Source organism: Gordonia jacobaea, from assembly GCF_965344965.1.
GTDB lineage: Bacteria > Actinomycetota > Actinomycetes > Mycobacteriales > Mycobacteriaceae > Gordonia > Gordonia jacobaea.
In genome coordinates this window covers 574744-688676 of the sequence record NZ_CBDRLS010000003.1, presented here as the reverse complement: position 1 = coordinate 688676, position 113933 = coordinate 574744, and the positions used below count along the sequence as shown (strand labels likewise).

The window sequence follows — 113933 nt, the reverse complement described above, 5'->3', positions numbered from 1 at the left end:
TTGGCGCGGATGATGCAGCCCCCGCGCCAAATCGTGGCGAGCGCGCCGGGGTTGACGTTCCAGTCGTACTCCTGGCTGCCCGCGCTGATCTCGTCGAACCCCTGCGCGTAGGCGACCATCTTGGATGCGTAGAGCGCGCGGCGGATGTCCTCGATGAACTGCTCTTTGTCCTTGGGCGGTTCTGCCAGTGTTCCCGACGCCAGCGACGTTGCCGCAGAGCGCTGGTCGGAGGCGCTCGACAGCGCTCGGGCGAACACCGCCTCGGCGATTCCTGTCACCGGGATGCCGAGATCGAGTGCGGCCTTCACCGTCCATCGGCCCGTGCCCTTCTGGCCTGCCTGGTCGACGACGACGTCGACCAGTGGTTTCCCGGTCTCCGCGTCGACCTGGGCCAGCACCTGCGCGGTGATCTCGACCAGGTAGCTCTCGAGCTCACCCTTGTTCCACTCAGCGAAGACGTCGGCGATCTCGGCGGGCTCCATGCCGAGGCCTCGGCGCATCAGGTCGTACGCCTCGCCGATTAGCTGCATGTCGGCGTACTCGATGCCGTTGTGGACCATCTTCACGAAGTGGCCGCTGCCGTCGGGGCCGATGTGGGTGCAACAGGGCTCGCCGTCGACGTGCGCGGAGATCTTCTCGAGCATCGGGCCGACCGATTCGTAGGACACCGCGGGGCCGCCGGGCATGATCGACGGACCGTTGAGTGCACCTTCCTCGCCGCCGGAGATGCCCGCGCCGATGAAGTTCAGGCCGCGTTCGGCCATCGCCGCTTCGCGACGGATTGTGTCGGTGTAGAGGGAGTTGCCGCCATCGATGATGATGTCGCCCTTCTCCATCACGTCGGCCAGCTCACCGATGACCGCATCGGTGGGGTCGCCGGCCTTGACCATGATCAGCACGCGACGTGGCTTCTCCAACGCGTCGACGAACTCCTGCATCGTCTCGGTACGGATGAAGTTGCCCTCGCTGCCGTGCTCGTCGAGGAGAGCATCGGTCTTGGCGATCGAGCGATTGTGGAGTGCCACCGTGTATCCGTGGTGGGCGAAATTGCGGGCGATGTTGGAGCCCATGACTGCCAGCCCGGTGACTCCGATCTGGGCCTTCGATGACGCGGACGATGTGGCGGAGTTGGTCATGCCAATAGCCTATTGCCTCGAAGGCGTCCTGTGTTCTGTGGCGTCCGAAGTGTCGCAACCGCAGAGGTCGACTGTGTCCCACGTCGGCGCGGCCGACGAGAGCATCAGTGAGCCGAGACGAGCCTGCTCAGTTCGGTCAGCCACGGGATCGCGACGGCGAGCGTCGGTACCACCAGGATCGCGATCGCCCCAGAATATGCCACTGTGACCAACCAGATCGGCGCGCGATCGTGGCGGAGTCGATGAACGCGGGTCAGGGTTGTCGGGCCGCCGACGGCCATCGCGCCGCGTGGAGCGACGGCGTCGGCGCAGGCCACCAGCGCACGCCCGAGTGTCGTCGGCGCGGTCGCCCGAACGGCCTGGTCGTCGGCGAGGGCCTCGACGAGAAGCTCGACGGACCCGAGCGCCGAGGAACTGCGCACGAAGCGAGGGAACGCTTCATGAAGCGCAATGAACGCCTCGAGGACGAGGTCGTGGCGCGCTCGGAGGTGCGCACGTTCGTGCGCGATGACGGCGATGAGTTCGTCCCGGGAAAGTCGCGCCACGACGCCCTCGCTCAGCACGACGCGCTGGCGAATACCAGGCAGGCAGTACGCGAGCGGCTGCTCTACATCGATCATGCGGATATCGCGACCGAACAGCGGATGCGACTGATCGGAACGGTCGCAGCGGTCGAGGATGTCGATGAGTTGGCGATGTGTCGCCCGTCGCGCACGGGTACGTACGCCGACGCGAACAATGGTGAAGATCAAACGGGCGCCGATGAGCAGTGTCAGCGCGAAGACTCCGACATACGCAATCCACAGCGGAAGTCCGACCCGTTCGATCTCTCGCAGCGGGTGCGTCGTCGGCGTGCCGTCGGGGCCGGGGGAGAGCAGATTGGCCGCGATTGCCAGACCGCAACTGAACGCCGACAGCACGGCAGCGAGCGCGATCGCTTGCCAGAGCGTCATAGCTGCTCGGGGTGCACGGATCGGCCACTGGGCTCGCGACAACGCCTCAGGGGCAGGGCCGACGAAAACCAGCGTCATGATGCCGAAGAGCAGTGCGGTCATCGAGTGCTGTCCTAGCGGTGGGCTGTGGTGCTGGGTCGATCAGTAGCAGGGTGAATCAGTCGTGCAGGTAAATACATAGAACGAAAGCGAGTAAATCAACGGTACTGAAGCGAATCTAGCTGGTCTCTTGAGTTCCGCGGGCTGCTTCGAGTTCATCGAGCGCACGACGAAGCGCTGCGGCTTCGTCGGCGCCTACTCGACCGACGAAGCTCACGAGGGCCGCGTGCCGAGAGCCGGGGGCGTGCGCTTCGCTGAGCGCATCGACCATCAGCGACGCCACGAGGTCTTCGCGTGGATGGGTGGGGACGTACTTGTGGGCTCGGTCCTCGCGGATCTGCGTGACCAGGTTCTTCTTCGCCAGGCGCTGCAGCACGGTCATCACCGTGGTGTAGGCAAGGGAGCGATCCCGGGACAGGTCCGCGTGGACCTGGCGAACCGTCTGGGGTGTCGGACTCTCCCAGAGGGAGTCCATCACCGCACGCTCCAAGTCGCCCAATCCGTTCATCTTTCGCATTTTACTGCCGTTTCCTCTTCATGCTCGACGCCGGGGCCAACTCGTCCCGCGCGGTGCCTTGACAATGTTGGTAAGGCTAGCCTACGTTAATCACAACGTCGGACCGCGCGAGAGTCCTGAGGGCTGCAGAGACCCCCGGTCCACGTCGCGGTAAGCCCCACATCCCCAACGGGATGTGGGGCTTACTGGTTCCCGGGGAGCGGCACAGGGCCAGCGATGCTCGGCCGCGTGAGTCGTGACACTCTTGTTCGCATGACTGTTGACGACACGGACGATTTCACGAAGTTCGCGGGTAAGGGTCTCGACGCCCTGCTCGGCCTGCAGATCACCGACATCGACGACGACGGCGCGGTCACCGCGACTTTGGAGATCGATTCGCGACATCACCAGCCGTTCGGCATCGTGCACGGCGGCATCTACTGCGCAGTCGCCGAAAGCGTTGCCAGCACCAGTGGCTTCGTGTGGCTGTCCAAGCAGGGGCCGGGTCAGACCGCGGTCGGCGTCAACAACAACACCGACTTCCTCCGTTCCGTCAGCAGTGGCGTCGTCACCGCCACGTCGTCGCCGATTCATCGTGGACGCCGGCAGCAGCTATGGCGTGTCGAGATGTCCGACGACGCAGGTCGCCTCCTGGCCACGTCGCAGGTACGTCTGCAGAACATCGACCTGCCCGCGGGCGCGTGACGTCGCGGCATACGTTGGGCGCAGACGTCCGGCGCTCGGTCGAAGAGCTCCTCGCGCCCGTCGACGACGACCTCGCGGCCCAATACCCCGGCGACCGGGCCGAGCCGCAGCCGGTGCACACGGTGTACGTGAGCGCTGCGGATGTAGACGAACAGACGCCGCGGTCGTGGGGCGACGAGGCGCTTCGGATCGCCGACGCCTCGTCGGGTGTCCTAGGTGAACTCGCCGACGACGACGTGGTCGCGATCGTGCTCGAGCGGTTACGCACCAACCCGATCGAGGACCTCAGGATCGACCTTGAAGACGGTTACGGGTGGCGTCCGGACGCCACCGAAGATGCCGACGCGCGTCGGGCCGGTGAGGTGCTCGCCGCCTGGACTCACCAACGCCCCCACGCACCTCGGTCCGCGGGTGTGCGGGCCAAGGGGCTCGGGGTCGTCGAGCGCAACCGCGGTCTGCGCACGCTCGAACTGGTCCTCGACGCCGCGGGTGGGATCCCCGACGGTTTCGTGTTCACCGTGCCGAAGCTGCGCGACGTGCGGCAGGTCGATGCCGTGAACCTGCTGTGTGCCGAGTTCGAGCGCGTCCACGGCGTTCCGGTCGGGTCGTTGCGGTACGAACTGCAAATCGAGATTCCGCAGGCGATCCTCGGCCAGGACGGTCGTGCAACGGTTGCCGAGGCGGTGCATCGAGGCGCCCCGCGGCTGAGCGCGCTGCACTACGGCACCTACGACTACAGCGCAGCATGCGGAGTCGTCTCGGCTCAGCAATCCCTCGCGCACCCGGTCGCAGATCACGCCAAGAACGTCATGCAGGCCGCGGCCGCGCAGACCGGCGTCTGGCTCAGTGACGGCTCGACGCAGGTCATGCCGACCGGCGACGACGCCCAGGTCGCGGCGGCGTTGCGGCGCCACCATTCGCTGGTGCTGCGTTCACTCGAACGTGGCTACTACCAGGGATGGGATATGCATCCGGGGCATCTGATCACTCGCTGGGCCGCGGTGACCGGGTTCTACCGGTCGGCGATGCCGACCGCGGTGACTCGACTGCAGAGCTATTTCGAGCGACGTGGCGGCGACGTCGTCGACGAGCCGGCCACCGCGATGTCGTTGGCGCTGGTCGTCGGCCGGGGGTTGGCGGCAGGCGCGTTCACCGAGGACGAGGTCACGGCGATCGCTCCGCAGTGCACCGTGACCCGCCTCGCGCAGTTGCGCGCCACCGGCGGTGCACTCGTCGACGAGTGACGGCGCTTCGACGCGCCGCCGCGCAGCGCGCGTGGCAGTATGACCACACCAGCAGTGGGGTGTGTCGACCCCGGATCGTCGTGAAGAGGGGTTCAGGTGCGGCTGTCGCCACATGAACAAGAACGGTTGCTCATCTCCTACGCCGCGGAACTGGCCCGGCGCAGGCAGGGCAGGGGCCTGAAGCTGAATCACCCCGAGGCCGTCGCGTTGATCACCGATCACGTGCTCGAGGGTGCGCGGGACGGACGCAGCGTCGCCGAACTCATGGCATCCGGTCGTGAAGTCCTTGCTCGCGACGACGTGATGGACGGTGTGCCCGAGATGCTGCACGACGTTCAGGTGGAGGCGACTTTCCCGGACGGGACGAAGCTCGTCACCGTGCATCATCCGATCGGGTGATCCTGATGAACCACCGCGCGCCCGCGACGCTGACGAGCACGACGATGCGACAGCGCAGAGCATCGATGGCCCAGCGCAGAGCGCCGCAGAAGCGCACGGTTACAACGTTTTCCGAGTTCGTGATGCCGTGTCTCGGCGTGTCGGCGACACCCGCACGGCTGCCAGAACGAGAGGTGCCATGTCCGACAACAATCCCGCGGTGATCCCCGGCGAGGTGATCGCCGCACCGGGAACCATCGAGCTCAACGCAGGAGCCGACCCCGTGACGTTGACCGTCGTGAACTCGGGTGATCGACCCGTCCAGGTCGGGAGTCATGTGCACTTCCCCCAAGCCAATTCGGCGCTCGATTTCGACAGAGCCGCCGCGCGGGGCCGTCGACTCGACATCGCCGCCGGCACCGCGGTGCGATTCGAACCCGGCATCGAGATGACCGTGACGCTCGTACCGCTCGGCGGAACCCGTGAGGTGTACGGGATTTCGCTGGACGCGCCTGGAAAGGTTGACTGACATGGCAATTCTGGGACGCGACCGTTACGCACAGCTGTTCGGTCCGACGACCGGCGATCGAATTCGCCTCGCCGACACCGACTTGCTCATCGAGGTGACCGAAGATCGTTCCGGCGGACCGGGTCTCGCGGGCGACGAAGCGGTATTCGGCGGTGGCAAGGTGATTCGTGAGTCGATGGGACAGAGTCGCGCCACGCGCGCCGACGGCGCCCCCGACACCGTCATCACCGGTGTGGTCGTCCTCGATCACTGGGGAATCATCAAGGCGGACGTCGGTATTCGCGATGGCCGGATCGTCGCGCTGGGCAAGGCGGGTAACCCCGACACCATGGACGGTGTCGATCCCGATCTGGTGATCGGCGCCTCCACCGAGATCATCGCGGGCAACGGCAAGATCCTCACCGCGGGCGCCATCGACTGCCACGTCCACTTCATCTGCCCGCAGATCATGGACGAGGCGCTCGGCAACGGCATCACCACGCTGATCGGCGGCGGCACGGGTCCGGCGGAGGGGAGTAAGGCGACCACGGTGTCGCCCGGTTCGTGGCACCTCGCGTCGATGCTCGCCGCCACCGACGGCTGGCCGATGAACATCGCGCTGCTCGGCAAGGGCAACACCGTGAGTGCCGAGGCGATGCACGAACAGATCCGGGCGGGTGCGTCGGGATTCAAACTGCACGAGGACTGGGGGAGTACGCCCGCCGCGATCGACGCGTGTCTGCGCGTCGCCGACGAGACCGGGGTGCAGGTCGCCCTGCACTCGGACACCCTCAACGAGGCGGGCTTCGTCGAGTCGACGCTCGGTGCGATCGCCGGACGCAGCATTCACGCGTATCACACCGAAGGCGCCGGAGGCGGGCACGCACCCGACATCATCACTGTCGCATCGGTTCCGAATGTGCTTCCGAGTTCGACGAATCCGACGCGCCCGCACACCGTCAACACACTCGACGAGCACCTCGACATGTTGATGGTCTGCCACCACCTCAATCCGACGGTGCCCGAGGATCTCGCGTTCGCCGAGAGTCGTATCCGACCGTCGACGATCGCCGCGGAGGACCTGCTCCACGACCTCGGGGCGATCTCGATGATCGGTTCGGATTCGCAGGCGATGGGTCGCATCGGTGAGGTGGTGTTGCGTACCTGGCAGACCGCGCATGTGATGAAACGCAAACGCGGATCACTGCCGGGCGACGGCGCAGCCGACAACAATCGCGCGCAGCGCTACATCGCCAAGTACACGATCTGCCCGGCCGTCGCGCACGGGTTCGACTCCGAGATCGGGTCGGTGGAGACGGGTAAGCTCGCCGACCTCGTGCTCTGGGATCCCGCATTCTTCGGTGTCCGACCGGATCTCGTCATCAAGGGTGGCGCGATCGCGTGGGCACAGATGGGCGACGCGAACGCGTCCATCCCCACGCCGCAGCCGGTACTACCGCGTCCGATGTTCGGGGCGAGCGCACCGTTGGCTGCCGCGACGTCGATCAGTTTCGTCGCACCGGGCTGCGATCCCGACCTCGCCGAGCGAATCGGTGTGCGCCGCAAACTCGTTCCGGTCACCGACACGCGCGGAATCGGAAAAGCCGACATGACCAACAACGACGCGCGGCCGGAGATCACCGTCGATCCGGACACATTCACCGTCACTGTCGACGGCGAGGTGTGGGATGCGCCGCCCGTCACCGAACTGCCCATGGCACAACGCTATTTCCTGTTCTGAGTTGTTCATGCTCCCGCTCCGATCTCGAGAACCACACCCATGACCTCACCTGACCAACCATCGCGCTACGCGGGCGCGCCGCTGGCAATGATGTTGTCGCTGGCCGATTCTCGGCTGCCCGTCGGCGGGCACGTGCACTCGGGCGGCGTCGAACAGGCCATCGCCGACGGTTTCATCCGTGGTGTCAGCGATCTTGCGTCCTTCCTCCATCGCCGTGTCACCACGAGCGGTCTGGTTGCTGCGTCCATCGCTGCGGCGGTCGCCGACGGCGGCCTCGACGTCGAGCGTGCGCTGCAGGAAACGGACGCCCGCACGCCGTCGGCGGCCGCTCGCAAGGCGTCGATTGCTCAGGGCAGAGGAATGCTCCGATTGGCCAAACGCATGTGGCCGGAACGGGATTGGTCCTCGCACACGCCGACGACGCATCTGCCGGTCATCAGTGGCGCGGTGGGTGCGGCAAGCGCCTTGTCGGGATTTCACACCGCCCTCGTGCTCGTGTACACAACGATGAGCGGTTCGGCGACGGCGGGCCAGCGACTCCTCGCACTCGACCCCGCCGACGTGGCGCTCATGATCGCCGACCTCGGTCCCGAGTGCGAACGTGTCGCGGCGTCGGCGGCGGTGGGTCTCGCCGACCTGTCTGATCCGGTTCTCGACGTCTTCGCCGAACGCCATGAGCGACAACCGATGCCACTCTTCATGTCCTGACGTTAGCTTTCAATTCTTTCAACTCACGTAGTCCAACCCGCACTGTCCACAGTCACCGAAAGGATCACCATGCCACCGCATCTCATCGACGGAGAGCCGCACAGCCACGATCACGATCGTCCGCGACGTCACCGCGAGCCGGGCGAGGCGTTGCGGATCGGCGTCGGCGGGCCGGTCGGCTCGGGCAAGACGGCCCTGGTTGCCGCGTTGTGCCGCCAGCTTCGTGAGGAACTCTCCGTCGCGGTCCTGACCAACGACATCTACACCACCGAGGACGCAGACTTCTTGCGGCGCAACGCCGTTCTGCCCGACGAGCGCATCACCGCTGTGCAGACGGGTGGTTGTCCACACACCGCGATCCGCGACGACATCACGGCGAATCTCGACGCGATCGACGACCTGGTCGCAGCGAATCCACCGCTCGATCTGATTCTGGTCGAATCCGGTGGCGACAACCTCACCGCAACCTTCTCGACCGGCTTGATCGACGTGCAGATCTTCGTGATCGACGTCGCCGGTGGCGACAAGGTCCCCCGCAAGGGCGGACCGGGCGTCACTTTCTCGGATCTGTTGGTGATCAATAAGACCGACCTCGCCGAGCGGGTCAATGCCGATCTCGACGTCATGCGTCGCGACGCCGCCAAGGTTCGCGACGACCGACCGACCGCGATGATCTCGTTGACCGACGACCCGGCGGCCACCGATGTGTTGGCGTGGGTTCGCACGCAACTCGCGGCCCCCGTGGCGACGGGGTAATGCGCACCAGAGTCGAGATCGTCGTCGAGCACGGTCGGCGTTTCCGACACCGGGCATCCGGTGGACTGGCCGTGCGCCAAACGGGTTCGCAGGCAGCGCATCTCATCGGAACGGCGGCAACTCCGCTCGGCGGTGACGACATCGAGGTGCGCGTCATCGTCGAAGCGGGCGCCCACCTCGACCTCAGCAGTGTTGCCGCGACCATCGCGCTGCCGTCGACGCGGCGTGTCGATTCGACGATGTCGTGGCACATCGAACTCGGGCCAGGCGCCCGGTTGCACCTGCATCCAGAGCCGACCGTCGTCGCGGCCGGTGCTGATCATCGGTCGGAGATCGTGGTCGGAATGGCCGATGACGCGATCCTCACCCTCGCCGAGGATGTGCAGATCGGGCGTTCCGCGGAATTCGGCGACAAGGACGCCGCCGGGCGCTGGGAGGGCGGACTGCACGTCGATGTCGGTGACGCCCCCGCGCTGCGACACCGGGTCGCGCTAGGTGTCGGCTCCACCGCCCATCGGACCGGCCTTCGCGCGGCCAGCAGCGTCTTCCGTTACCCGGATACGCGCGATGATCAGGTCGACGGAGAGGCTTTCGCCGCCCGCCTGAGCTTGGCGTCGGGCGGATCGCTCGCTACCGCACTCGGAGAGAACGTCGCACAGACACGGCGCCTCGTCGACGAGATGGAACTCGCGACGATGGCGCCGTGACCTGAACTTAGAAGTCGAGCAGGCGGTCAGCTCGCCTTGGTATCGGTTTTCTTCGCGACCTCGGCGTCGGCCTCCGGTTTCGTCGCGTCGGCCCCGACCGATTCGCCCTCGACCTCGTAGATGGGCTTGTTCTCGAGTTCGGAGAGATGCCCGATGGCGGTGCGGGCGTAGACCTGCTGCTCGGTCACCGCGAGTTGGGTGCGACCGCGGGTGCTGAACGCGAAGAACCAGTTGATCAGCGTGTTGAGGCGGTTACGGAAGCCGACCAGGTAGACCAGGTGCAGCGCCAACCAGCCGACCCATGCGAAGTAGCCTTCGGTCTCGAACCGCTTGTCGGTACCCGGAATCGGAACCGACATCACCGCGGAGAAGCGCGAGACCGTCGCCATCGAACCCTTGTCGTGGTACGAGAACGGCTTGCGCTGTTGCGGAGTCTGACCCTTGAGCTCGTTCTTGATGCAATCGGCCGCGTACCGACCACCCTGGATCGCGCCCTGCGCCATGCCCGGCACACCCTCGACGGACATCATGTCGCCGACGACGAAGACGTCGGGGTAGCCGGGGATCGACAGGTCGGCGAGCACCTTGACGCGGCCCGCGCGATCGAGTTCGACGCCCGACTGCTCTGCGAGTTGCTTGCCGAGCGGGCTGGCCTGAACACCGGCCGACCACACCTTGCACTGCGACTCGATTCGACGGGTCGTGCCGTCCTTTTCCTTCACCACGAGACCGTCGTAGTCGACGTCGACGACCATTGCGTTGAGCTGGATCTCGACGCCGAGCTTCTCGAGGCGCTTGGCGGCCTTGGATCCGAGCTTCGGACCCATCGGCGGAAGGACGGCGGGCGCGGCGTCGAGCAGGATCACCCTCGCCTGGGTGGGATCGATGTTGCGGAATGCGCCCTTGAGGGTCTTGTCGCTCATCTCGGCGATCTGCCCTGCGAGTTCGACACCCGTCGGTCCGGCTCCCACGACGACGAATGTGAGCAGCTTGTCGCGCTCGGCCGGATCGTCGGACAATTCTGCCTGCTCGAATGCACCGAGAATCCGACCTCGCAGTTCGAGCGCGTCGTCGATCGTCTTCATGCCGGGGGCGAACTCGGCGAACTGGTCGTTGCCGAAGTACGACTGATCGGCGCCTGCCGCGATGATCAGTTTGTCGAAGGGCGTCTCGGTCACTCGCTCGAGCAGACGCGACTTGACGACCTTGTTCTTCAGATCGATCTCGAAGACGTCACCCATGATGACGGCGGTGTTGTTCTGCTTCCGCAGTACCACGCGGGTTGCCGGAGCGATTTCACCCTCGGCGACGATTCCGGTCGCAACCTGATAGAGCATGGGCTGGAACAGATGGTGCGTGGTCTTGGCAACCAACGTGACGTCGACGTCGGCCTTGCGGAGTCGCTGCGCGGCGAACAATCCGCCGAATCCCGAGCCGATGATGACGACACGGGGACGAGCGGGGGCTGTCGGAGCGGGGCTGCTCATGATCGAGAACATCTCCTTCGCGCATTGCAGGAACGACGCGCAGGGCGCGCGTACATCTCAACGGTAGTCAATGATCAGTCGTAGGTCGCGGTGAGCCTTGGGTTGACGCCGAACTGCTCGCGCGGCCGTGTTGCGGACGGCGTCACGTATGTCTGATGTGGCACGTCACCCCGACGTCACGCTGGAAGGTTCATCACCTGGTGTCGACGTGCGTCGGCGCCCATGACCAGCGCTTCCCAATGGTGTCTGAGCAGCTCGTACTCGAGTTCTCCGAGGTTGTCGCGATTCCCGTGAGCATGCTCGTACCGCCTGCCGAGGTGGTCGCCGCCCGCGCGAACGCCCGACACCCGCATACCGAGCTTTTCCATCACACGTCGCGACGAGGAATTGCGCAGAGTGGTGCTCGCGAAGACACGCTCGGTATGCAACTCGTCGAATGCGAGTCCGACGACGGCGCGGGCAGCCTCGGTGGCGAGGCCACGGCCCCACGTGTCGCGGCGCAGCCGATAGCTCAGCTCCATCTCCGAGCGCTGACTGTGGCGCGGCGCCCGCAGGAGCACCCAGCCGAGAAATGCCTGATAGCGCTGGTCGATGGCGATCCACATCCCACCCCGACCGGTGCTCAGTTCCGCTCGGGCGCGGGGAATGACCCAGTCGGAGATCTCGGCACGCGGCGTCGGGCGCCCGTCCGAGACAAATCGCATGACCTCGGGATCGGAGTCGAGAAACACGAGCGCATCGACGTCGGTCGAGTCGACCGGTCGCAGCCGTAGACGGCGAGTCTCAACGTTCACACATCCCCCAAGAAAACCGAGCGTGCCGGGCGGTTCGTGGCCCCCTGCAAGTCTCTCCCCGGTCAGGGAGTCTACGTAGTCTCAGCCCGAGCCGGGTCAGATCATCGCGGTGTGTCGTGCGCGTCTCCGACGCGGTGTGCCAAGTGCGTCTCCGACGCGGTGTGTCGTGCGCGTCTCCGACGCGGCGCCTGTCGAAGACTCCCCGCCGCCGATGTCGGTTCCGCCGGATAGGCTGCGGAGCGTGTCAGATACCACTATTCCCATCGTCGGTAGCGGGCCCGGTAGCGAACCAGCCGCCGACGCCAGCCCCGGCACGGTGTCGCCGTCGGGTGCAACCACGGTCTCCCTACAGTTGCGCTGGGGCGATATGGATGTCAACAAACATGTCAACAACGTGCAGTTCGCTCGGCTTCTCGAAGAAAGCCGTGTGCGCACGTTCGCGGAGTGGTTCGAGGGGGTATCGGTAGTGCTACCGATACTGGTCGCGCGTCAGATCATCGAGTTCCGCGCAGTGCTCGAGTACTCGTTCGACCCGGTCACCATCACCACCGGCGTCTCGCGAATCGGGCGGACGTCGTACACGATGTCAGCCGTCCTGACCGATCCGTCCGGTCTCGTGTGCGCCGTTGCCGAGACCACGCTCGTCGCCATCGACCCGAGTACTTCTCGCCCGCGACCCCTCTCCGAGGATGCCCGCGCCATTCTCGAATCGCATCGCATCGAGCCGCAGCCGATGCACACGAACTAACCGCGGTTGGAATCACCCGTGTTGACCCTTCACCGCGCAGAGCGCAGCGATACCCTCGCCGACGCACTCGCCGACGTACTGCGGGTTCCGCTTGCAGATCCGATGGCAACCGAGGTCATCTCAGTGCCTGCGCGCGGCGTCGAACGATGGCTGACCCAACACCTCGCGACCACATTGGGCGCAGGCGCCGGCGGAACCGATGGGATCGCCGCGAACATCGACTTCTCGTCACCCGCGGCACTGAGCGAGGCCGTGGTGGATGCCGTGCGCACAACACCGCGTTCGCATGCGGGACCGTACGGCCGTCACGATCCCTGGGAGCCAGGGCGAATGGTGTGGCAGGTCCTCGCCGTTCTCGACGAGAACATCAACGATCCGGCACTCGACATCATTGCGCGACATATCGGTTCGGGCCGCGCCGGGACGGGCCGTTCGGGTCGCGCCGCGACGGGCGGCGACAACGACCTGCGGGTCGGCCGACGCTTCGCCACCGCCCGTCATCTCGCCGACCTCTTTGATCGATACGGACGCCAGCGTCCCGCGATGCTGGTCGAATGGGCCACCGGCCACGACACCGACGGAACCGGTACCGAACTCGCATCGGACATGGTGTGGCAGGCACGTTTCTGGCGGGCGGTGCACGCGCGGATCGGCGTCGACCATCCCGCGCTTCTCCTCGACGACGTGTGCGCACGCGTGCGCACCGATCCGGATTCGGTCGATCTTCCCGAACGCCTGAGTGTCTTCGGCACGACTCGCGTCACCGAATCATTCCGACAAATACTGTCGGCGCTCGCGACGCACCGCGATGTGCACCTCTTCCTCCCGCACCCCTCGCCTGCACTCTGGTCATCGGTGGCGCGCGCCACTACACAGACGGGCGCAGTGGCATCGGAGACCGTCGATCAGGTGCCGCGCCGCGCCGACCGGCCGATCCCCGCGATCGATCATCCGCTGCTCGCCGGGCTGTCGCGCGACGTCCAGGAACTCCAGCAACGCATAGCTCCGATCGTCGACAGGGATATCCATCACGAGCCGCACGTCGAGGCGGGCGACCGTCTGGCACGTCTGCTGCCGCGCCTTCAGGCCGACCTACGCGACGACACCGTGCGCCCGGCTACAGCGTCGGCCGACTCGTCGCTGGAGATACACGCGTGCCACGGTCCCGAACGACAGGTCGAGGTCATGCGTGACAGGCTGCTGCACTTGTTCGTCGACGATCCGACTCTCGAACCGCGCGATGTCCTCATCATGTGTCCCGACGTCGAGTCGTTCGCACCACTGATCCGTGGTGCATTCGGTCAATCCGGACTCGACCACCCGGCATTCGAACTCAGGGTGCGCCTTGCCGACCGCGGTCCGCGCCAGATGAACCCCGTCCTCGACGTCGTCGCGTCGATCGTCGAACTCGCCGCGACCCGAGCAGCGGCAGGCGACGTCGTCGACCTGTTGAGTCGTTCGCCGGTTCGTTCGCGATTCGCGATCGACGACGACGATCTCGACATGATTCGGGAGTGGTTGGCGCACAGCAACATTCGCTGGGGTCTCGGAGAGAACGAACGCGCCCGATTCGGGCTGTCCGGGTTTCGACAGGGCACTTTTGCCAGCGGTGTTGATCGCATCGCACTCGGAGCGGTCGCCGAGGAGGCCGACGGCGAGTGGTTGGGAACAGCGCTCCCGCTGGCAGGTGTGGAAAGCACCGAGATCGACCTGGTGGGCACGTTCACCGAGTTCGTCGACCGGCTGTCAGACCTCTTCGACCGCATGGGCGGGCGCTCCTCCCGTGCCACGTGGCTGCAGACGCTGATCGACGTCGTCGACCAGCTCACCTTGTCCGCTCCCGGCGAAGAATGGCAACGGGCACAGGCGGTTCGGGTGATCACAGATGCGCTCGACGCCGATGACTCCGATTCACAGGAATTGCTGTTGGCCGACGTCCGTGACCTCATGGCCGGGGTGGTAGCGGGGAGGCCGACGCGCGCCAACTTTCGGACCGGCGAACTGACCGTCTGCACCATGGTGCCGATGCGTTCGGTCCCACACCGGGCGATCGTGCTCCTCGGGGTCGATGCCGACACCTTCCCACGTGCCCAGCGCACCGACGGCGACGATGTCCTCGGCCGTGATCCGCTTGTTGGAGAACGAAATCCGCGCGACGAGGATCGTCAGCTATTCCTCGACGCGATCGGTGCCGCACGTGATTCGCTCCTCGTGTTCTACAACGGGGCCGACCCGGTGAGCGGAAGCCGCATCCCGCCGGCGGTGGTCGTCAGCGAACTCGCCGAGAGTGTCGCCACCCTGCGAGGACTCGATGATCCGTCCGACGTTGTCATCAGCCACACTCTGCACGGATTCGATCGGCTCAACTTCACGCCCGGCGCACTGGGTTCGATACCCGCGCCGTTCAGCTTCGACGCCGAATTGCTGGCGGGCGCACGGGCTCTCGACGCAGATACGGTGCCGTCTACGCGACTGTCCGACGTCGAAGTCGGCGCAGCGGAATCCGCCGACATCGAATTGCGCGACCTCGTCGCGTTCCTCACGAACCCGATCGAGGGCTTCGTGCGCCAGCGACTCGGCGCACGTATGCCAGACGACGATCGAGCACACTCCGACGAACTCGACGTGGAACTCGACGCCCTCGACAGGTGGGGCGTCGGCGACCGATTCCTTCGACACATGCTCGCCGGCGACGACCTCGTCACCTGTCAGGCCGCCGAATTGCGGCGTGGCAATCTGCCCCCGTACGAATTCGGGCGCCGCGAATTGGCCGAGATCACCGAGACCGTCTCGCGTGTGTACGACGCTGCCGCTTCGGTACGCACGCAGCCACCGGTCACCCGCGACGTCGTCGTCGCGTTGCCCGACGGTCGTCGTGTCCACGGCAGCATCGCCGACATCGTCGAGAACTCGCCGTTCGGTACGACGATCGTCACCGCGACGTACTCGCGTGTGCGGGCCAAGCAACGCATGACCGCGTGGTTGGGGTTGCTGCTTCTCGCGGCGTCGGCCACCGACGCGCCACCACCGTCGGCGCTAGTCGTCGGTCGCGGTGGCGCGGGGGCGGTTGCACAGTCCATGCTGACTGCCCCCGACGACGCACGCGGCGTGCTCAACGATCTCGTGCGTCTGCGCGATCTCGGGTTACGCTCGCCGCTTCCGCTACCACTCGAACCTGCTGAGGAGTACGCAACCAAGGTGCGTGCGGGTGTGCGGTCCGACGCGGCGGTGGCGATCGCACGACGCAACTTCGACGGGATGTTCGGCGCGGGCACCGACACCTACCTGCGATTCGTGTTCGGGGCCGACGTCACGTCGTCGGTCGCATTCGACGAGATCCTGCGGATGTCGACCTCCGACGACTTCCGATGGGCGGACGTCGACGTGCCGGGAGAGCCCGACGCGCCTCTGTTCACCAGGCTTGCCCGCGCGCTCTGGAATCCGCTCCTCGACCACGAGACGATGTCATGACCGGCGCGCACACGGCCCCCGACACGGAAAGCCCGCGGCCGGCAAACGCCGCTGCGCAGCAGCGATTGGATGCCGCTGCGCCGCAGCCATTCGACGTAGTGGCACCACTGCCAGGGGGCACGACCGTCCTCGAGGCGAGCGCGGGTACGGGCAAGACGTACGCGATCGTCGGCGTCGCGGCCCGACAGATCGCCGACGGTCTCCCGATCGACAAACTGCTGCTGGTCACGTTCAGTCGATCGGCGACCGCCGAGCTGCGCGAGCGTATGCGTGCTCGCCTCGCCGAACTCGTCGTCGCGCTCGACCCGTCCCGCGTGCACTCCGATCGTGACGGCGACGACGACCCTGTTCTGCGTGCCGTGCTGACCGGAAGCCCCGGCGAGATCGCAACGCGCCGTGGGCGACTTATGCAGGCGCTCTCCGATTTCGACGCGTCGACGATCGCGACGACACACACGTTCTGTAACCGGATGCTCGAAGCGCTCGGCTTCCTCGGCGAACGCGAACTGATCTACGACGTCGTCGAAGACACCGACGACATCGTCGAACAGACAGCGCTCGATCTGTACCTGTCGTCGTACGCGGGTGATTCCGACCGCCCGCCCTTCTCCGTCGGTGAGGCGATGGCGATCGCCCGTGAAGCCGTCCGCAGCGCAGGGGTTCCGCTGGCTCCGCAACCCGACGACGCAGCAGACGCCCGACCGTCGGCCGCAACCCAGCGGGTGCGTTTCTGCGAGCGCGTCCGAAACCGTGTCGAGCGTCGAAAGCGTCTCGCGCGCCTGCGAACCTACGACGACCTCCAGATGATCCTCTACCGGGTCGTCACCGATCCGGAGTTCGGGGAGGCGGCGTGCAAGCGCATCAGGGAGTCGTTCACGCTGATTCTCGTCGACGAGTTCCAGGACACCGACCCGTTCCAGTGGGAGATCCTCCGGCGCTGCTTCCATGGCCATCGACAATTGGTCCTCGTCGGTGATCCGAAACAGTCGATCTATGCGTTCCGCGGGGCGGAGGTCCGCAGCTACCTGACGGCTGTCGACGTCGCCGATTCGCTCCGTGCGCTCGACACGAACCACCGTTCCGACGCCGATCTCGTGACCGCGCTGGATCGGATCTACGGCGGCGCCAGCCTCGGCGATCGATCGATCACGGTGCATCCCGTTCGGGCCGCGCGGTCGGGGAGTCGGCTCTCGGGTGCACCGGCGCTGCGGGTACGTGCGCTGTCGCGAAGTGATTTCACCGTCCGTGGAAAGAGCGGGTACCCGTCGGTCGCCGATGTCCGGGCCGCGATCACTGCCGACGTCGCGAACGACATCGCGCGGTTACTCGCCTCCGACACACTGCTCGACACCGGCGACGGACCACGCGCTGTCACACCGGGCGACATCGCGATTCTGGTTCGCACCAACGGCACGATCGAGCCGCTGCAGCGAGCGCTTGCAGAGCTCGGCGTCGCATCGGTCGTGGGCACCGGGACAAGTGTCTTCCGTACGATCGGCGCGCTGCACTGGCTGTGGGTGATCCGAGCGATAGAGCAACCCGCGCGTGCCGACCGGGTCCGACTGGCCGCCCTGACGCCCCTGATCGGTTGGGAAGCAAGCGAACTCGCGGCAGCGTCGGACACTCGGGTGGCAGAGCTATCGTCGACGTTCGCCGAACTCGGTCGAGTCTTCGCCGACGGCGGATTCGCTGCGCTGTCCCAACGTCTCCTCGCTGCCGAGAACGTCGCCGCGCGCGTGCTCGGCATCGACGACGGCGAACGCGCACTGACCGACCTGCTGCAGGTGGCGTCACTGGTGAACAAGCACGTCGTCGAGACGGAGTGCGGTTTGGCAGGCGTCGTGGAGTGGCTCGCCGATCGGATCGCCGATGAGTCACAGTGGCGGCGCCATGAAGATCAGACCCGACGTCTCGACCGCGACACGCACGTCGTGCAGATCATGACCGTGCACGCGAGCAAGGGACTGCAGTTCCCGATCGTGTACGTACCGTTCGGGTGGGACGCCGCGCGAGTCTCGAAGCCGAAAACCTTTCGCTACCACGACGATGCCGGTCGTCGTCATCTCGACGTAGGTGGCGAGGGCACCCGCGGCTGGGGTGAGCGGATCGCCCGTCGTAACGACGAAGAAGCGGGGGAGGACCTGCGCCTGCTCTATGTTGCATTGACGCGCGCCGCATCTCAGGTGGTCGTGCACTGGGCGCCGTCCTTCAATACGTCGAAGGGCCCGCTGCACCGATTGTTGTTCGGACGGCACCAGGCGGGAGGTGGCGCCGACGACGGGACGGTGCCGACCTCGGTGAACGTGCCGGACGACCACGCGTGTGTGTCGACGCTGCGTGCGCTTGCGGCCGATCCGCCGGTCTCGATCAGTGTCGAGCACGCCGATGGCTCGCAGGCACCGGTGTGGACACCTCCGGACCACGCGGATCGCCATGACGAACTCGACGTCGCGCGGTTCACCCGCACGATCGACCAGCAGTGGCGTCGCACCTCGTACTCAGCCCTGATCGCCGGTGCCGCGCACCGGCATCCGACCCTGACGACCGGTAGCGAACCCGACGTCGGCTCCGCTGCCGACGGTGAGTTGATCACCGACGAGCCCGCCGATCCCGTCGACCCCGACGATCCTTACGCGGCAACGGATCCGGCAGCCGGACAGGTTTCGGAGCTCCCCGACGGGACGCCGTCGCTGATGAATGGAATGCCGTTCGGAGCGGCCTTCGGAACCCTCGTCCACGAGGTGCTCGAGTACGTCGACACCGCGGCGCCCGACATCGACGACCACGTTCGCGAACTGTGCATGACGTCGGCGGCCAGGCATGCGCTCGACGTCGACGTCGCCGACCTAGCCGCCGCGCTGCGTGCCGTGCTGACGACTCCGCTGGGGTCGCTCGAGGCCACCCTGTGGTCGATCAAGCCGCGAGATCGACTGGCCGAATTGGACTTCGAATTCCCACTCGGCAACGCGGTGTCGACCCCGGCCGCCGCGGCAGTCCTGTCCGACGTCGCGGCTTTGATGAATCACCATCTGCCCGAAGACGATCTGCTACGCGACTACGCCGAGTCGCTCGCCGAGATGCCGCCGCGCGCGCTGCGCGGCTATCTCACCGGAAGTATCGACTCGGTGCTACGTACATCCGACGGCCGGTACGTCGTCGTCGACTACAAGACCAATCGGTTGCGTCCGGGCGAGCTGAACGCGGACGACTTCACCGCCGAGGCGATGGCCGCGGAGATGATCGGCGCACACTATCCGCTGCAGGCTCTGCTCTATTCCGTTGCGCTGCACCGGTATCTACGTTGGCGACTACCCGGTTACACACCCGGCGAGCACCTCGGTCCAGTGCAGTATCACTTCGTGCGGGGGATGGTTGGCGCCGATACCCCGCCGGGTTGTGGGGTCTACGAGTGGGACATCCCCACCGGGTTGGTCACCGCGTTGTCAGACCTGCTCGCAGGAATCGAAGGGGGCGACGACCGATGACCACCGAGACCCCTCAGTTACTGGCGGTGAACGATGCGCGGCGAGTCCGCGACGCCAACGGCATCCTTGCCGAAGCGAACGCCGCGGGCCTTTTCGTGGCATCGGATCTGCACATCACCTCGCGCGTGGTCCGCATGTGCGGCGAGCCGGTGTCGGTCGCGGCTCAGGTTGCCACCGCGCTCGCCGTGCGCTCGGTGCGTCTCGGGTCGACGTGTTTCGCGCTTGCCTCCGTCGACGATCTCCCGGGCGTGGGATCGCTCGCGCTTCCGAGTGCCGCCGAGATGCTCGCCGAACTGCGGGATTCTCCGCTTATCGTCGGCGCTCGCGGGTCCACACTGCAGCCCGTCGTGCTGATGGATTCAGACGACGGTCCGTTGATCTATCTCCAGAAGTACTTCCGCCAGGAGCAGTCGATCCGTGAGACGCTCGCCAACCGAGCGACCAGTGCGCCCGATGTCGATGCGGCAGCGGTGCGGGCGCAGGTCGAGGAGGTGTTCGCCGACAGCACCGCAGAGCCTCGGCAGCGCCTCGCGGCTGAGGTTGCCGCCTCGCACTGGACGTCGATTCTCGCCGGTGGGCCGGGAACGGGAAAGACGTACACGGTCGCGCGGATTCTTGCCGTTCTGGACAACCTCGCTGTTCTCGACAACGTCGCCGGAGGTGGCCTGCGCATCGGCATGTGCGCGCCGACCGGTCGAGCGGCGGCCCAGTTGCAGGCGTCGGTCGACCTTGACGGGACGTTGCCCACCTCGGTGCGGGCGGTGACAGTGCACAGCCTCCTCGGCTGGCGTCCGGGCTCGACGCCCCGCTACGGACGGGCCAACAAGCTGCCGCACGACGTGATCGTCGTCGACGAGACGTCGATGCTGTCGATGACCGCGATGAGCAGACTGCTCGACGCCGTCCGCTCAGACGCTCGGCTGATTCTCGTGGGCGATCCCCACCAGCTGGCCTCGGTGGAAGCGGGTGCAGTCCTTGCCGACCTCGTCGAGCGTGCGCCCGGCCCGCCACCCCCGTCGGCGTACCCGACGATGCCGCTCGACCCGTCGATCGAGTTGGATGCCGACGAATCGGCGCGTCTGAGTGACGGAGTTGTCACGCTGCGTCGCGGGTTTCGATTCGGCGGTGAAATCTCCCGCGTGGCCGATGCGGTCAATCGTGGCGACGCGGATGCCGTCGTCGACCTGGTCACCTCGCCTGAGATCGCCGACGTACAGCTCGTCGCCCCTGACAATCTCGACTACGTACGCGACGACATCGTCGCCTGGGGCAGGGCGCTGCACCGCGCGGCGCACACCGGAGACGTCGATGCCGCGTTGGCCGCGCTCGATTCGCACCGGGTTCTGTGCGCGCATCGTGAGGGGCTATGGGGCGTTCGCGGCTGGCAACGACGCGTTGCCGACTGGCTGTCGGAGTCGCCGGGCCTTCCGCGGATCGAGCTCGACACGATGGTGTGGTCAGTGGGTGAGCCGCTGCTCGTGACGTCGAACGACCGGCAGACCGGGACGTTCAACGGCGACTGCGGAGTGGTTGTCCGTACCGGTGACGAGACCGATCCCGACCGGGTGCAGGTCGCGTTCCGCCGCGGCGCGCAGGAGCGCCTGATCGCCCCGGTGCAACTGCCAGATGTCGCACCCGCGTACGCGATGACGATTCACCGCAGCCAGGGAAGCCAGTTCGGAGGTGTCACCATCGTGCTGCCGCCCGCGGGCTCAGAGCTGCTGACCCGTGAACTCCTCTACACCGCGATCACGAGGGCACGTACTCGCGTGCGGATCGTCGGAACGCGAGAAGTATTGGCCGAGGCCGTTACTCGCCGTGTTCATCGGGCAAGTGGGTTGCGGTCGTCGGTCCGGGACTTGGCCTGATTCAGATGTCCTCGGCCTGGTTCAGATGTCGCAGCCGTCTGCGGTGAGGTCGCGCCGCAGGAAGCACTCGGTGCCAAGGGCAAGATCACGTTGCGCGCGCGGCAGACTCATCAGCGCAGAGACGGTGGATCGTCGTGCCAGTTCTGTCTTGTGGGACTCGATCGCGCGAACCTTGTGTTCGATCCACTCGGATACATCGAGTTGAAGACCGAGAGTATGTGTGGGCGCGCCGGGAAAGTCGCCGGGCTGCAGTAGCGGAAAGAGCGTGTCCGCCAGTTCGGCGACCATCCAGTCGGCGATGGTCGAGAAGTACAGCGAACGCACTTGCCAGGCCGGTAAGCCATCGCGGTACAGGGTTGGGGTGGCGGCAGCATCGGCGGCAGCACAGGTGATTCTGTGTGCCCTGATGTGGTCGGGGTGTCCGTAGATCCCATACGCGTCGTAGGTGACGAGAACGTCGGGTCGTTGACGGCGGATGTGGGCGGCCAACTCGGCGACCTCGCTGTCGAACGACGCATCGGTCAACCGTTGATGCCCGGGTGCGGATTCCGGCACCTTCAGGTCGGCGTAGTCGAGCAGTATCGGTTCGTCGTGAACGCCTAGTTCGCCGAGTGCGTCGAGCAGCTCGCGATGCCGTGGAGTGCCCGACATCCACGTGCACATCACCACGGAGACCTCGCCACCTGCGGCGATCGCGCGGGCGATCAGGCCGCCGGTCCACAGCGACTCGTCGTCGGGGTGTGCGTGAACGAGCATGATGCGCGGCGTCGACATCCTTCGCTTTCCAAGGCTCGGTGGTGCTGCGGTCGTTGGTGCTGGGGTCGATTGTGTCCGAACGCGGTGAGGTTCGCCGTGCTCCGACCCTCCTCAGGGTACTGCGCGCGGCGTCGGTAAAATTCTTACGTCGCGCACGTCGCACCCCGTGAGGTCGCGATGGCATCGAATCGGCAGACAACGCGCCCAGTCGTACTGATCCGGAGGCACATGATGAGCACCCAGTCGGAAACCCGCGAATTCCAGGCAGAGACCCGTCAGCTACTGGACCTGATGGTGCACTCCGTGTACTCCGACAAGGACAGCTTTCTTCGGGAGCTGATTTCGAATGCATCCGACGCGCTCGACAAGCTCAGACTCGAATCGCTCGTCGACAAGGACCTCGACGTCGACACCTCCGATCTGCACATCACGCTCGAGCCGAGCTCGAACGACAGCGCCGAGCGAACCCTCACCATTCGCGACAACGGCATCGGAATGTCACGCGACGAGGTCGTCGAACTCATCGGCACCCTCGCGCGCTCGGGCACCGCTGAACTGCGTGCCAAGCTCGCGCAGGCGTCGGATTCCGCGGCGACCGAAGAGCTGATCGGACAGTTCGGCATCGGCTTCTATTCGACGTTCATGGTCGCCGACAAGGTCACCCTCGTCACCCGCAAGGCAGGCGAGCAGACCGGAACCCGTTGGGAGTCAACGGGTGACGGCACCTACACCATCACAGATGTCGATGACGCGCCGCAGGGAACGTCGGTGACACTGACGCTCAAGCCCGCCGACGCCGAGAACCACCTCTACGACTACACCGACCAGACGAAGCTTCGCGCACTCGTCAAGCGTTACTCCGACTTCATCGCGTGGCCGATCCGGATGGACGTCGAGAAGACGACCACCACTCCCGCGGAGAACGACGGCGACGAACCGGTCACCACGACCACCACGGAAACCGAAACCATCAATTCGATGAAGGCGCTGTGGTCGCGTTCGCGCGACGAGGTGTCCGACGAGGAGTACAAGGAGTTCTACCGCCACGTCGCGCACGCCTGGGACGATCCGCTCGAGATCATCACCCTCAAGGCCGAGGGAACGTTCGAATATCAAGCGCTGCTGTTCATCCCGTCGCAGGCGCCGTTCGATCTGTTCATGCGTGAACGCACCGGCGGAGTGCAGTTGTACGTCAAACGAGTGTTCATCATGGACGACTGCGACGAGCTGATGCCCGAGTATCTCCGCTTCGTCAAGGGCGTTGTCGACGCTGCGGATCTCTCGCTCAACGTGTCCCGCGAGATCCTCCAGCAGGATCGACAGATCAGAGCAATCCGTCGTCGACTCACCAAGAAGGTGATCTCGACCGTCGACGAGATGCGCGCCGCCCGTCCCGACGACTACCGGACGTTCTGGGACAACTTCGGCCGCGTCTTCAAAGAAGGTCTGGTCAACGACGCCGACAATCGTGATGCGCTTCTCAAGGCATCGGCATTCGAAACCAGCCATGCCGCAGACGAATTGACATCGCTGGCCGATTACGTCGGTCGGATGTCCGACGCGCAGAAGTCGATCTACTATCTCACCGGCGAATCCCGTCAGCAGATCGAGAACTCGCCGCATATGGAGGCGTTCCGGGCCAAGGGCATCGAGGTGCTCTTCCTGCACGACCCCGTCGACGAGATGTGGGTTTCGAGTGGTGTCGAATTCGACGGAAAGCCGTTCCGGTCGATCGCGAAGGGCGAAGTCGATCTCGACGAACTCGACGGTGACGCAAGCACTTCCGACGAGTCGACCGATGCGCGCAATGCCGAGTTCGAGGAACTGCTCACCTGGCTCGGTGAGGCGCTTGACGCCGACATCAGTGAAGCCCGACTCTCGCACCGTCTCACCGAGTCGGCCGCGTGTCTCGTCGGAGACACCTACTCGATGTCGCCGCAACTCGAACGCCTCTATCGTGCGTCGGGTCAGGAACTGCCCAAGACCAAGCGTGCCCTCGAACTCAATGCCGATCATCCGCTGGTCGTCGGTCTCAACGCGGCATTCAAGGCCGACACCGACCATTCTCGGCTGACCCCTACCGCCAAGCTCATCTACGGGATGGCGTTGATCGCCGAGGGCGGGGAGCTCGACGACCCTGCCGATTTCGCACGTCTGCTGACGGGAACGCTCACCGCCTCCGTAGCCCCTGCAGGTGGTAGCGACTGACGATCATTCACCTGTCTGACCCGACTGCCATAGGTCGTTCACGTTCGTTTAAGGTTGGTCCGATTCCGACGAGTCCGACAGCGAGTGCAACGAGCCACAGAGGCTGGCCGCGTCGGCGACGACAGGGGGAGATGCCGCCGTGAGTTATCCGCACGATCCGTTTCAGCCGGGCGATTCGACGCCCCAGGGTGCGACGCCCCAGAAAGCGACGCCCCAGAGTGCTCCCGGGGCGAGTGATGCGACCTCGAGTGACGGCAAGTCGGCGGGCGGGTACGCGCCATACGGGCAGCAGAGTCCCGCGCAACCGGTGTACGGACAGTCGACGTATGGCGAGTCGCACTATGGGCAGTCGACGTATGGCCAGGCCGACGCCGCCCAGCCGGCGTATGGCAAGGGCGGGTACGAGCAGTGGCAGTCGGCACCGGCCGGCACCGCCCAACCGGCGGCGAATGTCGGTCAGCCGCACCAGGGTTACGACGCGAACCCGGGCCAGCAGCCTCAATACGGTCAGCCCCAGTACGGTCAGGCCGGCCAACCTCAGGGATATGGTCAGCAACCCGGTGCGGGGTGGGGTGCGCAGCCGGCGATGGGCGGCGGGGGAGTGCCGCCGCAACGTCCGAAGCAGAAGAACAAGCGGCTCTATCTGCTTCTGGGCATCGGCGGCGGCGCCCTGGTCCTGATCGTCGCCCTCGTGGTGACGCTGATCGTCGTGTTCACCGGCGACTCGGGTCCCGGTGGTTCGCCGAAGGCCGCGGTTCAGACCTATCTCGAAGGTCTCTCCAGCGGCGACGCCAAGAAGGCGCTGAGCGTCGTCAGAACACCGCCGTCGGAAAAACTGCTCACCGACGAGGTGCTGAAGAAGCAACAGGCAACCGCCAAGATCTCGGACATCAACGTGCGCGAACCGTCGACGTCGTTGTCGTCGATGGCCACGGTGAAAGCCACGTACAAATTCGGAGATCGCAACGCCGACATCGATTTCAGGCTCAAGAAGTCCGACGGCAAGTGGACCGTCGACAATGGGACCATCCCGATCGACGTCGACGACACCCGCGTGCCGCAACTGACCGCGTTCGGTGTCGACGTCAGCAAGGACAGCAAGGTCTACGTGTTCCCGGGGCCGGTCGAGTGGGGTTCGGCCAACCCGAACTTCTCGGTCAAGGCCGATAACTCCGGCGACTTCCCGCTGGGGCCGACATACGCGTCGTACAACTCCCTCAAAGTCGAGTTGAGCGATCAGGGCACCAAGGCCGTGGCGACGGCCCTCGACACGTACTTCACGAACTGCGCGGGTTCCACACAGGCCGACGCGTCGAAGGACAAGCCGGGATGTTCGCAGTCGCTGTACCAGTCGGTCGTCCCGGGCAGTGTCCGCTGGACCAAGCCGACCGACATCAATGAACTGAGGCTCAGCCCGGATTACGAGACTCCCACCAGCGTGAAGGTATACGGCAGTGTGGAGTGGCCCGCTACGTACATGTCGACCTCGTCCGGCCCGGGAAGCTACACCGACAGCGACTACCTCAGTGGCTCTGTCGACCTCGCGGCTGCCCAGCCCACCTTCACCGCGTCTCGCTGACGAGGTGCAGGCGACCACCTGATGGCTGGGCGCGACGGGGACGTCGCGCCCAGCCATCAGCCTGCTCGGTAGATCTCGATGTCGAGTGGGTGCCCCGGCGGCGTATCGGCGACTTTTTCGACGCCGTCGAGCGACGTGCCCAGCGGCGCCTGGACGACGGCTCCCTGTGCGCGCGTGCTGATCTCGTCGCGCAGATGCTCTCGCAGCATGTCGTTGCGAGAGAGGACCGCCCCCATCCAGCTCACGCGAGATGCATCGCCTTCGTGCCACCCGGTGCGGCGTAGCGCCGCGATCACCGACGTGGCCAGCTCTGTGGCTGCGTCGCGAAGAATGCCCGCGGCGATTTCGTCGCCGCTGTCGGCTTCCCGCCCGACGATCCGGCCAAATCCCGCGATCGACGCGACATGGTCCGGCGCGCCCTGCAGTCGCATGTACAGCTCAGGTAGCTCACCGAACTCGTCGACCGCCGCGCGTTTTAGCGAGGTGGCGCCGCTGCGTCCGTCGAACGAACGCAGCGCCGCGTCGAGTCCGGCGCGGCCGATCCAGTAGGCGCTGCCCGCGTCCCCGAGAAGGTGACCCCACCCGTCGATCCGCGCCGTACCGAGGTCTCCGACGCCCAACGTCACCACCCCGGTCCCGACCGCGGTGACGACTCCATGGTCGAATCCGTTGGCGCCGAGATACGCAGACACCGAATCATGAACCAGGAACACCGAATCGACGCCGAGATCGGCGGTCAGCGCCAGCAGTCGCTCGGGACGTGACTGATCGGGCGTCAGGCCGGACACTCCCGCGGTGAGGGTCGTCGCTCGAACCGGCGCGTCGGCGAGCGCTCGCCGTGCGATCTCCGCGACTTGCTCGACAACCGGTCGCGACGTGAAGATCGGCCGGTCGTCGCGGTCCGTTTTCGTGCCGTCGATGGCGACGCGGACGCGTGAGCCGCTCTGCCCTCCGTCGATGCTGACTCGACGTGTGTCCCGTCCGGTTGTCATGGCACCTCCCGGTCCGAAACTACCCGCTCATGCCGCGCGTTCGACGGGGATCGGGATGGTCAGGAGTGCAACGTCGTTGGCTCGGTGGATCGGAAGAATGGGCACGCCGAAGCGTTGCGCGGCACTCACGAGGAGACGGCACCATCCGAGATCGCGCGCGGTGATCCCGTCCCTGCCAGGTCGTGTGAGCAGGAACGCCAGCGACAGATGCCCGTCATCGGTCACCGTGCGGAGCTGGGTGACCAGGGTGTCGATCAGATGCGCGTCGGGCACGGTCGGCAATGTCATGCGCGGCAGAGCCCCGGGGGCCAGGCGAGCATCGTCGATGAAGGCGATCCAGAGACAGGGTTCGCTGAAGCCGAGCGGTCCCATGAGGGCACGCCACCGCTGGCGCAGCGCCTCGGTGCTGTCGAACGGCAGCTTCGCGGTCTTGATGTCGGGAATGGGCTCGCTGTCGGGTGCGTCGGAGATGCGGTCAGAAGCGTTGTCGTGGTTCATGCGTGTCATCGTCGTCCCGATCGGACGAGACGATCAGAGGCGCTTCCACAGCTGTGCACATCCGCCTTGACACAGCGCGTCGTGGCATTCGGTGTGGCGGAATCGGGCCGCGAAATGGTCGCATGGAACACTGACCACATGGGCCTGTTGACTCCGCTGGCGATCAAGGTCGGTTCCATCCCATGGATGCCGAAGTATCTGCCGCAGATCGTGAAGTGCGACAAGGCGATTGCGGTGCTCACGCGTCAGCGCTACGGCTTACTCGATATCGCGGGCCTTCCGCACATCACGGTGATCGTGCGCGGACGTCGTAGCGGTGTCGAGCGCGCCACCGCGCTGCTCGCAGCCCCCACCGATGCGGGCTGGTTGATCGCGGGTTCGTATTTCGGCGGGCCGGATATGCCGCAGTGGGTCTTCAACCTGCGCGCCACGGACACGGTCAAGGTGCGTCACGCGGGGCTGACATCGGAGGCGACGGTGCGCGAACTCGACGGCGACGAGCGCGCACAGGCCTGGCAGGTACTGCGTGCGACTTGGCCGAACTTCGATCTGTACGAAAAGCGCACGGACAGAAAGATTCCGGTCTTCTCGCTCGTCACCGACGAACGAGAAGACCGGACCACGGGTCAGTGACCGGCGAGGTCGACGTCAGGAGCCGGTGAAGTTCGGGTCGCGCTTCTCGAAGATCGACGCGACCGCCTCGGTGAGGTCGTTACTGGGCAGGAACGCCGCATTCCACACAGCCACATAGCGGAGGTTGTCGGCAACCGCCGCTGAACGGGTGTGATCGAGAACGGCTTTGACGCCCTTGACCACGAGCGGAGGATTGGCGGCGATCTGCGCGGCCGTCGTGCGCGCGAGTGCGAGGGACTCTTCGGGGGTTTCTGTGACCTCGTTGATCAGGCCGATCGCGGCGGCTCGCTGCGCGTCGATGTCCTTGCCGGTCAGAGCCAACTCGCGCATGTGGCCGTCACCGATGATCGCGGGCAGTCGGGCGAGGCTGCCCATGTCGGCGACCATGCCGACGCGCACCTCGCGGACGCTGAACTTGGCATCGGCACTCGCATAGCGGATGTCTGCCGCGGTGATCAGGTCGACACCACCGCCGATGCACCAACCGCTGATCGAAGCGATGACCGGAGTACGAGAGTCGGCAACGGCGTTGATCGCACGCTGCATGTAGATGATGGTGTCATGAAAGTCCATGCGCGGCTTGGCTTTTGCATTGTCAGCCAAAACCGGGCCAAGCGATCCTGACATCGCGGGAATGTCGAGTCCGTAGGAAAAGTTCTTTCCCGACCCGGTGATGATGATTGCGCGAACCTCATCGTCGGCGTCGAGCCCTTCGATGATGTCGGGAAGTTCGCGCCAGAAGTCGGGTCCCATCGCATTGCCCTTGCCGGGGCCGGTGAGACGGACTTCGGCGACCTGGTCGGCCACATCGACCTCGAAGGCCTTCCATTCACGGTCACTGACGGTCTGCTCGCTCATGGGGGTCAACTTACCGGAGGCCATCCTCGCCGGTCGGGGCGCCTGTGACGAACACGCCGTTACCGGTCACCAGTGGGAGATCGAGCGTTGTGCGTATACCTGCGGGGGCGTCGTGGACTGCAGGGATCGCGTTCACGATCCGTCCCATGGCGGCCACGATCGCGGCGTGGTTGTGGTCGCCCTTCGCGCTCGTCGGCATGATGTCGACGCGGTACGACGGTTCGCCGACGATCTCGACGCGATAGCACCCGCCCGGTTGTGACGGCCGCGCCCAGTCGGGCCGCAGATCGTCGCGTAGCCGCGTGACGTGTTCGATCACGACGGCTTCGCGCCCCTCGGACATCCCGATGATCTCGAAACGCACGGCGGCTCGGGTACCTTTCTCCACCACCCCCGCCGCGATCTCGAATTCCTCTGGTGCGGGCTCACTTTCGTGGTGCTCGACGACCTCGTCGATGGTGATGCCGAGTCCGGCGGCGAGGATCTGCATCGTCGTGCCCCACGCGAGCCCGAGGATTCCGGGGAGGAAAAGCATGGGCGTCTCGTCGAGCGGCTTGCCGAAACCCATCACGTCGAACATGACCTCGGCGCCGTCGTAGGTCGCGTAGTCGGCGATCTCCATGCACCGGACCTGCTCGATCCGCTGACAGGTACCCGCGAAGACGAACGGGATGAGGTCGTTGGCGAATCCGGGATCGACGCCGGTGATGAACACGCTCGCGTCGTTGTCGTGGGCGGCTTTCTCGAGTTTGGCGATCGCCTTGTCCGGCATGACGCCCCAGGGATACTGCAGTCCGCCGGGCGCCGAGCCGACGACGTCGATGCCCGCCGAGACGATCGCGAGAATGTCGTTGAACGCTTCGATCGGGCGCGTGTCACCCATGGCGCAGTAGACGACGACGTCCGGTGAACCTTCGATGATCGACCGCAGATCGCCGACAGCCACGACGCCGGTGGCGCTGTCACCTCCGGCCAGGATTCCGGCGTCGACGCCTACCTTGTCCGGGTTGTTGACGCAGACGCCGACGAGATCGAACCGGTCGTCGTCGATGAGTTGGGTCAGCGCGAGTCTGCCCGCGTTTCCGGTGCCGACGAGAGCCACCCTGATCGTCATGTGCCGATGCCTCCTCGCTGTGTGAACCTCTGTCAGTGGTGAAAGCCAGGCAGGGGTGAACATCTGTCCGGACTGATGTCCATATGAGTAGAACACGGAACGACGCAGATGGGTAGAACGTGTTCTCATTTGACCTCCGAGCAGGTACCGTGTGTCGCCATGGGACGTGTTGACGGCAAGGTTGCGATCATTACCGGCGGTGCCCGTGGCATGGGTGCGGAGCACGCGAGGGCACTCGTCGCCGAGGGTGGGAAGGTCGTGATCGGCGACATTCTCGACGACGAGGGCAAAGCGCTCGCCGCCGCGATCGGAGACTCGGCACGCTACGTGCACCTCGACGTCACGTCACCGGAGGACTGGCAGGCGGCGGTCGCCGCAGCGGTCGACGACTTCGGCAAGGTCAACGTTCTGGTGAACAACGCGGGCATCGTCAACGGGTCGACGGTCCAGAAGTTTCGCCTCGACAAGTGGAAGCAGATCATCGACGTCAACCTGACGGGCACCTTCCTGGGAATCCAGTCGGTGGCGGATCCGATGATCGCTGCCGGGGGCGGATCGATCATCAACGTGTCGTCTGTGGAGGGGCTTCGTGGAAGTCCGTGGGCACACGGGTACGTCGCGTCGAAGTGGGGTGTTCGTGGCCTGGCGAAGTCGGCCGCTCTCGAACTCGCGCCACACAACGTGAGGGTCAACTCGATTCACCCCGGCCTCATCAGGACGCCGATGACGGAGGGTCTGCCCGAGGACATGGTCAAGGTGCCTCTCGGCCGTGCAGCGGATTCGAGCGAGGTGTCGACCTTCGTGGTATTTCTCGCCAGTGACGAGTCGTCGTATGCGACGGGCGCCGAATTCGTCATGGACGGCGGACTTTCCGCCGACGTGCCGCACAAATAGCGAGGGCGGGTCAGCGGTCGCGGATCATCCGCGGGATGAGTTGCACGAACACCACCATCCCGACCAGTTCGACGGCCGTTTGCGCCACCACCGCGGTGGCCGCGAGGTCGGCCCCCTCGTTCAGCGACAGGGCAAGGGGTAAGACCACCAACGAGTTTCGTGTCGCGCCGGAGAATGCGACGGCGCGCGTCGATCCGGTGTCGAGACTGAGGAGCCGTCCTACCGCCCATCCGATCAACGGCATCACCATGAGGAACACGACGTAGATCCACAGCGCGCCTGCCACCGTCGAGAAGTCTGAACCCAGACGCGCCACCTGCGACGCGGCGACGAGCGCCAGAACCAACGCCATCATCGGGACCATGGCCACGTCGAGTCGACGGACCAGCGATTCGCGTGGCGGACTGTTGCGTGTCCACAACTGAACGCCCCAGGCGCACAGCAGCGGAATGACGATCAGGAAGATGAACGCTGACACGAACGGCGCCGGGTCGATTGCGCCGAGCGAGGCGCCGCCGCCGAGAATCGCGAGATAGGCCGGTAACAAAAGGAATTGGGCGATCAGCAACAGCGGGGTCGCTGCCAGCAGCCGGTCGCTGCGCGCTCCCGCGAGTCCGCTGAACACGATGACGTAGTCGACGCACGGACAGAGCAACACGATCAGCATCCCGAGGCGAACGGGGTCGGAGTCGGGCATGACCAGAGTCAACAGCGCGACCACCGCGGGGACGGCCACGAAGTTCACGGCGACGAGCGCGAGAAGAAAGCGCCAGTCCCGCCACGCCGTAGCCAATCCCGACACCGGTACTTGAAGAAACGTGAGGAACAACAGCGCCGCCAGCGCCGGCGTCACCAAATACTCTGCGGCACCGCTGGTCTGCGGCAACGCCAGTCCGACGAGGCCACCGAGGGCGAACACGCACAGGTACACAGCGACCTGGTGGCGCTCGAGCGACGCACCTATCGCGGAAGCCTGCATGCGGTTATTCTCCCCAACGCAGTGCGCCGCCCGGCGGGCACCCTACGGCGGGTGGGTTGTGCCTACTGGGTTCCGAAGATCCGGTCGCCGGCGTCGCCGAGCCCGGGAAGGATGTAGCCGTCGTCGTTGAGCTCACGGTCGACGGCAGCCGTGTACACGGGGACGTCGGGGTGTGCGTCGTGGAGCGCGGCGAGTCCCTCGGGACAAGTGAGGAGGCACACGAATCGGATCGAGCGTGGCTGATACTCCTTCAGCCGGTCGACCGCCGCGACCGCCGAGTGGCCAGTCGCGAGGAGGGGGTCGACGATGACGACGTCGCGTTCGGCGAGTTCCTTGGGCATCTTGAAGTAGTACTCGACGGCGATGTGCGTCTTCGGATCTCGATACAGCCCAATGTGACCGATACGTGCGCCGGGCACCACGCTCAACATGCCGTCCGCGATCGACGTCCCTGCCCGCAGGATCGACGCGAAGACGAGCTTCTTGCCGTCGATCACCCGGCCGGTCGTCACCTCCATCGGCGTCTCGACCTTGATCTCGTGCGTCGGGATGTCGGCGAGGACGTCGTAGGCCATCAGAGTCGAGATCTCGTCGAGAAGGCGTCGAAAATCGTTGGTAGAGGTCTCTTTCTGACGCATCAAGGTGAGTTTGTGCTCGACCAGCGGGTGATCGATGACGTGAACCGTGCCGCCCATGTGTGCTCTTCTCGTTCTTCGGACGGTCAGAAGACCGTGCCGTCGCTGATGATGGTCAGGGGTGGAAGTCCTTGTCGCCGTTGCGCGGCGGCCTCGCGACCCGCAGCCCAGGTGCCGCCTTCGAGAATGCACGCGAGGGGAGTGGTGGCGGGGTCGAGTCCGAGTTCGGTGCAGACGAGTGGCGCCAGTTCATCGAGCAGCGCCACGGTCAGCGCGCGCCACTCGACGATGAACTCGTCGTCGACCCGCCATTCGCGAGTCGACCAGTCGGCCGGAATCGGGACGAGGACGCCGGTGTCGAGGAGCAGACCCCCGTTGCGGTATTCGGGCAGCGCGGTCAGATACCCGAGTCCTGTGACGGTGATTCCCTCGTCACCGAACGGTTCGAGCAACGAGTACGAAAGCCACTGCGACAGCTTGTGGAACGGCATCCATCCGGCGGTGACGCCGTCGCCGCCGACGTCGCTGTGCCGCCAGCAGTCTCCGAGTGGGCGATCGTCGATTCGATTGGCAGAGGGCCAGATCGGCGCGAAGTACGTGAGCAGTAGTTCGAGGATGTCAGCTGCGCGGACACCATCGGTGCCGCCGACCAGTAAATTCCCCAGTCCGCCGGGGCGGCCGTCCTCACCGAAGACACCCGGCGTCGCCTCCAACACGTCGGCGAGTTCGTGGAGCAGCCCGAGGCGTCCCTCGACGCCGACGAGCGGATTGTCGGCGCTCACCTGGAACGCCTGCGCGAGCCGGTCAGCGGTCAGCGCACGCAGACCTGCTGCGTCGACGCGCAGTGGATCCTCGTCCGCGCTGGAGAACAGGCCATCGGTGAACGCGTGGAAACTCGCGACGCCGAGTCCCTCCGACCGCGTGAGGCGGATGCCGGTGCCGGGCTCGTCGAAGTGCCAGTGCGGACCCGCGCCCGCGTCGAGCAACACGCTCACGACGGCGAGGTCGATGCGCGTGCTGATCCGTTCAGCCACAGTCAAAGCGCTCATCCGCTGCGCCAGCCCGGCGACCCTGTCGACTCCCGCGGCCTCGAAGTGGCGCCATCGGCTGTGGAACGGAACGTCGAGGTCGGGGTAGTGCGCGCGTGTGACATCGGCGACGAGGCCGACAGCCGTCCCGATGGCATCGTCGTCGACGGTGAACCACTCCGATTGACCCTCGCGTGCGCGGGTGAGAAGTGTTGTCGCTCGGTCGCGGATCGTGTCGGTACTGTGCAGGGTCGCGAGGGGATCGACGACCGTGTCCGTCGCCCTCATGTGGTCAGACCCCGACCTTTCGCCTTACGCAGTTCGTCGGCGTCCGGGATCACGCCACTCGTGAAGTAGCCTGCGGCGGTCTTCGCGTCGATCTCCACGCGCGCGTCGTCGGGAATCAAGTAGTCGGGAAGGTCGACACGTTCTCCGACGGCGATCCCGGACCCGGTGATCGCGTCGTACTTCATATTGCTCATCGAGACAAGCCGGTCGATCTTGGTGATGCCGAACCAGTGCAAGACGTCGGGCATCAGCTCCTGGAAGCGCATGTCCTGCACTCCCGCAACGCATTCCGTGCGTGCGAAGTATTGGTCGGCGGTGTCGCCGCCCACCTGTCGCTTGCGCGCGTTGTAGACGAGGAACTTCGTCACCTCGCCCAACGCCCGACCTTCCTTGCGCGAGTACGCAACCAGACCGACGCCGCCGTTCTGTGCTCCGAGGATGCACTCCTCGATCGCATGGGTGAGGTAGGGGCGGCAGGTGCAGATGTCGGAGCCGAACACATCCGACCCATTGCATTCGTCGTGCACGCGTGCGGTGAGCTCGACGGTCGGGTCGGCGAGATCGCGTGGGTCGCCGAAGATGTACACGGTCTGCCCGCCGATGGGCGGAAGGAACACGTCGAGGTCAGAACGCGTGACCAACTCGGGGTACATGCCACCGGTTTCCTCGAACAGAACACGACGCAATTCCGTTTCACTACAACCGAATCGCTTGGCGACGCCGGGCAGATACCACACCGGTTCGACTGCGGCCTTCGTCACAAGTGCGGCACCGTTGGGGAGCAACGTCTCGTTGTCAGGTACCAAGCGTCCCTTCGCGATCGCGTCGGCGATCTCGGGGAGGATCACGTGAGCCTTGGTGATGGCAATGGTCGGCCGGACGTCGTATCCGGCGGCAAGCTGATCGGGAAACGAGTCGGCGATCGTCGCGCCCCAGGGGTCGATGCTGACGATGGCTTCGGGGTCGCTCCACTGCGGGTAGGGGCCGACCACGTCGGTGGGCGAGGTGTTGGTGAGGTCGGCGCGGTGCTCGCGCGAGAGTGCCCCGCTCGCCACCGCCAATGCCCGATACACGCTGTACGAGCCCGAATGAGTGCCGACGACGTTGCGGTGTCCACGCGTCGTGGTGGTCGCGATGACGGGACCACGCGCTGCCGCGGTCGGTGCGCCCCAGGTGATCGACGGCGCGTCCACTCCGCCGCTGTGTGACGTCAATCTGATGTGACCGGGCAGACGTTGCCCGGAAGTCGGTCTGGCGTGTGCGCCGGAGTCGGTTGACACGGTGCGCTCCTTCCGCGGATGGCCCCGGCGTCGCGGGTCGGAGCCACCGTGAGGTCGCGCCGGCGCGTCGGGAAACCGCCAGCATAGCCACAACCAGAGGCTGCCGCCGGGCGAGCGATGACCGTTCGATTCGCTTACCGCGTTGACGACGAGACGCGGTCGACGGCAGACTCGAGTGCGTGTCTGCACCATCTGTCCGCCTCGTGCGGCGTGAGGAGGTTGTCGGCGTGCACGCCGACAACAGATAGCCGTCTGCGCTGACCGCGCGCTCGCCGTGATCGGTGAGGGCGTGATCGTTCATACGCCAATCCGGCTGTCCTCATTTACTTCGTGCCGTCAGCAACGCTCCACGGTTTCCAATACTCCACGGTTCCAAGATTCCGAGGTTCTCAGGTTTCCAGGGCGGCACGCCACTCACGAAACAGGTGAATTCACCATGCGACAACTCTCCGAAAAACAACTGCGCGCTTCCCTAGTGAATGCCTCGGTACGGGAACGTAAGGAACTCCATCTACCCGCCGAGTTCGACACGCTCGACTGGGATCGGCTCGAATACCTCGGTTGGCGTGATCCCAAGACGCCGACCATCGGCTACCTGGTCGTCGATCTCTCCAACGTCTCTGATGTTCCCGACGCTGCCGATGTATCTGGAGCTTCCGAGGTATCTGACTCCGATACCGCTGCCGGTCTCGTCGGCCTGCGTCTGCGGGCGGGCGTGGTGCCGCCACGCACACGTGTGTTGTGCGCTCTGTGTGAAGACGTCTCGATCCCGAACGAGGTCCTGCTGTTCACGGCGCGGCGCGTGGGCAAGGCCGGTCGCCGCGGCGACACGATCGGCACACTGATCTGCTCGCACTTCGAGTGTTCCCGCAACGTCCACCGGTTGCCGTCGTCGGCGATGGCCGGTCAGGATCGGGAAGCGGTGCGGCTCAACAGGATCGACAATCTACGCGACCGCGTTCGACGCTTCGTCGTGCGTGCCGGAGCCGACGAGATCGCCTAGCGCGCGGGCGCGGCGAGACAGAGCGCGGGGCCGGGATCGGAGAGTGTTTCTCTGATCCCGGCCCCGCGCCGTCGGTTATCGATGTATCCCGATTCGGTGCTACGACTCCGAACTCGTGCCGACCTGCTCAGTGCCGACCTGCTGGGGGCTGACCTGCTCAGGGTCGGCGGCCTCATGACGACGGTGCGACCATGTCGAATTCGCCTCGATCGCGGCGATGATCCGCGGACGCAGTTCGGCGGCGTCGATGACGGCGTCCACAGAACCGACCTCGACAGCGCGTCGGATGCTGTGTACGGCGTCGAACTCGGCGGCGACAGCATTGATCGTCTCGGCCCGCACGGACTGACGCACATCGGCAAGCTCCGCGCTCAGCGCCGAACGGTCCGAGCCGGAAGCCTCCGCCAAACGTGCCTCGATGTCGCGCACACGCGGGTCGGCGTCGACCCTCTTGTTGACGTCGCCCGCGAACACCACGGCCGCGGCGGGAGCCCCACCGAGCACGGAGGCGAATGAGCCGTCGATCGCCAACACCGTCATGTTCGGATTGAGCGCCTTGGAGAACACGACGAACGCTCCGCCGTGATACCGCGAGATGACGCAGAAGACGATCGGGCCGCGGAAGTTGACGATCGCGCGTCCGATCTCAGCTCCGTACTCGAGCTGAAGTTTGCGCATCGACTCCGGCGAGCCGTCGAATCCGGACAGGTTGGCGAGCACCACGAGCGGACGATTGCCGCTCGCCGAATTGATTGCTCGCGCAGCCTTTTTCGACGACTGTGGGAACAACGTGCCCGCCGTGTAGGTGTCCGGCCCGTCGGTCGGGGTGTAGCCACGGCGCGATACCTCGCGCGATTCGATCCCGAGCAGGCACACCGGAATTCCGCCGAGATGCACGTCGGAAACCACGGCGGTCTCGGCGTCGGCCATTCCGGCCCACCGTTCAAGGACCTGATGATCCTGGTCGGCGACGGCGCGGATGACCGTCCGGATGTCGAACGGCTTCTTACGGTCGGGATTCATCTCCTTGGAGAAGATCTGTCCGACAGTGGTGAAGTCGCTGCCCGCAAGAACGTGCGGGTAGTCGGAGACGTCGCGGTCGACCGGGTCGGTCGTGATGAGGCGTCGAGGAGTCAGTTCACCGGGCATCACGTAGGTGTGGTCGTAGTGCGCCATCAGCACGTCGCGTGCGGCCCCGAGGTTCGGGGCCCAGTACTGAGCCTGGCCGTTGGGGCCCATGACCCGGTCGTAGCCGCCGATGCCGAAGTTGTCTTCCGCGGAGACACCGCCCGAGAAGTCCAGCGACTGCTTACCGGTCAGCACCATGGCCGACTCCGGGGTCATCACGAGGATGCCCTTCGTGTGCATCAGCATGGTCGCCTCTGCGTTCCAGTACGGCTGGGCTCCGACGTTGATGCCCGCGACGACGATGTTGATCTCACCGCCATCCTGGGTGAACTCGACGACCCGCTTCAGTGCGCGCGCCACCCAGTCCATGTTCTCGGTACCCGAATCCATCGAGATGCGCGCGCCGGATGAGAGGGCGTACCACTCGAGCGGGACCTTCATCTCCTCGGCGAGGTCGAGTGCCGCGATCACGCGCGCACACTCGGGTTCCGACAGTGCACCAAGCGATTTCGTCGGGTCGCCGAGCAACACGACGCGGGTGATGCCCTGCGGATACTTCTCGGTCGGCGTCGTCACGACGCCCGCGACGATCGCTGCGGTGTTGCGTCCCTTGAGGCGCGCTACCGGTACGAGTCGCTGCTCGGCGTCGAGGTCGTACTCCCGGAAGTCGCCGAGCAGGCCGGTCAACTCGTACGGGTAGACCGTGTTGCGTCGAGCGGCGCTGAGGACCTTTTGACGGTATTCATCGACGGGCTCGATCGGCTCGGCAGATGGTTCTCCCACCGAGACGTCGAATCCGCCTGTCGCGTTGACGGAGAAGCGAATGGAGACCTTGCGCAGTTCGCCGGTGTCGCGGTCGCGGCGTCGGGCGATCAGCTGCACTTCTTCGAGCCCGACGTCGGCGGTCGTACCGCGGATGTGATCGGCGATCGTGGCCAGATCGTCCGCGGAGGCGTCGACAGGTGGCCACACGTACATGACGATGCGGTTGGTGTTGACCGCACGCTTCTGACCACGCTTGGCGCGACGAATCGAGTCGGCGCAGGAGGCAAGCACAGTCTCGGCCGTGGGGAGCGACAGCAATCGACCGTCGTTTTCGCGCAGCGAACTCAGGTCGCGTACCTGCGCGAAGGCGACCAGCCTGTCGTCGGCTGGGTTTTCCTTCGCGACGGCGCGGAACAGGTAGATCTCCTCGTCGTCTGCCGAGGGCAGCCTGGTCAGGTCGAACTTGCGGAGCCGCTCCATGCGCATCCGCTGCGCGATGTAGGGATGCAGACCACGGATCAGTCGTTCCTCGACCATGCCGGTTGCCGACGGTCGGAACGTGAAGTGGTGATGCATCACAGCGGTGCCGCGTCCGGCGACGGTGAACGTGACGCGTTGCACCTGGCCGGGCATGGGTGCCGCCGCGACGATCTCGTGCAAGGCCGCGGCCATGGTGTCGAAGTCGTCCGGCTGGTCTTCCCAGCTGACGTAGATGTCGGCTGCGATCGACGCGCTGGTACGCGCCAACTCGATGAGTCCGCTTGCCGCAGAAGCCAATTCGTCGAACGGCACCGCTGCCGAGACGACGCTGGCGCCGTCGCGTGCGGCGACGACGAACGTTGTGCCGCGTGCGGTCTGCGTGGTGATGACGTCGACACCCTTGTTGCCGTAGTAGCGGCGGGTGAGTACTTCGAGCATGACGGTGTTGTCGGTGCCGCTGCGCTGAATGCGTTGTCCCAGAAGGCGAACCAGAGGCTCGGTGCTTCGCACCATGTCGGCGATGCGCTCACTGCGGTCGGCGGCATCGGGGTTCTCGTCGAGGTACTTGAGGTGCTTGCGCACGTTCGTGTAGACGCGTGCACGGTCGCGCAGGAGCATCGCCTGGCCGTACCAGGCATAGATCACACCGCGTGCGAGGTCGGCAATCGCGGGGAAGCGCACCTGCGTCGCGGCCACGATCCGATCCAGCGCGAAACCGATGTCCTCGCGCAACTCGTCGCGCGGTGTCGGCTCATTGAGCCACTCACGCAACAGCGTGGTGATGACGGTGACCGATGCACCAGGATTCTGCAGCGTCAGGAAGATGCGGAAGACCGCGGCTTCGAGTTCCGGTGAGCGGTCGAGTTCGGTGACCCCGTAGTGGCGCAGCGCCAGCCGTAGCTGGTCGTGGAACGCTTCGGGGAGACCGTCACGCTCCACGTCGAGGCTCTGCAGATACGTGTGGAAGTTCTCGCGTGAGCTGTGCACATGCTCGAACCCAGGATTGAGGCCCAACGGCGGACGCTTCTGGCTCAGTTCGGCGAGATCGGCGAAGACCGTGAGCAGTTCGAGTTCATCCCCGATGGGGCGTCGACCAGAAGCACGGACTTCACGCCGCACGCTGAGGTAGTCGTCGAGGAGTCGCGATCGGTCGTGCGGGTCGACGTCGTACCCGAGCAGCTGACTGCGCAGATCTTCCTGGGTGCGAGTGGTCCTGACGTCCGGGTCTACGTTGTCGAGAGCCGCGGGTAGCTCGAGTTCGACGCTCTCGGCGGGCTCTTGTGCGGAAGTGTCGTCGTCATCAGCGTCGACGATCGGTTCGAGGCGCATCAACGTCGCGCCGGTCTCGACCTGGGAGCCGACCGACACGGTGCACTCCTTGAGACGCGAGCGCACGGGTGCGCGCAGCACGGTCTCCATCTTCATGCTCTCGAGAACCAGCACGGGTGCGCCGGCCTCGACCTCGTCGCCGACGGCCAACGGAGTGGCGACGACGAGTGCAGGGGCAGGGGAGCGCACAACGCCGCCCTCGTCGCGGCTGACGCGGTGGGCGACGCCGTCGACGTCGATGAGGTGAGTCGGCCCGTGCGTGTCTGTGACGAGGCGGTAGCGAACCCCGTTGAGCACCATCTGTGCCGTGTGCTCGTCGAAGCGCTCGATGTCGACGTCCGCGGTGTAGGTGTCAGTACCCGATTCGATCGACACACGAAAGCGGCTCGCGCCGATCCGGGCGACGCGTACGCGGTATCCGACGCCGCGCAGTTTCAAGTCGAGCGGGCGACCGCTCTCGTGCTGCACCTGTGGGCGTCCGCCCGACGCCGTCGACAGCAGGCGCTGACGCTCGACGGCTTCTTCCTCCTCGTAGCTGTCGATCGCGGCGGCGATCAGCGCGATCGCCGAGTGGCGGTTGACGACCAGTCCGTTCTCGGCGCGGACGCGGTCGATCCAGCCGGTGTCGGCGCTTCCGTCGATGACCGCGGGCTGCCCGAGTAGCTCGAGGACGAAACTCTTGTTGGTCGCACCACCCTCGATGACGACGCGCGTCTCGCTCATGGCGCGACGCAGGCGCCCGAGGGCCTCGTTGCGGTTGGCGCCGTAGGCGATGATCTTGGCGATCATCGAGTCGAAATCAGCGGGGATCGTGTCGCCCTCACTGACTCCGGTGTCGACGCGGATGCCGGGACCGGCGGGGAGTTCGAGTCGGGAGATGCGGCCGGGTGCCGGTGCGAAGTCACGGTCCGGATCCTCGGCATTGAGGCGCGCCTCGATGGCGTGGCCGCGCTCGGCCGGAGGCTCGCCTTCGAGGCGGCCGCCCGACGCGACGTGAAGTTGTGCGCGGACCAGATCGATTCCGGTCGTGCACTCGGTGATCGGGTGCTCCACCTGCAGGCGGGTATTGACTTCGAGGAAGGCAAAGAGGTGCTCGCCGGGGTGGTACAGGAATTCGACGGTTGCGGCGCCCCGGTATCCGACAGCGACGGCGAGACGCTCAGCGGATGCCTTGAGATCGGCGACCTGTTCTGGTGCGAGAACCGGCGATGCCGACTCCTCGATGATCTTCTGATTGCGGCGCTGCACCGAGCAGTCGCGGACGCCGAGCGCCCATGCGGTGCCCTGGCCGTCGGCGATGACCTGGACCTCGACGTGGCGGGCTCCGGTCACGAGTCGTTCGAGGAAGACGACGCCGCTGCCGAAGGCGCGGGCGGCTTCGTCGCGGGTGCGGTCGAAGGCGTCGCGGAGTTCGTCGTCGCTGGTGATGACGCGGATACCGCGACCTCCACCACCCGCGGTCGCCTTGAGCATCAGCGGGTACCCGATCGACGCTGCTGCCTCGAGCGCGTCGTCGATGGTGTCCACGGACCCGCGGCTCCACGGGGCGACCGGAACACCGACTTCTTCGGCGATCAGCTTTGCGCCGATCTTGTCGCCGAGTTTGCGCATTGCCTCGGCGGACGGGCCGATGAAGGTGACGCCGATGCGGTCGCACAGTTCGGCGAAGAGCGGATCTTCTGCGACGAATCCCCAGCCGACCCATGCGGCGTCGGCGCCGGTCTCGAGCAAGGCGTGCTCGAGCACCTTGAGGTTCAGGTAGGGGCGGTCGGCTGCCGCTCCCAGGTTGTACGCGATGTCGGCTTCGCGGACGAATGTGGCGTTGCGGTCGACGTCGGTGTGCAGGGCTACGACTTCGATGGGCTGACCGGTCTCGGCAGACAACCCGCGGACGGCGTGGATGAGCCGCATCGCGGCCTCACCTCGGTTCACGATGGCAATGCGCGTGAACATCACCGACTCCCTTCTCTTCTGGAACTGCTCGTCGGCAGCGCCCCCGCTCGCCGTGCGAAGCACGAAACTCCGCTGGGTGCGAAGCACGAAGCTCCGCGATATGGGCCACGTGTGCGTCACGCCCATGCGGACGCACGCGTGACTGCAAAAACTTGCGGCCCCGGACGATTGTGTCGAATCGTTGCGCTACGCGCGAGTACGGGGGAGTGACTCGACGTGTCGGGCACTGGCGTAAGACTACGTGGGCTGCCACACACACCGATGCACCCCGTGGATTGTGTCCACGAGGTGCATCGGTGGTGATCGGTCGAATCAGTGCAGGTCGTAGCGGTCGAGTTCCATGACCTTGGCCCACGCGGCGACGAAGTCGTCGACGAATTTCTGCTTCGAGTCGTCCTCGGCGTAGACCTCGGCGAGCGCACGCAGATCGGAGTTCGAACCGAAGGCCAAATCGACCCGCGAACCCGTCCACTTCTGCTCGCCCGACTCACGATCGACCGCGACGTAGGTGCCGTCGTCTGCCGGCGATGCCGACCATTCGACGTCCATGTCGGTGATGTTGACGAAGAAGTCGTTCGTCAACGTGCCCGGCTTGGTCGTCAGCACTCCGAGCGAGGAGTTCTTGTGGTTGGCGCCGAGTACGCGTAGACCACCGACGAGCACCGTCATCTCCGGCGGCGACAGGGTCAGGAGGTTGGCCTTGTCGACGAGGTTGTACTCCGCGGGCAGCTCGTTGCCCTTGCCCTCGTAGTTTCGGAATCCGTCGTAGCGGGGCTCGAGGTAGGCGAACGACTCCTGGTCGGTCTGCTCCTGCGTCGCGTCGGTGCGGCCCGGGGTGAACGGGACCGTCACCGTGACGCCGGCATCCTTCGCCGCCTTCTCGATCGCCGCGGCTCCGCCGAGCACCACGAGATCGGCGAACGACACCTTGGTGCCGGGCTCGGAGTTGAACTGCTCGGCGACGAGTTCCAGTTTGCTGATGACCTGTGCGAGCTCGTCGGGCTCGCTGGATTCCCAGCCGAGCTGCGGCTGCAAGCGCAGCCGTCCGCCGTTCGCGCCGCCGCGGTAGTCGCTGCCACGGAACGTCGACGCCGCCTTCCATGCCGTGGACACGAGCTGTGGCACGGTGAGACCGGTTTCGAGGATCGCGGACTTCAGGCTGTCGGCGTCGGCGTCGGAGAGCAGCGGGCCCTCGGCAGCGGGGACGTTGTCCTGCCAGATGTAGGTTTCCGACGGCACGAGCGGGCCGCGGTAGCGAATGGCAGGCCCCATGTCGCGATGGAGGAGCTTGAACCACGCCTTCGCGAACTCGTCGGCGAGTTCTTCTGGATGGTCGAGCCAACGGCGGGTGATCTCCCCGTAGATCGGGTCGAAACGCATCGTCAGGTCGGTGGTCAGCATCGACGGGTGGGTCTTGCCGTCGCCCTGGGCCACCGGCACCGAATTGGCCCAGCCTCCGTCCTTCGGCCGCCACTGGTTGGCGCCCGCGGGGCTCTTGAAGAGTTCCCACTCATTGCCGTACAGGATCTCGAGGAAGCTGTTGTCCCACTTGGTCGGTGTGTGGGTCCATGTGACCTCGAGGCCACTGGTGACCGTGTCGTTGCCGACGCCGGTGCCCTGGGGATTCTTCCAACCAAGACCCATCTGCTCGATCGGTGAGGCTTCGGGCTCAGGGCCGAGGAGTTCGGCGTCGCCGTTGCCGTGCGTCTTGCCGAAGGTGTGACCGCCGACGATCAGGGCTGCGGTCTCGACGTCGTTCATGGCCATGCGGCCGAACGTCTCGCGAATATCGGCTGCAGCCGCGAGGTAGTCCGGAACACCTTCCGGGCCTTCGGGATTCACGTAGATGAGACCCATGGTGGTTGCGCCCAGCGGCTCTTCGAGTTCGCGCTTGCCGCCCTGGTAGCGCAGGTTGGTGCCCAACCACACCGACTCGGCACCCCAATAGACCTCGTCTGCTTCCCACTCGTCGGGACGCCCGAAGGCGAATCCCTTGGTCGGCAGACCCATGTCCTCGATCGCGACGTTTCCGGCCAGGACCAGGAGATCGGCCCACGACAGTGCCTTGCCGTACTTCTTCTTCACCGGCCACAGGAGTCGTCGTGCCTTGTCGAGGCTCACGTTGTCGGGCCAGCTGTTCAGGGGGGCGAAACGCTGCATTCCGGTTCCGGCTCCGCCACGGCCGTCCTCGACGCGGTAGGTGCCCGCGGCGTGCCATGACATCCGGATGAAGAAGGGGCCGTAGTGACCGAAGTCGGCGGGCCACCACGACTTCGAGTCCTTCATGACGTCTTTGAGGTCGCTGACGAGCGCCTCGACGTCGAGGTCGGCGAGCGCGGCGTCGTAGTCGAAGTCGGGTTCGCGGGGACGGATGACCTGCGGATTGTGCGCGAGCACACGCAGATTCAGCTTGTCCGGCCACCATTGCTGATTGCCGCCGCCTTCGACCGGTGGGCGGATGTGCATCGGACAACCTGATTCGGCAGGTTCGGTCTGTGCCTCACCGATGGGGGGAGCTTCGGGGGCTGACTTCTCTTCAGACACTGTCTTCCTTCCGGTAAGTGGTGATTCGGGCTGTGATCACGAATGTGACCCCGGTATGGACGTTGTGTTGCAGTCGGGGCATAGGCCCCAATAGATGACCTCGGCCTCGTCGAGCACGAAGCCGTTGTCGTCGGATGCCGTGAGGCACGGCGTTGTTCCCGCAGCGCAATCGACGTCGCCGATTGCGCCGCACGAACGGCACACGGTGTGGTGATGGTTGTCGCCGACTCGCGCCTCGTAGCGGGCGACGAGGCCGGAGGGCTGGATGCGTCGGACGAGTCCGGCGTCGGTCAGCGCACCGAGTACGTCGTAGACCGCCTGGCGTGAGACGTCGGGCAGCATCGTGCGTGTGGCGAGAAAAATGGTCTCCGTGTCGGCGTGCGCGTGCGTATTGACGGCCTGCAGCACCGCGACCCGCGGACGGGTCACTCGAAGTTCGGCTGCACGCAGTTGGTCTGCGTACTCCGGCGTGGGGGACACCTCGTCAGTATGCAACGCATTCTGGAATGATTCAGGATTTCTCTCAAACTGAGACGCCGTGATCGGCACGTCTCCGCTGTGGCACGCTTGTCTGGTGATGTGGACACCGGAGCGCGTGCGCGCTGAATCTATACGGTGGACGTCTTCCTGGCATCCGGTCGGCTCGCGCCATCTCGACATCGACGGCTACGAGTTCTATGTGCTCGACGGAACCGCCACGTTGCTGAACTACCACGGGACGCAACGTGATCCGATCGTCGTGCTCGATGAGGCCGCCGCCCACGCGAGGCGACTCGACGCCCAGCGTGTGCGCTTCACGCGTGCGCCGGGACTGTTCGGGGGTATCGATCACGCCGAACTAGAGCGACGTGATGCCACGACGATCGCCGTTCGCGACATCGTCGCGCTCAAGATAGCGGCAGAGATCGTCGACCGGATACCGACACCCGACGGAGTCGTCGCGCGCCGCGTCGACGACGATGCCGGAATCGCCGAGTTCGCCCGAATCTCCCTCGACGCCTGGGGTTTTCCGCCACCCATCCTCGACGACGCTGCTACGCGGGACGCCACGCCGCCCGGGCTGTTCGTGGCCGGCGTCGATTCGCACGGCAGCCTGGAACCGGCCGGTGCGGGCGGCTACACGCTCGAGGGTGAGGTCGCTCGAATGTGGGGTGGCGCCGTCCTTCCCGCTCATCGGGGTCGCGGCGTGTATCGGGCGTTGATCGTCGCTCGACTTCACGATGCGCGACGTCGGGGAGCCTCGCTCGGGCTCGTGCATGCCGAGACCGCTACCTCGTCGCCGCTGTTGCAGCGCATGGGCTTTCGGAAATTCGGCGAGCGAGCGATCATCGAGTTCGGCGTCTGAGGATTCGCTCGTGAATCTCGACGACGCTCTCGATGAGCTGTATGGCTGCGCGCCAAGCGAATTCGTCTCTCGAAGGCGTGAATTGACGCGTTCGGCACGAGCGGCCGACAGTCCCGAGCTCGCCGTCGACATCTCACGTGCACGCAAGCCGACACAAGTCGCCTGGCTGCTGAACCAGTGGATTCGCCGTTCGCCCACCGACCTCGACCCGCTGTTTACCGTTGCCGACGAACTCCGTGAGGCGCAGCGCCGCTCGTCGGCCGAACTGCTGCGTGAACTGTCGATACGACGCCGCGAGGTCGTGCAGACTGCGCTCGATCACCTAGGTTCGTTCGCCACCGAGATCGGTACGGGCATGACCTCGACGGTCGAGCGAGAGGCTGTTCAGACACTGCGCGCGGCGATCGGCGACGAACAGGTGGCCGAATTGTTGCGTCGCGGTCGGCTGGTCACCGCGATGGAGTACAGCGGCTTCGGCCCCGCCGGACTGGTGGCACTAGCAGATTCGCCGGCACCCGCCGACGAGGCGACCGCAGGGATGCCCGAACCCTCGTCAAGTGCTGCAGAAGGTTCGACGGCTGCCCGCGAATCGGAGATCGACGCTGCCAGAGCACTTCTCGATCGATACACCGCCGACGTCGACTTGGCGACCGTCGAACTCGAGAGCGCGCAGCGCGGCGTGGACGACACCGAGCGCACCGCCGCCGATCTCGAGGACCGCGTCGCACGGCTACGCGCGGAACTCGATCGTGCCGAACAGGAACTGCGTTTCGCGCAACGAGCCGCCGAGACAGCGCGGTCACACCGCGACGAGGCCGCGTCCGTTCTGGAGTCGGCATCCGACGAGCGGTTGCGCGCTCAGCAGCGTCTCGATGAGCTGTCCGGCGATCTTTCGGGCGACGCCGATCGGGACTGAGGCGTACCGCTCAGCGTCGGCGTTCTCGGACTCGGCAGAAAATCTGTTGTGCGTCGTAGCGGGACCGCTTAGAGTCGCTACCCGCACTGCTCGACAGCGACAACCCAAGTGGTGCAGGACGTTTGACAACTACATCGACATACGAATGCGGCATGGCGCATAAGCCGGAGTGATCCGGTGAAAGGCGGGGTGACATCCGTCGCCGGGAGAAGTTCCGGTACCCCATGCACTCCGAGCCGGAACCTTCACCCCAGGGTGGAGGCAACGTCGAAGCGATCTGACGGTGAGAGCCGGGAGAGCCGATCGGTGACCCGACACCTGCCAGGTGTGGTCAGTAGCGACGAATGTTGCGGTGAGGGAAGGAATTTCAGTCCGAGATGGTTCAGTCGAGGGCGTATTCCATGACTGTGGAGGCGGGGCGTGGCAGCTTCGCCGAGACAGGAGAGATCGAGTAGGACCGACATCCGAAAGGTCGAGGGTGTGCGGCATTCTGGGCCCAAAAGGCTTGGAACCGCACGGAAGAGCACATCCTCAGTCAACGCGACACTAGCTCAATTGGCAGAGCGGTCATTTGCAGAATGGCAGGTTGCTGGTTCAAGTCCAGCGTGGCTACCACCACACAAGCGAAAGTCTCTTCCCGACGACATCGCGACAGTGTCCTAATCCCTGACGTCGCACGACGAATCAGGGCGACATTCGAGCCCGCAAGGCCCGAGTGACGTTCACGCGCCAGTAGCGGTAGCGGAGAGACAGGCCAGTCTCTCTTCGACGTGACAGCGGTGGAGAAGCGGTCGTCGATACGCGTGGTGCCACGACACGGCACCGGACATGGTGAATACCGTCGAGAGGCGGTGGATACGCCGCAAACCCCCTGCAGGGAATACAGCGCGCAAAAGGTCACCGGCAGTGGGGAAGTAGTCTCATTCCCCGCACACACAATCTTTGCTCACGGAAGGTCGAGGAGTTCCTCGTAGAAGCCACCGAATCGACGGTCGGGCTCGACGAGATGCACCTCGAGAATCCAATGGCACACCCGTCCAGACGGATCCAGGCGACGCATGGGACCCGACGACCCTGGCGCCACATAGCTCTCGATCTCGTCGCCGGAGATCTTCTCGTGCGGGAACTCGCCGACGAGGTGGCCGGCGATCTCGCCGCCGAAATGCCAGCCTGCCTGCTCGCTGAGTTCGACGACGTGGTCGAACAGTTCGGCTCCGGTGATCTCGGGGTGTGCGCGAAAGTAGGCGCGGCCGGCATCCCAGATTCGGGGCAGGTCGTCGGTGAGACGTCGCTTGAGTTCGTCGTCGCCCAGAACGAAGGTGCGGCCGAAGTCGGCTTCCCATTCTTCGAAGATCGGGCCGAAGTCGAGGAACAGGATGTCGTCGTCGGCGATGATCCGATCCGGTGGGTTGGCGCGGAAGGTCTCCAGGGTGTTCCCTCCGGCGCGGACGATTCGTTTGTGCCAGTGACGCGTCACGCCGAACATCTCGGCGGCCAGATCACGGATCTCGTCGGAGAGCGCGCGCTCACCGATTCCCGCCCGGATCATGCCGCGCCGCTCCACCTCGTCGAAGAGTTGTTCGGCTTTGGTCTGTGCGTCGAGGAGGCTGTCGACGCGTGCGCGGTCGTCGATCTCGGGCGATGACATCGTGAGTCCTCCACTGGACGCTGGTACTGCTTGTGATTGTGAGGCCTTCGAATCCTCTGGCCTCGAACATGGTCACACAACCGCGAGCATGACGCCCACGGCGACGAACAGAACGCCGAACACACGGTTGAGACGACGTTGGCCCTGTTCGGTCCGCGTGACGCGCGCGAATCCCCGTGCTATCAGGGCAAAGAAGAACCACATCACGAGTATGTCGACGACCACCATCGTTACTCCGATGACCACGTACTGGATCAGCTGAGGATCGCTGGGGCGAACGAATCCGGGGATGAACGCGAGCAGAAACACGATCGCCTTCGGGTTCAGCAGGTTGACCCAAAGTCCTCGTACGAACATCGACGCGGCCGATTCGTTCCGGACTGCCACGTTTGCCTCGTCGGACATGTCGGGGCGTCGGAAGAACTGTCGGATTCCGAGGTAGATGAGGTACGCCGCGCCGGTGTACCTGATGACCTCGAACGCTGTGTGAGATCGGGAGATGATCACGCCGAGTCCCGCGGCGACGATGAGCAGTTGGATGAGGAGCGCGACCTGTTGACCGAGCACACCCCAGAATGCGCGTCGGAATCCGACATTCATGGCGTTGCTCATCGTGTTGATCGCGCCGGCTCCCGGGGTGAAGCTGATCAGCACGCACGCGGTCAGCAGCGCCGCCCAGGTCGAGAAAGTCACCTGCAGAGGGTAGTGGTGCGTCGACGCCGCGCGGGAATGCCCCCGGCTTGGTGACGGTTGCCACAACCATGACTGACGAGCAGTACGACCCCCGTGACCTGATCGCCGACACGTCGATCGCCATCCTCGCCACGATCAAGGCGAACGGACTTCCTCAACTCTCACCGGTCACTTCGGTGTACGACCGTGAGTCCGACACGATCTATGTATCCATGACAGACGGACGTGCGAAGACCGTCAACCTCCGCCGAGATCCACGCGCCGCCATCGAATACACCAGCGCCGACGGCTTTACATGGGCCACGGCGGAGGGAACCGCGGAACTGATCGGTCCGTCGAGCGATCCTGACGGACCCGAAGTCGACGCGTTGGTCGACTACTACCGCCTGGGTGCGGGGGAGCATCCGGACTGGGCCGAGTATCGCGAGGTGATGGTCAGCGATCGGCGCGTGCTGCTCAAGCTGACTGTGACGCGGGTGTACGGCGCCAAACTGCGCTGAGCGATGGCCGGTCGGGTCATGGGCGTCAACTGTGCGCGCGAATGTCGGCGGCGACAAGGGAGGCGCACCCGTCGAACTGATGTCCACCTAGTTCGTAGCGGTGAACGTCTGCCGACGGCAGGAGCCGCTGGTTGAGTGCCACGTGGCTGACGGGCACGACGTCGTCGTCCTCGCAGTGATGCAGGGTGAGCGCGGTTGTCGGTTCCGCGCCGGTGAAGTCGTAGTCGGCGACCGCCCAGCCGTTATCGCCCCAGTTCGGCATCGCCAGCAGGAATGCACGGGACGGAGGCGTCGGCATGGTGCTCAACAGCGCGAGCAACATCGACGCACCGAACGAGTGGGCCACAAGTACGTCGGATGCCGTCAGCTCGTCGACGTGTGGGCGGATCGCCGACGTCCATGCCGCTACAGACATGTCCTCGTCGGGTAGCTCCGGAATCGAGAAATGTGCGCCGAGTTCACTTGCCAGCGCGGCGGCCAACGGCTGATCGTCGTGAAAGCCGCCTGCTCCGTGTAGAAACAACATCTCGATGGCCATTTCGTGTCCCTCTGGGTCGACGCTCGGTTTCTCGGAGGTTGTGACTGCGAGCTGCGTCGGAACTCATCGGTCGTCGGTGCGACGGCCGTGAGTTGCGTGGGAACCGCAACGGTCTTGCGCGCAGCAGCGACGGGGGCCCGCTGTTGCAGGCCCCCTGTCGTCCGAACAGTGAAGCGAGTAGCGGGCTACGCTACCGCTGGTTCGAGGTCGGTTGCTTCGGATGTCGTGGTCGATGTGCGCAACGCCTGAGCGATCAGACCGCCCACCACAACGAATCCGATCATGACGACCAGCGAAGCACGGTAGGCGGACTCGAGACCCGAGGATTCTCCGACCGACGTATACACAGTCCCGACGACCGCGGCGCCGAATGCCACCGCGAGTGCCTGGGCGGTGTTGAAGACGCCTGACGCCGCACCCGCGAGGCGCACCGGAACGTCGTTGAGCACCAGAAGGCCAGCCGAGCCGACGATCCCGCCGAAGCCGAGCCCCCCCACGGTCAGCGCTGCGGCAAACCACAGCGCCGGATGCGCCGATTGCTCGGCAAAGCCCATCAGCGGCATTCCGACGATGAACACGGCACCGCCGACCTGTAGAACTCGCTTACCGAATCGTGCGACGAGCACTGTTGCGGCGAGACCCGCCGAGATCGGTACTGCCAGCGAGAACGGAATCCACATGAGACCCGCGTGAAGTACCGACCATCCGAGCGCTAGCTGGACGTGCAGTGACTGGACCAGGAAGTAGCCGCCCGTGGGCACCATCAGCGCGGTGAATGCCGCGAGCCCGATCGAGAATGACCGAGTGGCGAACAAGGCCGGCGGGACCATGGGTTCGATGCCGCGTCGAGCCGAACGCACCTGTCGGACGCCAAACAACCCGAGCCCAGCGATACCAACGACCATCACGATGAATCCCCAAGCCGGCCAATCATTCTCAGGTCCGAGTGTGATCGGAAGCATGATCGCCGCCAGCGATCCGCCGAGGAGCAGTGCCGCACCAGCCGTGATGGGTGTCTTGATCGCCGAGCGCGACTCGGGAATGAAGGCGATCGCGGCCGCGATAGCGAGCACGGCCAGCGGCACATTGATCAGGAAGACCGGTCGCCACGACAAGCCGAACCAATCGCCGTCGGTGATCACGGCACCCAGGATGGGGCCGGTGACGGCCGCCAGACCGATCACGGACGTGAACATTCCCATCGCCTTCGCGCGCTCGGCCGGTGGATACAGCACCTGAATGTTGCTGAGCACCTGCGGCACCATCAGTGCTGCTGCCACTCCTTGAATGAGGCGGAAGACGACGAGTTCGGTGGGACCGGTCGCGAGTCCGCATGCCAGAGAAGCGAGTCCGAACGCGGCAAGACCGGCGACGAAGAGTTTCCGTCGGCCGAAGTTGTCGCCGAGCCGTGCGCCGAGGATCAGGCCAACGGCGTAGGTGAGTGGGTAGCCGGCGACGATCCACTGCAGACTGACTGCGGATGCGCCGAGGTCGACCTGCATCGTGCGCAGCGCGACGTTGACGACGGTTGCGTCCATGAGCTCCATGAACGACGCCGCGAGCAAGCAGATCAGCGCGATGGTTCGTGCCTTGCCTCCGATGCTCGGCGTGGCGTCGGAAGGTGTTGTGGAAGGCGACAATTCAGGTGAACGTCGAGTGGTGCCAGGGGAGGCGTCGACGACTTTGTCGTCGGCGGGCTCGAGTGGTGCTGTCGTCATCAGGTGCTCCTGGGTGGCGGGTTGATCTGACAACGGCGACGTTATGAGGGATAGCGGACACATCCGGTCCTCGATGAATCGGGTTCCGTCTTCTTTCTCATCGGCGTCGATCCGGCCCGACTACGCAGGCTTGATCGGCTGCCCGGAACGCAAACGCGTACCGTGCTACCCGTGTGGGCGCATACGCAGCGCCTTAGCGTCGACATCATGACCAAGAATCTCGTGGTGTGCTGTGACGGGACATGGAAGAACTCCGACGATCGCTACGTCTCGAACGTCGAGAAGATCGCGCGTTCGATTGCACCCCGCGGCTTCGACGGCGAGACCCAGATCGTGCATTACGCGCGCGGCGTCGGGTCAACAGGCAGTTGGATAGAACGTATCGTTGCCGGCGCATTCGGCGTGGGCCTCGACGACGCGATCGTCGACTGCTATCGATTCCTCGCGCTGAACTACGAACCTGGCGACCGCATCTTTGTGTTCGGATTCAGTCGCGGCGCGTACACGGCCAGGAGTCTGTGCGGCATGATCGCGCATGTCGGACTGCTCACCCCGATGGGGGTCGCGGAGGGACAGCTTCCCGCAGCGATGGACCTCTACCGCAACAGACCGCGCGCGAAAAGCTCCACAGAGACTCCTCCCGCCGATCCCGCGCACGAGCGCGCGCTTGCGGCCATCGACAGGCACGCCCACCGGCGTGGCGAGGTACGCATCGAATTCCTCGGGGTGTTCGACACTGTTGGCGCCCTGGGTGTTCCGGGAATCGCGCGCGCGAAGTACAAGTTCCACGACGTGACGCTCTCGCCGATGGTGAAGACCGCCAGGCAAGCGCTGGCGATCGCCGAGCGTCGACGAGTCTTCGCGCCGTGCCTCTGGGGAGGCCAGCACGCCGACATCAGCCAGGTCTGGTTCGACGGCGTGCACAGCGACGTCGGCGGAGGGTACGAGAATTGCTACTACTCCGACAAATCGTTGCTGTGGATGGCATCTGAGGCAACGGCTCGTGATGAACGACGTTCTGGTGTGGCCATTGACTGGAAACGGTTGGGCACCACACTATGTCGCGACGACGAGAGCGTGACCGAGCACAATTCGCTGTCCTTCGCGTATCGGATCAGCAACGTGTTCAGCGCCGCGCAGGAGTCGATACGTCGCAAAGTCGCGCCGTACGTTCCGCTTTTCGTCGGCGGGTGGCGCAACTTCGCACCTACGGTCGCTGTACCGGGGCTCGGCTACGCGCCCGCATGTGATGTGAGTGTGGAACGGTCTGCCATCAGACGTGCCGCGAATCCGAACTTGATGCCGTGGTTCGACGCACTGGGTGCGTCGCCAGCCGACCGCGAGCGATTCGTCGTTGCCGCAGTGACTTTCGCATCAGTGAGCAGACAGCACGAGGCGGGCGCGGTTCAGGCGCGATCGTGAAGAGTGATGTGATAGCCGTCGGGGTCGGCGAATGCGAATGTCCGTCCGAATGGGCCGTCGATGGGCTCTGACACGATCGTGTACCCGTCTGCGACGAGAGCGTCGTGGATCTCCTGCACGCCGGTGGCGTGCAGCCAGATTGCTGCGCCGATGCCGGGTTGAGTGACGGCGTCGAGGTCGGTGCCGGGAGTCAGATCTCGCAGGGCGAAGGCAACCGGCTTCGTGTCGAACACGACCGCGTGCGGTGGCCCGGCCGGGGAGCGGACCAAGCCAAGGTACTTCTCATAGAACGCCTGGGACGCTTCGAGGTTGCGCGTTTGCAGGGAGATGAAGTCGGGACCGCTGACGGGCATGTTTTCCTCCGGAATCGAGTGTCAATAAACTGACATAGGACAATGTATGTCAGTATGTTGACATGAGTCAAGACGGAAGCGGCGTCGAACCAGAGACCGTCGAACTAGAGACCTCTGTGGGGTATGCCCTCAAAGAGGTGGCAAGTGCGCTCCGTGCGGCGATGGACGACGTTCTCCGGCCGCTCGGTCTAAGTGTGACCCAGTACTCGTGTCTTGAACTGCTTGCGCAGCGGCCTGGTCTGTCGAATTCCGAACTGGCCCGCGGCACGTTCATCACACGTCAAGCGATGAATGTCCTACTGCAAGGACTGGAACGGGATGGCTTCGTCAGCAGACCCGACGCCGCGCCCGTGGGCAGAGTGCTTCCTGCACGGCTCACACCCCGTGGGCGCCGCAAGCTCGAGAAGGCCTCTGCGGCAGTGCGTTCGGTGGAGGATCGGATGCTCTCAGGACTCAGCGACGTCGAACAGGCGTCGCTGTTAAGGGCCCTCCAACAGATGAGCCGGTCGCTTCGCTGACGCATCGATTGTGTTGCTTCGCCAACGGTTTAATGGAACTACCGCACCAGCAGCCAGATGAACCGCAAGAGGACAACGGCGAACCCGAGAACGGCGGTGGCGATGAGCCAGCGTCGAGCGAGGCGGTCGCGGGCGATGTTGTCGCGCTTGGGGTTCTCGTGAAGGTAGACGTAGGCGGCGGCGAGCGCGCAGCCGGACGCGGCCACGCCGAGGGTGATGCTGATGATCAGCATCACGGTGGTTGCTGCGTCGAGGTGTGGCATGTGGCGTCAACTGTAGTAGCCCATGGATGCTCGGTTCGTGGGTCTCATTCGCGGGTCAAGGAGTCGATCACCCTCCAGAATGCGTCGGCGTCTTTGGCCTCGATTCGGCCGAACAGGTGTGTTCGCACGGCCCGTGAATGTGCCTGACGGGCGCGAACCACCTGAGACTGTCCTGCCTCGGTGGTGCCAATCGTCCGAACCCCTTGTGCCACATCGCGAGTGAGTAGTCCTCGGTCGACCATTCGTGAGATTTGCCGAGAGAGCCTGCTGCGCTCCCATCCCAACAATTCCGCGAGGCGCGCTTGCTGAATGCGGTTACCGTCGGACTCGGCTACCCGGGTCAGAACAGAGAAATCGGCTCCCGACAGCCCTGTCTCCGCGGTGATCTGGTCGACCGTTGACGACCACACCCGATCGGCGGCCCGTTTCCACTGTTGCCAGTGCAGCAGTTCGGTGTCGTTCAATCGCGATGTCGTCATTCGCCGGACTCTACGAAGGACGATGTTGACATGTCAACCGACTGGATGCACCATGTTTACATGTCAACATCAAGAGCGGTTCTGATCACGGGCGGCAGTGCCGGTATCGGATTGGCGCGTGCGCAGCGGTACGCCGAGCGGGGCGACCGCGTCATGGTGACTGGTCGATCGGCCGACGCACTGCGCCACGCGGCGCAGGGGACCCCCGGACTCGAGACCGTCGTCAGTGACATCTCAGCGCCGATCGATCGGGAGCGGCTTGCCGCACACGTTCTCGCCGAGATGCCCGAGATAAATACGCTCGTCAACAATGCGGGCGTTCAGCGCCGGGTGCCTCTTGCGGTCGACGACGCTCCCTGGCATCAACGACAAGTGGAAATCGACACGCTGCTCGCGGGTCCGATTCACCTGAACGCGTTACTCGCACCTGTCCTGGTGGGGCACTCCAGACCGTCGGTGATCGTTAACGTCACTTCGGGTGGTGCGCTCATCCCTCAGCCGTTTGCTCCTGTCTACAGCGCATGTAAGGCCGCGATGCACAGTTACACGATCAATCTTCGTTTCGCCTTGCGTCACACAAGGGTTAGGGTCGTCGAGGTCATCCCCCCGGCGGTGGCCACTCGGTTGGCGGGACCCGGACACGTACACGGCGCGCCGGTGGAGGATTTCGTCGATGCCGTGTTCGACGCACTCGTTGAAGGGCGCCTCGACGAAATCGGTTACGGCGCCACCGATTCGCCAGCCGTGCTGAGACGTCGCGAGATGGATCGGGAGATGTTTGACGCCGCGTCGACGAGGGTTCCGGTGGCGGACTATTCGATTCGTCCTCGCTAGGTGGCCGTGTGCCAAGTGAATGCGTAGGGCCACGGGGGAGACGCGAGGCAGAACCGTCGCCGCGATAGCCTCAGCCACCACGACACTGCCTTCGACGCTGACCGCCTCAATAGCCCTGCAACACAGTGCAATACGTGACGGCCTATTTGCATACCGGCGTATTCGAATGGTTCACCATCAGCGTGCTACGCGCCCAGAAGACTCACGCCGTCACCGGACAACTCTTCGACGACACGGCGTCGTCCGGTGATAGCGAGCATCAGCGTATCCGCCGTCCCACGCACGGTCGGTCCGTCGCCGTGACTCCAGTCGATATCGGTGGCTTCCCATCGCACCGCAGCAGCGGAATGTGCGAACGCATCGCGCCCGCGGAGACCGGTGACGTAATCGAGAACTGCGACGCGACGGTCGTCGGGCGAACTGCGTGTTATCTCCAAGGGGCGACAGATGTCGAGCGCATGCACGACGATGTCGGTCAGGGGAGCAGCGGGACCCCGGCCAGGCGGCGCGAAACGCTTGTCGGCGCGGTCGTGGAGGAGTGAGACCAGCTCGGTGCCGTGCTGGCGCACCACCAAGTCGGTCATCATCTTGTTGGCCTCGTCGAAATTGCCGCGGGCACGAAGCATGAGGACACCGAAACGCCACATCGGAATCACCATCGGTGCCACGAGATGGGCTGCGACATCGCGGACAGTCCACTCGCCACATAGCGACGCGTGGTCCCACTGAGCCGGTGTCAGAGTTTCCAATGTGCTTGCGAGCGAGCGTCGTTCATCGGCGATGGCCTCGAAGGTCTTGTCGTCTGACATCATCGCCGTATACCTCCGGACTCAGGACTGGTCCAGGGTGTCCCAGCGCCGTGGAGGGAGCGTACCGCCGGAAGCGGGGCGTGAGAGGGGCAGTCAGGACGAAAGGAGCCGTCGATCGATCTGATGATGCACGAGGTGGGTTACCGGTAAACCTGCATATTCGGTTGTTGCATATTGTCTGGACCCTGTCGATGAGAGACTCGAGCTGAGGTCGGCTCTCAGCTCAGGGGCGACTCACGGGTATGACGCGAACAATGCCGTCCAAGCCCTCGAAGTCGTTGGGGTTGGTGGTGTAGAGGGGGAGCCTGGCTGCGGTCGAAACGGATGCGATCATGAGGTCCGCCACTCGTCTCCGCGGCGTTCTTCCGCGAGCTTGGACCGCGGCGCTGATGCGGCCGAATGCGCGAGCAGCATCAGCGCCGAACGGTAAGGGGTCGAACTCGTTCTCGACGCGCTGGAGAACATCGGCGCGGCGTGCGCGTTCGTCGGAGGCCTGTGGGTCGTCGCCAGTTACCAGGTGTACGCCTGCGGAGAGCTCAGCCAGGGTGATCGCACTAATTGCCATCTCGTCCGGCAGTTCCGCAGGCTCGATTGCGTGGCGAAGAATCAAGATGTTGGTGTCGAGTAACCCCCGCCGTACTTCGTCAGGCATACGGGTCGCTCAACGTTTCGTCATATACGCGGTCCTGATCAGACCGGAACTTCTCCACATCAATCAATGGAGCCGACACCGAGCCGCGGGCGAACTCTGTGCGGGAAACAAAGCTGCGTCGTCGACGTAGGGGGACGAGTTCTCCTATCCCACGGCCGTCGCGGGTCACCGTAAAGGAATCACCGGACTCCACCGCGTCCATGATCTCTTTGGAACGCATGCGGAGGTCGCGTTGGCTTACCTCGCGCGGCACACTCATGTGCTACATGGTAGCACGGAATGGCACGAAGTAGAGGCCGTAGCGAACGTCGTCGAGGGCGGGGCGCTCGGTGGCGGCTCGTGGAACTCGAACGGTAGCTTGGCGATGAGTTTCGGCAGTGGTTGTGGTCAACAATCACGCAAAGCCGTTCCACCCCGGAGCGGCGGTTAGCCGTTTCATCACCAGTCCAGGAGAGTCATGCGCACACTCATCGTCTCAGCTTTCGTTTCACTCGATGGAGTCATGGAGGCCCCTGGTGGGGAGCCCGGGTACCGCAACTCGGGTTGGACGTTCAAGGATGTCGCTTTCGATCCGGCGGCGTATGAGCTCAAGGGCCGCGAGCAGCACGAAACAGCTGCCTTGCTGTTAGGGCGCCGATCGTATGAGGCGTTCGCGCCGGTCTGGCCCACAATGGACGAATTCGCGGGGTACAACTCGATGCCCCGCTACGTGGTGTCAACGACTCTCGACGGTGACGACAAGCGGTGGCCGGCGACGGTGCTGCGCTCAATCGACGAGGTGCGCCGACTCAAGGAGGGTGACGGTGGCCCGATTGCGGTGCACGGCAGCGCCACGTTGGGTGCCGCGCTGGCCGACGCCGGTCTAGTCGACCGATACCACCTACTGGTGTTTCCGCTCCTGCTCGGCGCCGGAAAACGGCTGTTCAGCCGGACCGATAAAGACGCAACCAAGCTCGTCCTAGTCGAACATGAGGTCTACAACAACGGAATTCAAAAACAAGTTCTCGACGTCCAACGTTAACGCCTGCGATGTCGGGGTGGACCGACGATCCGGCGCTGCTCTCGAACCGCGCGTTTCGGTGCTACTGGTAATCCTGCATATTCGATCGCTGCATATTCGCACCCAGGTGCACAGCCTGGCCGCGCGGCAGCGTTGTATTCAATAGCGAGGCGCGGCAGCGAGGGACAGGGTTCGGCGAGTACCGACACCGGATGCGTGAGGGCGATTTGGGACCGTTGCAAGTCTGGGTTTATGACGCATTCTGGGACGACGAAGAAGTCCAGATCGATGTGAAGCACTCCTTGAGACAGACTGTTCGGAAGCTTGGGTCCTCCAGGAGGTGCGGCCGTCGTGGCTCGATCCTCTCGATAGACTTTCCAACCACAACGTATCGCCGTTTCACTCATCCGACAGGGCGGGCGGTGGTCTAGCTGTGATTCATCTGCTGCAGTATGCAGCGGTTTACTTTACATAATGTTTCTTATCGGCACTCTAACGGGATGAGCCTAGCGGCGGCTCCGTTCTGTGTGTGTGGTCGTTTGGCAACACTCCGGGCCTGAGCGGCGCGGCGATCGTCGCCGCAAGTTCACATCGGTCTCCTGTGCGCGGGCCTCCTTGACGGGACGGCGAATCCCTGGGGATGGATGATACGTCACAGTGACGATTCATTAGAAGTGCAGCCGCGTATCTCCAGCTGTATCCATCGCGTCCATAATTTCACGGAGATTCAAAGGCCGTCATTTTCTTGTAGTCTTCCGCCGGGATTTCCTCGGCCGTCCGGCGAGAGACCTTCACGAGCGTCTCTATTAGCTGTCGCCATGTAGTTTCGGGCGGGAACGGTCGGTAGCGGTACCGGAACTCGCCGCCGTAGCGAAGCCAGTCCTTAGTGCCCTTGTATGCCAATAGCAATCCGTCATCGAAGTCGAAGCTGAAGAATGTTGGATATGCCTTTAGCAGCTCGTCCCCACGCAGATTCTCAGGTATGCGCTTCGACTCCTGCGGGTCTAGAATCCCTACGAGCCGCAAGGCTAAACCTTCCAACTGCCAGCCGAGTCTACGCTCGAACTTGCCGTGCATGTGCGTCTGAAAGTGCTCAACCACTCCGCTTTTGCTCTTGGCCGAGATCCCTGCACCCAACACGACTTCGTCCGGGCTGAACCTAAAGTCGGTGATCAACCTGTTCCTGACGATCTCGGCACACCGAGACATCTGCTGTTTGCGTACCATTGTCACCAATCGGGCCTCGCCGAGCATCGTTACGTCTGTACTCGATAGCTGGAATGGCTCATCGAGGTGAAGGCCCGGATCGAATTCCATTGTGAGTGTGACCAGGTCTTGCACTAGGTCGACGTAGCGGGAGAGGATTGAGTGGTCGTCGCCTTCCAGGTGCATCAGGGTCGCCCGAAGTGCAGGTAGCAGATCCTGATATGAACAATAGCGCCATGTCACGCCTTGGCAATCAGCGATCTCGAAGGCTGGAGGAGCCAGTGACAAAAGCACCCATGACGTCCCCGATTTGTAGTCCGGCGTCTTGAGCGCCAAGAGGCGATTGACATATCGCTCCAGTTGCTTTGGATCAGGGAGGGCTAAGACCTTGTTCTCGAGAATTAGAAGACCATGGTCTGAGTCAACCTGAAGATCGATGTGTCTCAACTCTCGGTGTGCCTTAATTGGGTGACCCACACCGAACAACTTCCATATCTCGGCCGATTCGGCGGGCTTCTCTTCGGCCAGCCAATAGAGCATGTTGGTGTGGAAGAGCTCCTGACCAGCAGTCGAGAGTTGGTACATTGGGTTAACTGCCAGCCGCTCGATAACAGCCTGTCTCGTCATGTCGTCACCTCTCGAAGCCTTCTTGACCACAGAGAGCGCTACTCCCCTTCGGTTCCGCTCGACGTTCGGAGACGTGAATTCTGCATTCTCGTCAGACCTTGGTTGGGACGGTCAAAGGTATGAAGTTGTTGTTGCCAATTGCGCCCACGAGTGGAAGCCACGATGATGTGATAGCGATCCATCCGCCCTAGGCTCGGTCAACAGCAACGTCGCGAGATACTGCTGAATGTGCTCAAAGGGCAGGCCGACGTCGGCAAGGTCGCCTTCCTCGCTGCGGTCCGGGCGCGCAGCTCCGAGGCAGACCTTCCACCATCTCTATCTGATGAGGCGTCAATAGCAGCGACATCCGCGCCGCGCAACTTCTTCGCAATCGCGCCTAAAACACCAAGCACGACACGCTTCGGAAAATTCGCCGCGATTTTTGAATAGAGCGTGACGCGATCAGTCTCACCCGAAACGGCGACCCCAGGTCGGCGGCGTCGCCACCCGCCACTCCCCTCGCATGTGCACATTGTTGTTGTCAATCATCACCGCCATTGGCGAACCATCTATTTGGCGAGACTTCGGTCTGCTTTGTCGTTGTTTGACAACGCGTTCGTCGCTTGAGTCGTCGGTGTGGGAGGTAATTCCGTTGCCTCCCACACCGCGTCGCCGGTACCTAGGCTGGAATCATCGAGCCGCCAATATCCCGGGAGATCCGAGTCATGAGCACGTGGAATGTCCAGCAGGCACAACAACTCACCGCACCGCAGGAGGTGGGAGTCGCTACGCGACGCCGCGATGGCAGTGTCCGCAGGCCGCGGGTCATCTGGATCGTTCGCTCGGGCGACCGCGTATTCATCCGCTCCACCAACGGCCGCGGCGCGGATTGGTTTCGGTGGGCGATTGCCAACGGAACCGGGCAGATCGCCTCCGGGACTACCACATTCGACGTCGCGTTCCGCGAGGTCGACGGCGCCGACCTGGACATCGTTGACGACGCATATCGCGACAAGTACGGGAACTACGCGTCGATCGTCGATCACCTCCAGGAGGATGGACCGCGCGCCGCGACGCTGGAGGTCCTGCCGGGCTGATCATCGCCGCCTACACGTGTCGTTCCCCAGTACACGGCTACGGCGTCGCACCGCTGAGCCGGACTATTGACCGCCGGTCGGCGGGGCCTGGCCGTACTCCGCGTCGGTGACCGGTGACAGCCACTGCACGACGTCGTGGTCATCGTCGCCCTCGTTGATGGCGATGTGCACCATCAGACGGTTGGGTGCCGCACCGTGCCAGTGCTCCTCGTCGGCCTCGAACAGCACACTGTCGCCAGGTCGAATGACCTCGATGGGTCCACCACGGCGCTGACACAGACCGATGCCTTCTGTCACGAATACCGATTGGCTGAGCGGATGTCGATGCCAGTGCGTCCGCGCACCAGGCATGAAGTGCACGAGGTTGGCCGACATCCGCGACGGTGGCGGCGCGGCGGCCACCGCGTCGATGTAGACATCGCCGGTGAACCAGTCCTGCGGACCTTTGGCCGTGTTTGTGGAACTGCGAATGATCTTCATCCTGATCACCTTTCATCCGGTGTGAGCATCACCTTGATTGCTCGGCGTTGGTCCATTGCCTGGTATGCCTCGGCGGCCAGATCGAGCGGCACGGTGAGATCAAATACTCTGCCGGGGTTGATCTCTCGTTTCCAGATGAGATCGATGAGGTCGGGCAGAAACCTGCGCACCGGCGCAGGGCCGCCATGGAGGTGGATCTCTGCGAAAAACAGCTCAAGGCCCGGCAACTCGACGTCATGGGAGACCCCGACATAACCGACGTGCCCGCCCGGGCGGGTGGAACGGATGGCCTGCATCATCGACTCCTGCGTACCCACAGCTTCGATCACTGAGTGCGCACCCAGCCCGTCGGTCAGCTCCTTGATCTTCGCGACTCCTTCATCACCGCGTTCTTCGACGATGTCGGTGGCACCGAACTCACGTGCCAGCGCCTGCCGATCGGAGTGTCGACTCATCGCAATAATCCGTTGCGCACCAAGTTGTTTCGCAGCCATCACAGAGAGGAGGCCCACGGCGCCGTCACCCACAACCGCCACCGTCTTGCCCGGTCCCACCTCTGCGGCAACGGCGCCGAACCATCCGGTACCCAACACGTCGGACGCGGCCAGCAGCGAAGGGATCAGATCGGCATCCGGTGCCGAGGGCGTTGCCACCAGCGTGCCGTCGGCCAGCGGGATGCGCGCGTACTCGGCTTGTGTACCGATCCCGCCCATCCCCACGGAATGGACGCATCGGGATTGGTAACCGGCCCGACAGATCTCACAAGTGTTGTCGGAGGCGAAAAACGATCCGACGACGAAGTCGCCGACCTTCACGGTGGTCACCTCGTCTCCCACCTCGGTCACCGTGCCGACGTACTCATGGCCCATCGGGGCATGATCCACGTCCTCGATCCCTCGATAGGGCCACAGATCCGATCCGCACACACACGTCGCGACGACCTTGATGATCGCGTCGGTCGGCTCCTGGATCGTCGGATCATCGCGCTGCGCCACCCGGATCTCTCCCGGGGCGTCCATGATCACTCCACGCATGTTTCTCTCCTTGTTCAACGGGGCTATACCCAGACAACCGCATCGACGCGGCCGATGGCAGGTACTGGTGTAAGGGGTATTGCCAGAACCCCACAGGCTGCTTGTATCGACAACAACCCATAGATGTATGTGCAAGGAATCTGCGTTCACCCCTCGCGACTCTGAAACGAGCGGTGCTCGACGTCCCCAACGCCGCCGCCACAGAATGACGCGACAGTCAGCTCGGTAGAGTGCGGAGTTCGCCCGACTCGGTGGCGGTGGCCGCCCAGCTGGCGAGGACTTTCAATCCATCAGACGCGGGCGTCCCGGCGGCGGCGGTGTAGACCAGCAGGGTCAGGTCGGGGTGCGCGGGGAATTCCATTGCCTCGTAGTCGAGTTCGAGTACACCGACTACCGGATGTCGGAGAATCTTGCGTCCGGTGCGGTGGAAGCGCACGTTGTGGGCGGCCCATCGTTGCCGGAATTCCTCGCTCTGCGTGGAGAGTTCACCGATCAGTGCGATGAGGTTCTTGTCGTGCGGGTTGCGGCCGGCTTCGATGCGGAGCATGGCTGCTATGTCGTCGGCGGCCAGGTTCCAGTCGGTGAAGAAGTCTTTCGACGCCTCGTCGAGGTAGACGAAGCGCGCATTGTTCGGCAGCCGGTGGGGTGTGCCCGCCAGGAGCGGCAGGTAGAGCGCTCGCGCGAGTTGGTTGGCGGCCAGCATGTCATGACGGGCGTTGCGGACCCACGCCGGGGCGTCGGAGATGGCGTCGAGCACCTGCCGGATCCCCCGGGTCACCTCGGTGCTGCGGTTGCGTGTCCGCGGCGGCGACGCCTGTGCGGCGCGTGCGAGGTCGAACAGGTGGGATCGTTCGGCCTCGTCTAGTTGAAGAGCGTTGGCCACACCGTCGAGAACGGCGTCCGACGCTCCCGCCAGATTGCCGCGTTCCATACGCACGTAGTAGTCGATGCTGACGCCGGCCAGCAACGCCACCTCCTCGCGGCGCAGACCCTCCACACGACGTGCCTTGCCGCCGTAGGCCGGTAGACCTGCCTGGTCAGGAGTAATCCGCGCGCGTCGTGAGGTGAGAAACTCTTTGACCTGCGCACGGTGGTCGGGTGTGGCGCTCATGACCTCCACGGTAAAGCGATGAGTGGATCGGTGAGAGGTACCGGCATTACCCGGAAGAATCGGCACTCCCACAGAACCTGCTCGCGGCGTGAACTGATTTCCATGCCCTCCGATTACTCCGTCCCAGCATCGTCGACGCGACTCAACACCCGGGCCGTGCTCGCGATCATCGTCATCAGTTACTTCATGATCCTGCTGGACAACTCGATCATCTTCACCGCTCTTCCGAAAATCGAGTCGGCCATGGATCTGTCACCCACCGGCCTGGCCTGGGTACAGGACGCGTACGCGCTCGTGTTCGGTGGATTGTTGTTGCTCGGTGCGCGAGCGGGTGATCTGCTCGGACGCCGACGCGTCCTGGTGGTTGGTCTCGCGATCTTCGCGACGGCCTCGTTGCTCATCGGACTCTCGACCGCCGGGTGGTGGCTGATCGCCGGGCGCGCACTGCAGGGCATCGGTGCTGCGATCGTTGCACCGTCGTCATTGGCGTTGCTGACCGCGAGCTTCCCGGCCGGCCGCGAGCGCGCCAAGGCCGTCGCGATCTACGGGATGACCGCCGGGATCGGCGCCAGTCTCGGGTTGGTCATCGGCGGTGCACTGGCCGACTGGGTGTCGTGGCGGGCGGGCTTTTTCGTCAATGTTCCGATCGGCATCGCGATGATGATCCTCGCGCCGCGATTCCTACCCGAAACCACAAGGACCACAGGCCGATTCGACATCGCCGGGGCTTTGTGTGCCACAGTTGGCGTGGGTGCGCTCGTCTTCGGCATCATCCACTCGGCGTCCGACGGATGGGCTGATGCCACCACGGTCGGCGCATTGGTCGTCGGTGTCGTGGTCTTGATCTTGCTGGTCGTCGTCGAAGGTCGTGCCGTCGCACCGATCATGCCGTTGCGCTTGTTTGCCAGCCGGCTGCGTACCGGCGGATACCTGGCGCGTCTGCTCTACCTCGCCGCGATGATCGGATTCTTCTACTTCCTCACCCAGTACCTGCAAAACGTGCTCGGGTTCAGTGCATTTGAAGCAGGAATCGCATTCTTCCCGATGACCGTCGTGAATTTCATCGTGGCGTTGTTCATCACGAAGATCACTCAACGATGGGGCCAGGCGCTGCCGCTTGCCATCGGTGTTGCGCTGACCATGGCAGGGATGTTCGGCCTCGCCCAGATCACCCCGCACAGCTCGTACTGGACCGCGGTGGCCGCGCCGATGCTGCTCGTAGGCATCGGACAGGGTCTGGCGTTTGCGCCGCTCACCTCGGTCGGTATCGCCGGTGTCGATTCGGATGATGCCGGAGCGGCGTCGGGGTTGGTCAACACCTTCCACCAGCTGGGCATGGCACTGGGCCTCAGCATCTTGCTCACCGTGTCAGCCCATGCCGCCGTCGGTGCGCCGACCCCCGCAGACGGGCTGACGGCAGAGGTCTCCACCGCGCTCGCGACCGGCGGGGTCCTGTTGGCGCTGAGCCTGCTCGTCGTGGTGGTGTTGATCCTGCCTGCCGAACGCGAAGCGCGACGCCGTTCATCGACTTCGTCTGTTGCACAGAATCATTCAGAACTTTCGAGTACGAAGCCCTGAACAACCGAGGAAGGTGAGGACAAATGCTTCGGTGTCCGTCGACGTTGTCCTTGTGCGGCGTCGAAAACGTCGTCGGTTCAGCTTCAAACTTCCGGTCAAGTTGCTGTCAGACATTCGCCACGAATTTTGAAAACAACTCGACTCTCTCGGTTTCACCCGAAGTGGCGACGGTTACGAGGTGCTATCGGGACGGAGTGCCTCGTCAAGTAACCGGTGGAGGTCATCGAGTTCACCCTGGGTGAGCTGACCGAGTGTGCCGGTCAATGTCTGGTCCACTACGTGCGCCGCGTCCGCCAGTAGACTTTGCCCCTTCGCGGTCATCGTCAGGGTAACGGCGCGACCATGGCCTGCCTCCCGCTGGACCAGGCCACGATCTTCCATTCGAGCAGCCAGGGTTCCGAACCCTTGGTCGGACTGAAAGGTCAACTGCGCTAGGGCGTGTAGCGATGCTCCAGGGTGCTGCGACAGGTGCCGCAGCGCGTCCCACTGAACCAGGGTAAGTCCTATGGCGCCCAGCGCAGCGTCGAGTGTTTTGTGGTGTTGGTTCTGCAGCCGCTTGATGAGCAGCGCCACATCCTGCATCGAAGACACCAGCAAACCTTACCGCCCGGGCGAGCATTGCTCAGCATGCTTATATCAATATGTTGATATAGTCTGGTGGCACGAGACTTCGGGGTTCCGTGCGGACAACCGCGGCAGGGAGTGTGTCCGGTCGCACGACCGCGGCGACTGTGGCGTTTGCATGCGGGTGTCGCTGAGGCGCTTTGTGAACCTCTTGACTGCCATCTACCCCATCGATAACACGCACGACCCGCCGAGAAGGAGACAACGAAATGAACGCACCAATGACCACCAAGACCGCTCTTGTCAGCACTGATGCCGGCACCACACCCGTGAGCTATATCGAATACGGCCAGGGCCACCCTTTCGTGATCCTGCACGGCGGTGCAGGTTCAAACTCGGTCCGCGAATTCGTCAAACTGCTGGCCACCACCCGCCACGCTCGCGTAATTGCTCCAATCCATCCCGGGTTCGACGGCACCCCTCGGCCTTCCGCATTGACGACCATCAAAGATCTCGCCGCGGTCCACCTTGCGCTGATTGAGAAACTCGACCTCCACGACGTGACCGTGGTGGGCAATTCTGTAGGCGGGTGGACCGCAGCGGAAATAGCCCTCGCCCACAACTCTCGGATAAGCAGTGTCGTACTCGTCAATGCTGTGGGCCTCATCATCGAAGACGACCCCACCACAGACTTCTTCAGCCTCACCATGGACGAGGTGACCGACATCAGCTACTACAACCCCGACCATTACCGACTCGACACATCTGCACTGCCGGCGGCCGTGCAGCAAAATATGGTTTCGAACAAGGCCACCCTGCGTGCCCTCTCAGGGGTACAGATGGGCGACCGCACGCTTCTCGGGCGGCTCGCACAGATCACCGCACCGGTGCTGGTGGTATGGGGTGCGGCAGATAAAATGGTGCCGATCAGCCACGGGCGGAGGTACGCCACGGCCATCCCCGGTGCCCGTCTCGACGTTATCGCCAACGCAGGTCACCTCCCCCAGGTCGAGACCCCGGACCGCCTGGTGCACGACGTATGGGAGTTCGCAGACGCTCATGCCACCATGCGTCCGCAGCGCTGACCCCCGATCACGAACGCAGCCTGGCAGAATCAGCCACCGTCACACACTCTCCTACTCGCGCGGAGGCGGGCGACGACCTGTGGCGGGTGGCCGGTACCGCGTAGCTCTGGCCGGCGGATGGGCTCCCCCGACGTCGACGGTGTCACTTGAGCATGTCGCACGGGCGCGCGCGTTGGCCTGCCTCCTTTGCGGGCTACCGCTGCAACCCTGTGCCAAGATCCGGGGTCAACGCCAACTTCATCGTCTTCAGAAGCGAAGTGGCACGATTAGCGGTGATTACTTAGCCATGTGCGAATGGCGCTGATGTGCTCATCTGGCCGCTCGAGCGGGAGCCAGTGTCCGGCGTTGATGTTGACGATGGTGAGGTCTGAGCAGGCCTCTCGCATCGGGTCTCCTTGATGGTTGCCCGTGATGGTGCAGATGAGGTCCCACTCGCCGTTGACGAAGAGAACCGGTTGCCACAAGCGCCCGTCGTGGGGGGCGCGCCGGGCAAAGTCGGTGTTGGCGTCGTCGTTGATATACCACGCACACGACGGAGCGAAGCCGTGCGACTCAAACCCGGCTACCAGGAGGTCGAAGCCGCTCGCTGGCCACAGGGCTGGGTCAGGCTCCGCAGCAGGAGGCCGGTGTGACGGGCCGAAACGGCCTCCGTTGCGTGTCACAGAGGCACTCGGGGATACCGTCCCAACCGCGACCGGGTCCCCCGGTCTGTAGATGGAGGCCAACGCGGCGGCGGTGTCGGCGTCGAGGTCGGCGACAGCTTCGTCGAAATGTGTTGTGTAGTAATGGAAGTAGTCCCACTGTCCGTAGGGGTACTCGTCTGCCGGGTAAATATCGCGGTCCACGACCGCGACGAGATTTGCCAGGCTGTTGGCTCGAGGGAAGTAGGCCCACGACGTCAAGACCGCGGCCCGGCACCGCTGTGGGTGGTGCGCTGCAAGCGCTCCGACGACCGCGCTCCCCCAGTCGTGTCCCACCCAAATTGCTGCGGTACCGCCGAGATGGTCGTGGAGTTCTGCAAGGTCGTTCACCGCGTTCTCGACGGTGTACGAGCTGGCACCCGACGGGGCTGACGATTGGCCGTAACCGCGCAGGTCTGGAGCGATGCAGCGCCATCCGTCTGCGGCGAACGCCGCCATGTGGGCTCGCCACATCGCCGAGATTCCCGGCCAGCCGTGCACGAAGAACATCAATGGCCCGTCGACCGGACCGCACGTCACAAAGTACGTCGAGTGACGCTCCGTGTTGACGATGCCCGACCGGAATTCCATGTCCATGTTGTGAGACTCCTTGTGTCTAGAACCTGGAGCGCAACGGGCGGCGCTGGAACACACTCGGTGGCGATGACGCTACGACGAAGCGTCGCAATTGCCGAAGGAACCCGGTTGCACAGTCCGACAACCGCGGTAGTGATCACGAGGTCGACTTATCTGACTGGTGCGGCGGCGCAGTGTACGGAGCCGGGTGAGGACGCCAGTGCGCAGGTGAACGTTGGGCTGCCATTGCAGGCCACAGCAGTTCTAGTGCGCAATCGATGACATCGTCAACGCGTTCGGCCGGCAGACGACCTGACACAGCCAATGCGCCGATACCCTCCACCATCGCGGTTACTGCATAGACCAATGGCCCGGGAGGACCGGCCGCGCTGTCGCCGAGGAGTCCCCGGCCTTGGGTGAAAAACTCGTCGGCGGCAGCCGATGCTCGTGGTCCGCGAGCGCTAGTCGAGAACATGAGCTCCATCAGCGCGGCGTTGGTTGTCGCGAAGCGGACGTGCTCGGCTATGTAGTGCCGTAGACCGTGGTCGATGTCGTCGGTGACGTCGGCTGCGCGCAGTATCGCCGTCAGTTCGGCGAAGCCCTCGGCGGCTACTTCATCAAGGAGCGCATCGCGGTCGGGGAAATGCCTCCCCGGCGCACCGTGACTAACCCCCACCCGCTTGGCCAAACCCCGCATCGTCACGGCGTCAACGCCGTCGACGGCTATCACCTCTCGCGCCTCGGCAAGCAGCGCAGAACGTAGAGACCCATGGTGGTACGGCGTCATTAGGTCACCTTACATGCATGTAGGCATTGCCTACAATGTAGTCGAGAGCTACATTGTGGCTATGAACTCCTCCTCGAGACATGCCACCCTGACCGGACAGACCGTGCTGATCACCGGCGCGAGTAGTGGCATAGGCCGGGCCACCGCGGTCGCCGCCGCCGATGCCGGGGCGAGAGTCCTGCTCGCGGTGCGCGACCGTAATCGCGGGGCCGCGGTCGCGCAGACGTTGCGTGGCGGCCTCGGCGAGCATGCGGTGGTCGAGGTGGACTTGGCCGACCTCGGCTCGATCTGCCGCGGTGCGGCCTCTGTCACCGAGCCTGTCGACATCCTCGTCAATAACGCGGGTGTGTCGTCGCCGACTCTGCAACACACCGCCGATGGGTTCGAGATGCAGTTCGGCACCAACCACCTGGGTCACTTTGCCTGGACGGCTTTGCTGCTTCCGCGGGTGCGATCGCGCATCGTGACCGTGGCGTCGCAAGCCGAGCGTGCCAGCCGACTGGATCTCGATGACGTCAACTGGGCCAGGCGCGCCTACAACCCGGCCCGCGCCTATGCCGATTCGAAGATGGCGAATCTTCTGTTCACCTTTGAACTCGCACGCCGGCTGGCCACGGCGAACTCGCCGGTGACCGCGTTCGCCGCGCATCCGGGCCTGGTGACCACCGCGATTTACGACCGCGACCCCGGCACACGACCAGGTGTGTGGGACAGGCTGGTCCCGGTGCTGGGGCAGTCGCCCCAGGCAGGTGCCTTGCCGGTCATGCTCGCCGCTACCGGTGAGCTGCCAGCGGGATCGTTCACCGGTCCTCGGCACCTTTTCCACATGCGTGGCGGCGCACAAGTGATTCGCGCATCGAAGCGCGCCAGAGCCGCCGGTGTTGCGCAACGCCTCTGGGATCTGTCGGAAGACATGACCTCGATCGAGGTCGTGGCATGAGCGCGCAGATTGCGCCGACGAGCTGGCGGCAGACGGCGCACGTGTCCACCGGCGACATCAAGGGCTGGTACCGGCCGCTGCTATGGCTGTCCGCTGCAATGGCGGTGTGGGCAATCGTCAGCGCCATCGGTATCGTCGTCGATCCTCGCACCCTCAGCGGAGACCCCATCTGGGCCAAACCGTTTAAGTTCAGCGTCTCGCTGTGCGTGTATGCCATCACCTTGGCCTGGATGCTCGGCCAAGTCCAGGGCCCGCGCCTTGCCCGGACGGGCCGCGTCGCTGCGCTGACCGGGGCCACCGCATCTCTCATCGAAATCGCCATCATCTCGATTCAGGTGATCCGCGGGACGAGCAGCCACTTCAATGTGTCGACACCCCTGAACTCAGCGCTCTACATAGTGATGGGAGTAGGCGCGATCTTGCTGTTCACCACCACCGCCATCATCGGTGGTGCGCTTGCGTTCTTCACCACCTTGGCCGACCGCAGTATCCAGTGGGCGTTACGTCTCAGTGTCGTCATCGCTCTCGCCGGAATATCCGTCGGATTCATCATGCTCGTCCCCACCACACATCAACTCACCGAGGTACCGCCCACCACAGCCGGATCCCACTCCGTCGGAGGCGACGACTCATCCGGTGGAATCTTTTTGCTGGGCTGGAACTCTCGCCACGGCGACCTGCGCATCGCCCACTTCGTCGGAATGCACGCACTGCAAATCATTCCGCTTGTCGCTGTCTATCTCGCCGTCACGCGGGGACATCGACTCAGTGTCGGAACCCGCACCCGCATCGTCGTATTCCTCTCCGCCGCATGGGCTGCCGTGACCGCCGGCGTGCTCTGGCAAGCACTGCGAGGCCAAGCCCTCCTCGAGCCCGACTCGATCACCTGGACAGCAATAGCCGTTCTGGGTCTCGCCGCGATTACCGCAGCTGCCGGCATCGCCCGCTACGCCCACACACACCCTCCCTCACCGACGTCATCGGCACCACGACACGAGGCAACCATGACTGACAACACAGCTCCCGCTACACAGCCCACTGATCCCTCCCGGCACAAACTGAATCAACGAGCTGCTGCCGCCGTCTACTTCGCCCTCGCTATCGCCGGGCTCATCGGGACCTGGTACTTCAACATTCAATGGACCAGCGCTGAAGGCGGTTTCAGTCTGGGCAACTACCTCAACGGATGGTTCGCCAACAGTGCCTCATCCTCCGCGGGAACAGACCTACTCGTCATCACCGCCGCAGCGTGCCTCTACTTCTGGCGCCACCGACGCAGCCTCGGAACGCACCCCTGGCCACTACTGCTCATCCCCCTCTCATTTCTGGTTGCCGTGTCATTCACATTCCCGTTGTTCCTCGGACTCCGCGAATTACGCAGATAACCCCGTCATCGGGTGTGACGCCGCGGGGTCAGCGACGGCTCGGACCACCGGCTCGCTATGGGCGATGTACTGGTGTAAGGGGTATTGCCAGAACCCCACAGGCGTGTATCGACAACAATCCATAGGCATGTGTGCAAGGAATCTGCGTTCACCCCTCGCGACTTTGAAACGAGCGGTGCTCGACGTCCCCAACGCCGCCGCCACAGAATGACGCGAAATCAGCTCGGTAGAGTGCGCAGTTCGCCCGATTCGGTGGGGGTGGCCGCCCAGCTGGCGAGGACTTTCAATCCATCGGACGCGGGCGTCCCGGCGGCGGCGGTGTAGACCAGCAGGGTCAGGTCGGGGTGCGCGGGGAATTCCATTGCCTCGTAGTCGATTTCGAGTACACCCACCACGGGATGTCGGAGAGTCTTGCGTCCGGTGCGATGGAAGCGCACGTTGTGGGCAGCCCATCGTTGCCGGAATTCCTCGCTCTGCGTGGAAAGTTCACCGATCAATGCGATGAGGTTCTTGTCGTGCGGGTTGCGGCCGGCTTCGATGCGGAGCATGGCTGCGATGTCGTCGGCGGCCAGTTCCAGTCGGTGAAGAAGTCTTTCGACGCCTCGTCGAGGTAGACGAAACGCGCATTGTTCGGCAGCCGGTGGGGTGTGCCCGCCAGGAGCGGCAGGTAGAGCGCTCGCGCGAGTTGGTTGGCGGCCAGCATGTCGTGACGTGCGTTGCGGACCCACGCCGGCGCGTCGGAGATGGCGTCGAGCACCTGCCGGATCCCCCGGGTGCTGATCCAGCCCGCCGAACGCGAGACGCAGCTGCTCCAGTGCGTCAGCTAGGACGAAGAGGCTATCTGCTTGTGCGGCAAGTGCTCTCGCGTTCAGCAGGTGCTCGGGGCTGGCTTGTCGGCGAATCGGTCGGCGATCCAACCGACAGCACCGGGATAGCCGGTTGCCAACATAGAGACGTGATCGCCGGGTTGGGTTACTGATTGCACCACAACACCTTTGGCACAGTATCGAGCAGCGAGCTTGTCGACATCGGCTGGGATCACAAGCTCGTCGGCACTGGCGTTGTAGAAATAGCCGGGAGCCTTGGGTGTACCGAAAGCGCCGGGCTTGTTCTCGGCGAGAGCGGTCCGGACCGCGGGCACAGTGAGTGGGTCGATACCGCCGACTGTGTACGACTGCACACGCTTGAACGCATAGGCGGCGGTGTACTCGAATACGCACATACCGGAGAGTGTGCGTCGTAGCTCTTTGCCCTTGTCAGTGAGGATCGTGTCCATCTTCATCGATGGATAGGCGCGGTCAAGTCCGAATAGGCCGGCGAATACGACCCCGGAGAAGAGGCCTCCGTTGGCGTTGCGACTGATTTTCTCCATGTCGACACCGAGTCCCCCAGCCGCGGCGCCGACGATGTTGAGCTCGGGCGCGTAGGCCGGGGCGAGTTCGTAGGCGATTTCGGTGCCGCGCGCACCGCCGGAGTAACCGGTCAGCGCCACCGGTGTTTTCCGACCCTCGAGTTTGGCCGGGGCGAAGCTCTCGGCTGCGCGGATTCCGTCCAAGGTGCTGTGGCCCTCGACGTGCCCGACGCCCCACTGGTGGTCGGGGCCGAGGAAGTCCGGCACCGCAACAGTCCACCCTTGGTTGAGTAGGACTGCGATTTGCGGGACTTCGAGACTGGTGCCGCTCCGCAGCTGATACGACGGATCACATCTGGACGACAGGCTGTCGATCGCAGGTTGGTAGGACACCAGTTTTGGTGATCCGCTCGCGGTCAGTGGCTTGAGTAGCGTCGCGACAGCGGCTTGGCGGACACCCGAGGTATCGGTGCTGACGTACTGAATCTGGTACGCGGTGAATGGTAGTGGGACTCCGGCCAAGCCGACCTCGACCGGTCGACTCTTGAGGATCTGCCCAGGTGTGTGACCGGCGAACGACGTCGGCTGGCGGTAGAAGGGATCATTCCTGGGGTCCGGTGCAGGGCTCGCGCCGGCGGTGCCCGCGGTTAGCAGAAGAATCGCGGGCAGAATGCCGGCGATCAGCGCGCCGGTCGAGAATTGACGCCACTTCATTGTGTCCCCTGCGTTGTAGCCGGATATCGCGGATTGGGGCCGACCTCTAATATGGTCATTGTCACACTTTGCACGCGCAAAAGCGACTGTTAGTGCAGGTCATTAGGGGTGCGGAACAGCATCGGATCCAGAATCGAACGAGCCTCCCGGCCTCGGCCGCGTTCTCTTCGGGCAACGAAACCATTGCCGAGCGAGTCGACGAACTGCTCGAGGGTTTCGGCGAGTGAACGTTGATACGAGCGCGTTGCTGGCCTTGGTCGACGCTTCTCAATCGCAGCATGAAGCCGTCTCGGCGGTGATCGATGCATCCGATGAACCCTTTGTCATATCGCCGTTCATCGTCGTTGAGCTCGACTACGTAGTGCTGACTCGCCATGATTCGCGCATTGAGCGCATCATGCTCGACGAACTGGCTTCGGGCGCTTCGGAACTCGCCCCTGCGTCGCGCGAGCAGTTGTCTGCAGCTTCGACGCTCGTTCGGCAGTATTCCGATGCTCCCGTAGGTGTTGCCGACGCATCGAACATCGTTCTGGCCGATAGCACCAGGACGGTCCCACTCTCGATCGTCGATACTTCTGCGTCCTGCCCTTGGGTGACGGTCCGGCGCCGGTGAGCATTCCTTAGATGGGCTGCCCGACATTCGCCACCGATCTTGACAAGATTCGAGACTCTTGAATTTCGCATGAGATGGCGAGCCCCAGGTCGGCCGCGTCGCCATCCGCCTCTGCCTCGCACGTTCACGTTGTTGTTGTCAATGATCACCGAGATCATCAGCCCTATTGTCCTAAATCCCGGATTTTTGGTCCGGTCACGTCAGGAGTGCAGTGCCGTCAGCGATTGCAGCCCGCAACTGCTCCGCCGCCTCCCCTAGCTCGGTGGCTAGAGCGACTTGATCGTCGGTCTCCGCAACAATTAGGCGCTGAGTTCCTTCGACGAACGACTTCCATGCGGTGTGGGCCTCACGTGTGCAGTCATCGATCACCTGCTGTTTCATTGTCGGATCAGGCACGACAGGGGCATCTAATCCCCCGAATATGGCAGCGTTGGCCCGGCGTTGAGCATCGATTCTCTGGGCGACGAATAGCGCTAGCGGCAGCGCGGCCTCGGCGACGCTGACGTACTTGTTTAAGTCACCGGCGCGCCCTCGGCCCTTCATTGCAGTCGCGGGTCCGTCCCATTGTTCTGCAAGAACCTTCATGATGTTTATGACGTGATCGCCGGCTTCGTCGACCTGATCGGCAAGGTTCGTGTATGTGCCGCCGGACGGAGGCGCAGTCGGCTGCGGGCCAGTCCCAAGCCGGGCCACAAGCGCGGAGAAGTTGTCCCACGCCGGCCGGCTGTGGTCGCGGTCTGCGGTTTTCTGAATAGCACGTTCGAGCTTCCTGAGCTGTGCGTCGTGTGCCGTGAACCAGTCTGTCACTGCCTTCTCAATTTCGGTCTGCAATTCGTCGAGTGAGGTCTGGTGCCCCGACCACCATCGATTCACCACCTCCTCAACCAATCCATCGAGACTGGATACTGCAGCGCCGTCGAGTGCAGCCAGTTCGCTCTCCCAGCTGACGCGACGAGCGACACCCTGAGACGCGACACTTGCAGTGCTCTCGCATTCAGTCAGTTTGGCTTCAAGTTGCTCGATACTCTCGGTCACCGCCTGGTGCCAATATCGTTGGGCGGCAGCCTCTCGCCACTGCGGAAGTGACTGCGGGTTGACGCTGTGGAGGTGCTTCTCAAGCACTCTCATACCGTCCCATTCACGAAAGTCGTCCCAGATCGAGTGGTGAGGATCGCTGTCAGATCCTGCTGTCTGATACGGATCCTGAGAAACCACGAATACGGGCACTGCGGGGTCGAGCTTGAAAAGATCACGCAGCTCTGCGACCTTGCGTTCGGCAAGTTCGAGGTATCCGTCGGTGTTGTGCTCGGGGTCGTCAGTTGTTTCGTCGAACCGAGAAATGACAAACCACAAGGATCCGTTTGGCCATCCGCGGTTAACGAGCGCAGCGAGGTGCTCGCGATCGGATGTCGCGAGTTGAGGGGTCAGCACGGCTACACCGATATCTGTCAGCCCGATGCTGGCGAGTGCGCGGCGAGAGTTGTTTTCACCGCGCGCATCGGTCGCGTCGACAGCGAATCCAGGGGTATCTCGGACAATGCACGGTCCGATCTTCACAGCATTTGACTCAAACGTCTCGTGTCGAGCGCTGATTGTCAGCCAGTTCGGGACATCCTGTCGGTTGTCGACGAGAAGCCGCCGGAGTAGTGAGCTCTTACCAGTGTCGTAAGAACCAAACAGTGTCACAGTTGGAGATTCACCTAGTGCGAACTCGTCCCAGGGTTCGATCCGTGGGTCCGCTTCTTCGGCACTCGGCAGACCATTCAACCACTTTCGGGCTGCTTCGATTTGGACCATGATTCTACATTTCTCCTTCGGCGAGGGCAGCCAGCGCTAGCGCGCGGCTGATCAGGTCGTCGGTAGTTTCCAAACGCTTGGTGAATTGCTTGTTCTGTAGTTCGAGGTCTTGCGCCTGTTTTTGGAACTCGCCGATGAGTCCCTCCAACTCGGATATTGCGCCTTGGAGGTACCCGAGAGGGCTGGTCTCGTCGTCGTCAATTGTGAGCTGGTCGAGCAGCCTGGCGCCGAGGCCCATCAAAGCATCCGCTGCTGCGGACTGATTGGCTTCGCGCTTCTTGGCCTTTTTTCCGTCGTCAACCATGCTCTTCGCATCTGCGGCCGTCGCGACGACACCGAGGACTGTACTGAACTTGGCGACCTTCGCCCCGCCTTTGACCGCTCCCCACGGCTTGAACTTATGACCGAATTGCTTTCCAATCGCGTACACAGCCTCGCGATTTCCCAGCACCTTCGCAACGTTTTGTGCAGAGCCGGCGACCGTGCCGATACCGCCGGCGGCATTTTCGACTGCTGAGGAGCCGGTCGCGCTGAAGGTGGACGTGGGACCGGCCATCGGTGTGACCTGATCGGCATACAGTTCGCGGCGGATATTCGATTCGTGCTCGCCGTGCCACTGGGCGAGATCCTTGGTGACGGTCGAGCCATACTGCTCGATGGCATTGCAGAGTCTCGCGTCACTCAGCCAGTTTTGCACGAGGTCATTCAAAGCGGTTGGGTCGTCCGGGTCTCGTTCGTAGATTTCTCCGATAGCGGTGGCAACGGCGTTGTCCACAAAGCGCTTTGCCAGCGCCCGAATCGATTCCTGGAGCACGTTGGCATCATCGAGTGCGGACTGCAGGGTGGAAAGGTGCGATTGTGTTCTGGCAATTTCGGTTTGGCAGTCCGACTTTTTGTCCGTTAGGTCGTGCTGGCGGACCTTTAGCGCAGTCACACCCGTATCGAAAGCCGCCACAGTCGCCGCGGCGGTGAACTGTTCGTCGGGGAGGTCTGCGATAGCACCAATCAGTGCACCGATCCCGTCCCATAGCCGGTTTCCATCGAAGGCGTCTGCTCCCACACCGGTTGCATTACCAACGATGCAGTAAGGGTCTGCTGCAAGACAGTAGACCTGATCATCATGGATGGTGATCGATCGCGAAGCCAGCGCGGTGATCAATTCTGCACGCTTTCGATCTTGGAGTCCGATGTACGCTGCCGCGCCGGCTAGTGGATCCACACCTAGCTCGTCGGAACGGTTGATGAGGAAAACTATCCGACTGCCTTTCGGTGCGACCGTGGTAGAGCCACTTGCCAGATCCTCCAGGAGTGACGTATTGCCGATCAGAAGGTTGACGTGGACGACAACGAACACGAGGGCCGACTCGGCTATCGCATTGCGTGCGATCGATTCATGAGCCTGGTTTCCGCTCTGCAACCCAGGTGTGTCGACAAGGGTGAAGCGAGGAAACTGGTAGCGGTTGCCTTCGCCGGTAGAAGGACGAGCTTGAATATCCAAAGTTTTCGACTCATCCAGCACTCCGTTCTCGACGAGGATTCGTCGGACGAGGGACGACTTTCCAGAGTTGTAGTCGCCGAAAACTGTGAATACAGGGCGGCGTTCTGCCACGCGACGGAAGTCGCTGGCTATGTCTAGCAGTTCGACGTCTTCATAGGCTGCATCTTCGAGGTCGTAGCGCCATGTGCGAATCGTGGACAAATCGGGGGTACTCCAGGAGCGCCTGATCGCCTGCCCTAGTGCCTGCCGATCGGCAGTCTGCTTGTCAACGAATTGGTCCCGCACGCTTTCGCTGACAACGACCGGCCGGAGTCCGTCAGTTGCTTCGAGCCAGTCTTCGCCGAGAAGGGTGCGTTTCAGCTCTAGTGGCGATGGAGCCAGATGGATCTGCGCTCGCCGAAGAATATCGTCGACGTCGGCGGCGCTCTCGATCTCAGAGAGACGGCTGTGAATACCGTCTGCGAGAGCAAGGGCCTGGCGATTTGCGCTGCGGCACTCTGTTCCGGCGCGAAGCGCCGCTGCAACGATCGGCCCTACGAGCTCCCATGCTTTCGATCGGCTGTCCTCGATCAGTGATTCCTCGCACGCGTCGAAGGTCTGGGTCACCGCACGGTTGGCATCGGCGATTGCGTTGATCCGATCGCTACGCCGTTGCTTCTCTGCGGCGGCAACTATCCGCTTACCAAAGAACTGCTGTACTTGGCCGGCGATCCCAATGCCGGCTGCAGCAAGCCCGGTGGCCCAGCCCGCGGGGTTCCAGAAATTGGCGACGGCGAACGGGACAGCTACGGCAGCTGCGCCTGCGGCAATCCCGGCGCCGCGAAGCGCGCTCCCAGCAGTGTTATTGCCGGTCGATCCGAAGATGGAAGCCGCCGTAATCAGCAATTTTCGCGTGTCAGCGGATCCGCTAACCGCGGCGAGCTCAAGCTCACGTTCGAGGAAGTTGTTCCTGGCCGCCCATGCGGCAGAAGTAGCCTGCTGTATCTTCTCCTCCCGGAAGACCTCGTCCTGGAAGGTCTCGGGATCGACTAACGTGCCGTGTTCGAATGCGCTGCTGATCAGCGCGTCAACGCGCATGCGGCTCGCTCGTCGCTCTCCTGCCAGTCGAGAAGCACTCTGATGGCTCACATGACGGTCGAGCGTTCCCAACGTTGATGCGGTGAATGGTTGACCTCGCTCTCCCTCGGCTGCGGCGAGGAGATCGGCACCATCGGAGGACGTCAGCCAACTCTTTCGCTCAGCATCGGACGGATAGCCGATGACTGTCAGGAGCGATTCCACCGCGTCATCTTGCACTCCCGCCTCTTTTGAGTACCTTGCAGCCTTGTCCTCGAAATCTGCTGCTGCGGTACGGCACCGAGCACGGAGGTCCTCGCGGAGAGCAGCAAGACGGATGTCCACGCCGCCTTCGGCGATGGCGGCAGACATCAGACGTTCGAGGGTTTCGAAATTTGACCAGCGGTTTAGATAGTCGACCCCGAACGCTTCTCTCTCACCGACGAGGCTTTGGCATCCAGGTCCGTGGAAGGGCGTGCTGGCGCGAGCAAAAAGAGCGCGTTTGCTTTGAACCGCAACGACGGGGATTGACGAAAGCCCGATCTTCGCGAGTTCGGTCCGTATGTTGTCGGCGTGCTGACGGACCGACTCGGCAGGTCGGTGCCGCTGGCTCTCCGGGACACGCGCCGGATGACGCCAACGGCTATTCCGAACGTTTAACACCGCGATGGCGGGTTTGCCGTACTCCTTAATCCAGTCAGCGATCTTCGCGAACTCCAACGCCTGTTGGCTTTGGCTATCGAAGCACAGCAAGACGATGTCTGCGGTCTCGACCGCTCGGCGGGCCTTCTGCTCGAGGCTCTCACGGCTCTGGGTACGCCCCCAGCCGTTGATTCCTGGGGTGTCGAACAAGCGGCACCCGTGCCAGTCGACGTGGTGAATGTCGGTCGTCCAGTCGCTGTCGCCCGGGGAGACGTACTCTCCGTTCAGCCGTCCGAACGCCGAGAGGAGAGTGCTCTTGCCTGCTCCGGTGCGGCCGAAGAACGCGACGTTGAATGTCGCGAGGGAATCGCGCTCGTGGTCGAGATGGCGGCGAAGAGTTCTGAGCGTGTTTCGGCTCAACTCATTGAGCTCGGCCACACCACCAGAGGGCTCTTCCGGCTCCTGCTTCGCATTGGCGAACGCGCGCGCCAACTCGTCAACGAGGTCATCGAGTTTCGCGAGCTCCGTTCGCCCTAACGCAACGGCGTCGCGAACAGCATCCTCGAATGCCTTTTCGTGTCTACTCACTTTGGCCAGCCTTGCCTCGTTCTTGCGATGAGCCATGTATAGCAGTCAAGGCCGACAAGACTTCGTCGGCCCGATACAAACATCAGGGCCGAAATGCCGGGCACGTTCGACTGCCACTGAACCGCAGGTAGCGCATGCACTAGATGCCATTCATAGCTCAGATACGCTACTTTCGATAGCTTCGCTGATGGGAGGAACCTCCGCTTCGAGTGGCTCGCCTGGAGTTCCGGGGGCTGCGAGCACATCTGCGAGTCTTTCCCGTAAGAGCGCTCTCCTTTCCCGATAGAACCTGAGGAAGTCATCGGCGCCGTCCGGCAATGCTGGCAGCGCATTTCGATCACGGTACGCTTCTTGCGTTGCTCCATCACCAAATGCTTCGGTCACCCACGCTGACGGCATCTGTGCCGACTTAGCGATATTTACATTCCCCTCGAGGAGTTGAAGGTTAGCAATTCGGTTACCCGCCCGTTGGATCTCTTCAATAGCGCTCTGGTTGATCCCCTCGTTCGAAAGTTTCTTCATGGAGAACTTCGCTACTGGGAATACATGGTCGACGTGATGGATGTTCCTTGTGTTTACATGCGGAAACAGGATGGCCAGGACGGCAAACGTGACCGAGTCCTTGTATTCGAGATTGAGCAGTCCGTCGATGACCTCTGGGGTGGCCGTTAGGGGCTTTCCACGGATCGACATGGCTTTTTCCAGCTCGACATGGGGAAACGCGCTTCCGCCGTGCGCCTCTATCGCCGACCGCAATGCGCGCAGGAGCTGGTCCAGGCCAGCGCCCCAGATGCCAGGAATGATTAAGGAACGGAGCACCCATCGCTTAACGTTCGCTCTATCCGAAGCGTCGGCGACGGACTCGCGGTACGCCTGAGTCAGTCCGCGTTCGTGTACATACATTGCGATCGGAATAACTATGCTGTTTGCGGTGAGATTGGCTCCCGAGAGTCCGAAGTCACCGAGCAGTCCGGCAGTTACACGGAGGGACGCACTAATGCTATCCCAGTTTTTGTCTAGCAGGTCCGTATTCGCCCTGGTGAAATTCTTGACCTGAAATCCTATGTCGTTAATTCCGGACAATACGAGACCACACTTGAGGACAAGGTCTTTGCTAAATCGGAAGCCGGCTCCGGTTGCGTTAAGGTCGTCAACCAGTCCGTGGATCTCTTTGCGAGCGTCTCGGTCTTTCCACTGGGCGGTGGCTATGCTGAGAAGTAGGTCACTGTAGGACAGTACAGTTCCCGCAGAGTTGACGCGAATGAATATATCTAACACGCGCTCAACATCTTGGTTGACCTCTTCGTAGAAGTGTACCGACTGTTCGGAGTGGATTCTCTCCCACAGGTCGGTCGCTCTTTCCATTGCCTCAGGATCGTTGCCGACGCTACGTTTGCTCAGCTCAAGAAGCAGTGGGTTGATTTTGCTCGCTTCAAAAACCCTTGGCACGGGTAGCCAGTAATTAGCCTCATCGTCGTTCATTCCGCTGAGTTGGGCGGAACTGAGGAAGCGAAAATCGTACATCAGGCCAGCCGAGTTCGGTTCCGCGTCGGCCCGCAGGTTCAAATGAAGTGTCCGTGGAGGATAGTTCTCGACGAACTGGCTCCACCCGTACTTCTTCTTCCAGGCGTAAGTGCCTCGAAGTCCGATATTTAGCGACGTCAGACGCTGTTGCCCGTCAAGCATGGCGGTCACAGATTGGGCGGGAGGGACGTCGAGTTCCGGGTTGTGCCGCTGGTTGAACTCGTTGTAGTCCTTCAAGAAGGCATAGAAGCGAAAATTGCTGGCCGTATCGGGTTCGACCGACCAGGAGAGAAAACCACCGATCGGATAGCCGCGCATCACTGAGTCAAAGAGGGCGGTTACTTGACTCGGTTTCCAGACATACTCTCGCTGCGTTCAACTTAGTGCATTTAACCGACAGATGAAACGCCCACCGCTGGTGTTAGTACGCGGGCTGTGACGTCTTTGGTGGGCGGTGGCCACATGCTGGACTGCATAGGCGAGGCGGATTAGCCTGCCCCGGTCCAGTGGGTACGCGATGGCCCGATGGATCCGATCCCGACGCTCGTCAGGAGGTCAAGCAGATCCGACAGCTATGGCGCTAGCAATAGCCTGGCTCCCCAGCGCCCACTGTGAACGGCTGAAGCTGAAATTGATGCGGTGACGCAACCATAACCTGCAACATGTGGCCGACGTCTGGGAATAGAGGAGTGAACCCGTGGCACTTCTTCTGAACTCGCTCGCTGGCCAATCGTCGGCTCGACGACGTCGGCACAGCATCTCCAACAAGAGCGCGTTGCTGGCCTACCTCGATGCTTCTGAACCGCGGCATGGAACTGTGTCGTTGGTGATGGATGCATCGGATGACCCTTGGTCTCGTCGTCGCGCATCATGGCCGACCTCGACTACTTCGTACGCTCCACCGTCCTCCGCCCGGTGACGATCCAAAGGATGGTGAACATTCCGCAAAGTGGGCTACTGAACATGCCAATCGCCTTGCTCTAGTCCAGCGGCAGCGGCGCCAAAGCGCCCAGGTTGGCGAGCAGCCCACGGCCGCAGAGCATCGTTGGGCTTTGGGCCACCGGTGATGTCGCGTACCTCTATCGCGCTGACAGTCGTTCGTTTTTTGATCACACGCTCCAGCAGGGGCGCCAGCAGGGGCTGCCGGGGATCGAGCAAGTATCGCGGCAATTCCGGGCCGCGGTGCCCGATTTCCACTGCACCGTTGCCGATGTTCTGGTCAGCGGTGACTGCGTATCGGTCAGGCAGGTCTACACCGGTCACTTCACAGGCACTTACGACGGAGTGCGTGGGCACGGCCAGCCGATCCAATTCAACGCTTTCGATATCCAGCAGGTCGGACGATCACAAATCGGCGCCGACTGGCACCTTGAGGACAACCTGACGTTCCTCACCCAGATAGGCGCTCGGTAGCGGACAGTGGCGTTGGTTGTGTTGTGGCGCAGCATGTCTGCGGTGTTTCGCGCGTGCTGGCCGTGCGGGATGTGTTCGTTTTGGTGCGGCGATGGCGTGCGATCACGACCCCCGCGGCTAGTGAGTACTCGTCGACGGGCAACTAGCCCCGATTCAACACACGCCGTCACCGGTTGAGGTGCGTAGCGCTGCAGCAGGTGTGGTTTCGCCTTGTGACAGCGGCTTCACCGCGACAGGCGTCCGGACCGTCGACCACGCCGCCGATCACCAAAGCGGCTTCTGGTCGGACGTCCATTTGGACTGAGCCACTGCGACTGAGCGCCAATATGGCGAAGTTGGGTGGGACGCCTTAGTAGCCAACCAAGGCGACGCGCCCGTTGCCACCTACGACGAGCGATGACGTAGCGGTCAGCCGGGCGGCGTACTCGAGCTTGGCTCCTCCAACCATCCGGCTGCAAGCGTCGGTGCGTCGGCCAGGTACCCTCGGGACTTCGACAGACAGGAGACCCTCTCCGTGACGGGAAACCATAAATATCCTGCGGACTGGTCGCTGATGGCTCGAGAGATCGCTACGGCAACCGACCGAGGTATCAGAGCGGCGCGCAGCCAAGTCTCGCAGGATTTCGACGACGCTGTCGCGCAACTCGAGAAGAACGGTGACGCAGCCCGCCTAATGCACTCGCACATGGTTCGTGAGCTGCTCGAGACGTCCTACCAGGACGGGTTGAGCGGCGACGACGTGTCCGATGTTCTCACCCGCGTCGTCGCCTCTGCGTCGCGTTGGGATGCGCCGGTCGATCCAGACGCCGTCGCAGCGGTACTCCTTGGCGCACTGGGCGTCGGCGAACGGTCCGGCGTCAATGGTGCTGTTGCGCAATCGATTCCGCTCGTCAAGATCATCAGTGCTGCCATTCTGGTGACCGCCGACTTGGCGGCAGATGCAGAGGTTGATCACGAGCCGTACATAGCGCGCGCCGTCGACGAGATTCGCCGCGATCAGACCATCGAGATCCCTTGATTCAGAACGATTCTCGCAGCAGCGCGCAACCTGCGGCAGGAAAGCAGGCCTGATGCTGGTGCTCGTTATCGCTGCACTGGTCCTGGGCTTGGTCCACTTCCTGCTGCACCGGCGGTTCGTCAGGGCTACCGCTGCGAGCCGCGGGTGGGGTCGTTGTATCGACACCGTTCTGGTACTCGGGTGGGTGCTGGCGGTGGTCGTGGCGGGCGTTGGCAGCATCTTTCCCACGTGGCTGCGACCCGTCGGCTTTCTCGGACTGACCTGGCTCGCGGCGGTGTTCTACCTTCTGGTGGGTCTGGCGATCATCGGTGTGGTGCTGCTGGGCATACGGGTTGTCGGTCGGCTGCGCCACCAATCAACGAACCGGACACGACTCGTCACCACCCGGGTCGCCAGCGGCTGCCTGGCGATCGTTGCCGCCGTCACCGTCGTCTACGGCGTCACCGAAGCAGCATCCCCGAGCGTGACGCGCGAGAGCCTCACGCTGGAGCGTCTGCCCGAGGAGTTCGACGGCATGCGCGTCGCTATGGTGAGCGACCTGCACCTCGGCCCTGCTCGAGGCGAGTCGTTCACACGCAAAGTCGTCAACATGGTCAACGAGCAGAAGCCGGATTTGATCGTGGTCCTCGGAGACCTCGACGACGGAACCGTCGCGCGTGTCGGCACTGATCTGCAACCGATGGCAGACCTGTCCGCGCCAATGGGTGTCTACGGCGTGGCCGGCAATCACGAGGAGATCTCGGACGACACCGGCGCTTGGATGGCGCACTGGAAGACTCTCGGAATCAACCCAATCAACAACGAACGCACTGAGATTCGACGCGGCGCGGCGTCCATCGACATTGCGGGCGTCTACGACTACTCCACCGGCGCGCCGTACGCGCCTGACCTCTCCGCTGCCCTACGCGGACGCGACGACCAGCGGTTTGTGCTGCTCCTTGCGCACCAACCGAATCAAGCCGTTGAAGCGTCGGAGGCCGGCGTCGACCTCCAGCTCTCCGGACACACACATGGCGGCCAAATGTGGCCGCTGCGGTACATAGTCGATCTCGCCACCACCACCAACGTCACCGGAGTCGATCATCTCGGACCGACCACGGTGTTCACGACATACGGATCCGGCGCGTGGGGACCTCCGGTCCGCGTCGGGGCGCCGCCGGAGATCGCGATACTCGAACTCAACGCGCCGACATAGCATCCGCCCCGAATGCGTGCCGTCGAAAATCGCGGTCTGCCACGATCCTCGGCGTCAGGTACTCGTCACCCCGGACAGTCGGTGTCGGTGCACATACACCACGGCCTGAATGCGGTCGCGCACACCCAGTTTGGCCAGAATGTGGGATACGTGAGTCTTGACCGTCTGCTCCCCCACGTACAATTCCGCAGCAATCTCAGCGTTGCTGTGTGCCTCGGCCATCAGGAGCAGAACCTCGAATTCGCGTGCCGTCAGCGTCGCCACCTCCGGTGGTACCGGCACCTCGGTCAGAGTGTCGGCAACGCGGGCCGCCAAACGGCGCGTCATGGCGGGATCGATGACCGAATCACCGCGCGCCACAATGCGAATCGCCCCGACAATTTCTTCCGGCGGCGACGACTTGAGCAGAAAGCCTGAGGCCCCGGCACGCAGCGCGGTGGCGAGCACCTTCTCGCTGTCGTAGGTCGTGAGCATCAGGATCTTGGCGTCGGTGGCGGCGATGATCGGCTCGATGGCGGCGACACCGTCGAGCCTGGGCATTCGCACATCGAGTACCACCACGGCTGGTTGGACCCGCTGAGCCGCCTCGATCGCGGCGCGGCCGTCGTCTGCTTCGGCAACGCACGAGGTGTCAGGGCCGGCGTCGATGACGGCCTTGAGTCCCGCGCGGAACACGGCGTGGTCGTCGGCGACGAGAACGGTGATGGGTTCGGTCATCGTGTACTCACAGGGATCTCGACAAGGGTGCGCCACCGCCCGGATTCGTCGGCGCCGCATTCGACGCGGCCATCGAACAACTCTGCGCGACGCCGCATACCGTCGAGTCCGCGGTGCAGCGAGTCGCCTGTGTAGACCTCGGCCGCAATGGGATTCGACTCGTCGATGACGATTCGCGATCGATCTCGGCGAACCTTGAGGCAGGCCGATCCGTCGCCGTGACGCAATGCGTTGGTCAGCAGTTCCTGGACGATTCGATACACGATGACGTCGAGCGATTTCGGCAAGGTGACCAGTCCGCGCGGTAGGTTGATATCCACGGAGAGTCCGGCCCGACCGACAGATTCGACCAGCTCGGGGATGTTGGCGAGGCCGGGTTGCACCTCGCCGGCGTCGTCACGGCCGTGCAGGATGTCGAGTTGCAGACGAAGGTCCTTCATGGCCGCCTGGCTGGATGTCTCGACCGCCCGCAGCGATCGCTCCGACGCCTCGATGTTCGATCCGAGTGTCATTCGAGCCGCGCCTGCATGGATGCCTATCGCACTGACGTGGTGGGAGATGACATCGTGCAGATCACGGGCGATGGCCTCGCGCTCGTCGGCGAGTGCCTTGGCCAGCGCTGCGTGGTCACTCTTCCGCTGCATCTCCAGTTTGGTGACGTAGGCGCCGCCGGCGGCGGTATACCGGCCAACAAGCCACGGGATCAACGCATTTGAGACCGCGATGGCAGGAATCATCCACCACACATCGGCTGAGCCGTTGAGATATGCCGCCGTCGCGACTCCTGCCATCAGCACGGGCAAGACTGTCGCCGAAGCCCGGGCGGGCAGCCATGCGCCGGCTCGATAGCCGGCGACCAGCACGCCGACGTTGCCGATCCCGGCCGCGAGTCCGTAGTGACTCAGCAGTAGGCACGCGAGAATACGTGTGATCACCTGAATGTAGGCAACCGCGGCTGTGGTGCTGGGGCGCAAGGCCAGACAGAGGTCGGCGGCGACCAGCGTGATCGTCATCGTGAGCGCCGCCGTCGGGGCGGCAGAGAAGATCCCAGAGGAAATGAAGAGCATGGCGTCGATCACGGCGGCGAACAGTGCCACCAGGAGCGACTGGCGTTCGAGCGACTTTCGAACGGCGACGAGTCCTGGCTCCGGCATGTGTGAAGGCTAGTCGAGATCCCCCGTGAGAGGGAGGGAAAATCAGTTCTTCGCGGGATGTTTGCGCAGGTCACCGTCAATAGTGTTCTGCACATGAACGCAACAAGTACCTTGCTCCTCGCAGCTGTACCTGCATTTATCTTGCTCTCTATCGTCGAATACGTTGACCACAGACGAGACCGCGACGCCACCCACACGTTCTCCAAACGATCTGTGCGCGACTACGTCGGAAACTGGGCCACGTACCTGATCAATACGGCCGCCAAGGCGCTCACTCAGTACATCCTGCCGTTCTCGACCATCGTCGTTGCCTCAGCGCTGACGCCGCTGCACTTGTCGGCCAAGCACTGGTGGGTGTGGGTGGCATGCCTGGTCGTCACCGACTTCTGCTACTACTGGGCGCACCGCGGCGACCATCGCATCAGGCTCCTCTGGGCCGCACACAGCGTGCATCACTCCAGCAACTACTTCAATCTGTCGACGAACCTGCGCTTGCCCTGGTTTCACCCCGTGTCCTACACACTGCGCAGCCTCGCCTGGCTCCCCGCGGCCCTGCTGGGATTCCCGGTCTGGATGATTCTTCTACTCAACACCGCCGGTCTCCTCTTCCAGATCCCGTTCCATACCCAACGTATCGACAAGCTATGGGCGCCTTGGGAGTTCCTTTTCAACAGCCCGTCCCACCACCGCGTTCACCATGGATCGAACCAGCCCTACATCGACAAGAACTATGGCGGTGTGTTCATCATCTGGGATCGCCTCTTCGGTTCGTATGCCGAGGAGACCGAGCCCGTGCGGTACGGACTGCTCCACGACGTCGAGACCCAGAATCCCATCAAGTACAACTACGTCGAGACAGTGAACATGCTTCGCGACACAGCGCGCGCTCACACGTGGCGCGGCCGCCTCGGCTACCTCTTCGGGCCTCCCGGATACGCCGAGAAGAACAAGTCCGACGACGAACTCATCACAGCCTGAAGTTGCACGACGCCGCGCCGCCTCGCCCACACGGGAGGCGGCGCGGCGTTGCCTCATACCGCGTATGGGGGGCTATCGAAATGTTGTGGTTCTGCGCGATCCCACGATGGCCGACGATGTAGACGTGACTGCACGTCGAACGATCCCGGCCACGATCGTGGCGCACGCTGAGGAGAGTCGTCCGGTCCACAACCGACCCGACCCCGGGCATGGGACGCCAGGTTGGTTGAGGCGATTGTTTCTGCTCTGCTTTTCGGCCTCGATGCTCGCGCTGGCATGTGTGGTATCCGCGCCTGCCGGTGCGCAAACCGTCTGTCGGCCAGTCACTCTGGTGACGTCGGCGTATCCAGCGGAGTTGTCCGCGGTTCTCGCGCAGTCCTCCGGCGTCCGGGACCGGTGGACTGATGACGGAGTCACCTTCTACCGGACGGAGATCCGTGGCAAGCCGATCGTCGCAGCGATGACAGGGGTCGGCATCGTCAACGCCACCCGCGCCGCCAACGCGTCGTTCGCGAACCTTACCTGCTCGCGACACGGCCTTCGGATCGCCCGGATCGTCTTCTCCGGCACGGCAGGTGGGTTACCGCCGGCGGGCATCGGTGATGTCGCGGTTCCGGCAACCTGGTACCTCACCCGCAAAGGACGGACACTTCCCGCCGGTCCCACACTGCTGGCTGCCGCGCGGGCGGCACACCCGCACCTGAAACATGTCACCGACGGCATGAATCCGCTGTCACCCTGCGGATGCAAGCTGCCCTGGGTGCCGCCGATCGATCTGCACCGAGAACCGCGCGTGGTAGTCGGCGGTAAGGGACTCAGCAGTGACCCGTATCAAGGATTCACGTTTCCGTGTGTACCCGGTAGTGGCTCGGTGACCGGTTGCAGGCCATGCTCGTTCGCAGACCCTGAGGACACTCGTCGCGACGTCGACACGCTTGCCCGTATCGATCCCCGTGTACTAGCAACACTCTTCGCCGACGTCGATTCGGGTTCGGGCTATCTCACCTCCGACATGGAGACCGCCGCCGTCGCCGGGGTTGCGGCGGCGCACGCCATACCCTTCGTCGGCCTACGCGGGATCTCCGATGGTCCTGGCGACCCGAATCATCTTCCCGGCTTTCCGGTGAGTTTCCTTGTGTACCAACAGCTGGCCGCGACGAACGCGGCCGCGACCGCGGCGGACGTCATCGCCTCAACCGCCACCTGATCGACGGCGGGGTCATCGTGGCGGCGCGGCCGGCGGAGCGTGACGGGTGCTCGGCTCGTGCGTGTTCACCCGATCATGTCGCACGGGCGCACGGAGTGTGCAGGATTGACCGTTGACCGATCAACAGTGTCAGGGCAAGCACAGTCGTGGACGCTATGAAGCGCCACACACGACCACCTCCGCCGATTGCAGCGGCCTGCGGCCCGTGACATATTTACCGCTCACACGCCCCATCACAGCGCCGGCCGGACAGCTCACCGGCCACCGGGTGTCACGGCGGCATCGGCCGTCGCTCGCATCGATCGGAGGAGGTCGATATGCACTTGCCAGTTGCGGTCCGTCCCGACCGCCGGCAGTCGTCGGTCGCGCGGTGCTGTGTGGCTGCACGGACACGGTCGTGACGGCGAGTAGCGCGCCGTCCGAGGGTGGTGAGTTCGACGTACAGGCACTGGATCTGCGAGGTCTGCACGCACTCATCGCGGTCAGAGAGTCGGGCTCGATCTCGGCCGCCGCGTCGGCCCTCGGTTGGAGTTTCCCGACCGTGGACCACCACCTGCGCAAGCTCGAGCGACTGCTGGCATCTCCGGTAGTCGACCGCACTGCGCGTGGCACTCGCGTCACTCCGCTCGGCATGTCCGTGGTCGCCACCGGAGAGTCGATAGTGCAACTCTGCGACCAGATCGTCGCCGATGCGCGCACCTGGCGGCGCGGACAATCCGCAGTCGTGCGGTTCGGTGCGTTCCCGAGCTTCGGTGCCGCGATGTTTCCGACCCTGCACCTTGCGATAAACGCCAGCGGTACCTCAGTGGAGTACCTTCTCGACGAGAACAGCGCACTGGCCACACGGCTCGCCGACGGCACACTGGATGTCGCGCTGGTGTTCGCCGCGCCGCACTTTCCGCCCGATATCGACTGCCGCGAATACACCGTGGTCGGGCTGGGCTCAGAACCGGCATATCTCGCGGTGCCAGACGACTTATTCGACCAATTCACCATCTCCCCCACCGGCGAATACGACCTCACACCGTTGCGGGGACAGCGCTGGATCCTCGGCACAGCCAACGACGCGTTCGATCGCGCGACGACGGCCTTCTTCCGAAACCGGGGTATGGAAGTCGACGTCGGCGCTCGCATCGACGACTACGCGGCCATCTTCACCTTCGTACAATCCGGCAGCGGCGTAGCGGCCATACCCGCCATCGTCGCGGCCCAGGTGCCCATCGGTGTACACCTGATTGAGCTGCCCGAGATTCGCCGCGACATCCTCCTCGCATTCCGCCCCCGGACTCGCACCAAGCATCGCGTCACCCCGGCAGAGGCGGCGCAGGACCGCGTGATCTCCGCTGTCGGCTCGGCCGTCGACGACATGATCACGCGGACAACGGATCTCGACCACCCACGCATCCATCGGCGTAGCGGCGCGGCAGCGGGTGCATCGCCACACGCTCCCCCATACCGGGTATAGGGGGTTATCGAAATGTCATGGTTCTGCGCAGTTCGAAGATGGCCGACGATGTAGATGTGACCGCACGTCGAACAATCGCGGCCACGATTGCGACGTCGGCTGCGGCCGTGCGGGCGTATCTCCTCGACATCACTGCGTCGGCTACTTCGGATTAAGGATAAGGATCGAGTATGCGTGAAATTCCCTGGCGGAGAAGAGTTGTCGCTGTCGCCCTCGCCGTCGCAACCGCGGTAACCGGCCTGAGTCTAACGCTCCCCGGGCAGGCCGCAGCCGCGCTGGCCAACGGCACCGCGATTTCCTCTGAGCCGCTCCCCACGTCAGTGTGGACCATCAACGGCGCCGACGCCGGGAAACAGCGCCGCGTCGTCTATTGGACTCGCGGCCCTCAAGGACGGCCTGGCTTGTCCAGTGGTGCGATCTTCCTCCCGACCACACCGCCACCGCCCGGCGGCTACCCGGTGCTGTCGTGGGCTCACGGCACGGTCGGCATCGGAAATCAGTGTGCCCCATCGATTCACGGGCCGGTCTACCGCGACAGGGACAACAACTATCTGTCGCACTGGTTGCGCCTGGGATATGCCGTCGTCGCCAGCGACTATTACGGCTTGGGCACGTACGGCATCGACGGCACCGGTCACCACCCCTACGCCGATGCCCAAACGCCGGGCTACAACGTCATCGACATGGTGCGCGCCGCGCACCAGCTCATGCCCTCGGTGATCTCCACCAGGTGGGCCGCCATCGGGCAGTCGCAAGGCGGACAGGCGTCCGTGGCAGCGGCCAGCGTGGCGGAAAAGTACGCACCCGACCTACGCTTCGTCGGGTCGGTGTCCACCGGACTCACCGGATACTTCGACCGTCTCGCCCCATACGTGATATGGCTGGCGCCGTACGCGTCGCTGCCCGTACCGATCGAAGATGCCACGGCCTACGTGGTGTTCACTCTCGCGGGTATCCAGGCGGCATACCCGGAGCTGAACATCGCCAGCTATCTGAGCCCGCTGGGCAAGAATCTCATGAACGAGGCGAACGACAAGTGCGACGACCAGATGAATGCCGAGCTGGCCAATGTGCAGATCTCGAAGCTCTTCGCGAAGACTCCCGACGACCTGCGCATCTCCGCCGCCTTCGCTCAGATGCAGCGCATCCCCACGTCAGGATTCACCAAGCCGCTGTTCATCGCTGAGGGGTACTTCGACGACACTGCGATCTATCCGGTTACCGCGTCGCTGGTGAAGGACATGAGAGCTTCGGGCGCCACGGTGAACTTCCACGGATACCCCACCACTCACGACAGCACAATGCAGGCCTCACTCGTTGATTCGACGCCGTTCCTGGCTGGGCGTTTTGCCGCCGTGCCGTAAGCCGCGGCGGCGCCGGGCCACCGCCGTACGCCAACCCTGGTGCGCGATGAGCGGATCCGCACCTCGTCTGTCGCTCGGCACCTTCGGCAGTGCAGAAGGTAAACCGTCACAGATGAGGTGCGGTCTCGAGGGCCGCCCGCGCGTGACTCACGACGACGCGTCACCACTTTCGAAGCGGCACAGATCTTCTCGCCACCCTCATTGACGCTCGCGGCGGTAGTGCGACGGGCTTGTCCCGTGCATCGTCTTGAACGCGTTGCTGAACGAGAACGCTGACCCGTAGCCGATCCGCCGGGCAATCGTCTCGAGGCCGTCGTCGGATCCGACGAGTGCGTCGGCAGCCAGGGTCATCCGCCAGCGCGTGAGGTATCTCGCGGGCGTCTCTCCCACGCTGTCACGAAACTTGGCGGCCAACCCGGATCTGGAAACGTGTAAGGCGGCGGCGAGTGCTGTTACGGTCCAAGGCTTCTCGGGTGACTCATGGATCAGGTCGAGAGCGCCGGCAACCGTCGGATCGAGTGTGCCGGACAGCCACCCGGGCCCGGCCAACGGTCCCGCGGCGCGAATGGCGGAGGCCACCACAACGTCGAGCAGGCGGTCGATGACGAAGCTGTGTCCCGGTTTTGCATCGGCGAGTTCCTGACGCAACAGGGCGAGTGTCGTTTCGTCGACGCTGCCCGGCGGTAGCACCGTGAAGTCGGGCAACTGCTCGGTGAGGTGTCGTCCGACCTGGGATGCGGATGCATAGGTTCCGACGAGGAGCTGATCGGCTCCGTCGCTGTGATTGCCCCACGTCAGCAGACCTCTGTGTACCGCAGACTGCATCGACTCGTGGAGCGCAATGCACCTGCCGCCCTCCACGATTCGAACGGTCGGGGCGCGGTCGGGCTCGTCGGCCACCACGTAGCGGGGCCCGTGCGCGACCAACGCGACCTGCCCCGCCGTCAGAAGCACTTCCTCTTCCGGTCGGACGAGCCACGCCGATCCGCGGTCGACAGCGATCACGGTGAGTGGAGCGCCGTCGTCGATGTCGACCGACCACGGTGCGCTCATGGACAGCCGCAGTGAGAACAGGCCCTGTGCCCGAAGCCCCGACAACATCCTGAACAGAGGGTCCACGACCTCAGATTAGACGTTCGCGTATGAATATCAGCCACTTCGGCATGGATAACGCCAAAGAGTCGACCGATGCTTGTAACCATGACAATGAAATTGCTGATCGGGTCGGCCGTGCTCTGCAGCGCGGTACTCGCGGGTTTCTACTTCGCCTACGCCACGGTGATAGCGGCCCTGAGCGGAGTCGACGGCGCTGACGCGATGCGCAGGATGAACTCCGCTGTCGAGCGTCCACCATTCCTCGCGGTCTTCTTCCTCGCGCCGGTGCTGGCGGTGGCCGTCGTGGTCGGGGTCGTTGCATTCGGTCCTCGTGACGTTCGCGGACTTGCTGGGGTGATCGGTGCGGTGCTCGTCCTCGTAGCGTTCGTGACGACGGTGGCGATCAACGTGCCCCTCAACCAACGGCTCGCCGCTGGAACGGTGGACTGGGCCACGTTCGCCAGTACCTGGGGGACGTGGAACGCAGTGCGTACCTGGCTTTCAGTGCTCGGCGCAATCGGGATGGGCGTGGCGGCGTTGCGCTGAGAGGCACGCGTTCTTCAAGTTGCCGCGTCTGAATACGAGCGACGAACGCTCGCACCTCATCTGTCGCAATTCACCTTCGGCACCGCCGAAGGTGAACCGACACAGATGAGGTGCGCCCAGCTACGGCTGCCGGAACATCTGTGCCGCGTTGGACCATTCGATCGCGTCGCGCTGCGCGGCGTCGAGGTCTGGGTAGTTCTCCAGGTTCGCGGCGAAGTAGGCGCCGGCGACAGCGGGTGCGAATGGCCAGTCCGAGCCGTAGGTGATGTGTCCGGGCTGCGCGAACGCCGGCAGACGAGACAGGAGACCTCGCAGTGGCTCGAAACCAGAGATTCCCCGCGCAATGGTCGCCGATGCCCGAGAGATCGCCACAGCGAGCGACCAGGGTATCAGCGCAGCGCGCAGCCACGACCGGGAGCATTTCGACGACGCTGTCGCGCAACTCGAGAAGCACGGTGATGCGGCCCGCGCCGTGCATGCCTATGTAATCCGTGAGCTACTCGAGACGTCCTTCCAGGACGGTGTGAGCGGCGACGACGTGTCCGATGTCCTCACCCGTACCGTCGACACTGCAGCACAGTGGGATGTATCGGTCCCACCAGACTCCGTGGTAGCGGTGCTCATCGGCGCCTTGGGTGTTTCCGAACGTCGTGGTGACGACGCTGCCGCAGCAGCCATTCCGCTCGCCGCCATCATCGGTGCGGCCATGCTGGTCGCCGCCGAGATGGCGACGGATGCCGCGGTTGATCACGTGCCGTACCTGGTGCGGGCCGTCGACGAGATCCACCGCGCTCAAACCCATCGAGATCCCTTGACACAAAACGACTCTCGCAGAAGTGCGCGATCGGCCGACGCGAGGTCACGGGTGGTGAATCCTGTGCGAGTCGTCATTGCCGGACTGCGATGATGTCGGCCAGGTGCTCCTCACCCCAGTCGCCCAGGGGTGCGAGTGCCTTGTCAAGCGCCACACCCTTGCGCGTCAGGCTGTAGATCACGCGCGGCGGAACCTCTTTGTAGACCTCACGATGGACGATGCCGTCGCGTTCGAGTTCGCGGAGTTGTTGGGTGAGAACCTTTTCCGACACACCGTCGAGCTCACGGCGCAGTTCGCCGGTGCGTCGCGGCTGCACGCTCAGCGCCCACAGGATCAACGGTTTCCACTTGCCGCCCACCACCGCGACGGCGGCGTCGAGTCCGCACAGAAAGTCCGCCATGGGATGCACCTTTCGTCGGGCAGGTGCACTCCACACCCACCTCCAGGTAAGTACGCCACAAAATAGTGGGTACTTGTCGCCGCCGACTGTTCTGTCGACGATAGACCTATGACACAGAACGAAGCAGCACACCGCAGCGCCGGGGTGACGATGATCGGTCTCGGACCGATGGGATCTGCACTCGCACAAGCATTTCTCACCGCTGATGTGCCGACAACGGTGTGGAATCGCACCCGGTCGGCGTCGGAGCGAATGGCTGAGGCCGGTGCAACCGTGGCCGACGATCTGGCGTCGGCCGTGAGCAGCGCCCGCCTCGTCATCACATGCTTGCGAGACCATGAAGCGACCCGCGAGGTGCTCGGCTCACTGCCCGGCGAGGTGTTCGGCGGGAGAGTCGTCGTGGTCCTCGCCTCGTCGACACCGCATGAGGCGCGCACGACCCAACGATGGGCAGATGAGCGCGGCATCGACGTCCTGATCGGCGCGATCCTGGTGCCCACCCCAGTGATCGGGACGCCGGAGGCCCTCATCCTCTACAGCGGACGCCGCGACCTCCTCGAACGGCATCGGAGCGAACTGGAGGTAGTCGCACCGCGATCGACGTTCGTCGGGGACGACCCCGCAACGGCGTCCATACTCGACACCGGCATGCTGGAGATCTTCTTCAGCGGGATGACCGCGTTCCTGCACGCGGCTGCGCTGGTCACCTCCGCCGGGCATACCGCGTCGAGCTTCGTCCCGATGGCCATCGAAATGCTGGACATCCTGCCCGCTACCTTCCTGGGACTTGCGGCCGACGTCGACGCCGGAGAGTATCCAGGAACCGAGGAAAACATCGCCATGGAGGCGGCGGCCCTTAGGCATATCGTCGACTCCAGCGTCGAGGCGGGACTCGATGCCCGGCTGCCACGTCTGATGCATGACCTCGCCACGCGGGCGGTCGAGGAGGGATACGGCGCCGATGGATGGTCCCGGGTGGTCGAACTGCTTCGCACCGACCCAGCTGCACCTGCATGATGGCCGACTCCACCGCCGGCGCAGTGCTGACGCGCGTGAGCCCGCTGTGACGTGACGAGGCATCGCACGTTCTCGCGGTCAGTTGTCGGGGATGCCCATCCCGGAGAGCGCCGTGACGGTGTCCTCCTCGTGCCGGAGCGAGAGCGCGCCGCGGCGGAACTGGTCGAGTTTGTCGATGATCGTCTGGCCTTCTGGTGTGTGCCCCCAGATGCTGATCCCCTTGTGGGTAGACGGTTCCCACGTCTTCTCGTCGACGGTGATCGGGTTCCAGCCGACTTCCCATTCGAAGCCGGATGGGCTCTGTGCGTAGAACGAGAGCTCTTTGTCGTTGGTGTGCTGGCCGACGGAGAGCGCCATGTCGAAGCCGAGTTGCTTGACCCGCTGATAGGCCTGGGTCATGTCGTCGAGTGATGCGACCTCGATGTTGAGGTGTTGAACGCGAGTCCGGATCGGATTGATCGGCAGGGCAGGGACATTGGCGATGGCGATCGAGTGATGACGCTCGTTCACCCGCAGGAATCGGATCTTCAGCTTGGCGCCGCTGATCGTTTCGTCGATGTAGTCGGTGAGCCGGGCGTCGAAGACGGTGTTGTAGTAGCCGCGCATCTGCTGCGGTTTGGTAGACGTGATCGCTACGTGCCCCATTCCTGATGTGCCGGTGACGAATCCGTGTTGGTTGGTCATCGCCAGTGGTGTGTCGGTCACTCGCGCACGGGTGAAGACTTCCTGCGCCAGACGGTTGGGACCGGGAAACCGGATCAGCCGTTCCACTCCGCGAATAGCGGCATCTTCGTCGGTGCCGACCATGGTCGGGACACCTCGGCCGGTGACACGACCAACGATCTGGTCGAATGCTTCATGATTGTCGAGTTCCCACCCGAGGGCGACGACGTCTTCGGCGGGGCCGCGCACGATGATGAACCGTGCTTGGTGATCGTCGAGACGGAACCGAATCACGTCTGGCGACAACTCATCGAGGTGCATTCCGATGGCGTCTTTCCCGAATCGTCGCCACTCACTGAACTTTTGGCTTTCGATGACGATGTAGCCGAGGTGTACGTTCCCGAACACCGACGGTGCGATGGTCGTCGAGGCGCTCAACATCGGGCCGCTCATGCGTAGGTGCCGTCGAGGAAGTCGGCCACAACCCGGTTGAACAGGTCGGCTCGTTCCCACTGAACCCAATGGCCGGTTCGCGCCGGCATGATCAGGTCGGCGTTGGGCATGGCGTCGACCAACATCTGTCCCCCGGCCGGCCGGTTGACCTTGTCGTTCTGGCCCCAGATGACCAACGTGCGGTTCGGCAGTGTCTGCAGGCGCGAGTCGCGGGTGAAGTCCATGCGCCACAGAGTTTTCAGCGCACCGAGACCCGAGGGACGTCGCAGCGGCGGATGTGCGACGACGTCGGGGTCGATCGAGGCCTGATAGCGCTCCTCGATTGCGCTCTCCGGTACTGCCTCGGCGTCATAGACGAGGTAGGTGCGGATGAAGGTTTCGAGCTTGTCGCGGCTGGGCCCGGAGCCCGTGTAGTAACCGAGAAGTGCGTTGAGTCCCTTGGTGGGCGCCCCGCGCGTGGTGCCGATCCCGCCCGGTCCCATGAGCACCAGCCGGTCGACGCGGTGCGGGGTGTCCAGGGCCAGCCGCAGCGCGCAGGCGCCACCGTACGAGTTGCCCACCAGATGGGCGGTGTCGAGTCCGAGGTGATCGAGTAGGGCGCGGATCGCGTCGGCAAGCGCGCCGAACGGGTCGGTTTGTTCGAGGTTCTTGCTGCTACGACCGTAGCCGGGCAGGTCGGGGACGATCACACGGAATCGGCTGGCCAGGGCGTCGACGTTGCGCGCGTAGTTCGACATACCGGAGGCGCCTGGTCCGCCTCCGTGTAGCAGAACGACTGGGTCGCCGGTACCGATCTCGGTGTAGAAGATCTCGGTATCGCCATTGACTGTGACGGTGTGGGATGCGTTGTGAGGGGCCAACATCAGGTTTCCTTCATCGTGAGGTGGCGGTCGCCGCACGCAATCCTGCGGGCGGTGTCGGGAGGGTGTGTCCGGAGTCGGCAGCGCAGTAGACGAAGCCGTCGGGGCGCAGCGCAACCGCCGAAGCGTGGTGCGTGCTGAACCACGTCCGCAGTGTGCCGTCGGCGTCGACGATGGCGTCGGGGGCGGGCCGTGCACCAGCAGGCAGTACTCTCAGCACTTCGACGCCGCGCGAGTGCCACGCAGTGTGGTCGCGTTCGTCGAGACCGAGCACGACCCAGCGACCGGCGAGCACGTCGTCGAGGCGAACTCGTGTTCCGTGCTCGTCAAGCACCCACGGCTGAGGGATTTGCCACCCTCGGGCGGGGTGGGTCTGTTCGCTGAAGAGCCCGTCGACATAGTGGGCATTCGGGATCCACTTGTTGTCCACCATCCAGCGTGTGTAGATGGAGAACTTGGATGCGAACCGAAAGGCGTTGTTGCGGAGGGCTGCAGCCCATGGGCGACGTTCGGTGATCACCTTGCCGGCGAATACGGCATGATCGGTTGTCTCGCGCACGTGGGGCTCACGTTCGACCTGATAGCTGTCGAGTGCTGACTCCGGAAGACTTCCGTCGACAACCCCGGCGAGTTTCCAGCACAGGTTGGCAGCATCGCGTACGCCCGACGCCATCCCCTGCCCGATCCATGGCGGCATCGCGTGCGCGGCATCGCCTGCCAGGAACACCCGGCCCACACGCCAACGGTCGGCAACCCGCACATGGTGGCTGTAGACCACCGCGCGCAGGATCTCGACGTTCTCCTCGGTGATGCCCTGACTGTTCAAAATGGCCCAAATAGCTTGGTGTGTCGCGAGATACTCCTCGTCTTCGCCGTCGCGGACCGGGAACTCCCACCTGTGATGCCCGAGCGGCGTCGGACAGTCAACGGTGGGACGCGCCGGGTCGCAATGAAAACGTAAGCGCGAGCTGCCTTCCCAGTCGCGGAGCACCTTCGTGTCGATGACCACCCATCGCTCGGTGTAGGTCGTGCCCTGGTACCCGATTCCCAGTTGTCCCCGTGTCGCCGACGACCCTCCATCGGCAGCGATCACATACGACGCGCGAATCCGCACTAAGCTGTCGTCGGCAAGGTCGGCGGCCAGGATCTCGACGTCGTCGGCGCCGCTGAGCACCTTGAGGCTCTCGTGCCTCGTCAGCACCGTGACGTTGGCAAACCGTTCCACCCCTGCGCGGAGCGTCGTGTCGACGGCAGGTTGGTAGATGAACTGCTGCGGTGGGTGACCGGCGCCTCGTGATGTCGGCTGTACCTCCGAGAACGGCTTGCCCTCGGCGTCGACGAATGCGACGACGCCGCCGGGCAGCATGTCGCGCTGCAGGGTATCGGCCAGGCCCACCTGCTGCCAGATACGCATGACCTCCTCGTCTGTTGAAATTGCACGGGCGCGACCGTAGACGCCCGGATCACGTTCGAGCACAACCACATTCAGTCCCTGTCGACCGAGGAGGTTGGCTGCGGTGACGCCGGTGGGGCCATAGCCGATGATCGCCACGTCGTAGTGCGGAATGTCGGACACGGAAGTCTCCTAAAGCCTGACTTCGCCACCAGGGCGAGATGCCACATAAACGAGCTGTAGTGATCACTACGCTAAGACCTTGACCGCGGGCCGTCAAGGACTTACTGTAATGACCACTACGGCAATTGCGGCCACTCCCCGACCAATCGAGAAGGGTGAACCAATGGCAGAGACATCGCGGCGACGTCGAGCGAACGGCGAGACGTCGAGAGCCAAAATCCTCGACGCGGCAACAGAAATCGCCAGTGAGCGCGGATACGAGGGAACAAGTATCAACCTGGTGAGCAAGCGGTGTGGGTTGCCTGCGAGTTCGATCTATTGGCATTTCACCGACAAGGACGACCTCATTGCTGCTGTCATCGAGCGAAGCTTCGGCCAGTGGCTGTCCGCGTGGAGCATGCCCGACGACGGTACGGCCCGCGACCGGGTCGCGGAGATGACCATGCAGGTGGCCAAGGCGCTGCTGGAGTCCCCCGATTTTCTGCGGCTCGGACTGATGCTCGCGTTGGAACGCCGACCAGTTGAGCCGCGCGCCCGCGAGATGTATCTCCAGGTGCGAGCTGAGGCTCAGGTCCGAATTCGCGAAGCAGCCAAGGAGTTGTCGCCAGATCTCGACGCGGCCGCCGTCGATCAACTCGCCACCTATGCCATGGCGGGCGCCGACGGTCTGTTCATCGCCAAGGAGATCGGCGGTGACTCGGTCGATCTACCAGCGCTGTTCGAACTCCACGGACGCATGTTGATCGATGCCGCACTCCGACTCACCGAATCACCACGAGACGAGGACTCATGATTTCTCCCCTGCCACCGGCCGACTGTGACGACTGGGCTGACAGGTTGCACATCGCACTGCTCGACAGCGCGCCGATTGCCCCGCTGAGCGAAAGCATCCCCGACTTCGACGTGGCCGGTGCCTATGCGATTCAGCAACGAAATCTCACGCGACTGCTCGACGACGGGGCTCGGCTGGTCGGCCGCAAGATCGGTCTGACGTCAGCGCCCATGCAACAGTTACTCGGCGTCGACGAGCCCGATTACGGATTCATTCTCGACACCATGGTGTACCCCGACGGCGGCGCCATTCCGGCGTCGTCTCTCTGCGCGCCGCGCGTCGAACCGGAGATCGCGTTCCGGCTCAACCGTCCTTTGCAAGGACCAGGTATCACCGTCGCCGATGTCCTCGATGCCACCGACGCAGTTGCTGCGGCCCTGGAGATCGTCGACAGCCGGATCGCTGACTGGCGAATCACTTTGTGCGACACCGTCGCCGACAACGCCAGCTCTGCCGCGGTGGTCCTCGGTCCGTGGGTGCCGATCAACGACGCACCCGACCTCGACGACATTTCTGCCTACCTGTACGTCAACGATGAGCAGGTCGACACCGGAATTGCCACCGCGGTTCTGGGTCACCCCGCCGAGGCGGTGGCATGGTTGGTGAACGCCCTGGCCGCGTTCGACATCGGGCTGCAGGTCGGCGAGTTCGTCATGTCCGGATCGATCACCTCAGCCGTGTTCGTTCACGCCGGCGACACCGCGGCAGCGGATCTGTCCGGTCTCGGCCGCGTATCCATCGACTTCACCTGAGAGAGCCATCGATGACCACGACTCAGCGCTACCCGGTTGCCATTATCGGCTCCGGAAATATCGGCACCGATCTCATGATCAAGATCCTCCGAAGCGACGGCCCACTCGAGGTGGTTGCGATGGTGGGGATCGATCCGAGCTCCGACGGCTTGGCGCGCGCCACACGACTGGGCGTCGCCACCACCGCCGAGGGCGTCGACGGACTGCTTGCCATGGACGAATTCGCCGATGTGCGACTGGTTTTCGACGCGACGTCTGCCGGGGCGCACCGTGCCAACTGGTCCATCCTCGAGTCCACCGGGGTCCGGGTGCTCGACCTCACTCCCGCGTCGATCGGGCCGTTCTGTGTGCCCGTTGTCAACCTCGACGAACATCTGGATGCGCCGAATCTGAACATGGTGACCTGTGGCGGTCAGGCGACCGTGCCGATCGCCGCTGCCGTCGGCGCATGTGCTCCGGTCTCGTATGCCGAGATCATCTCGTCCATCTCGTCCAAGTCAGCGGGGCCGGGAACCCGCGCGAATATCGATGAGTTCACCGAGACGACCGCCGCCGCGTTACGTGACGTCGGAGGTGCGCAGCGCGCAAAGGCAGTCATGATCCTCAACCCGGCCGACCCGCCAATCCTGATGCGCAACACCGTGTATTGCCTTGTCGACGGCGACACCGACCACTCGGCGATCGAAGCGTCGATCACCGACATGGTCGAGCGCGTCAATGCCTATGTTCCCGGCTATCGGCTCAAGCAACGTGTGCAGTTCGAGACGTTCACCGCGGAGAATCCGCTCTACATCCCCGAGACGGGCAAGTTCAGCGGCACGCGGGTGACCACAATGCTCGAGGTGACGGGCGCAGCCCACTACTTGCCCGCCTACGCAGGCAATCTCGACATCATGACGTCGGCTGCCAAAGCCACGGCCGAACGCATTGCAGTTCATGCCGCGCAGACAACAGGAGCCACACGGTGAGCAAGGTGTATGTCAGCGACGTGACGCTGCGAGACGGCATGCACGCGATCCGGCACCAGTACACAACCGAGCAGGCGGTCACCATCGCCACGGCACTCGATGCGGCCGGTGTGGATTCGATTGAGGTGGCGCACGGCGACGGCCTTGCCGGCTCCAGTTGCATCTACGGCTTTGGCGCCCACACCGACCTGGAATGGATCGAAGCCGTTGCAGGCGTGGTGAAACGAGCGACCGTGGCCACCCTGCTCCTTCCCGGGATCGGCACTGTGCAGAACCTCAAGGACGCTCATGGCGCCGGTGCGCGCACCGTGAGGGTCGCGACGCACTGTACCGAGGCAGACATCTCCGCCCAGCACATCGCCGCTGCCCGTGAACTCGACATGGACACCGTCGGCTTTCTGATGATGAGCCACATGGCCAGTCCGCAGGAGTTGGCGCGGCAAGCCCTGCTGATGGAGTCCTACGGCGCCACCTGTGTCTACGTCGTCGATTCCGGGGGCGCGATGACCATGCGCGACATCGCCGAGCGGTGCGACGCCTTGCGTGGAGTCCTGCACGGCGACACCGAGATCGGTATCCATGCACACCACAACCTCTCCCTGGGAGTGGCCAACTCGCTCGTGGCGGTCGAGCATGGCGCGAATCGTGTCGACGCGTCGCTGGCGGGTATGGGCGCAGGCGCGGGCAACGCTCCGTTGGAGGTGTTCGTGGCGGCCGCGTCGAGAGCCGGGCTCGAACACAGCTGTGACCTCAATGCGCTCGAAGACGCCGCCGACGACATCGTCCGCCCGTTGCAGGACCGCCCCGTGCGTGTCGACCGCGAAACGTTGACTCTCGGATACGCCGGCGTGTACTCGAGCTTCCTGCGTCACGCCGAGAGCATTGCCGAACGCTACGACCTCGATGCCCGCAGCCTGCTCGTGGAAGCCGGCCGACGCGGCATGGTCGGCGGGCAAGAAGACATGCTCGTCGACATCGCGTTGGACTTGCTCGCCGGAAGCCGTTCTCAGACAGTCGTTCTCACCCATGACGCCTAAGCGTCCACACTCATCTCCCGAGAGGTCCACAACCGATGACTGCTGATATCACCCTGTCCTCGCCCAGCACTGGCGAGTCCTTCGGCATGAGCCGTCGGTCGCTGTTGATCGGTGCAGGCGCGGCGGCCGCAGGAGTCGCTGTCGCAACGAGCGCTGTGCCGGCGACCGCTTCGGCCGCACCGTCCGGAAGGTACCGGATCGATCTCCATGCCCATTTCCTGCCACCTGAGTACCGTGCCGCACTGCTCGAACACGGTCATTTCACCATCGGCGGCTATCCCACCCCGCAGTGGTCGCCGGAATCAGCGATCGACTTCATGGACCGATGGGGCATTCAGTCCCAGGCGCTCTCGGTGTCTGACCCGGGTGTGTCGTTCCTGCGCGGCCAAGAAGCCCGCGATCTTGCCCGCTACTGCAACACCTACGCCGCCAGGCTCTTTCGCACGCACCGCACTCGCTTCGGCGCATTCGCGGTACTGCCCATGCCCGACGTCGCGGCCTCGATCGCCGAACTCGAGTACGCACTCGACACTCTCCACCTCGACGGCGTCGTGTTGCTATCGGCCTACGACGGGGTCTACCTTGGCGATCCCCGTTTCGAGCCGCTCATGGAGGCACTCAACCGCCGCAAGGCGTTCGTCTTCGTCCATCCCGCTGCTATCCCCGATGACGCCAAACCCTCACTGCCACTACCGGATTTCCTCGAGGAGTTCACTTTCGATACCACTCGAGCGGCAACGTTGATGTTGGCGGGCGGAACCCTGCGCCGCTACCCCGGTATCCGGTTTCAACTCGCACACGCCGGCGGGACGCTGCCCTTCCTGTCCTGGCGCATCGGCGTCCTTGCCGAAACACCCGTCGGCAACCATTGGCCCGCTGGTGCGCCTCGTCCCTCTGCCCTCGACGTGCAACAACTGATCCGCACCTTCTACTTCGACACCGCCCTCAGCGCGTCGGAAGCAGCGATGCGGTCAGTGTTGGCAGTCGCGCCGCGCTCGCATATCGTCTTCGGCTCCGACTGGCCGTTCAGCCAAGCAGTGTTCCTCGAGGGCTCGGGCGATCCCGCTCCCGGTTTGAGCAAGGTATTCACCACAGATCAGCGCTACGAGGTCGAACGCATCAACCCGCTGCAGCAACTCCCCCGGCTGCGGGCTGCCGTGAGTTGACGAGCAGGGCCCGCACCGAACAGCAAATGGGACGGAGAGTGTGTTGCGTGGCTGTTCTCACTCCGCGTCGTCGTCGCATGCGGCGAGAGCAGCCAGTACGGCCCGTGTTCGTGTATCGCGCCGTTCCCGAAGGGCCTCATAGGTCTGCTCGCCGGCGCCGTAGGTGTCCTCGACCTGTTCGATGAGCGTCTCCATCGATGCCGGATCTGTTGCCGGAGCGTGGTATTCGATCCCACCCGTTGTTGCGCCAACACCGGAGATCAAGTGCCGAATGCCTCCCGGACCACCACCGAGCACATTGCTCTCGAACAATCCGATTGTCGCCCAGCGTAATCCGAGTGAGTTCTGAAGGATGGTGTCAAGATCGGCTGGGCTTACAACGCCCTGCTGCACCAGGTAACGAGCTTCGCGTGAGATCACGCCCTGCAGTCGATTGGCGACAAAGCCCGCGATCTCCTTCCCGATCACGACGGGAGTCCGGCCCAGTGAACGGTAAACGTCCACCGCCCGCGTCACCGCCGACGTCGATGTCTTCGGAGACGGGACGACCTCCACCAACGGCATGAGATCCGGCGGATTGAACGGATGCCCGACGAGCACCCTCGATCCGTCGACGCCGTCGGCGATGATGGCGCTCGCGGTGATCGACGAGCTCGACGTTGCGATCACGACTGACGCGTCGGTACCAGCGACGAGGGCGCCGATGGTGTCGCGTTTGACGTCGAGTCGCTCGGGACCGTTCTCTTGCACAAACGTGGCACCTCGAACACAGTCCTCCAGTGAGGTCGCAACCGTGACGCCGGCGTCGGGTCCGAACTCCGCCTGCACTACGTCAGCGACGTCGGGCCGAACATCGAATACTCTGACGTCCCAACCATGTTTTAGCGCAAGGCGTGCCCAGGCGAGGCCGATCACTCCGACGCCGATGATCGCGACGGTTTCCGGCGTGGGTTGATCTACGTGCTGATTCTTGGTCATGTCATCGACCTCCAATATCCGGTGAACATCATTTCTGCTGTCAGCGTCCGACGGCGCCGAGAACGTCGGCGGTGCTGGCACCGTACTGCTCCGGTAGCCGCCTGATGTCGGTTGGCGTCCGTGAGTACTCCAATGGGTTGCGCACCATACGAACTCGTCCCTCGGTCGGATGGTCGACCTCACCGATCAGGTGTACTTCACGGACATAGTCGTCGTTGGGTAGGTCGGCGATGTCGGTGACCAGTCCGAACGGAATGTCGTGGGCATTCAGGTACTCCTCCCACTCCGCGGTGGTCTTGGTTGTCGAGTGCTCGAGGACCTCTTCCCACCCCGAATTGAAGACGTCGCGGTCGATCGCAACGGTGTCCCATACGGGGTCGGCTGCGCGCTCGTGGCGGCCGGCGCCGATGAGTAGTTGGCGAATCGCGGCGTTGGTGTAGGCGACGGCGGCGATCGCCCCGCCGTCGCGCGTGCGCATTGCGCGGTGAATCTGGCTCAGGCTGAGGGGATTTCCCGCGTCGCCTGCTGGGGGAACGAACATCTCGCCGCCGAGGTGCTCCACGGCATTGACGGCGATCATCGCATCTGCCATGGCAATTCGGAGGTACTGGCCCTGTCCGGTGCGCACCTGATCGACCACGGCACCCAGGACGCCGATGGCGAGATACAGTGCGACGGTCTTGTCGGCGATGAACGTCGGCAGGAACTGCAGACTGCCGTTCGCTCGCTCCTGCATGTTGACGATTCCGCTCACTGCCTGAATGACCTCGTCATACGCAGGCCGATCCGCAGCGCTCGATGTTTCGTTGAAACCCTGTGCGTGCGCGTAGATCAGGTGAGGAAAGCGCTTTTTCAGACTGTCGTAGTCGATTCCGAGCTTCGTCAGTGCGCGACCCCGCATATTGGTGACCAAAACGTCGGCATCTGCCAGCAGGTCCAGCAGCGTATCAACGCCGCCGGGCGCCTTGAGATTGAGTGTGATGCTGCGCTTGTTGCGATTGAGCTGCATGTAGAGCGCAGCCATTCCCGGATTGCGCTCCACATTGGCCGGCGAGATCCGGGCGTTGTCTCCTGGTGATTCGATTCTGATGACATCGGCGCCCATGTCGCCCAAGATCTGGGTCGCCATCGGCCCCAGAACCACCTTGGACAAATCGACAATTCGGACACCGGCTAGTGGTCCAGTTGCTTCGCCGCCGATATTCAATGGAAATGCGTTGTCGCCCATAATGTCTCCCGACTTTCGTAGTTGACCTGTACTCGAGTGTATGTGCTTTGGGATGCTAAAGGAATGACCATGTGTATTGCTTCGGTATGATCGCGGCGATAACACCAATGGAGGTCTCAATGGAGATTCGACATCTTCGGTACTTCGTGGCAGTCGCCCGCGAGTTGAGTTTCACGAAGGCTGCGCAGTCCCTGCACATGTCGACGCCGCCGCTGAGTCAGCGAATCAGATCGATGGAGTCCGAACTCGGTGTCAAGCTCTTCGACCGCTCCACTCACCACACCGCACTGACAACGGCCGGACGCGAGTTGCTCCCGCTCGCAAGGCAATTGGTCACCGAGTTCGACACCCTGTCCGCACGGGTCAACCAACCGTCGCCGGGACTCGATGTACGCCTGACCGTTCCCGACGTCTTGTCGCGTGCGCAGCGGCGTTGTGTGTCTCAAGTGATCGACGATCTATCAGATCTGTTCACCATTCGCTTACGTCAGAGCCCGTCAGTGGCGATGGAAGTCGAACTGATCGACGCCACAACCGATCTCGCTCTGTGTCACATGCCGACGAATCACCCTCAGTTGGTGGATCGGTTGCTGTGGTCGAATGAACTCGACGTGGTGGTCGATGCCCGCCGCTTTTCCGGACGGGTCGACGTCACCGCCGCCGAACTGCGCGACCTCAGCTTCTTACGCGGTCCACGCCATTGGGACCTGCGTTCCAATCAGCACTTCTCCGAACTGCGACAGCGCGGCATCCAGATCGAACCCAATGTTCGCTACAGCGACGTCAGCGGAATGCTGTTGTTACTACGGCACGCGCCGTTGTTTGCGCTCATTCCGCGTGACTCGGAAGTCCGAGCGGTCATCGAATCTGAGGAGATTTCGCTTCTCCCCATCAGCGATCTGTCGATGAAGATCACCACAAGCTGCATCCGCCGGTCGGGTGACGTCCATCTGGCCCCTCTGATTGACGCACTCGCCGCCTCGTTGAATCCGTGAGGCGCGCGGGTCGTCGACCCTGGTGACGGCTGCTGCCATACCTCATCTGTCGCGATTTACCTTCGGCACTGCTGAAGGTAGCTGCGCACAGATGAGGTGCGCAGCAGATCCCCGGGGCCTGGGCTCTATATCTGGGGCGCGCCTTCGAAAAGACTGACAGATATCAAGTACTGATTCTGTCCGTGCGGATTGACCCGCGCCGTAGCCCGGTCGGTCAACCAAGCCGTCCAGGGGTCGGGGATGAGGTGTATTCCGATCACACAGCGGTGCGGAAATCCGCGTCTCGCGACCTACACCTGCGTCACAATCCGCTCCCGCGGTCTGTGTTGACCGGATTTCGGGATTTGTGAAACTACAGTGGAATGTCGGGCTAGTGTATGCGCGAACGCCTCGACATCCGTAGGCGACCGAGCACGAAGGAACCTGCGCATTCATGGTGTATCCGTCTGGTCCTCCGCCACACCGGGCCGCACCACCTCCCCATCAGCGACGTCAGTCGGGGCTGCCGGGCTGGGCGTGGGCATTGATCGGTGTCGGTGCCGCGGTGGTGGTGCTGTTCGCTCTGCTGCTGGCAATCGGGCTTGCCGCAGCTCCCGACACCGCGACGTCGGCGTCGACCACATCGAGCCCAGCACGTGGTGGTGCAGCACCTGAGGCTGCCGCCCCTCCCAAGGTCACGCAACCAACGGCGACGTCGACAGCCGCCATGCGAAAGCCGGTATCGGACGGCGCGTTCGCGCAGTTCGAGGTGACCGGGGTACAGACGGGCTTGGCCTCGGTTGGTGACTTTCTCACCGAGTCTGCCCAAGGCGTCTACGTACTCATCGATGTCACCATCACCAACACCTCCAGCTCACCGATCTCGTTCAGCTTGAGTCAGCAGGTGGTGCGTGATGCGGGTGGGCGCGCCTACCAAATCGACTCGTCGGCCACCGTTGTCGCCAACGACAACACCAGTTGGATCACCGATATCAACCCTGGAAACAGTGTGCATGCGGTTCTCGTCGTTGACGTACCACCCACCGCGGTGCCTGCCTCAATCTCACTGCGCGCCTCGGGTGGTCGACCGGTCACGATCGCGCTGAGGTGACCGCTGAAGGCATCGCACACCCTCATACGTCGGGAAACGAATGGTCTGTCGCACTACACCAGTGCGGCGGGCACCCATGAAAGGAACACCTCTGTGACCGATCCGAACAACCCGAACAATCCCCAGCAGCCCTACCCCAATCAGGGTGGTACGCCGTCGGGGCAGCCCTACTATCCGCCGCAGCAGGGCCAGCCCTACCCCGGATATCCGGCCACCGAACCACCCAAGCAGAAGCGAAAGAAGTGGCCGTGGATTCTGTTGGCGATTTTCGTGGTGATCATCGCGATCATCGCTTCCTGTTCGGTACTGGTCGGCGGTGCGGTCAAATCGGTAGACGACGAATCGAAGCGCGTGGTTGACGTCACCTACGAGATCACCGGTGATGGACCCACTGCGTCGGCGACCTACACCACCGGCAACCTCAACATCGCCCAGGACACCGACGTGCCGGTGCCGTGGACCAAGCAAGTCCAAATCAGTGGGCTCGGCAAGTCCGTGACGTTGAGCGCCTCCAATAGCATCGACGGTTCAGGAACGATCACCTGCGCCATCAAGCAGGGTGACAAGGTGATCTCCACCAACACCAGCTCGGGACCAGGTGCCACCGCTAGCTGTTCAGGTACCGCCGACTAACGGCGGCACACACTGCGGCCCGTCTCGCCTTGGCTAAGCCGAGATGGGGCCGCAGTGAGTTGACGAATTCGGCTCTGCCGCAACACCGACGGACTCATCGGTTGCACCGCACCTCATCTGTCGCGATTTACCTTCTGCACCGCCGAAGGTGAATAGACACAGATGAGGTGCGGGGCCGGGCAGTCGTCACGGCACCCGCGAGATCCGGTCGGCCTCGATCGTGACGATGACGCGGGTCTGCTCCTGGCCGCCGTACCAGGCGTACGGCTTGCCGGTGTACTTGTGAGCCAACTCGTTGATCGAGTCGACGCCTCCGTCGGTGGTCATCTCAACTACTCGACCGCGAATTTGAGTAAACAGCGCCGGATTCGCGGGATCAGAGATCGCGACAGCGACTCGGGGATCCCTTTCGAAATTGCGGGCCTTCTGCATGCCCGCGACGACGTTGATCACGACGCGCTTGCCATCGGTGTCGACCCAGGTCTGTGTCAACTGCGGTGATCCGTCCGGCATCACGGTCGCGACGTAGCAGAGCGCAGGTGTACGCAGTAGTTCGACGAGGTCATCAGGCAAGTCCATGTGGAGCTCCCTTGGGATGGTTGACGCGGCAGGGCGTCGCGCACTGCCGACTGTACTGACCGCTGGCTGTCAGGCCGGCATCACGTACGCGCCGTCGAGCTCCTTCACCTGCTGCCAGACCCTGTCGAAGGAGTCGGCATCGGCGACGGGTCGTCGGACAGCGTCAAGTGCCCACGCCTGCTGCTGGGGCGTCGCCGTCGGCTTGCCGTACAGCGATACGGCGTAGCCGGAGAAGTCGCGGATCTGGAAGTCGAAGATCCGGTTGAGCAGATCGGCGTCGAGTCCGATGAGCGAGGCTTGTTCAAGGATCAACTGCCCGTAGACGACCAGTGAGAACAGGTGTCCGATTGTGAGGACGAAGTCGAGGTCCTTCTGCTGCTCCGCGCTGGGCGCGGCGGTCTGCAAGAGCTTCTGCAGTGCCTGCGCCTGCTCGTAGAACACCGCGACGTTCGGCACATCGGTGCGCGCCGCGTACGGTGCGGTCCAATCGCCGAAGCGCACCTTGCCCGCACCGCCGACGGGGCCCTGCGCGAAAAAGAAAGCGTCGTCGGTGGCGTCGAGCCGCGTCTCGATCTCGGGATACTCGACCGGCCCGAACAGGTAGTTGGGCATGAACTTGAGGATCTGCCCGACGTTGACGTGCACGGTGCCCTCGAGCCGCGGCAGCCACCCGATGAAGCGGTTGGCCTGATGGAAGTACGTGTTCTTCTCGTAGCCCTTCGCGGCGATCGCATCGAGCAGCAGCGTCATCACGGTTTCGCCCTCGGAGGTCACCTTCGACTTCGTCACCGGGTTGAACAGCAGGTAGCGGCGGTCGTCGAGGCTCGCCGAACGGAAGTAGTCCCCGGCGCGGTCGCTGAACAGCTTCATGGCCGACAGTCGCGCGAATGCGTCGACAAAATTGCCCTGGACGTGCGAGAAGTCGGTGACCGGGTTGCCGTAGAGGATCCGGTTGTTGGCGTGGTCGATCGCCTCGTACAGCGAATGCGTGCACATCCCGACCGAGCCGTGACACAGATTGAATTTTCCGACGTTGACCGTGTTCAACGCGGCGGCGAATGCTTCGGGGCCGGTGTGCAGGATGTCGTCGGCGCTCACCGGATAGTTGTCGAGCTCGAAGGTCGACACGAACATCTGTCCGTGCACGACGTTGTCGATGAGACGGTAGTTCTCGTGCCTGCTGTCGACGGCGAAGAACACGTAGCCGTCGGGTCCCTCGATGTCGGCGCGGCGGCCGAACACTGACACCATGCCTGCGACGTTGCCATTGCCGATGTAGTACTTGGTGCCCGACGCGGTGAACCCGCCGGCGCCGTCGTCGGTCAGCACCATGTCGGTGCTGTACACATCCGCACCGTGTGTTCGCTCCGACAATCCGAAGGCCATGACCTCGCCGTCGAGAAGCTGCTGTGCCGCTTTGGTTTTCGCGACGTCATTGCTCGACATCCAGATCGGGCCGAGACCCAGAATGGTGACCTGCTCGGCATACCAGTACGACAAGCCGTAGAAGCCGAAGATCTCGCTGAGGGCGGCATTGCGCGCGGCGTCCCACCGTCGGTTCTCGTCGCCGTCGGCATACGCGGCGGGCGTGAGGAACGTCGCGAAGAGCTTTTCCTTCTTCTCGAACTCGAGGAAGTCGGTGACCCACTCGGCGTTCAGATCGGCCTGCAGCAGGCGCTCCTTGCCGTACGACTCGAAAAAGTCGATCGTCGCGCGCAACAACCTGCGGGTCTCGGCGTCGAACTGCGAGTAGTCGTTGGTGGCAGGGTTCAGCAGCAGACTCATGGGGCAAGCGTAGCCAGTCGGGCATTGCGCCCACAGATCGACCATGCACCGTCGATGGGTCTGGTCCACTCGATAACGATCGCGCGTCTGCCTCGTATCGAAAGGTAAAGCGGCTAACGCGGCACGACGTCGAGCCGAAAGACACCACAGGGCCGGGAAACGTCCACTCGAACCTTGGAGTCGTCAATGTCTCGTCGTCGCACACGTGTACTGAGTTTCCTCGCCGCATCCGCGTTCCTGACGTCCCTCGCGGCGGCACCCGCAGCAGCTGCCCCGCCGGGCGCTCAGGCCGCCGGTACCTCCGTCGGTAGCGCCTGTCTGTCGGTTGCTTCGTCGGAAGTGCAGCGCGGACTCCGCCAGATAGGTCCGCCACTCGGTCGAAACGATCTGCACTGGGTCCTGCGGGCGAAGTCGAATGACCGTACCCCGTGGTGCCCGCCACTGATGTGGGCGGCGTTCGACACATCGGGCGGCACGGGTTCATCGCCCGTAGCTGTACTGCTGTTCCGGCCCGGAAAGTACCTCGGCTCCGCTTGGAAGCCCACCGGCTTCGTGTCCGTGACGGGTTCGACGCCGATCAGCGTCACGATCACCTACAAGTGGTTGAATCCGGGCGACGCGAACGCCAACCCGACGGGCGGTCCCGTCTCGTCAACCTATGTGGGACTGTGGGATTCGTTCTTCCGTTTCGGTGAGCTCCCGCCTCCCGGAAAGTGAGTTCGACGCCGCGCTCGTCGAGAATCACCGCGCCTGTTGGCTATGCTGCCGACCATGCACACCGAGATCGTCGACGCGGCGCACTCAACCGGAGATCCGCAGGCGCGGCAGCGGTTTGCCCGCGAAGCGCACCCGATCCTGTTCGGCTTGGTCCGCGACGGCGCCGCACTCGGATGGGTTGATCCACCGGCGGAAGCGGAGGTGGCCGAGCTGATCGACGAGATCCTCAGCCATGTCGCAGTCGGCGACGCGTCACTACGGGCTGCGTACGTCGACGATGTGCTTGTGGGCCTTGGCTACTGGAGTCGCTATGCCCGCCCGACGCATCGGCCGCACGCCGACATCGAGAAGATCGCCGTCAACCCGAGCGCCCAGGGCATGGGCATCGGTCGCGCGCTGACGGCTGCCCTGATCGACGATGCCAGGGCAGCCGGCGTCGAAGTACTCACCTTGGATGCGCGCGGCGACAACATAGCGGCGTTGTCCCTGTACGAATCCCTGGGTTTCACCGAGTACGGGCGCCTACCGAGATTTGTCGCCTTCGGGGAACGCCGCTACGACAAGGTCTTCCTGATGATCGACCTGCGCTCGACGTGAGGCGTTACCCCTTCGCGTCTCCGGTGGTCGCAGCAGTATCGGTGCGCACACCGGCACTCCACGCATACGGTAGATCCGCTCCGTTGAGCAGGTAGTCACCGATCGATCGCAGCTTCTGGTTGATCGGGTTGTGCACGGCAAGGGTGCGTGCGTTGCGCCAATGCCTGTCCAGCGCAAGCTCTTCCGCCACGATCGACGCCCCGCCGACCTCGAAGAGTTCGTTCGTCGCCGCGAGTACCTGCGCTGCGATCGCCGCTTGCGCCTGTCCCGCGGCAAGCTCGACGCGGGTGATCGCCTCGGCGTCCTCGGGGTCGTTGGCGAGCAGTTCGTCGAGGAGATCCGCGACGGCGAGGACACTCGAGCGAGCCGAAAACGCAGTGGCAGAAAGGCGTCCGACGATCTCCTGGACCAGCGGGTCGTCACGCTGACGATCGGCGACCGAATGGGTGAACGTGCGCTCGCGCTTGGACACCCAATCGATCAGGTCGTCGGTCGCACGCTGCGCGATACCCGCGAGTCCGGCCAACTGGAACAGTTGAAGGTAGGCGGTGGCATACGTGGGGCCCGCTGCTCCGTATCCGGGACCGAGGATCTCATCGTCGTGCACGACGACGTCGGTGAAAACAGTTGTGCCGCTTGCGGTGAGACGTTGGCCGAACCCGCGCCAGTCGTCGATGCGCTTGACTCCCTCCCGTGTCGCCGGGACGAGAACGCTGACCCGTTCACCGTCACGGTCAGCAGCCACGAGGATGTGGTCGGCGTACAACGAGCCTGTGCTGTAGAACTTTTCGCCGTTCAACCGCCACTCGTCGCCCGTTCGAGTCAACACGGTGCGGTAGCCGTCGATGGCGCCGGCGCCGGGCTCGGTGATCGCGTTGCCGACCAGGATGCCGTCGGCGATAGCGGCGATCAGGCGTTCGTTACGCGCGATGAGTTGGTCTTCGACAAACGAGAAGTGCACGCGCAGCGCCTGCGTGATGTTTGAGTCTGCTGTGGCGAGGTCGATCAGTTCGGTGAACAGGTCGCGCACCGACGCGCCGGAGCCACCGAGTTCGACGGGCAGCCGCTGCGCTCCGAAGCGACGCTCCCACAGCAGAGCAACCTCAGGGTGCGCCAGAGTGCGCGACCGCTCGCGCTCGACCGCACCCGAGGCAATGGTCGCGTATACGTCGTCGAAGGAGGTGGGGTCGAAATCGGTGGGACGGTCGTCGACCTGGTTGGGACGATCCTGCGTCAATGAGGTGGTCATGGAAAGTCAAGCTGTCATGTTCGTGTGTCGCTGGCACCCGTTGTGCTCACGGGGATATTTACTCGACGCCGATGCGGGTACCCGTGAGCGACCCGGACGTACCATGTCTCAAACGTGGCATGCCCCAGACGTAGAGTGTGGCTGACATGAACTCGCACAACCAGTCCATTGAGACGCTCGTCGCCGAGCGGGATCGCACGGTGGGCTTGATCGAGTCTCTGTCTGCGCGGCTGACTGCGGTGCTTGAGGCGACCTCCGACGAGGCGTCCGACGACGAGCACGACCCGGAGGGATCGACGCTCGCCGTCGAGCGCGGACAACTCGTCGCTCAACTCCAGCGTTCGCGTGACCGGCTGGTCGAGATCGACTCTGCTGTCGAGCGGGTCGAGCACGGTTCGTACGGACGATGCGAGACGTGCGGCAAGCCAATCGATCCCGAACGTCTCGACGTTCTGCCCGCCGCACGCCAGTGCATCGACTGTGCGAGAAAGGGTTCGACGCGCAGGTGGTGAGGGCGCCGTTCAAACAACCGATACCCGTTTCCGAAGCCGCACCAATCTGCAA

The 113933-nt window shown here is 63.8% G+C and carries 102 protein-coding genes, 1 tRNA gene and 3 pseudogenes (1 of these 106 running past the window's edge); 54 read left to right on the top strand and 52 right to left on the bottom strand.

The genetic code is table 11. The annotated features are described in order from the left end of the window. The 3 genes from gndA to ACRVY7_RS13765 all read right to left on the bottom strand — a co-directional run. On the bottom strand, positions 1–1136 hold the 5' portion of the coding sequence (gndA, locus tag ACRVY7_RS13775; protein ID WP_431817446.1) for an NADP-dependent phosphogluconate dehydrogenase. It extends 325 nt beyond the left edge of the window; only the first 1136 of its 1461 coding nucleotides appear in the window; the start codon lies at positions 1134–1136; its stop codon lies beyond the left edge, outside the window. 104 nt (positions 1137–1240) lie between these two features. Then, complete coding sequence (locus tag ACRVY7_RS13770; protein ID WP_049700681.1) at positions 1241–2191, bottom strand: M56 family metallopeptidase; 951 nt, start codon at positions 2189–2191, stop codon at positions 1241–1243. 115 nt (positions 2192–2306) lie between these two features. After that, positions 2307–2705, bottom strand: coding sequence for a BlaI/MecI/CopY family transcriptional regulator (locus ACRVY7_RS13765; protein ID WP_005206837.1), 399 nt, complete (start codon positions 2703–2705; stop codon positions 2307–2309). A gap of 252 nt (positions 2706–2957) precedes the next feature. Here ACRVY7_RS13765 and ACRVY7_RS13760 point away from each other — a divergent pair, with 252 nt between their 5' ends. From ACRVY7_RS13760 to ACRVY7_RS13725, 8 genes are all read left to right on the top strand, one after another. Continuing rightward, entirely contained in the window at positions 2958–3389 is a 432-nt protein-coding gene (locus tag ACRVY7_RS13760) for a PaaI family thioesterase (protein WP_049700679.1), read from the top strand. After that, positions 3386–4633 (top strand): DUF6986 family protein, encoded by a 1248-nt coding sequence (locus ACRVY7_RS13755; RefSeq protein ID WP_431817445.1) that lies wholly within the window; start codon positions 3386–3388, stop codon positions 4631–4633. The genes ACRVY7_RS13760 and ACRVY7_RS13755 overlap by 4 nt, the downstream gene beginning before the upstream one ends. A gap of 96 nt (positions 4634–4729) precedes the next feature. After that, a complete protein-coding gene (locus ACRVY7_RS13750) occupies positions 4730–5032 on the top strand; it encodes an urease subunit gamma (protein ID WP_064867661.1) in 303 nt (100 codons plus the stop codon). A gap of 178 nt (positions 5033–5210) precedes the next feature. Continuing rightward, positions 5211–5540, top strand: coding sequence for an urease subunit beta (locus ACRVY7_RS13745; protein ID WP_005206832.1), 330 nt, complete (start codon positions 5211–5213; stop codon positions 5538–5540). A 1-nt stretch (position 5541) separates the two neighbouring features. Then, positions 5542–7260: an urease subunit alpha gene (locus ACRVY7_RS13740; protein WP_431817444.1), complete on the top strand. Its 1719-nt coding sequence runs from the start codon at positions 5542–5544 to the stop codon at positions 7258–7260. Between the two features lie 39 nt (positions 7261–7299). Beyond that, positions 7300–7968 carry an urease accessory protein UreF gene (locus ACRVY7_RS13735; RefSeq protein ID WP_431817443.1) on the top strand — a complete coding sequence of 223 codons (669 nt, stop codon included), beginning with the start codon at positions 7300–7302 and terminating at the stop codon, positions 7966–7968. A 69-nt stretch (positions 7969–8037) separates the two neighbouring features. Beyond that, a complete protein-coding gene (ureG, locus tag ACRVY7_RS13730) occupies positions 8038–8724 on the top strand; it encodes an urease accessory protein UreG (protein ID WP_005206829.1) in 687 nt (228 codons plus the stop codon). Further along, positions 8724–9431, top strand: a complete 708-nt coding sequence (locus tag ACRVY7_RS13725; RefSeq protein ID WP_431817442.1) for an urease accessory protein UreD — start codon at positions 8724–8726, stop codon at positions 9429–9431. Before ureG ends, ACRVY7_RS13725 begins: the two co-directional genes overlap by 1 nt. 26 nt (positions 9432–9457) lie before the next feature. On the opposite strand, the gene ACRVY7_RS13720 is transcribed toward ACRVY7_RS13725, so the two are convergent. Further along, positions 9458–10918 carry an NAD(P)/FAD-dependent oxidoreductase gene (locus ACRVY7_RS13720; RefSeq protein ID WP_431817441.1) on the bottom strand — a complete coding sequence of 487 codons (1461 nt, stop codon included), beginning with the start codon at positions 10916–10918 and terminating at the stop codon, positions 9458–9460. Between the two features lie 176 nt (positions 10919–11094). Next, positions 11095–11712: a GNAT family N-acetyltransferase gene (locus ACRVY7_RS13715; RefSeq protein WP_005206823.1), complete on the bottom strand. Its 618-nt coding sequence runs from the start codon at positions 11710–11712 to the stop codon at positions 11095–11097. Between the two features lie 241 nt (positions 11713–11953). On the opposite strand from ACRVY7_RS13715, the gene ACRVY7_RS13710 reads away from it, so the two are divergent. From ACRVY7_RS13710 to recD, 4 genes are read left to right on the top strand one after another with little or no spacing between them, the layout of a single operon-like run. Continuing rightward, positions 11954–12460 (top strand): acyl-CoA thioesterase, encoded by a 507-nt coding sequence (locus tag ACRVY7_RS13710; RefSeq protein WP_431817440.1) that lies wholly within the window; start codon positions 11954–11956, stop codon positions 12458–12460. Between the two features lie 18 nt (positions 12461–12478). Continuing rightward, positions 12479–15931 carry an exodeoxyribonuclease V subunit gamma gene (gene recC, locus ACRVY7_RS13705; RefSeq protein ID WP_431817439.1) on the top strand — a complete coding sequence of 1151 codons (3453 nt, stop codon included), beginning with the start codon at positions 12479–12481 and terminating at the stop codon, positions 15929–15931. Then, positions 15928–19416: a UvrD-helicase domain-containing protein gene (locus tag ACRVY7_RS13700; RefSeq protein WP_431817438.1), complete on the top strand. Its 3489-nt coding sequence runs from the start codon at positions 15928–15930 to the stop codon at positions 19414–19416. Before recC ends, ACRVY7_RS13700 begins: the two co-directional genes overlap by 4 nt. Continuing rightward, positions 19413–21284, top strand: coding sequence for an exodeoxyribonuclease V subunit alpha (gene recD / locus ACRVY7_RS13695; RefSeq protein WP_431817437.1), 1872 nt, complete (start codon positions 19413–19415; stop codon positions 21282–21284). Before ACRVY7_RS13700 ends, recD begins: the two co-directional genes overlap by 4 nt. Before the next feature lie 21 nt (positions 21285–21305). On the opposite strand, the gene ACRVY7_RS13690 is transcribed toward recD, so the two are convergent. Beyond that, the gene (locus ACRVY7_RS13690) at positions 21306–22058 is read right to left on the bottom strand and encodes a PIG-L family deacetylase (protein WP_431817436.1); all 753 of its coding nucleotides are present in this window, start codon (positions 22056–22058) and stop codon (positions 21306–21308) included. 213 nt (positions 22059–22271) lie between these two features. Here ACRVY7_RS13690 and htpG point away from each other — a divergent pair, with 213 nt between their 5' ends. After that, positions 22272–24248 carry a molecular chaperone HtpG gene (htpG, locus tag ACRVY7_RS13685; protein ID WP_431817526.1) on the top strand — a complete coding sequence of 659 codons (1977 nt, stop codon included), beginning with the start codon at positions 22272–22274 and terminating at the stop codon, positions 24246–24248. Positions 24249–24387: 139 nt separating this feature from the next. Next, positions 24388–25827 carry a mediator complex subunit 15 domain-containing protein gene (locus tag ACRVY7_RS13680; RefSeq protein ID WP_431817435.1) on the top strand — a complete coding sequence of 480 codons (1440 nt, stop codon included), beginning with the start codon at positions 24388–24390 and terminating at the stop codon, positions 25825–25827. A 56-nt stretch (positions 25828–25883) separates the two neighbouring features. Here the strand turns inward: ACRVY7_RS13680 and ACRVY7_RS13675 are convergent, their stop codons facing one another. Further along, a complete protein-coding gene (locus ACRVY7_RS13675; RefSeq protein ID WP_431817434.1) occupies positions 25884–26819 on the bottom strand; it encodes an N-acetylglucosamine kinase in 936 nt (311 codons plus the stop codon). A gap of 27 nt (positions 26820–26846) precedes the next feature. Then, complete coding sequence (locus ACRVY7_RS13670) at positions 26847–27317, bottom strand: hypothetical protein (protein ID WP_083444467.1); 471 nt, start codon at positions 27315–27317, stop codon at positions 26847–26849. A gap of 138 nt (positions 27318–27455) precedes the next feature. Between ACRVY7_RS13670 and ACRVY7_RS13665 the strand changes: the two genes are divergently transcribed. Then, entirely contained in the window at positions 27456–27950 is a 495-nt protein-coding gene (locus ACRVY7_RS13665) for a nitroreductase family deazaflavin-dependent oxidoreductase (protein ID WP_431817525.1), read from the top strand. Between the two features lie 15 nt (positions 27951–27965). On the opposite strand, the gene ACRVY7_RS13660 is transcribed toward ACRVY7_RS13665, so the two are convergent. Both ACRVY7_RS13660 and ACRVY7_RS13655 read right to left on the bottom strand, forming a co-directional pair. Next, entirely contained in the window at positions 27966–28808 is an 843-nt protein-coding gene (locus ACRVY7_RS13660; RefSeq protein ID WP_049700669.1) for a crotonase/enoyl-CoA hydratase family protein, read from the bottom strand. 10 nt (positions 28809–28818) lie between these two features. Further along, a complete protein-coding gene (locus ACRVY7_RS13655; protein ID WP_431817433.1) occupies positions 28819–29922 on the bottom strand; it encodes an NAD(P)H-dependent amine dehydrogenase family protein in 1104 nt (367 codons plus the stop codon). A 159-nt stretch (positions 29923–30081) separates the two neighbouring features. On the opposite strand from ACRVY7_RS13655, the gene ACRVY7_RS13650 reads away from it, so the two are divergent. Next, the gene (locus tag ACRVY7_RS13650; protein WP_049700667.1) at positions 30082–30816 is read left to right on the top strand and encodes a glucose 1-dehydrogenase; all 735 of its coding nucleotides are present in this window, start codon (positions 30082–30084) and stop codon (positions 30814–30816) included. 10 nt (positions 30817–30826) lie between these two features. On the opposite strand, the gene ACRVY7_RS13645 is transcribed toward ACRVY7_RS13650, so the two are convergent. From ACRVY7_RS13645 to ACRVY7_RS13630, 4 genes are all read right to left on the bottom strand, one after another. Further along, a complete protein-coding gene (locus ACRVY7_RS13645) occupies positions 30827–31795 on the bottom strand; it encodes an arsenic resistance protein (protein ID WP_431817432.1) in 969 nt (322 codons plus the stop codon). Between the two features lie 62 nt (positions 31796–31857). Next, positions 31858–32490: a uracil phosphoribosyltransferase gene (gene upp, locus ACRVY7_RS13640; protein WP_431817431.1), complete on the bottom strand. Its 633-nt coding sequence runs from the start codon at positions 32488–32490 to the stop codon at positions 31858–31860. Between the two features lie 26 nt (positions 32491–32516). Next, on the bottom strand, positions 32517–33746 hold the full coding sequence (locus ACRVY7_RS13635; RefSeq protein WP_431817430.1) for a URC4/urg3 family protein: 1230 nt from the start codon (positions 33744–33746) through the stop codon (positions 32517–32519). After that, a complete protein-coding gene (locus ACRVY7_RS13630; RefSeq protein ID WP_431817429.1) occupies positions 33743–35026 on the bottom strand; it encodes a GTP cyclohydrolase II in 1284 nt (427 codons plus the stop codon). The genes ACRVY7_RS13635 and ACRVY7_RS13630 overlap by 4 nt, the downstream gene beginning before the upstream one ends. A 436-nt stretch (positions 35027–35462) precedes the next feature. Between ACRVY7_RS13630 and ACRVY7_RS13625 the strand changes: the two genes are divergently transcribed. Continuing rightward, positions 35463–36029: an FBP domain-containing protein gene (locus ACRVY7_RS13625; RefSeq protein ID WP_431817428.1), complete on the top strand. Its 567-nt coding sequence runs from the start codon at positions 35463–35465 to the stop codon at positions 36027–36029. Positions 36030–36128: 99 nt separating this feature from the next. On the opposite strand, the gene ACRVY7_RS13620 is transcribed toward ACRVY7_RS13625, so the two are convergent. From ACRVY7_RS13620 to ACRVY7_RS13610, 3 genes are all read right to left on the bottom strand, one after another. Next, a complete protein-coding gene (locus ACRVY7_RS13620) occupies positions 36129–41684 on the bottom strand; it encodes an ATP-binding protein (RefSeq protein WP_431817524.1) in 5556 nt (1851 codons plus the stop codon). Positions 41685–41996: 312 nt separating this feature from the next. Next, complete coding sequence (katG, locus tag ACRVY7_RS13615; RefSeq protein ID WP_431817427.1) at positions 41997–44228, bottom strand: catalase/peroxidase HPI; 2232 nt, start codon at positions 44226–44228, stop codon at positions 41997–41999. Between the two features lie 36 nt (positions 44229–44264). Beyond that, on the bottom strand, positions 44265–44708 hold the full coding sequence (locus ACRVY7_RS13610) for a Fur family transcriptional regulator (protein ID WP_431817426.1): 444 nt from the start codon (positions 44706–44708) through the stop codon (positions 44265–44267). A 58-nt stretch (positions 44709–44766) separates the two neighbouring features. Here ACRVY7_RS13610 and ACRVY7_RS13605 point away from each other — a divergent pair, with 58 nt between their 5' ends. The 3 genes from ACRVY7_RS13605 (at position 44767) to ACRVY7_RS13595 (ending at position 47100) form a co-directional block, all read left to right on the top strand. Continuing rightward, on the top strand, positions 44767–45573 hold the full coding sequence (locus ACRVY7_RS13605; protein WP_431817425.1) for a GNAT family N-acetyltransferase: 807 nt from the start codon (positions 44767–44769) through the stop codon (positions 45571–45573). 10 nt (positions 45574–45583) lie between these two features. Then, a complete protein-coding gene (locus ACRVY7_RS13600) occupies positions 45584–46489 on the top strand; it encodes a hypothetical protein (RefSeq protein ID WP_431817424.1) in 906 nt (301 codons plus the stop codon). 540 nt (positions 46490–47029) lie between these two features. Beyond that, positions 47030–47100, top strand: a tRNA-Cys gene (locus tag ACRVY7_RS13595). A gap of 335 nt (positions 47101–47435) precedes the next feature. On the opposite strand, the gene ACRVY7_RS13590 is transcribed toward ACRVY7_RS13595, so the two are convergent. Continuing rightward, positions 47436–48137, bottom strand: a complete 702-nt coding sequence (locus ACRVY7_RS13590; protein ID WP_431817423.1) for a M24 family metallopeptidase — start codon at positions 48135–48137, stop codon at positions 47436–47438. A gap of 72 nt (positions 48138–48209) precedes the next feature. Further along, complete coding sequence (locus tag ACRVY7_RS13585; RefSeq protein WP_049701059.1) at positions 48210–48830, bottom strand: LysE family transporter; 621 nt, start codon at positions 48828–48830, stop codon at positions 48210–48212. A 68-nt stretch (positions 48831–48898) separates the two neighbouring features. On the opposite strand from ACRVY7_RS13585, the gene ACRVY7_RS13580 reads away from it, so the two are divergent. Next, entirely contained in the window at positions 48899–49330 is a 432-nt protein-coding gene (locus tag ACRVY7_RS13580; RefSeq protein WP_049701064.1) for a PPOX class F420-dependent oxidoreductase, read from the top strand. 25 nt (positions 49331–49355) lie between these two features. Here ACRVY7_RS13580 and ACRVY7_RS13575 read toward each other — a convergent pair whose 3' ends face one another. Both ACRVY7_RS13575 and ACRVY7_RS13570 read right to left on the bottom strand, forming a co-directional pair. Further along, complete coding sequence (locus ACRVY7_RS13575) at positions 49356–49868, bottom strand: RBBP9/YdeN family alpha/beta hydrolase (RefSeq protein WP_431817422.1); 513 nt, start codon at positions 49866–49868, stop codon at positions 49356–49358. 185 nt (positions 49869–50053) lie between these two features. Next, positions 50054–51586: an MFS transporter gene (locus ACRVY7_RS13570; protein WP_431817421.1), complete on the bottom strand. Its 1533-nt coding sequence runs from the start codon at positions 51584–51586 to the stop codon at positions 50054–50056. A gap of 207 nt (positions 51587–51793) precedes the next feature. Here ACRVY7_RS13570 and ACRVY7_RS13565 point away from each other — a divergent pair, with 207 nt between their 5' ends. Then, the gene (locus tag ACRVY7_RS13565) at positions 51794–53008 is read left to right on the top strand and encodes a T6SS phospholipase effector Tle1-like catalytic domain-containing protein (protein WP_431817420.1); all 1215 of its coding nucleotides are present in this window, start codon (positions 51794–51796) and stop codon (positions 53006–53008) included. On the opposite strand, the gene ACRVY7_RS13560 is transcribed toward ACRVY7_RS13565, so the two are convergent. Continuing rightward, positions 52993–53361, bottom strand: a complete 369-nt coding sequence (locus ACRVY7_RS13560; RefSeq protein WP_431817419.1) for a VOC family protein — start codon at positions 53359–53361, stop codon at positions 52993–52995. The genes ACRVY7_RS13565 and ACRVY7_RS13560 overlap by 16 nt on opposite strands. Before the next feature lie 62 nt (positions 53362–53423). On the opposite strand from ACRVY7_RS13560, the gene ACRVY7_RS13555 reads away from it, so the two are divergent. Then, a complete protein-coding gene (locus ACRVY7_RS13555; RefSeq protein WP_431817418.1) occupies positions 53424–53879 on the top strand; it encodes a MarR family winged helix-turn-helix transcriptional regulator in 456 nt (151 codons plus the stop codon). 38 nt (positions 53880–53917) lie between these two features. Here the strand turns inward: ACRVY7_RS13555 and ACRVY7_RS13550 are convergent, their stop codons facing one another. Both ACRVY7_RS13550 and ACRVY7_RS13545 read right to left on the bottom strand, forming a co-directional pair. Then, the gene (locus tag ACRVY7_RS13550) at positions 53918–54142 is read right to left on the bottom strand and encodes a hypothetical protein (protein ID WP_431817417.1); all 225 of its coding nucleotides are present in this window, start codon (positions 54140–54142) and stop codon (positions 53918–53920) included. Between the two features lie 44 nt (positions 54143–54186). Continuing rightward, positions 54187–54621, bottom strand: a complete 435-nt coding sequence (locus ACRVY7_RS13545; RefSeq protein WP_431817416.1) for a MarR family winged helix-turn-helix transcriptional regulator — start codon at positions 54619–54621, stop codon at positions 54187–54189. Positions 54622–54681: 60 nt separating this feature from the next. Between ACRVY7_RS13545 and ACRVY7_RS13540 the strand changes: the two genes are divergently transcribed. Further along, positions 54682–55455: an SDR family oxidoreductase gene (locus ACRVY7_RS13540; RefSeq protein WP_431817415.1), complete on the top strand. Its 774-nt coding sequence runs from the start codon at positions 54682–54684 to the stop codon at positions 55453–55455. Positions 55456–55640: 185 nt separating this feature from the next. On the opposite strand, the gene ACRVY7_RS13535 is transcribed toward ACRVY7_RS13540, so the two are convergent. The 3 genes from ACRVY7_RS13535 to ACRVY7_RS13525 form a co-directional block, all read right to left on the bottom strand. Then, a complete protein-coding gene (locus ACRVY7_RS13535) occupies positions 55641–56267 on the bottom strand; it encodes a maleylpyruvate isomerase family mycothiol-dependent enzyme (RefSeq protein WP_431817414.1) in 627 nt (208 codons plus the stop codon). 220 nt (positions 56268–56487) lie between these two features. Then, positions 56488–56916, bottom strand: coding sequence for a type II toxin-antitoxin system VapC family toxin (locus ACRVY7_RS13530; protein WP_431817413.1), 429 nt, complete (start codon positions 56914–56916; stop codon positions 56488–56490). Beyond that, positions 56909–57175 (bottom strand): type II toxin-antitoxin system Phd/YefM family antitoxin, encoded by a 267-nt coding sequence (locus ACRVY7_RS13525; RefSeq protein ID WP_005206757.1) that lies wholly within the window; start codon positions 57173–57175, stop codon positions 56909–56911. Before ACRVY7_RS13525 ends, ACRVY7_RS13530 begins: the two co-directional genes overlap by 8 nt. A 198-nt stretch (positions 57176–57373) precedes the next feature. On the opposite strand from ACRVY7_RS13525, the gene ACRVY7_RS13520 reads away from it, so the two are divergent. Further along, entirely contained in the window at positions 57374–57937 is a 564-nt protein-coding gene (locus ACRVY7_RS13520; RefSeq protein WP_064867600.1) for a dihydrofolate reductase family protein, read from the top strand. A gap of 696 nt (positions 57938–58633) precedes the next feature. Here the strand turns inward: ACRVY7_RS13520 and ACRVY7_RS13515 are convergent. Beyond that, positions 58634–59749, bottom strand: a complete 1116-nt coding sequence (locus ACRVY7_RS13515) for a hypothetical protein (RefSeq protein ID WP_431817412.1) — start codon at positions 59747–59749, stop codon at positions 58634–58636. 228 nt (positions 59750–59977) lie between these two features. On the opposite strand from ACRVY7_RS13515, the gene ACRVY7_RS13510 reads away from it, so the two are divergent. Together ACRVY7_RS13510 and ACRVY7_RS13505 are read left to right on the top strand one after the other, a co-directional pair. Continuing rightward, complete coding sequence (locus ACRVY7_RS13510) at positions 59978–60178, top strand: hypothetical protein (protein ID WP_431817411.1); 201 nt, start codon at positions 59978–59980, stop codon at positions 60176–60178. Between the two features lie 275 nt (positions 60179–60453). After that, entirely contained in the window at positions 60454–60825 is a 372-nt protein-coding gene (locus tag ACRVY7_RS13505) for a DUF2255 family protein (RefSeq protein ID WP_431817410.1), read from the top strand. A 63-nt stretch (positions 60826–60888) separates the two neighbouring features. Here the strand turns inward: ACRVY7_RS13505 and ACRVY7_RS13500 are convergent, their stop codons facing one another. From ACRVY7_RS13500 to ACRVY7_RS13490, 3 genes are all read right to left on the bottom strand, one after another. Beyond that, a complete protein-coding gene (locus ACRVY7_RS13500) occupies positions 60889–61305 on the bottom strand; it encodes a (R)-mandelonitrile lyase (RefSeq protein ID WP_431817409.1) in 417 nt (138 codons plus the stop codon). A gap of 5 nt (positions 61306–61310) precedes the next feature. Continuing rightward, the gene (locus ACRVY7_RS13495; RefSeq protein WP_431817408.1) at positions 61311–62339 is read right to left on the bottom strand and encodes a zinc-dependent alcohol dehydrogenase family protein; all 1029 of its coding nucleotides are present in this window, start codon (positions 62337–62339) and stop codon (positions 61311–61313) included. 217 nt (positions 62340–62556) lie between these two features. Next, a complete protein-coding gene (locus ACRVY7_RS13490) occupies positions 62557–63450 on the bottom strand; it encodes a helix-turn-helix domain-containing protein (protein ID WP_431817407.1) in 894 nt (297 codons plus the stop codon). A gap of 102 nt (positions 63451–63552) precedes the next feature. Here ACRVY7_RS13490 and ACRVY7_RS13485 point away from each other — a divergent pair, with 102 nt between their 5' ends. Continuing rightward, on the top strand, positions 63553–65028 hold the full coding sequence (locus ACRVY7_RS13485; protein ID WP_431817406.1) for an MFS transporter: 1476 nt from the start codon (positions 63553–63555) through the stop codon (positions 65026–65028). 171 nt (positions 65029–65199) lie between these two features. On the opposite strand, the gene ACRVY7_RS13480 is transcribed toward ACRVY7_RS13485, so the two are convergent. Next, on the bottom strand, positions 65200–65610 hold the full coding sequence (locus ACRVY7_RS13480; RefSeq protein WP_431817523.1) for a MarR family winged helix-turn-helix transcriptional regulator: 411 nt from the start codon (positions 65608–65610) through the stop codon (positions 65200–65202). Positions 65611–65873: 263 nt separating this feature from the next. On the opposite strand from ACRVY7_RS13480, the gene ACRVY7_RS13475 reads away from it, so the two are divergent. Then, entirely contained in the window at positions 65874–66677 is an 804-nt protein-coding gene (locus ACRVY7_RS13475) for an alpha/beta fold hydrolase (RefSeq protein ID WP_431817405.1), read from the top strand. Positions 66678–66943: 266 nt separating this feature from the next. Here ACRVY7_RS13475 and ACRVY7_RS13470 read toward each other — a convergent pair whose 3' ends face one another. Continuing rightward, complete coding sequence (locus ACRVY7_RS13470; protein ID WP_431817404.1) at positions 66944–67954, bottom strand: alpha/beta fold hydrolase; 1011 nt, start codon at positions 67952–67954, stop codon at positions 66944–66946. 136 nt (positions 67955–68090) lie between these two features. Further along, positions 68091–68720 carry a TetR/AcrR family transcriptional regulator gene (locus ACRVY7_RS13465; RefSeq protein WP_431817403.1) on the bottom strand — a complete coding sequence of 210 codons (630 nt, stop codon included), beginning with the start codon at positions 68718–68720 and terminating at the stop codon, positions 68091–68093. Positions 68721–68781: 61 nt separating this feature from the next. Here ACRVY7_RS13465 and ACRVY7_RS13460 point away from each other — a divergent pair, with 61 nt between their 5' ends. After that, positions 68782–69660: an SDR family NAD(P)-dependent oxidoreductase gene (locus tag ACRVY7_RS13460; protein WP_431817402.1), complete on the top strand. Its 879-nt coding sequence runs from the start codon at positions 68782–68784 to the stop codon at positions 69658–69660. Beyond that, positions 69657–71045: a DUF2834 domain-containing protein gene (locus ACRVY7_RS13455; protein ID WP_431817401.1), complete on the top strand. Its 1389-nt coding sequence runs from the start codon at positions 69657–69659 to the stop codon at positions 71043–71045. The genes ACRVY7_RS13460 and ACRVY7_RS13455 overlap by 4 nt, the downstream gene beginning before the upstream one ends. A 218-nt stretch (positions 71046–71263) precedes the next feature. On the opposite strand, the pseudogene ACRVY7_RS13450 reads toward ACRVY7_RS13455, so the two are convergent. Further along, positions 71264–71802 (bottom strand): annotated as a pseudogene (locus tag ACRVY7_RS13450) (MmyB family transcriptional regulator). Between the two features lie 111 nt (positions 71803–71913). Continuing rightward, positions 71914–73110, bottom strand: coding sequence for a lipase family protein (locus tag ACRVY7_RS13445; protein WP_431817400.1), 1197 nt, complete (start codon positions 73108–73110; stop codon positions 71914–71916). A 223-nt stretch (positions 73111–73333) separates the two neighbouring features. Here ACRVY7_RS13445 and ACRVY7_RS13440 point away from each other — a divergent pair, with 223 nt between their 5' ends. Then, positions 73334–73723 (top strand): PIN domain-containing protein, encoded by a 390-nt coding sequence (locus ACRVY7_RS13440; RefSeq protein ID WP_431817399.1) that lies wholly within the window; start codon positions 73334–73336, stop codon positions 73721–73723. A gap of 195 nt (positions 73724–73918) precedes the next feature. Here the strand turns inward: ACRVY7_RS13440 and ACRVY7_RS13435 are convergent, their stop codons facing one another. The 3 genes and pseudogenes from ACRVY7_RS13435 to ACRVY7_RS13425 all read right to left on the bottom strand — a co-directional run. Beyond that, positions 73919–75520, bottom strand: coding sequence for a GTPase domain-containing protein (locus ACRVY7_RS13435; protein WP_431817398.1), 1602 nt, complete (start codon positions 75518–75520; stop codon positions 73919–73921). 4 nt (positions 75521–75524) lie between these two features. Then, on the bottom strand, positions 75525–79340 hold the full coding sequence (locus ACRVY7_RS13430) for a GTPase (RefSeq protein ID WP_431817397.1): 3816 nt from the start codon (positions 79338–79340) through the stop codon (positions 75525–75527). A 114-nt stretch (positions 79341–79454) separates the two neighbouring features. After that, a pseudogene (locus ACRVY7_RS13425) lies at positions 79455–81188 on the bottom strand (DUF262 domain-containing protein); the annotation flags it as partial. 654 nt (positions 81189–81842) lie between these two features. Here ACRVY7_RS13425 and ACRVY7_RS13420 point away from each other — a divergent pair. The 3 genes from ACRVY7_RS13420 to ACRVY7_RS13410 all read left to right on the top strand — a co-directional run bounded on the left by ACRVY7_RS13420 (position 81843) and on the right by ACRVY7_RS13410 (position 84454). Next, positions 81843–82241: an ester cyclase gene (locus ACRVY7_RS13420; protein WP_431817396.1), complete on the top strand. Its 399-nt coding sequence runs from the start codon at positions 81843–81845 to the stop codon at positions 82239–82241. A gap of 553 nt (positions 82242–82794) precedes the next feature. Next, positions 82795–83259 (top strand): hypothetical protein, encoded by a 465-nt coding sequence (locus ACRVY7_RS13415; RefSeq protein WP_431817395.1) that lies wholly within the window; start codon positions 82795–82797, stop codon positions 83257–83259. A 52-nt stretch (positions 83260–83311) separates the two neighbouring features. Continuing rightward, positions 83312–84454 carry a metallophosphoesterase gene (locus ACRVY7_RS13410; protein ID WP_431817394.1) on the top strand — a complete coding sequence of 381 codons (1143 nt, stop codon included), beginning with the start codon at positions 83312–83314 and terminating at the stop codon, positions 84452–84454. 54 nt (positions 84455–84508) lie between these two features. On the opposite strand, the gene ACRVY7_RS13405 is transcribed toward ACRVY7_RS13410, so the two are convergent. Together ACRVY7_RS13405 and ACRVY7_RS13400 are read right to left on the bottom strand one after the other, a co-directional pair. After that, a complete protein-coding gene (locus ACRVY7_RS13405; protein WP_049701033.1) occupies positions 84509–85171 on the bottom strand; it encodes a response regulator in 663 nt (220 codons plus the stop codon). Further along, entirely contained in the window at positions 85168–86325 is a 1158-nt protein-coding gene (locus ACRVY7_RS13400; RefSeq protein ID WP_431817393.1) for a sensor histidine kinase, read from the bottom strand. The genes ACRVY7_RS13405 and ACRVY7_RS13400 overlap by 4 nt, the downstream gene beginning before the upstream one ends. A 93-nt stretch (positions 86326–86418) precedes the next feature. Between ACRVY7_RS13400 and ACRVY7_RS13395 the strand changes: the two genes are divergently transcribed. From ACRVY7_RS13395 to ACRVY7_RS13375, 5 genes are all read left to right on the top strand, one after another. Continuing rightward, positions 86419–87303 carry a sterol desaturase family protein gene (locus ACRVY7_RS13395; protein ID WP_431817392.1) on the top strand — a complete coding sequence of 295 codons (885 nt, stop codon included), beginning with the start codon at positions 86419–86421 and terminating at the stop codon, positions 87301–87303. A 124-nt stretch (positions 87304–87427) separates the two neighbouring features. Next, positions 87428–88510: a 5'-methylthioadenosine/S-adenosylhomocysteine nucleosidase family protein gene (locus tag ACRVY7_RS13390; RefSeq protein ID WP_431817391.1), complete on the top strand. Its 1083-nt coding sequence runs from the start codon at positions 87428–87430 to the stop codon at positions 88508–88510. A 397-nt stretch (positions 88511–88907) separates the two neighbouring features. After that, a complete protein-coding gene (locus ACRVY7_RS13385; RefSeq protein WP_431817390.1) occupies positions 88908–89975 on the top strand; it encodes a LysR substrate-binding domain-containing protein in 1068 nt (355 codons plus the stop codon). A gap of 17 nt (positions 89976–89992) precedes the next feature. Then, positions 89993–90130: a hypothetical protein gene (locus ACRVY7_RS13380; RefSeq protein ID WP_431817389.1), complete on the top strand. Its 138-nt coding sequence runs from the start codon at positions 89993–89995 to the stop codon at positions 90128–90130. Positions 90131–90145: 15 nt separating this feature from the next. Next, positions 90146–91339, top strand: coding sequence for a lipase family protein (locus ACRVY7_RS13375; RefSeq protein WP_431817388.1), 1194 nt, complete (start codon positions 90146–90148; stop codon positions 91337–91339). 198 nt (positions 91340–91537) lie between these two features. Here the strand turns inward: ACRVY7_RS13375 and ACRVY7_RS13370 are convergent, their stop codons facing one another. Further along, on the bottom strand, positions 91538–92458 hold the full coding sequence (locus ACRVY7_RS13370; protein ID WP_431817387.1) for an AraC family transcriptional regulator: 921 nt from the start codon (positions 92456–92458) through the stop codon (positions 91538–91540). Positions 92459–92539: 81 nt separating this feature from the next. Between ACRVY7_RS13370 and ACRVY7_RS13365 the strand changes: the two genes are divergently transcribed. After that, on the top strand, positions 92540–92980 hold the full coding sequence (locus ACRVY7_RS13365; RefSeq protein ID WP_431817386.1) for an anthrone oxygenase family protein: 441 nt from the start codon (positions 92540–92542) through the stop codon (positions 92978–92980). 120 nt (positions 92981–93100) lie between these two features. Here ACRVY7_RS13365 and ACRVY7_RS13360 read toward each other — a convergent pair. Further along, positions 93101–93283: pseudogene (locus ACRVY7_RS13360) on the bottom strand (amidohydrolase family protein); the annotation flags it as partial. 40 nt (positions 93284–93323) lie between these two features. Between ACRVY7_RS13360 and ACRVY7_RS13355 the strand changes: the two are divergent. Beyond that, a complete protein-coding gene (locus ACRVY7_RS13355; RefSeq protein ID WP_431817385.1) occupies positions 93324–93887 on the top strand; it encodes a hypothetical protein in 564 nt (187 codons plus the stop codon). On the opposite strand, the gene ACRVY7_RS13350 is transcribed toward ACRVY7_RS13355, so the two are convergent. Next, the gene (locus ACRVY7_RS13350) at positions 93868–94194 is read right to left on the bottom strand and encodes a winged helix-turn-helix transcriptional regulator (RefSeq protein WP_431817384.1); all 327 of its coding nucleotides are present in this window, start codon (positions 94192–94194) and stop codon (positions 93868–93870) included. The genes ACRVY7_RS13355 and ACRVY7_RS13350 overlap by 20 nt on opposite strands. Positions 94195–94302: 108 nt before the next feature. Between ACRVY7_RS13350 and ACRVY7_RS13345 the strand changes: the two genes are divergently transcribed. Then, the gene (locus ACRVY7_RS13345; protein WP_431817383.1) at positions 94303–95211 is read left to right on the top strand and encodes an NAD(P)-dependent oxidoreductase; all 909 of its coding nucleotides are present in this window, start codon (positions 94303–94305) and stop codon (positions 95209–95211) included. A gap of 78 nt (positions 95212–95289) precedes the next feature. On the opposite strand, the gene ACRVY7_RS13340 is transcribed toward ACRVY7_RS13345, so the two are convergent. The 3 genes from ACRVY7_RS13340 to mhpA are packed head-to-tail and all read right to left on the bottom strand — an operon-like array spanning position 95290 to position 98763. Next, positions 95290–96327, bottom strand: a complete 1038-nt coding sequence (locus ACRVY7_RS13340; protein ID WP_431817382.1) for a VOC family protein — start codon at positions 96325–96327, stop codon at positions 95290–95292. Continuing rightward, positions 96324–97190 carry an alpha/beta fold hydrolase gene (locus ACRVY7_RS13335; protein ID WP_431817381.1) on the bottom strand — a complete coding sequence of 289 codons (867 nt, stop codon included), beginning with the start codon at positions 97188–97190 and terminating at the stop codon, positions 96324–96326. Before ACRVY7_RS13335 ends, ACRVY7_RS13340 begins: the two co-directional genes overlap by 4 nt. 10 nt (positions 97191–97200) lie before the next feature. Further along, a complete protein-coding gene (gene mhpA, locus ACRVY7_RS13330; RefSeq protein WP_431817380.1) occupies positions 97201–98763 on the bottom strand; it encodes a bifunctional 3-(3-hydroxy-phenyl)propionate/3-hydroxycinnamic acid hydroxylase MhpA in 1563 nt (520 codons plus the stop codon). 163 nt (positions 98764–98926) lie between these two features. Here mhpA and ACRVY7_RS13325 point away from each other — a divergent pair, with 163 nt between their 5' ends. Genes ACRVY7_RS13325 through ACRVY7_RS13305 form a run of 5 tightly spaced genes read left to right on the top strand, consistent with a single transcriptional unit; the run spans position 98927 to position 103518 of the window. Further along, complete coding sequence (locus ACRVY7_RS13325) at positions 98927–99556, top strand: TetR/AcrR family transcriptional regulator (protein WP_431817379.1); 630 nt, start codon at positions 98927–98929, stop codon at positions 99554–99556. Then, on the top strand, positions 99553–100347 hold the full coding sequence (locus ACRVY7_RS13320) for a 2-keto-4-pentenoate hydratase (protein ID WP_431817378.1): 795 nt from the start codon (positions 99553–99555) through the stop codon (positions 100345–100347). Before ACRVY7_RS13325 ends, ACRVY7_RS13320 begins: the two co-directional genes overlap by 4 nt. An 11-nt stretch (positions 100348–100358) precedes the next feature. Further along, on the top strand, positions 100359–101315 hold the full coding sequence (locus ACRVY7_RS13315) for an acetaldehyde dehydrogenase (acetylating) (RefSeq protein ID WP_431817377.1): 957 nt from the start codon (positions 100359–100361) through the stop codon (positions 101313–101315). Continuing rightward, a complete protein-coding gene (dmpG, locus tag ACRVY7_RS13310; protein ID WP_431817376.1) occupies positions 101312–102352 on the top strand; it encodes a 4-hydroxy-2-oxovalerate aldolase in 1041 nt (346 codons plus the stop codon). The genes ACRVY7_RS13315 and dmpG overlap by 4 nt, the downstream gene beginning before the upstream one ends. A 35-nt stretch (positions 102353–102387) precedes the next feature. Then, the gene (locus ACRVY7_RS13305) at positions 102388–103518 is read left to right on the top strand and encodes an amidohydrolase family protein (protein WP_431817375.1); all 1131 of its coding nucleotides are present in this window, start codon (positions 102388–102390) and stop codon (positions 103516–103518) included. A gap of 57 nt (positions 103519–103575) precedes the next feature. On the opposite strand, the gene ACRVY7_RS13300 is transcribed toward ACRVY7_RS13305, so the two are convergent. Both ACRVY7_RS13300 and ACRVY7_RS13295 read right to left on the bottom strand, forming a co-directional pair. Continuing rightward, on the bottom strand, positions 103576–104496 hold the full coding sequence (locus tag ACRVY7_RS13300) for a 3-hydroxyacyl-CoA dehydrogenase NAD-binding domain-containing protein (protein WP_431817374.1): 921 nt from the start codon (positions 104494–104496) through the stop codon (positions 103576–103578). A gap of 40 nt (positions 104497–104536) precedes the next feature. Beyond that, a complete protein-coding gene (locus ACRVY7_RS13295) occupies positions 104537–105724 on the bottom strand; it encodes a CaiB/BaiF CoA transferase family protein (protein ID WP_431817373.1) in 1188 nt (395 codons plus the stop codon). A 119-nt stretch (positions 105725–105843) separates the two neighbouring features. Between ACRVY7_RS13295 and ACRVY7_RS13290 the strand changes: the two genes are divergently transcribed. The 3 genes from ACRVY7_RS13290 to ACRVY7_RS13280 all read left to right on the top strand — a co-directional run bounded on the left by ACRVY7_RS13290 (position 105844) and on the right by ACRVY7_RS13280 (position 108442). Further along, positions 105844–106719: a LysR family transcriptional regulator gene (locus ACRVY7_RS13290; RefSeq protein WP_431817372.1), complete on the top strand. Its 876-nt coding sequence runs from the start codon at positions 105844–105846 to the stop codon at positions 106717–106719. 433 nt (positions 106720–107152) lie between these two features. Beyond that, positions 107153–107809, top strand: coding sequence for a DUF4352 domain-containing protein (locus tag ACRVY7_RS13285; RefSeq protein WP_431817371.1), 657 nt, complete (start codon positions 107153–107155; stop codon positions 107807–107809). Positions 107810–107902: 93 nt separating this feature from the next. Then, a complete protein-coding gene (locus ACRVY7_RS13280) occupies positions 107903–108442 on the top strand; it encodes a hypothetical protein (RefSeq protein WP_431817370.1) in 540 nt (179 codons plus the stop codon). Positions 108443–108628: 186 nt separating this feature from the next. Here ACRVY7_RS13280 and ACRVY7_RS13275 read toward each other — a convergent pair whose 3' ends face one another. Further along, positions 108629–109021 (bottom strand): PPOX class F420-dependent oxidoreductase, encoded by a 393-nt coding sequence (locus ACRVY7_RS13275; RefSeq protein ID WP_431817369.1) that lies wholly within the window; start codon positions 109019–109021, stop codon positions 108629–108631. A gap of 69 nt (positions 109022–109090) precedes the next feature. Further along, complete coding sequence (locus ACRVY7_RS13270) at positions 109091–110806, bottom strand: acyl-CoA dehydrogenase family protein (protein ID WP_431817368.1); 1716 nt, start codon at positions 110804–110806, stop codon at positions 109091–109093. 186 nt (positions 110807–110992) lie between these two features. Between ACRVY7_RS13270 and ACRVY7_RS13265 the strand changes: the two genes are divergently transcribed. Next, positions 110993–111523 (top strand): LppP/LprE family lipoprotein, encoded by a 531-nt coding sequence (locus ACRVY7_RS13265; protein ID WP_431817367.1) that lies wholly within the window; start codon positions 110993–110995, stop codon positions 111521–111523. A gap of 54 nt (positions 111524–111577) precedes the next feature. Continuing rightward, positions 111578–112120 (top strand): GNAT family N-acetyltransferase, encoded by a 543-nt coding sequence (locus ACRVY7_RS13260; RefSeq protein WP_431817366.1) that lies wholly within the window; start codon positions 111578–111580, stop codon positions 112118–112120. 4 nt (positions 112121–112124) lie between these two features. On the opposite strand, the gene ACRVY7_RS13255 is transcribed toward ACRVY7_RS13260, so the two are convergent. Next, a complete protein-coding gene (locus tag ACRVY7_RS13255) occupies positions 112125–113369 on the bottom strand; it encodes an acyl-CoA dehydrogenase family protein (protein WP_431817365.1) in 1245 nt (414 codons plus the stop codon). 146 nt (positions 113370–113515) lie between these two features. Here ACRVY7_RS13255 and ACRVY7_RS13250 point away from each other — a divergent pair, with 146 nt between their 5' ends. Continuing rightward, complete coding sequence (locus ACRVY7_RS13250) at positions 113516–113881, top strand: TraR/DksA family transcriptional regulator (RefSeq protein ID WP_431817364.1); 366 nt, start codon at positions 113516–113518, stop codon at positions 113879–113881. The last annotated feature ends 52 nt before the right edge of the window (positions 113882–113933 follow it).

Excerpts from the sequence above, each read along its gene's own strand:
- ACRVY7_RS13520 (WP_064867600.1), top strand. The coding sequence starts at position 57,374 with ATGCGCACACTCATCGTCTCAGCTTTCGTTTCACTCGATGGAGTCATG.
- ACRVY7_RS13525 (WP_005206757.1), bottom strand. The coding sequence starts at position 57,175 with ATGAGTGTGCCGCGCGAGGTAAGCCAACGCGACCTCCGCATGCGTTCC.
- ACRVY7_RS13515 (WP_431817412.1), bottom strand. The coding sequence starts at position 59,749 with ATGACGAGACAGGCTGTTATCGAGCGGCTGGCAGTTAACCCAATGTAC.
- ACRVY7_RS13475 (WP_431817405.1), top strand. The coding sequence starts at position 65,874 with ATGACCACCAAGACCGCTCTTGTCAGCACTGATGCCGGCACCACACCC.
- ACRVY7_RS13660 (WP_049700669.1), bottom strand. The coding sequence starts at position 28,808 with ATGAGCGAGCAGACCGTCAGTGACCGTGAATGGAAGGCCTTCGAGGTC.
- ACRVY7_RS13555 (WP_431817418.1), top strand. The coding sequence starts at position 53,424 with ATGAGTCAAGACGGAAGCGGCGTCGAACCAGAGACCGTCGAACTAGAG.
- ACRVY7_RS13740 (WP_431817444.1), top strand. The coding sequence starts at position 5,542 with ATGGCAATTCTGGGACGCGACCGTTACGCACAGCTGTTCGGTCCGACG.
- ACRVY7_RS13505 (WP_431817410.1), top strand. The coding sequence starts at position 60,454 with ATGAGCACGTGGAATGTCCAGCAGGCACAACAACTCACCGCACCGCAG.
- ACRVY7_RS13635 (WP_431817430.1), bottom strand. The coding sequence starts at position 33,746 with ATGAGGGCGACGGACACGGTCGTCGATCCCCTCGCGACCCTGCACAGT.
- ACRVY7_RS13485 (WP_431817406.1), top strand. The coding sequence starts at position 63,553 with ATGCCCTCCGATTACTCCGTCCCAGCATCGTCGACGCGACTCAACACC.
- ACRVY7_RS13690 (WP_431817436.1), bottom strand. The coding sequence starts at position 22,058 with ATGTCGACGCCGCGCATCATGCTCGTTCACGCACACCCCGACGACGAG.
- ACRVY7_RS13345 (WP_431817383.1), top strand. The coding sequence starts at position 94,303 with ATGACACAGAACGAAGCAGCACACCGCAGCGCCGGGGTGACGATGATC.
- ACRVY7_RS13500 (WP_431817409.1), bottom strand. The coding sequence starts at position 61,305 with ATGAAGATCATTCGCAGTTCCACAAACACGGCCAAAGGTCCGCAGGAC.
- ACRVY7_RS13325 (WP_431817379.1), top strand. The coding sequence starts at position 98,927 with ATGGCAGAGACATCGCGGCGACGTCGAGCGAACGGCGAGACGTCGAGA.
- ACRVY7_RS13295 (WP_431817373.1), bottom strand. The coding sequence starts at position 105,724 with ATGGGCGACAACGCATTTCCATTGAATATCGGCGGCGAAGCAACTGGA.
- ACRVY7_RS13675 (WP_431817434.1), bottom strand. The coding sequence starts at position 26,819 with ATGACAACCGGACGGGACACACGTCGAGTCAGCATCGACGGAGGGCAG.
- ACRVY7_RS13320 (WP_431817378.1), top strand. The coding sequence starts at position 99,553 with ATGATTTCTCCCCTGCCACCGGCCGACTGTGACGACTGGGCTGACAGG.
- ACRVY7_RS13290 (WP_431817372.1), top strand. The coding sequence starts at position 105,844 with ATGGAGATTCGACATCTTCGGTACTTCGTGGCAGTCGCCCGCGAGTTG.
- ACRVY7_RS13350 (WP_431817384.1), bottom strand. The coding sequence starts at position 94,194 with ATGGCGGACTTTCTGTGCGGACTCGACGCCGCCGTCGCGGTGGTGGGC.
- ACRVY7_RS13455 (WP_431817401.1), top strand. The coding sequence starts at position 69,657 with ATGAGCGCGCAGATTGCGCCGACGAGCTGGCGGCAGACGGCGCACGTG.
- ACRVY7_RS13545 (WP_431817416.1), bottom strand. The coding sequence starts at position 54,621 with ATGACGACATCGCGATTGAACGACACCGAACTGCTGCACTGGCAACAG.
- ACRVY7_RS13700 (WP_431817438.1), top strand. The coding sequence starts at position 15,928 with ATGACCGGCGCGCACACGGCCCCCGACACGGAAAGCCCGCGGCCGGCA.
- ACRVY7_RS13760 (WP_049700679.1), top strand. The coding sequence starts at position 2,958 with ATGACTGTTGACGACACGGACGATTTCACGAAGTTCGCGGGTAAGGGT.
- ACRVY7_RS13340 (WP_431817382.1), bottom strand. The coding sequence starts at position 96,327 with ATGAGCGGCCCGATGTTGAGCGCCTCGACGACCATCGCACCGTCGGTG.
- ACRVY7_RS13300 (WP_431817374.1), bottom strand. The coding sequence starts at position 104,496 with ATGACCAAGAATCAGCACGTAGATCAACCCACGCCGGAAACCGTCGCG.
- ACRVY7_RS13315 (WP_431817377.1), top strand. The coding sequence starts at position 100,359 with ATGACCACGACTCAGCGCTACCCGGTTGCCATTATCGGCTCCGGAAAT.
- upp (WP_431817431.1), bottom strand. The coding sequence starts at position 32,490 with ATGGGCGGCACGGTTCACGTCATCGATCACCCGCTGGTCGAGCACAAA.
- ACRVY7_RS13255 (WP_431817365.1), bottom strand. The coding sequence starts at position 113,369 with ATGACCACCTCATTGACGCAGGATCGTCCCAACCAGGTCGACGACCGT.
- ACRVY7_RS13535 (WP_431817414.1), bottom strand. The coding sequence starts at position 56,267 with ATGATGTCAGACGACAAGACCTTCGAGGCCATCGCCGATGAACGACGC.
- ACRVY7_RS13415 (WP_431817395.1), top strand. The coding sequence starts at position 82,795 with ATGGCTCGAGAGATCGCTACGGCAACCGACCGAGGTATCAGAGCGGCG.
- ACRVY7_RS13580 (WP_049701064.1), top strand. The coding sequence starts at position 48,899 with ATGACTGACGAGCAGTACGACCCCCGTGACCTGATCGCCGACACGTCG.
- ACRVY7_RS13655 (WP_431817433.1), bottom strand. The coding sequence starts at position 29,922 with ATGACGATCAGGGTGGCTCTCGTCGGCACCGGAAACGCGGGCAGACTC.
- ACRVY7_RS13765 (WP_005206837.1), bottom strand. The coding sequence starts at position 2,705 with ATGCGAAAGATGAACGGATTGGGCGACTTGGAGCGTGCGGTGATGGAC.
- ACRVY7_RS13480 (WP_431817523.1), bottom strand. The coding sequence starts at position 65,610 with ATGCAGGATGTGGCGCTGCTCATCAAGCGGCTGCAGAACCAACACCAC.
- ACRVY7_RS13380 (WP_431817389.1), top strand. The coding sequence starts at position 89,993 with ATGGTTCTGCGCAGTTCGAAGATGGCCGACGATGTAGATGTGACCGCA.
- ACRVY7_RS13395 (WP_431817392.1), top strand. The coding sequence starts at position 86,419 with ATGAACGCAACAAGTACCTTGCTCCTCGCAGCTGTACCTGCATTTATC.
- ACRVY7_RS13275 (WP_431817369.1), bottom strand. The coding sequence starts at position 109,021 with ATGGACTTGCCTGATGACCTCGTCGAACTACTGCGTACACCTGCGCTC.
- ACRVY7_RS13375 (WP_431817388.1), top strand. The coding sequence starts at position 90,146 with ATGCGTGAAATTCCCTGGCGGAGAAGAGTTGTCGCTGTCGCCCTCGCC.
- ACRVY7_RS13770 (WP_049700681.1), bottom strand. The coding sequence starts at position 2,191 with ATGACCGCACTGCTCTTCGGCATCATGACGCTGGTTTTCGTCGGCCCT.
- ACRVY7_RS13565 (WP_431817420.1), top strand. The coding sequence starts at position 51,794 with ATGACCAAGAATCTCGTGGTGTGCTGTGACGGGACATGGAAGAACTCC.
- ACRVY7_RS13270 (WP_431817368.1), bottom strand. The coding sequence starts at position 110,806 with ATGAGTCTGCTGCTGAACCCTGCCACCAACGACTACTCGCAGTTCGAC.
- ACRVY7_RS13650 (WP_049700667.1), top strand. The coding sequence starts at position 30,082 with ATGGGACGTGTTGACGGCAAGGTTGCGATCATTACCGGCGGTGCCCGT.
- recD (WP_431817437.1), top strand. The coding sequence starts at position 19,413 with ATGACCACCGAGACCCCTCAGTTACTGGCGGTGAACGATGCGCGGCGA.
- ACRVY7_RS13335 (WP_431817381.1), bottom strand. The coding sequence starts at position 97,190 with ATGTTGGCCCCTCACAACGCATCCCACACCGTCACAGTCAATGGCGAT.
- ACRVY7_RS13745 (WP_005206832.1), top strand. The coding sequence starts at position 5,211 with ATGTCCGACAACAATCCCGCGGTGATCCCCGGCGAGGTGATCGCCGCA.
- ACRVY7_RS13265 (WP_431817367.1), top strand. The coding sequence starts at position 110,993 with ATGTCTCGTCGTCGCACACGTGTACTGAGTTTCCTCGCCGCATCCGCG.
- ACRVY7_RS13305 (WP_431817375.1), top strand. The coding sequence starts at position 102,388 with ATGACTGCTGATATCACCCTGTCCTCGCCCAGCACTGGCGAGTCCTTC.
- ureG (WP_005206829.1), top strand. The coding sequence starts at position 8,038 with ATGCCACCGCATCTCATCGACGGAGAGCCGCACAGCCACGATCACGAT.
- ACRVY7_RS13410 (WP_431817394.1), top strand. The coding sequence starts at position 83,312 with ATGCTGGTGCTCGTTATCGCTGCACTGGTCCTGGGCTTGGTCCACTTC.
- ACRVY7_RS13725 (WP_431817442.1), top strand. The coding sequence starts at position 8,724 with ATGCGCACCAGAGTCGAGATCGTCGTCGAGCACGGTCGGCGTTTCCGA.
- ACRVY7_RS13720 (WP_431817441.1), bottom strand. The coding sequence starts at position 10,918 with ATGAGCAGCCCCGCTCCGACAGCCCCCGCTCGTCCCCGTGTCGTCATC.
- ACRVY7_RS13495 (WP_431817408.1), bottom strand. The coding sequence starts at position 62,339 with ATGCGTGGAGTGATCATGGACGCCCCGGGAGAGATCCGGGTGGCGCAG.
- ACRVY7_RS13735 (WP_431817443.1), top strand. The coding sequence starts at position 7,300 with ATGACCTCACCTGACCAACCATCGCGCTACGCGGGCGCGCCGCTGGCA.
- ACRVY7_RS13575 (WP_431817422.1), bottom strand. The coding sequence starts at position 49,868 with ATGGCCATCGAGATGTTGTTTCTACACGGAGCAGGCGGCTTTCACGAC.
- ACRVY7_RS13465 (WP_431817403.1), bottom strand. The coding sequence starts at position 68,720 with ATGACGCCGTACCACCATGGGTCTCTACGTTCTGCGCTGCTTGCCGAG.
- ACRVY7_RS13435 (WP_431817398.1), bottom strand. The coding sequence starts at position 75,520 with ATGGTCCAAATCGAAGCAGCCCGAAAGTGGTTGAATGGTCTGCCGAGT.
- ACRVY7_RS13445 (WP_431817400.1), bottom strand. The coding sequence starts at position 73,110 with ATGAAGTGGCGTCAATTCTCGACCGGCGCGCTGATCGCCGGCATTCTG.
- ACRVY7_RS13285 (WP_431817371.1), top strand. The coding sequence starts at position 107,153 with ATGGTGTATCCGTCTGGTCCTCCGCCACACCGGGCCGCACCACCTCCC.
- ACRVY7_RS13645 (WP_431817432.1), bottom strand. The coding sequence starts at position 31,795 with ATGCAGGCTTCCGCGATAGGTGCGTCGCTCGAGCGCCACCAGGTCGCT.
- ACRVY7_RS13365 (WP_431817386.1), top strand. The coding sequence starts at position 92,540 with ATGACAATGAAATTGCTGATCGGGTCGGCCGTGCTCTGCAGCGCGGTA.
- ACRVY7_RS13670 (WP_083444467.1), bottom strand. The coding sequence starts at position 27,317 with ATGAACCACGACAACGCTTCTGACCGCATCTCCGACGCACCCGACAGC.
- ACRVY7_RS13530 (WP_431817413.1), bottom strand. The coding sequence starts at position 56,916 with ATGCCTGACGAAGTACGGCGGGGGTTACTCGACACCAACATCTTGATT.
- ACRVY7_RS13460 (WP_431817402.1), top strand. The coding sequence starts at position 68,782 with ATGAACTCCTCCTCGAGACATGCCACCCTGACCGGACAGACCGTGCTG.
- ACRVY7_RS13405 (WP_049701033.1), bottom strand. The coding sequence starts at position 85,171 with ATGACCGAACCCATCACCGTTCTCGTCGCCGACGACCACGCCGTGTTC.
- ACRVY7_RS13250 (WP_431817364.1), top strand. The coding sequence starts at position 113,516 with ATGAACTCGCACAACCAGTCCATTGAGACGCTCGTCGCCGAGCGGGAT.
- ACRVY7_RS13620 (WP_431817524.1), bottom strand. The coding sequence starts at position 41,684 with ATGTTCACGCGCATTGCCATCGTGAACCGAGGTGAGGCCGCGATGCGG.
- ACRVY7_RS13470 (WP_431817404.1), bottom strand. The coding sequence starts at position 67,954 with ATGGACATGGAATTCCGGTCGGGCATCGTCAACACGGAGCGTCACTCG.
- ACRVY7_RS13625 (WP_431817428.1), top strand. The coding sequence starts at position 35,463 with ATGCGACAACTCTCCGAAAAACAACTGCGCGCTTCCCTAGTGAATGCC.
- ACRVY7_RS13570 (WP_431817421.1), bottom strand. The coding sequence starts at position 51,586 with ATGACGACAGCACCACTCGAGCCCGCCGACGACAAAGTCGTCGACGCC.
- ACRVY7_RS13260 (WP_431817366.1), top strand. The coding sequence starts at position 111,578 with ATGCACACCGAGATCGTCGACGCGGCGCACTCAACCGGAGATCCGCAG.
- ACRVY7_RS13540 (WP_431817415.1), top strand. The coding sequence starts at position 54,682 with ATGTCAACATCAAGAGCGGTTCTGATCACGGGCGGCAGTGCCGGTATC.
- ACRVY7_RS13400 (WP_431817393.1), bottom strand. The coding sequence starts at position 86,325 with ATGCCGGAGCCAGGACTCGTCGCCGTTCGAAAGTCGCTCGAACGCCAG.
- ACRVY7_RS13550 (WP_431817417.1), bottom strand. The coding sequence starts at position 54,142 with ATGCCACACCTCGACGCAGCAACCACCGTGATGCTGATCATCAGCATC.
- htpG (WP_431817526.1), top strand. The coding sequence starts at position 22,272 with ATGAGCACCCAGTCGGAAACCCGCGAATTCCAGGCAGAGACCCGTCAG.
- ACRVY7_RS13430 (WP_431817397.1), bottom strand. The coding sequence starts at position 79,340 with ATGGCTCATCGCAAGAACGAGGCAAGGCTGGCCAAAGTGAGTAGACAC.
- ACRVY7_RS13355 (WP_431817385.1), top strand. The coding sequence starts at position 93,324 with ATGGTCGCCGATGCCCGAGAGATCGCCACAGCGAGCGACCAGGGTATC.
- ACRVY7_RS13560 (WP_431817419.1), bottom strand. The coding sequence starts at position 53,361 with ATGCCCGTCAGCGGTCCCGACTTCATCTCCCTGCAAACGCGCAACCTC.
- ACRVY7_RS13490 (WP_431817407.1), bottom strand. The coding sequence starts at position 63,450 with ATGAGCGCCACACCCGACCACCGTGCGCAGGTCAAAGAGTTTCTCACC.
- ACRVY7_RS13590 (WP_431817423.1), bottom strand. The coding sequence starts at position 48,137 with ATGTCATCGCCCGAGATCGACGACCGCGCACGCGTCGACAGCCTCCTC.
- ACRVY7_RS13665 (WP_431817525.1), top strand. The coding sequence starts at position 27,456 with ATGGGCCTGTTGACTCCGCTGGCGATCAAGGTCGGTTCCATCCCATGG.